The organism is Novosphingobium sp. GW835-FHT14H07 (genome assembly GCF_058793515.1).
Genome location: NZ_JBXAFX010000003.1, coordinates 1 through 112,645 on the forward strand (window position 1 = coordinate 1; position 112,645 = coordinate 112,645).

Annotated in this window: 105 protein-coding genes (1 of these 105 cut by a window edge); 49 read left to right on the forward strand and 56 right to left on the reverse strand. The window is 64.5% G+C overall.

Going from position 1 to position 112,645, the window contains the following annotated elements; translation table 11 throughout:
• Positions 1–116 precede the first annotated feature (116 nt).
• From AC1Q5P_RS03610 to trhO, 12 genes are all read left to right on the forward strand, one after another.
• Complete coding sequence (locus AC1Q5P_RS03610; protein WP_492518154.1) at positions 117–761, forward strand: O-methyltransferase; 645 nt, start codon at positions 117–119, stop codon at positions 759–761.
• Positions 762–771: 10 nt separating this feature from the next.
• Complete coding sequence (locus AC1Q5P_RS03615) at positions 772–1,062, forward strand: antibiotic biosynthesis monooxygenase family protein (protein ID WP_039334636.1); 291 nt, start codon at positions 772–774, stop codon at positions 1,060–1,062.
• 161 nt (positions 1,063–1,223) lie between these two features.
• Positions 1,224–1,661 carry a winged helix-turn-helix transcriptional regulator gene (locus tag AC1Q5P_RS03620; protein ID WP_039334635.1) on the forward strand — a complete coding sequence of 146 codons (438 nt, stop codon included), beginning with the start codon at positions 1,224–1,226 and terminating at the stop codon, positions 1,659–1,661.
• A gap of 145 nt (positions 1,662–1,806) precedes the next feature.
• Entirely contained in the window at positions 1,807–2,802 is a 996-nt protein-coding gene (locus AC1Q5P_RS03625; protein WP_492518155.1) for an SPFH domain-containing protein, read from the forward strand.
• A gap of 66 nt (positions 2,803–2,868) precedes the next feature.
• Positions 2,869–3,495, forward strand: coding sequence for a DUF4178 domain-containing protein (locus tag AC1Q5P_RS03630; protein ID WP_492518156.1), 627 nt, complete (start codon positions 2,869–2,871; stop codon positions 3,493–3,495).
• Entirely contained in the window at positions 3,492–4,754 is a 1,263-nt protein-coding gene (locus tag AC1Q5P_RS03635; RefSeq protein ID WP_492518157.1) for a DUF4178 domain-containing protein, read from the forward strand. The genes AC1Q5P_RS03630 and AC1Q5P_RS03635 overlap by 4 nt, the downstream gene beginning before the upstream one ends.
• On the forward strand, positions 4,751–4,897 hold the full coding sequence (locus tag AC1Q5P_RS03640) for a hypothetical protein (RefSeq protein WP_169745717.1): 147 nt from the start codon (positions 4,751–4,753) through the stop codon (positions 4,895–4,897). The genes AC1Q5P_RS03635 and AC1Q5P_RS03640 overlap by 4 nt, the downstream gene beginning before the upstream one ends.
• A 26-nt stretch (positions 4,898–4,923) precedes the next feature.
• A complete protein-coding gene (locus tag AC1Q5P_RS03645) occupies positions 4,924–5,133 on the forward strand; it encodes a DUF350 domain-containing protein (RefSeq protein WP_039334627.1) in 210 nt (69 codons plus the stop codon).
• Positions 5,126–6,676 (forward strand): polyamine aminopropyltransferase, encoded by a 1,551-nt coding sequence (locus AC1Q5P_RS03650; RefSeq protein ID WP_492518158.1) that lies wholly within the window; start codon positions 5,126–5,128, stop codon positions 6,674–6,676. The genes AC1Q5P_RS03645 and AC1Q5P_RS03650 overlap by 8 nt, the downstream gene beginning before the upstream one ends.
• Positions 6,666–8,282, forward strand: coding sequence for an FAD-dependent oxidoreductase (locus AC1Q5P_RS03655; RefSeq protein ID WP_492518159.1), 1,617 nt, complete (start codon positions 6,666–6,668; stop codon positions 8,280–8,282). The genes AC1Q5P_RS03650 and AC1Q5P_RS03655 overlap by 11 nt, the downstream gene beginning before the upstream one ends.
• Positions 8,282–8,656, forward strand: coding sequence for an adenosylmethionine decarboxylase (gene speD, locus AC1Q5P_RS03660; RefSeq protein WP_039334622.1), 375 nt, complete (start codon positions 8,282–8,284; stop codon positions 8,654–8,656). The genes AC1Q5P_RS03655 and speD overlap by 1 nt, the downstream gene beginning before the upstream one ends.
• Before the next feature lie 9 nt (positions 8,657–8,665).
• A complete protein-coding gene (gene trhO, locus AC1Q5P_RS03665; RefSeq protein WP_039334620.1) occupies positions 8,666–9,598 on the forward strand; it encodes an oxygen-dependent tRNA uridine(34) hydroxylase TrhO in 933 nt (310 codons plus the stop codon).
• Here the strand turns inward: trhO and AC1Q5P_RS03670 are convergent.
• The 13 genes from AC1Q5P_RS03670 to AC1Q5P_RS03730 all read right to left on the reverse strand — a co-directional run bounded on the left by AC1Q5P_RS03670 (position 9,585) and on the right by AC1Q5P_RS03730 (position 22,989).
• Positions 9,585–10,424 carry an alpha/beta hydrolase gene (locus AC1Q5P_RS03670; protein WP_039334619.1) on the reverse strand — a complete coding sequence of 280 codons (840 nt, stop codon included), beginning with the start codon at positions 10,422–10,424 and terminating at the stop codon, positions 9,585–9,587. The two genes, trhO and AC1Q5P_RS03670, sit on opposite strands and share 14 nt — an antisense overlap.
• A complete protein-coding gene (locus tag AC1Q5P_RS03675; protein ID WP_193828719.1) occupies positions 10,424–11,257 on the reverse strand; it encodes a fumarylacetoacetate hydrolase family protein in 834 nt (277 codons plus the stop codon). The genes AC1Q5P_RS03670 and AC1Q5P_RS03675 overlap by 1 nt, the downstream gene beginning before the upstream one ends.
• A gap of 95 nt (positions 11,258–11,352) precedes the next feature.
• A complete protein-coding gene (locus tag AC1Q5P_RS03680) occupies positions 11,353–12,255 on the reverse strand; it encodes a VOC family protein (protein ID WP_492518160.1) in 903 nt (300 codons plus the stop codon).
• Entirely contained in the window at positions 12,252–12,680 is a 429-nt protein-coding gene (locus AC1Q5P_RS03685) for a GlcG/HbpS family heme-binding protein (protein WP_193828717.1), read from the reverse strand. Before AC1Q5P_RS03685 ends, AC1Q5P_RS03680 begins: the two co-directional genes overlap by 4 nt.
• Positions 12,677–14,173, reverse strand: coding sequence for a bifunctional 3-(3-hydroxy-phenyl)propionate/3-hydroxycinnamic acid hydroxylase (locus AC1Q5P_RS03690; protein WP_492518300.1), 1,497 nt, complete (start codon positions 14,171–14,173; stop codon positions 12,677–12,679). Before AC1Q5P_RS03690 ends, AC1Q5P_RS03685 begins: the two co-directional genes overlap by 4 nt.
• Positions 14,174–14,181: 8 nt before the next feature.
• Positions 14,182–15,423: an amidohydrolase family protein gene (locus tag AC1Q5P_RS03695; RefSeq protein ID WP_492518161.1), complete on the reverse strand. Its 1,242-nt coding sequence runs from the start codon at positions 15,421–15,423 to the stop codon at positions 14,182–14,184.
• 111 nt (positions 15,424–15,534) lie between these two features.
• The gene (gene fdhD, locus AC1Q5P_RS03700) at positions 15,535–16,341 is read right to left on the reverse strand and encodes a formate dehydrogenase accessory sulfurtransferase FdhD (protein ID WP_492478237.1); all 807 of its coding nucleotides are present in this window, start codon (positions 16,339–16,341) and stop codon (positions 15,535–15,537) included.
• Complete coding sequence (locus AC1Q5P_RS03705) at positions 16,322–16,588, reverse strand: formate dehydrogenase subunit delta (protein WP_082734476.1); 267 nt, start codon at positions 16,586–16,588, stop codon at positions 16,322–16,324. Before AC1Q5P_RS03705 ends, fdhD begins: the two co-directional genes overlap by 20 nt.
• The gene (gene fdhF / locus AC1Q5P_RS03710; RefSeq protein WP_492518162.1) at positions 16,585–19,443 is read right to left on the reverse strand and encodes a formate dehydrogenase subunit alpha; all 2,859 of its coding nucleotides are present in this window, start codon (positions 19,441–19,443) and stop codon (positions 16,585–16,587) included. The genes AC1Q5P_RS03705 and fdhF overlap by 4 nt, the downstream gene beginning before the upstream one ends.
• A complete protein-coding gene (locus AC1Q5P_RS03715) occupies positions 19,433–19,966 on the reverse strand; it encodes a molybdenum cofactor guanylyltransferase (RefSeq protein WP_492518163.1) in 534 nt (177 codons plus the stop codon). Before AC1Q5P_RS03715 ends, fdhF begins: the two co-directional genes overlap by 11 nt.
• Before the next feature lie 115 nt (positions 19,967–20,081).
• Positions 20,082–21,620: an NADH-ubiquinone oxidoreductase-F iron-sulfur binding region domain-containing protein gene (locus AC1Q5P_RS03720; RefSeq protein WP_492518164.1), complete on the reverse strand. Its 1,539-nt coding sequence runs from the start codon at positions 21,618–21,620 to the stop codon at positions 20,082–20,084.
• Positions 21,617–22,030, reverse strand: a complete 414-nt coding sequence (locus AC1Q5P_RS03725; RefSeq protein WP_492518165.1) for an NAD(P)H-dependent oxidoreductase subunit E — start codon at positions 22,028–22,030, stop codon at positions 21,617–21,619. The genes AC1Q5P_RS03720 and AC1Q5P_RS03725 overlap by 4 nt, the downstream gene beginning before the upstream one ends.
• Before the next feature lie 71 nt (positions 22,031–22,101).
• A complete protein-coding gene (locus AC1Q5P_RS03730; RefSeq protein ID WP_039334720.1) occupies positions 22,102–22,989 on the reverse strand; it encodes a LysR family transcriptional regulator in 888 nt (295 codons plus the stop codon).
• Between the two features lie 95 nt (positions 22,990–23,084).
• On the opposite strand from AC1Q5P_RS03730, the gene AC1Q5P_RS03735 reads away from it, so the two are divergent.
• The 4 genes from AC1Q5P_RS03735 to ribB are packed head-to-tail and all read left to right on the forward strand — an operon-like array spanning position 23,085 to position 27,068.
• Positions 23,085–23,450 (forward strand): thiol-disulfide oxidoreductase DCC family protein, encoded by a 366-nt coding sequence (locus AC1Q5P_RS03735; protein ID WP_039334603.1) that lies wholly within the window; start codon positions 23,085–23,087, stop codon positions 23,448–23,450.
• On the forward strand, positions 23,447–24,802 hold the full coding sequence (locus AC1Q5P_RS03740; RefSeq protein WP_492518166.1) for an ABC1 kinase family protein: 1,356 nt from the start codon (positions 23,447–23,449) through the stop codon (positions 24,800–24,802). The genes AC1Q5P_RS03735 and AC1Q5P_RS03740 overlap by 4 nt, the downstream gene beginning before the upstream one ends.
• A gap of 37 nt (positions 24,803–24,839) precedes the next feature.
• A complete protein-coding gene (locus tag AC1Q5P_RS03745; RefSeq protein WP_492518167.1) occupies positions 24,840–25,733 on the forward strand; it encodes an iron-containing redox enzyme family protein in 894 nt (297 codons plus the stop codon).
• Positions 25,734–25,793: 60 nt separating this feature from the next.
• Entirely contained in the window at positions 25,794–27,068 is a 1,275-nt protein-coding gene (gene ribB / locus AC1Q5P_RS03750) for a 3,4-dihydroxy-2-butanone-4-phosphate synthase (RefSeq protein WP_492478231.1), read from the forward strand.
• A gap of 25 nt (positions 27,069–27,093) precedes the next feature.
• On the opposite strand, the gene AC1Q5P_RS03755 is transcribed toward ribB, so the two are convergent.
• Together AC1Q5P_RS03755 and AC1Q5P_RS03760 are read right to left on the reverse strand one after the other, a co-directional pair.
• Complete coding sequence (locus AC1Q5P_RS03755) at positions 27,094–27,960, reverse strand: HTD2 family dehydratase (protein ID WP_492518168.1); 867 nt, start codon at positions 27,958–27,960, stop codon at positions 27,094–27,096.
• Positions 27,960–29,540: an acyl-CoA dehydrogenase family protein gene (locus AC1Q5P_RS03760; RefSeq protein ID WP_492518169.1), complete on the reverse strand. Its 1,581-nt coding sequence runs from the start codon at positions 29,538–29,540 to the stop codon at positions 27,960–27,962. The genes AC1Q5P_RS03755 and AC1Q5P_RS03760 overlap by 1 nt, the downstream gene beginning before the upstream one ends.
• Positions 29,541–29,592: 52 nt before the next feature.
• Between AC1Q5P_RS03760 and AC1Q5P_RS03765 the strand changes: the two genes are divergently transcribed.
• The 3 genes from AC1Q5P_RS03765 to AC1Q5P_RS03775 are packed head-to-tail and all read left to right on the forward strand — an operon-like array spanning position 29,593 to position 32,612.
• Positions 29,593–30,048, forward strand: a complete 456-nt coding sequence (locus AC1Q5P_RS03765; protein WP_039334595.1) for a MarR family winged helix-turn-helix transcriptional regulator — start codon at positions 29,593–29,595, stop codon at positions 30,046–30,048.
• Positions 30,035–31,105 carry an HlyD family secretion protein gene (locus AC1Q5P_RS03770; RefSeq protein ID WP_492518170.1) on the forward strand — a complete coding sequence of 357 codons (1,071 nt, stop codon included), beginning with the start codon at positions 30,035–30,037 and terminating at the stop codon, positions 31,103–31,105. The genes AC1Q5P_RS03765 and AC1Q5P_RS03770 overlap by 14 nt, the downstream gene beginning before the upstream one ends.
• Positions 31,092–32,612, forward strand: coding sequence for a DHA2 family efflux MFS transporter permease subunit (locus tag AC1Q5P_RS03775; protein ID WP_039334590.1), 1,521 nt, complete (start codon positions 31,092–31,094; stop codon positions 32,610–32,612). Before AC1Q5P_RS03770 ends, AC1Q5P_RS03775 begins: the two co-directional genes overlap by 14 nt.
• Positions 32,613–32,754: 142 nt before the next feature.
• On the opposite strand, the gene AC1Q5P_RS03780 is transcribed toward AC1Q5P_RS03775, so the two are convergent.
• Together AC1Q5P_RS03780 and AC1Q5P_RS03785 are read right to left on the reverse strand one after the other, a co-directional pair.
• Positions 32,755–33,618 (reverse strand): bifunctional 5,10-methylenetetrahydrofolate dehydrogenase/5,10-methenyltetrahydrofolate cyclohydrolase, encoded by an 864-nt coding sequence (locus tag AC1Q5P_RS03780; RefSeq protein WP_492518171.1) that lies wholly within the window; start codon positions 33,616–33,618, stop codon positions 32,755–32,757.
• Positions 33,619–33,661: 43 nt separating this feature from the next.
• A complete protein-coding gene (locus AC1Q5P_RS03785) occupies positions 33,662–35,197 on the reverse strand; it encodes a phosphomannomutase (protein ID WP_193828702.1) in 1,536 nt (511 codons plus the stop codon).
• Between the two features lie 293 nt (positions 35,198–35,490).
• On the opposite strand from AC1Q5P_RS03785, the gene AC1Q5P_RS03790 reads away from it, so the two are divergent.
• From AC1Q5P_RS03790 to AC1Q5P_RS03805, 4 genes are all read left to right on the forward strand, one after another.
• The gene (locus tag AC1Q5P_RS03790; protein WP_193828701.1) at positions 35,491–37,215 is read left to right on the forward strand and encodes an ABC transporter ATP-binding protein; all 1,725 of its coding nucleotides are present in this window, start codon (positions 35,491–35,493) and stop codon (positions 37,213–37,215) included.
• Between the two features lie 3 nt (positions 37,216–37,218).
• Positions 37,219–38,367 carry an efflux RND transporter periplasmic adaptor subunit gene (locus tag AC1Q5P_RS03795; RefSeq protein ID WP_039334585.1) on the forward strand — a complete coding sequence of 383 codons (1,149 nt, stop codon included), beginning with the start codon at positions 37,219–37,221 and terminating at the stop codon, positions 38,365–38,367.
• Positions 38,364–39,752 (forward strand): TolC family protein, encoded by a 1,389-nt coding sequence (locus AC1Q5P_RS03800; protein ID WP_492518172.1) that lies wholly within the window; start codon positions 38,364–38,366, stop codon positions 39,750–39,752. The genes AC1Q5P_RS03795 and AC1Q5P_RS03800 overlap by 4 nt, the downstream gene beginning before the upstream one ends.
• An 80-nt stretch (positions 39,753–39,832) precedes the next feature.
• On the forward strand, positions 39,833–42,049 hold the full coding sequence (locus AC1Q5P_RS03805; RefSeq protein ID WP_492518173.1) for a TonB-dependent receptor: 2,217 nt from the start codon (positions 39,833–39,835) through the stop codon (positions 42,047–42,049).
• Between the two features lie 55 nt (positions 42,050–42,104).
• Here AC1Q5P_RS03805 and AC1Q5P_RS03810 read toward each other — a convergent pair whose 3' ends face one another.
• On the reverse strand, positions 42,105–43,541 hold the full coding sequence (locus tag AC1Q5P_RS03810; RefSeq protein ID WP_492518174.1) for a sensor histidine kinase: 1,437 nt from the start codon (positions 43,539–43,541) through the stop codon (positions 42,105–42,107).
• 130 nt (positions 43,542–43,671) lie between these two features.
• Here AC1Q5P_RS03810 and AC1Q5P_RS03815 point away from each other — a divergent pair, with 130 nt between their 5' ends.
• From AC1Q5P_RS03815 to AC1Q5P_RS03825, 3 genes are all read left to right on the forward strand, one after another.
• Positions 43,672–45,834, forward strand: a complete 2,163-nt coding sequence (locus AC1Q5P_RS03815) for a sensor histidine kinase (RefSeq protein ID WP_492518175.1) — start codon at positions 43,672–43,674, stop codon at positions 45,832–45,834.
• Positions 45,834–47,480 (forward strand): two-component system response regulator, encoded by a 1,647-nt coding sequence (locus AC1Q5P_RS03820; protein ID WP_492518176.1) that lies wholly within the window; start codon positions 45,834–45,836, stop codon positions 47,478–47,480. Before AC1Q5P_RS03815 ends, AC1Q5P_RS03820 begins: the two co-directional genes overlap by 1 nt.
• Positions 47,481–47,590: 110 nt before the next feature.
• Positions 47,591–48,361, forward strand: coding sequence for an SDR family oxidoreductase (locus tag AC1Q5P_RS03825; protein WP_492518177.1), 771 nt, complete (start codon positions 47,591–47,593; stop codon positions 48,359–48,361).
• A gap of 147 nt (positions 48,362–48,508) precedes the next feature.
• On the opposite strand, the gene AC1Q5P_RS03830 is transcribed toward AC1Q5P_RS03825, so the two are convergent.
• Complete coding sequence (locus AC1Q5P_RS03830) at positions 48,509–50,749, reverse strand: TonB-dependent receptor (protein WP_052242385.1); 2,241 nt, start codon at positions 50,747–50,749, stop codon at positions 48,509–48,511.
• A gap of 216 nt (positions 50,750–50,965) precedes the next feature.
• A complete protein-coding gene (locus AC1Q5P_RS03835) occupies positions 50,966–51,652 on the reverse strand; it encodes a GntR family transcriptional regulator (RefSeq protein ID WP_062343285.1) in 687 nt (228 codons plus the stop codon).
• A gap of 93 nt (positions 51,653–51,745) precedes the next feature.
• Here AC1Q5P_RS03835 and AC1Q5P_RS03840 point away from each other — a divergent pair, with 93 nt between their 5' ends.
• Positions 51,746–53,278 (forward strand): malonate--CoA ligase, encoded by a 1,533-nt coding sequence (locus tag AC1Q5P_RS03840; RefSeq protein WP_492518178.1) that lies wholly within the window; start codon positions 51,746–51,748, stop codon positions 53,276–53,278.
• 26 nt (positions 53,279–53,304) lie between these two features.
• On the forward strand, positions 53,305–54,537 hold the full coding sequence (locus AC1Q5P_RS03845; protein ID WP_039334574.1) for an SLC13 family permease: 1,233 nt from the start codon (positions 53,305–53,307) through the stop codon (positions 54,535–54,537).
• A gap of 4 nt (positions 54,538–54,541) precedes the next feature.
• Here AC1Q5P_RS03845 and AC1Q5P_RS03850 read toward each other — a convergent pair whose 3' ends face one another.
• The 6 genes from AC1Q5P_RS03850 to AC1Q5P_RS03875 form a co-directional block, all read right to left on the reverse strand.
• Positions 54,542–55,354, reverse strand: coding sequence for a DODA-type extradiol aromatic ring-opening family dioxygenase (locus AC1Q5P_RS03850; RefSeq protein ID WP_231735401.1), 813 nt, complete (start codon positions 55,352–55,354; stop codon positions 54,542–54,544).
• Between the two features lie 64 nt (positions 55,355–55,418).
• The gene (locus tag AC1Q5P_RS03855) at positions 55,419–56,504 is read right to left on the reverse strand and encodes a DUF1214 domain-containing protein (protein WP_492518179.1); all 1,086 of its coding nucleotides are present in this window, start codon (positions 56,502–56,504) and stop codon (positions 55,419–55,421) included.
• Positions 56,505–56,508: 4 nt separating this feature from the next.
• Positions 56,509–57,261: an SDR family NAD(P)-dependent oxidoreductase gene (locus tag AC1Q5P_RS03860; protein WP_492518180.1), complete on the reverse strand. Its 753-nt coding sequence runs from the start codon at positions 57,259–57,261 to the stop codon at positions 56,509–56,511.
• Positions 57,261–59,642, reverse strand: a complete 2,382-nt coding sequence (locus tag AC1Q5P_RS03865; RefSeq protein WP_492518181.1) for a TonB-dependent receptor — start codon at positions 59,640–59,642, stop codon at positions 57,261–57,263. The genes AC1Q5P_RS03860 and AC1Q5P_RS03865 overlap by 1 nt, the downstream gene beginning before the upstream one ends.
• Before the next feature lie 282 nt (positions 59,643–59,924).
• Positions 59,925–62,729, reverse strand: coding sequence for a DUF3857 domain-containing protein (locus AC1Q5P_RS03870; RefSeq protein ID WP_492518182.1), 2,805 nt, complete (start codon positions 62,727–62,729; stop codon positions 59,925–59,927).
• Positions 62,730–62,790: 61 nt separating this feature from the next.
• Positions 62,791–63,540, reverse strand: a complete 750-nt coding sequence (locus AC1Q5P_RS03875; RefSeq protein WP_369820995.1) for a 3'(2'),5'-bisphosphate nucleotidase CysQ — start codon at positions 63,538–63,540, stop codon at positions 62,791–62,793.
• 107 nt (positions 63,541–63,647) lie between these two features.
• On the opposite strand from AC1Q5P_RS03875, the gene AC1Q5P_RS03880 reads away from it, so the two are divergent.
• Complete coding sequence (locus AC1Q5P_RS03880; RefSeq protein WP_039334563.1) at positions 63,648–64,757, forward strand: helix-turn-helix transcriptional regulator; 1,110 nt, start codon at positions 63,648–63,650, stop codon at positions 64,755–64,757.
• Positions 64,758–64,770: 13 nt separating this feature from the next.
• Entirely contained in the window at positions 64,771–65,235 is a 465-nt protein-coding gene (locus AC1Q5P_RS03885) for a nuclear transport factor 2 family protein (protein WP_492518183.1), read from the forward strand.
• Between the two features lie 2 nt (positions 65,236–65,237).
• Here AC1Q5P_RS03885 and AC1Q5P_RS03890 read toward each other — a convergent pair whose 3' ends face one another.
• Genes AC1Q5P_RS03890 through AC1Q5P_RS03905 form a run of 4 tightly spaced genes read right to left on the reverse strand, consistent with a single transcriptional unit; the run spans position 65,238 to position 67,749 of the window.
• Positions 65,238–65,915 (reverse strand): SDR family NAD(P)-dependent oxidoreductase, encoded by a 678-nt coding sequence (locus AC1Q5P_RS03890; RefSeq protein WP_193828687.1) that lies wholly within the window; start codon positions 65,913–65,915, stop codon positions 65,238–65,240.
• Positions 65,916–65,931: 16 nt separating this feature from the next.
• A complete protein-coding gene (locus tag AC1Q5P_RS03895) occupies positions 65,932–66,708 on the reverse strand; it encodes an SDR family NAD(P)-dependent oxidoreductase (RefSeq protein WP_492518184.1) in 777 nt (258 codons plus the stop codon).
• Complete coding sequence (locus AC1Q5P_RS03900) at positions 66,705–67,274, reverse strand: carboxymuconolactone decarboxylase family protein (protein WP_039334557.1); 570 nt, start codon at positions 67,272–67,274, stop codon at positions 66,705–66,707. The genes AC1Q5P_RS03895 and AC1Q5P_RS03900 overlap by 4 nt, the downstream gene beginning before the upstream one ends.
• 13 nt (positions 67,275–67,287) lie before the next feature.
• Complete coding sequence (locus tag AC1Q5P_RS03905; RefSeq protein WP_039334555.1) at positions 67,288–67,749, reverse strand: nuclear transport factor 2 family protein; 462 nt, start codon at positions 67,747–67,749, stop codon at positions 67,288–67,290.
• 410 nt (positions 67,750–68,159) lie between these two features.
• Here AC1Q5P_RS03905 and AC1Q5P_RS03910 point away from each other — a divergent pair, with 410 nt between their 5' ends.
• The 9 genes from AC1Q5P_RS03910 to AC1Q5P_RS03950 all read left to right on the forward strand — a co-directional run bounded on the left by AC1Q5P_RS03910 (position 68,160) and on the right by AC1Q5P_RS03950 (position 75,731).
• Positions 68,160–69,371 (forward strand): acyl-CoA dehydrogenase family protein, encoded by a 1,212-nt coding sequence (locus AC1Q5P_RS03910; protein ID WP_193828684.1) that lies wholly within the window; start codon positions 68,160–68,162, stop codon positions 69,369–69,371.
• Between the two features lie 14 nt (positions 69,372–69,385).
• On the forward strand, positions 69,386–70,216 hold the full coding sequence (locus AC1Q5P_RS03915) for an alpha/beta fold hydrolase (RefSeq protein WP_231735402.1): 831 nt from the start codon (positions 69,386–69,388) through the stop codon (positions 70,214–70,216).
• Positions 70,203–70,997, forward strand: coding sequence for a fumarylacetoacetate hydrolase family protein (locus tag AC1Q5P_RS03920; protein ID WP_492518185.1), 795 nt, complete (start codon positions 70,203–70,205; stop codon positions 70,995–70,997). The genes AC1Q5P_RS03915 and AC1Q5P_RS03920 overlap by 14 nt, the downstream gene beginning before the upstream one ends.
• An 11-nt stretch (positions 70,998–71,008) precedes the next feature.
• Complete coding sequence (locus AC1Q5P_RS03925) at positions 71,009–71,950, forward strand: acetaldehyde dehydrogenase (acetylating) (RefSeq protein WP_039334548.1); 942 nt, start codon at positions 71,009–71,011, stop codon at positions 71,948–71,950.
• Between the two features lie 13 nt (positions 71,951–71,963).
• Positions 71,964–73,001 (forward strand): 4-hydroxy-2-oxovalerate aldolase, encoded by a 1,038-nt coding sequence (gene dmpG / locus AC1Q5P_RS03930; RefSeq protein ID WP_062343355.1) that lies wholly within the window; start codon positions 71,964–71,966, stop codon positions 72,999–73,001.
• A gap of 61 nt (positions 73,002–73,062) precedes the next feature.
• Complete coding sequence (locus AC1Q5P_RS03935) at positions 73,063–73,833, forward strand: SDR family oxidoreductase (RefSeq protein WP_039334546.1); 771 nt, start codon at positions 73,063–73,065, stop codon at positions 73,831–73,833.
• A 14-nt stretch (positions 73,834–73,847) separates the two neighbouring features.
• A complete protein-coding gene (locus tag AC1Q5P_RS03940) occupies positions 73,848–74,378 on the forward strand; it encodes an SRPBCC domain-containing protein (protein WP_082734451.1) in 531 nt (176 codons plus the stop codon).
• Positions 74,379–74,385: 7 nt separating this feature from the next.
• Positions 74,386–74,919: a nuclear transport factor 2 family protein gene (locus tag AC1Q5P_RS03945; protein ID WP_039334544.1), complete on the forward strand. Its 534-nt coding sequence runs from the start codon at positions 74,386–74,388 to the stop codon at positions 74,917–74,919.
• On the forward strand, positions 74,916–75,731 hold the full coding sequence (locus AC1Q5P_RS03950; RefSeq protein WP_492518186.1) for a nuclear transport factor 2 family protein: 816 nt from the start codon (positions 74,916–74,918) through the stop codon (positions 75,729–75,731). The genes AC1Q5P_RS03945 and AC1Q5P_RS03950 overlap by 4 nt, the downstream gene beginning before the upstream one ends.
• A 9-nt stretch (positions 75,732–75,740) precedes the next feature.
• Here the strand turns inward: AC1Q5P_RS03950 and AC1Q5P_RS03955 are convergent, their stop codons facing one another.
• Complete coding sequence (locus AC1Q5P_RS03955) at positions 75,741–76,535, reverse strand: SDR family NAD(P)-dependent oxidoreductase (protein WP_039334542.1); 795 nt, start codon at positions 76,533–76,535, stop codon at positions 75,741–75,743.
• Positions 76,536–76,555: 20 nt separating this feature from the next.
• Positions 76,556–79,138: a TonB-dependent receptor gene (locus AC1Q5P_RS03960; protein ID WP_492478205.1), complete on the reverse strand. Its 2,583-nt coding sequence runs from the start codon at positions 79,136–79,138 to the stop codon at positions 76,556–76,558.
• 402 nt (positions 79,139–79,540) lie between these two features.
• On the opposite strand from AC1Q5P_RS03960, the gene AC1Q5P_RS03965 reads away from it, so the two are divergent.
• Both AC1Q5P_RS03965 and AC1Q5P_RS03970 read left to right on the forward strand, forming a co-directional pair.
• Complete coding sequence (locus AC1Q5P_RS03965; protein ID WP_062343358.1) at positions 79,541–80,392, forward strand: hypothetical protein; 852 nt, start codon at positions 79,541–79,543, stop codon at positions 80,390–80,392.
• 49 nt (positions 80,393–80,441) lie between these two features.
• Positions 80,442–81,113 carry a TetR/AcrR family transcriptional regulator gene (locus AC1Q5P_RS03970; RefSeq protein ID WP_492518187.1) on the forward strand — a complete coding sequence of 224 codons (672 nt, stop codon included), beginning with the start codon at positions 80,442–80,444 and terminating at the stop codon, positions 81,111–81,113.
• A gap of 116 nt (positions 81,114–81,229) precedes the next feature.
• On the opposite strand, the gene AC1Q5P_RS03975 is transcribed toward AC1Q5P_RS03970, so the two are convergent.
• Genes AC1Q5P_RS03975 through AC1Q5P_RS04070 form a run of 20 tightly spaced genes read right to left on the reverse strand, consistent with a single transcriptional unit; the run spans position 81,230 to position 99,515 of the window.
• Positions 81,230–81,997, reverse strand: coding sequence for an SDR family NAD(P)-dependent oxidoreductase (locus tag AC1Q5P_RS03975; protein ID WP_492518188.1), 768 nt, complete (start codon positions 81,995–81,997; stop codon positions 81,230–81,232).
• 29 nt (positions 81,998–82,026) lie between these two features.
• Positions 82,027–83,550 (reverse strand): FadD3 family acyl-CoA ligase, encoded by a 1,524-nt coding sequence (locus AC1Q5P_RS03980; RefSeq protein WP_492518189.1) that lies wholly within the window; start codon positions 83,548–83,550, stop codon positions 82,027–82,029.
• A gap of 6 nt (positions 83,551–83,556) precedes the next feature.
• On the reverse strand, positions 83,557–84,759 hold the full coding sequence (locus AC1Q5P_RS03985; RefSeq protein ID WP_062343303.1) for a thiolase family protein: 1,203 nt from the start codon (positions 84,757–84,759) through the stop codon (positions 83,557–83,559).
• 12 nt (positions 84,760–84,771) lie between these two features.
• Positions 84,772–85,149, reverse strand: a complete 378-nt coding sequence (locus AC1Q5P_RS03990) for a steroid Delta-isomerase (protein WP_039334531.1) — start codon at positions 85,147–85,149, stop codon at positions 84,772–84,774.
• Positions 85,146–85,613 carry a MaoC family dehydratase gene (locus AC1Q5P_RS03995; RefSeq protein WP_369820991.1) on the reverse strand — a complete coding sequence of 156 codons (468 nt, stop codon included), beginning with the start codon at positions 85,611–85,613 and terminating at the stop codon, positions 85,146–85,148. The genes AC1Q5P_RS03990 and AC1Q5P_RS03995 overlap by 4 nt, the downstream gene beginning before the upstream one ends.
• Before the next feature lie 2 nt (positions 85,614–85,615).
• Positions 85,616–86,401, reverse strand: coding sequence for an SDR family oxidoreductase (locus tag AC1Q5P_RS04000; RefSeq protein ID WP_052242381.1), 786 nt, complete (start codon positions 86,399–86,401; stop codon positions 85,616–85,618).
• Positions 86,398–87,576 carry an acyl-CoA dehydrogenase family protein gene (locus AC1Q5P_RS04005; RefSeq protein ID WP_492518190.1) on the reverse strand — a complete coding sequence of 393 codons (1,179 nt, stop codon included), beginning with the start codon at positions 87,574–87,576 and terminating at the stop codon, positions 86,398–86,400. The genes AC1Q5P_RS04000 and AC1Q5P_RS04005 overlap by 4 nt, the downstream gene beginning before the upstream one ends.
• Positions 87,573–88,628, reverse strand: a complete 1,056-nt coding sequence (locus AC1Q5P_RS04010; protein WP_492518191.1) for an acyl-CoA dehydrogenase family protein — start codon at positions 88,626–88,628, stop codon at positions 87,573–87,575. The genes AC1Q5P_RS04005 and AC1Q5P_RS04010 overlap by 4 nt, the downstream gene beginning before the upstream one ends.
• 50 nt (positions 88,629–88,678) lie before the next feature.
• Complete coding sequence (locus AC1Q5P_RS04015) at positions 88,679–89,596, reverse strand: SDR family oxidoreductase (RefSeq protein WP_492518192.1); 918 nt, start codon at positions 89,594–89,596, stop codon at positions 88,679–88,681.
• A gap of 21 nt (positions 89,597–89,617) precedes the next feature.
• Positions 89,618–90,058: a nuclear transport factor 2 family protein gene (locus AC1Q5P_RS04020; protein WP_492518193.1), complete on the reverse strand. Its 441-nt coding sequence runs from the start codon at positions 90,056–90,058 to the stop codon at positions 89,618–89,620.
• 2 nt (positions 90,059–90,060) lie between these two features.
• On the reverse strand, positions 90,061–91,212 hold the full coding sequence (locus AC1Q5P_RS04025; RefSeq protein WP_193828668.1) for an acetyl-CoA C-acetyltransferase: 1,152 nt from the start codon (positions 91,210–91,212) through the stop codon (positions 90,061–90,063).
• Complete coding sequence (locus tag AC1Q5P_RS04030) at positions 91,205–92,236, reverse strand: acyl-CoA dehydrogenase family protein (RefSeq protein WP_492518194.1); 1,032 nt, start codon at positions 92,234–92,236, stop codon at positions 91,205–91,207. The genes AC1Q5P_RS04025 and AC1Q5P_RS04030 overlap by 8 nt, the downstream gene beginning before the upstream one ends.
• A 14-nt stretch (positions 92,237–92,250) precedes the next feature.
• Positions 92,251–93,396, reverse strand: a complete 1,146-nt coding sequence (locus AC1Q5P_RS04035) for an acyl-CoA dehydrogenase (RefSeq protein WP_193828667.1) — start codon at positions 93,394–93,396, stop codon at positions 92,251–92,253.
• Entirely contained in the window at positions 93,396–94,151 is a 756-nt protein-coding gene (locus AC1Q5P_RS04040; protein ID WP_039334517.1) for an enoyl-CoA hydratase family protein, read from the reverse strand. The genes AC1Q5P_RS04035 and AC1Q5P_RS04040 overlap by 1 nt, the downstream gene beginning before the upstream one ends.
• Positions 94,152–94,174: 23 nt before the next feature.
• Positions 94,175–95,239, reverse strand: coding sequence for an NAD(P)H-dependent flavin oxidoreductase (locus AC1Q5P_RS04045; protein ID WP_492518195.1), 1,065 nt, complete (start codon positions 95,237–95,239; stop codon positions 94,175–94,177).
• A complete protein-coding gene (locus AC1Q5P_RS04050; protein WP_427465812.1) occupies positions 95,239–96,138 on the reverse strand; it encodes an enoyl-CoA hydratase in 900 nt (299 codons plus the stop codon). The genes AC1Q5P_RS04045 and AC1Q5P_RS04050 overlap by 1 nt, the downstream gene beginning before the upstream one ends.
• A gap of 13 nt (positions 96,139–96,151) precedes the next feature.
• Positions 96,152–96,946: a CoA-transferase subunit beta gene (locus AC1Q5P_RS04055; RefSeq protein WP_492518196.1), complete on the reverse strand. Its 795-nt coding sequence runs from the start codon at positions 96,944–96,946 to the stop codon at positions 96,152–96,154.
• On the reverse strand, positions 96,946–97,827 hold the full coding sequence (locus tag AC1Q5P_RS04060; RefSeq protein WP_492518197.1) for a CoA transferase subunit A: 882 nt from the start codon (positions 97,825–97,827) through the stop codon (positions 96,946–96,948). The genes AC1Q5P_RS04055 and AC1Q5P_RS04060 overlap by 1 nt, the downstream gene beginning before the upstream one ends.
• The gene (locus tag AC1Q5P_RS04065) at positions 97,824–98,747 is read right to left on the reverse strand and encodes a VOC family protein (RefSeq protein ID WP_492518198.1); all 924 of its coding nucleotides are present in this window, start codon (positions 98,745–98,747) and stop codon (positions 97,824–97,826) included. Before AC1Q5P_RS04065 ends, AC1Q5P_RS04060 begins: the two co-directional genes overlap by 4 nt.
• Positions 98,748–98,753: 6 nt before the next feature.
• Positions 98,754–99,515: an SDR family oxidoreductase gene (locus tag AC1Q5P_RS04070; RefSeq protein WP_492518199.1), complete on the reverse strand. Its 762-nt coding sequence runs from the start codon at positions 99,513–99,515 to the stop codon at positions 98,754–98,756.
• A gap of 236 nt (positions 99,516–99,751) precedes the next feature.
• Here AC1Q5P_RS04070 and AC1Q5P_RS04075 point away from each other — a divergent pair, with 236 nt between their 5' ends.
• Both AC1Q5P_RS04075 and AC1Q5P_RS04080 read left to right on the forward strand, forming a co-directional pair.
• Positions 99,752–101,206 (forward strand): FAD-dependent oxidoreductase, encoded by a 1,455-nt coding sequence (locus AC1Q5P_RS04075; RefSeq protein WP_492518200.1) that lies wholly within the window; start codon positions 99,752–99,754, stop codon positions 101,204–101,206.
• A 94-nt stretch (positions 101,207–101,300) separates the two neighbouring features.
• On the forward strand, positions 101,301–102,263 hold the full coding sequence (locus AC1Q5P_RS04080) for an aldo/keto reductase (RefSeq protein ID WP_492478190.1): 963 nt from the start codon (positions 101,301–101,303) through the stop codon (positions 102,261–102,263).
• A 17-nt stretch (positions 102,264–102,280) separates the two neighbouring features.
• Here AC1Q5P_RS04080 and AC1Q5P_RS04085 read toward each other — a convergent pair whose 3' ends face one another.
• The gene (locus tag AC1Q5P_RS04085) at positions 102,281–103,081 is read right to left on the reverse strand and encodes a sugar phosphate isomerase/epimerase family protein (protein WP_492518201.1); all 801 of its coding nucleotides are present in this window, start codon (positions 103,079–103,081) and stop codon (positions 102,281–102,283) included.
• 197 nt (positions 103,082–103,278) lie between these two features.
• Here AC1Q5P_RS04085 and AC1Q5P_RS04090 point away from each other — a divergent pair, with 197 nt between their 5' ends.
• The 5 genes from AC1Q5P_RS04090 (at position 103,279) to AC1Q5P_RS04110 (ending at position 109,773) form a co-directional block, all read left to right on the forward strand.
• A complete protein-coding gene (locus AC1Q5P_RS04090; protein WP_492518202.1) occupies positions 103,279–103,971 on the forward strand; it encodes a hypothetical protein in 693 nt (230 codons plus the stop codon).
• A gap of 16 nt (positions 103,972–103,987) precedes the next feature.
• On the forward strand, positions 103,988–105,583 hold the full coding sequence (locus AC1Q5P_RS04095) for a GMC family oxidoreductase (protein ID WP_492518203.1): 1,596 nt from the start codon (positions 103,988–103,990) through the stop codon (positions 105,581–105,583).
• Positions 105,584–105,586: 3 nt separating this feature from the next.
• Positions 105,587–106,675: a zinc-binding dehydrogenase gene (locus AC1Q5P_RS04100; RefSeq protein WP_492518204.1), complete on the forward strand. Its 1,089-nt coding sequence runs from the start codon at positions 105,587–105,589 to the stop codon at positions 106,673–106,675.
• Between the two features lie 111 nt (positions 106,676–106,786).
• Positions 106,787–107,962: a sulfotransferase family protein gene (locus AC1Q5P_RS04105; protein WP_492518205.1), complete on the forward strand. Its 1,176-nt coding sequence runs from the start codon at positions 106,787–106,789 to the stop codon at positions 107,960–107,962.
• 59 nt (positions 107,963–108,021) lie between these two features.
• The gene (locus AC1Q5P_RS04110; protein WP_492518206.1) at positions 108,022–109,773 is read left to right on the forward strand and encodes an N-acyl-D-amino-acid deacylase family protein; all 1,752 of its coding nucleotides are present in this window, start codon (positions 108,022–108,024) and stop codon (positions 109,771–109,773) included.
• A gap of 19 nt (positions 109,774–109,792) precedes the next feature.
• Here AC1Q5P_RS04110 and AC1Q5P_RS04115 read toward each other — a convergent pair whose 3' ends face one another.
• A complete protein-coding gene (locus AC1Q5P_RS04115) occupies positions 109,793–110,446 on the reverse strand; it encodes a TetR/AcrR family transcriptional regulator (protein WP_492518207.1) in 654 nt (217 codons plus the stop codon).
• Between the two features lie 108 nt (positions 110,447–110,554).
• Here AC1Q5P_RS04115 and AC1Q5P_RS04120 point away from each other — a divergent pair, with 108 nt between their 5' ends.
• On the forward strand, positions 110,555–111,637 hold the full coding sequence (locus AC1Q5P_RS04120; RefSeq protein ID WP_062343325.1) for a hypothetical protein: 1,083 nt from the start codon (positions 110,555–110,557) through the stop codon (positions 111,635–111,637).
• A gap of 80 nt (positions 111,638–111,717) precedes the next feature.
• Here AC1Q5P_RS04120 and AC1Q5P_RS04125 read toward each other — a convergent pair whose 3' ends face one another.
• Positions 111,718–112,038 carry a hypothetical protein gene (locus AC1Q5P_RS04125; RefSeq protein WP_322788212.1) on the reverse strand — a complete coding sequence of 107 codons (321 nt, stop codon included), beginning with the start codon at positions 112,036–112,038 and terminating at the stop codon, positions 111,718–111,720.
• 74 nt (positions 112,039–112,112) lie between these two features.
• Positions 112,113–112,645, reverse strand: partial view of a TetR/AcrR family transcriptional regulator gene (locus AC1Q5P_RS04130; RefSeq protein WP_492518208.1) — the 3' portion only. It continues 145 nt past the right edge of the window; only the last 533 of its 678 coding nucleotides appear in the window; its start codon lies beyond the right edge, outside the window — the gene reads right to left on this strand; it ends in the stop codon at positions 112,113–112,115.

Sequence of the window (112,645 nt, forward strand, 5' to 3'; positions counted from 1 at the left end):
GGCGCCGACAACGGCACCGCCATGCGCGACTACATCGCAGACTGGTGCGCCCAAACATTCAACGAAATGGTGTAGACTGGATCTGACGAACGCCCCGGTTGCAAAGGAGAATGCGCATGATCTTCGCCGATCCCCGCGTGGCTCGCGTGTTCGACCGCTACCGCGACCGCGCAAGAGACGATGGGGATCGCATGAAGACGCTCGGCCTCGCCGGGTTTGCCGTCCGTGACGAATTCCTGCTACCAGTAGGCGAGGATGCCGGACGTTTCATGCATTCGCTAATCCTCGCACGCCGCCCGGCACGCATACTCGAACTCGGCACCAGCTACGGATATTCGACGCTGTTCCTTGCAGATGCCGCAGCGCAGATCGGTGCGCTTGTCGTGACCTGCGAATTGGCCGACTACAAACAGACTTACGCCCGCGAACAACTGGCAGAGGCAGGACTGGATCACTTCGTCGAATTTCGGTGCGGTGACGCTCTGGATTGTCTTCAAGACGATGAAGGGCTTTGGGACTTTGTGCTTCTCGACATCTGGAAAGAGCTCTATTTGCCTTGCTTCGAGGCATTCTATCCTAAACTGAGCGACGAAGGCGTTATTGTTTCCGACAACATGATCGAACCCGAATTCGATCGTCCTAGTGTTCGCCAGTATCGTAACGCAGTCCGCTGCAAGCCCGATCTGCAATCCGTGCTGCTGCCCATCGGCAGCGGAATCGAACTGACCGTGCGCTGGAGCGCCGACAATCCGAAGCTTTGAAAGACCATCGATGATTCACGAAATCGCTGCGCTCACCATTGATCCCGCCCGCATGGACGAATTCGAAGCCGCGGTGGCACAGGCCCGTCCACATTTCGAACAGGCGAGGGGATTTGTATCGTTCGCGTTGCAGAGGGTGATCGAGGAACCGGGAACCTATCGCCTGGTCGTGGGCTGGACCAGCGTGGAAGCCCACATGGTCGACTTCCGGGAAAGCCAGGGCTTCCAGGAATGGCGAGCCTTGGCTGGTCCATTTTTCACGGCCCCGCCTTGCGTCGTGCATGTCGAGAACGTGATCTGACGCCGCTCGGCCGCATGATCATCTTCCTCGGTTGTTTGTTCCCGAGTTTCAGTCAGTTCCGCCCTGACCGACCACTTCCCGCTTATTGATCTTCTCGAACTGCGGCATAAGGTGCGGAAGATCAGGGCGGGGGGCGGCACTCCTTTGTGCCGAAGATAAGCATGGCGCACGACATTAGCGGGACATTCGAACGGCCTGCGCTTGCCTCTCTGGCTGACGAAATGGAGCGCCACGGGACAAGTCGCGATGCCCCCGTGCGCGAAATCATGGCGCTCCTCGGTGACCGGTGGTCGACTCTGATACTTCTGGTGCTTGCTACCGGAGAGCTTCGCCACGCCGAACTGCGGCGCCTGCTTGCCAGGCTCTCAGCCGAACGCGCCATTTCCCAGCGCATCCTCACCATGAAGCTCCGCACATTGGAACGGGATGGCTTTGTCACGCGCAGGATCAGCGGCGATGTGCCACCGAAGGTAAGCTACAACCTCACCCATCTGGGGGAGTCCTTGCACGTTCAGACGCGCGGCTTGATCAACTGGATCAATGCCCACCAGGACCTCATCCGCGCTTCCCGCGCGGCGTTTGACAGTGAGGAAGAGTAGACCCCTCCATCAACAGAAGGAATTGTTCATCCCCCACGGGACTTTGCAGTCCCGACGAAGTCCGGGTCGACGCGCTCTCTTGCCTGGCCGCTCCGAAAAGTTAGGCTGCAGCAAGCAGTGCGCGGCTTTCGGGAAGGCATCCGTGATGTTTGATTTTATTCGCAAGCAGTTTGTCGATGTCATCGAGTGGCTGGAGCAGCCCAGCGAACTGGCTTGGCGCGTGCCCTTTGCCGATCGCGAAATCCAGCACGGCGCCCAGTTGACGGTGCGCGAAGGACAGATCGCGGCCTTTGTCAATGAAGGCCGCATCGCAGATTTCTTCGGACCGGGCCTGCATACGCTCGAAACCGCCAACCTGCCCCTGTTGTCCAACCTGATGAACTGGGACAAGGCTTTCAAATCGCCATTCAAGTCGGACGTGGTGTTCCTCTCGCTGAAGGAGCAGCATGGCCTGAAGTGGGGAACTGCCCAGCCAGTTACAGTGCGCGATGCTGAATTCGGCGCGCTGCGCCTGCGTGCATTCGGCTCATATTCCTTCCGCGTAAGCGAAGTCGCGCCATTCGTCTCGCGCGTGATGGGGACGCTGGCCGACATCTCGGTGCCCTCGCTCGAACCGCAATTGCGTGCCGCGATCCAGACCGCGATAGCCACTGCCCTTGGCGGCAGTGGCATTGCCTTCCTCGATCTGGCGGCAAACCAGCAGGCGCTTTCTGACCGGATCAAGCTCGAGGTCGACAAGGCCTTTGCGCAGTGGGGACTGACCTGCCTTTCGTTCTACGTCGAAAGCGTGTCGCTGCCCGATGAAGTCCAGGCCCATCTGGATAAGGCCAGTTCGATGCGAGTGCTTGGCGATCTCGGAAATTACACTCGTTTCCAGGCGGCAGAAGCAATCGAGGATGCTGCAAACCAGGATGGCGGCGGGGTGGCCGGTATCGGCGCCGGGGTTGCTGCTGCAACGGCATTGGGCGGCGCGATGGCCCAGGGACTTGGCCAGGCAACGATCCCCGCAACTGCTCCCGCTGTCACCCAAGAAGATCCCCTCGCGATGATCGAGAAACTCCACAGGCTGGTAACGCTGGGCGCATTGAGCCAGCAGGAGTTCGATGCCAAGAAGGCCGAGCTGCTCGCGCGAATCCGCTGATTGCGCGTTCGCATTGGGGGGAAGCGGGACGTGATGAATTGCCCTTCGTGCGGAGCGCAGGTGCCGGTGCGAGGCCCGTCCCTTCCCTATGCGACGTGCCCCTACTGCCAGACACTGATCCTGCGCCACGGGCTCGATATCGAGGATGTGGGCAAGGTTGCAGTCCTGCCATTCGATGTTTCACCGATCCAGCTTGGCACCACGCTGGTGGCCGAGGGACGCAGCTTGGTCGTGGTCGGCCGGGTGCGCTGGGCCTGGGCCGGGGGCTCGTGGAACGAATGGCTGGCCATGGCCGAAAGTGGCGCGCAGTTCTGGCTGGCCGAGGCAGCTGGCATGTTCATGCTGACAGCCGAGTGGCCACAACTGCTCGACCGCGCGGACGTCCGCGCCTTTGCGGAAGGCGGCACAATAACGCCGGGAGACGTGATCGAGGTTGATGGACGCCAGTTGTTTGCAAGTGACATCAAGCAGGTCGAATGCCTTGGCAGCGAGGGTGATCTGCCTATCCCCACGCAGATCGGCACGAAGATGACCAGCGTGGACTTCCGCTCCGCCAGCGGCGAAGTCCTTTCCCTTCAGCGCGATGAGCGCGCGACAACGGCGTGGTTTGGCGATAGCTGGGACCTGATCAGCCTCAAGCCCGGAAACCTGCGTCAGATCGAGGGCTGGACTGTGCCCGGAGAATTGCGGTGACTGCTGGCTCTGCAGGCGCCAAAGCGGTCACCTGCCCGGCCTGCGGCGGGACGATCGAAGTGCGGGCGGCGGGATTTACGGTCAACCTTGCCTGCCAGCATTGCGGATCGCTGCTCGATGTATCGCGGCCGGAAGTGGCGCTGATCCGCAAGTACAAGCGCGCCAACGAGAATTTTGCCTTGGAACTGGGCAAGCGCGGCACGCTGTTCGGGCAGGAATGGGAGGTCGTCGGCGCGCTGCGCCGCAAGGACCCGATCACCATCTGGCAGGAGTTCCTGCTGTTCAACCCGTACCTCGGCTATCGCTGGCTGGTGGCCTGCGATGGCGAATGGCAATTCGGCACGATGCTGGCGGATCGGCCTCAAGGCCCCCGTGACAGGGTCTACTGGCGGAGTACGCCATTCACGCGCATGGGCCGGGACCAGACGACCTCGACTACCGCGGTGGCGGGGGAATTCTACTGGCGCGTGAAGGCAGGCGATACGGCAACCGCCACGCTGTTCCAGTCGGGCCAGACCATGCTCTCGCGTGAGGTTTCGGAAGGTGAGGAGAACTGGACACAGCTTGTGCCGGTGCCCGAAGCCGATGTCGAAGCCGCCTTCGGCCTCAGGCGTCGCAGTCTGCCGAGGCGCAAGGCAGCGAGAGGGCCGATGCTGTTCCGGCCCGCGATCGGCATGGAGCAGGACGACCTTGGCAACATGTTCAAGCTCGCACTGGCTGTCTCGATCATCGCCGCGATCGCAATGGCTGTACTCGCCTGGCCGAGGACCAGGACAAGTGCGATGGTTCAGGTCCCGGTCGGCGGGCAGATCGCCCCGGTCAAGGTCGGCACGATCATCGTGCGCAGGCCATGGCAGTTCGTTACCATCGAAGCGGACACCAACCAGTTCGAAAACCGCTGGGTCGATCTCGAATACAACCTGGTCGATCGTTCAAGCGAGCAGTCGATCGATGCGTTCGGTCTGGTCGAGCACTATGCGGGCACCGATTCCGATGGTGCGTGGAGCGAAGGCAGCCATCATGGCGACACCATGTTTGGCCACGTGCCGCGCGGCACCTACGATGTCTACGTCAGCGGTTCTGCGCATGGCTGGCCGGTCGACCCTGGAATCAACGACGCCTGGGGCTCGGTCGAGACGATCAATGTCTGGGTGGAAGCAGAGACCGGCGCAATGTCGTGGGGAATGTGGTGGACATTGGTCATTGCCCTGTTCGCCTGGCCGGTCACCATCCTGTGGTGGAGGTTCCGCGACAAATGACCAGACGCCTCATCCTGTTCGCGCTGTGGAGCCTTGCGCTGCTGGCAGCGGCGCTGTTCGCCGCCTTCAACGCCTATTCGTTCTACAGCGACGAGGAAGACCGCCCCGTCGCATCGGGCCACACCGGCCCATCGCACAAATGATCACCGGATCCTGAAAGGAGCCTGCCATGCTCACCGCAAACGTCTTCCTTGCCACGATGCTCTATGCCGGACTGGGGATCGTCATCTTCATCGTCAGTTTCGTATTGGTCGACAAGCTGACCCCGGGCGAGTTGTGGCGCGAGATCATAGAGCGCAAGAACCTGGCCGTGGCCCTGCTGGCCGGAGCCGTGGCCATCGGCATATCCAATATCATCGCCGCCGCCGTGCATGGATGAAGCACCGCTTGCCGCCAGCAACGCCAGGCGGGATGCAGCGCCGGCTTCGCTTGCGGTCATCCTGCTGGTTTCGGTCCTCGTCGTTGCCACCTGCGGCCTGATCTACGAACTGCTGGCGGGCACTCTGGCAAGCTATCTGCTCGGCGACAGCGTTACCCAGTTCTCCACCGTCATCGGGACGTACCTGTTTGCCATGGGCGTCGGCAGCTGGCTTTCGCGCCATGTGCGTTCGGGCGAGATGGCGGTGTTCGTCCGGGTGGAAATCCTCATTGCAGCGCTGGGGGGATGGTCTGCGGCCGGTCTGTTCCTGCTGTTCCCGCTGGTGGGAGACTTTCGGGTTGCGCTCTATGCCCTGGTGATGACCATCGGCGTGCTGGTCGGGCTGGAAATCCCGCTGCTGATCCGCATCCTGCGCCACCGGTTCGCCTTCCGCGAGCTTGTCTCAAACGTGCTGACGTACGATTATGTCGGTGCGCTGATCGCCTCGTTATTGTTCCCTCTGGTGCTGGTGCCCAAACTGGGCATGATCCGCACCGGCTTCGTTTTCGGCCTTGCCAACGTGGCCGTAGCGATCGCCTTGCTGATCGCCCTGCGCCGCCAGGAACGCATCTGGCGCGACATGATCGCGGCGATGCTGGTCTCCGCCTCGCTGCTTGGTGGTCTTGCCTTTGCCGACCGGCTGCAGCGCTGGAGCGAAGTTGCGTTCTACAACGAGCCCGTGGTCTATGCCCGCTCCACGCCCTACCAACGCATCGTGCTTACGCGGCAGGACGGTGATCTGCGGCTCTATCTCAACGGCAATCTGCAGTTCTCCACGCGCGACGAATATCGCTATCACGAAGCATTGGTGTGGCCGGTGCTGGGCCGGGTCGCTGCGCCTCGGCAGGTGCTGATACTCGGCGGCGGCGATGGCCTTGCCGCCCGCGAGGTGCTTCGTGACGGCCGCGTTGGGCATGTTACGCTGGTCGATCTCGATCCCGAGATGACCCGCCTCTTCCGCGATACGCCGCAACTGGCGCAGCTCAATGCCGGAGCGCTTGCCTCCTCTCGGCTCACGATGGTGAATGCCGATGCCTTTCGCTGGGTGCGCGAACAACGGCGCCAGTTCGACGCGATCATCGTCGATTTTCCCGATCCCACCGAATTTTCGCTGGGCAAGCTCTATACCGAGACATTCTACCGCCAAGTCGCCCGCCTCCTCGCCCCGGGTGGCGTGATGACGGTGCAGAGCACCTCCCCGCTCATTGCGCCGCGCTCCTATTGGACCGTCGCCAGCACGCTGGAGGCCGCCGGGCTCGCCGTGCGCGGTTATCATGCCTATGTGCCGAGCTTTGGCGAATGGGGCTTCACCATGGCTGCCCACGTCTTCCCGTCCGATGCGGTGCAACTGCCGAAAGACCTCCGATTCCTTACCCCCGCCAGCGAACGCGCAATGTTCGATTTTCCGCCCGATATGGCCCGTCGCCCAGCGCCCGTGAACAGGCTCGACAACCAGGCCCTGGTGCGCAGCTTCGCCGCGGAGTGGGGCCGCTATGAAAGCTGAGCCAACCCGGCGGCAGGTGCTTGCTGGCGCAGCGGTCGGAGCGGGGGTGACGGCGCTGCTCGGAGGATGCAGCCAGCCAGCGCTGCCCGGCACCCTGTCCGGCACCGATTGGCAGCGGGGCCACCTGATCCGGGAAGGCCGGTTTCCGGCACCATCAGGCCCGGTAGAGGAAATCGACATCCTGATTGCGGGCGGCGGTGTCGCAGGCCTTGCCGCCGGCTGGCGCCTGGCCGAAGCCGGCTTTACCCGCTTTGCCCTGTTTGAACTTGAAGACGCGCCCGGCGGCAACGGGCGATCGGATCGCAACGCCATCAGCGCCTATCCGCTTGGCGCGCATTACCTGCCGGTGCCAAACCGTGAAGCCCGCGCCCTGCGGCACATGCTGAGAGGCTTCGGCATGATAACGGGCGAAGCGAACGGCGCGCCGGTCTATGATCCGCTGCAGCTTTGCGCCGACCTTGAGGAGCGATTGCTATGGCGCGGCAAATGGCAGGAAGGTCTTGTCCCCCAGACCGCGCTTTCGAATGACGATTACGCCCAGCAGGCAAGGTTCACGTCTGCGATGTCCGGGTTTCGTGAGGCCATCGGGCGGGATGGCAGGCACGCATTCGCATCACCCATGGCGCTCTCTAGTACGGATGAGCGATACCGCTCGCTCGACCGGCAAAGCTTCGCGCGATGGCTTGATGCACAGGGCTATACTTCCGTCCCATTGCGCGCCCACCTGCGTTATTGCTGCAGGGATGACTATGGCTCGGAGCCCGAGAACGTCTCGGCCTGGGCGGGCATCCACTATTTCGCCGGGCGTCGTGGCTGGGCAGCGGGCACCGACGGTGACCGCGAACTGACCTGGCCAGAGGGCAATGGCCGACTGGTCCGGGCGATGGCTGACAGGATCGCGCCACATCTGCGCCTGGCGCGGTCGTTGATCCGGGTCGAAACAGACGGATCAGGGGTACTCGCCCATGTCTTCGATCATCGCGCCAGTGCCACACGCATCGTTCGCGCCCGCGCCGCCATCCTGGCGATGCCCCACTTCGTCGCCCAAAGAATAGCGCCGCAACACACGGCCAGCGGTCACTTCACCTATGCGCCGTGGGTCGTGGCGAATGTCACGGTCAGCCGCCCGCCGCGTGGCAAGGGCGCACCATTGGCGTGGGACAATGTCTCGGCAGCGAGCGAAAGCCTCGGTTATGTCGTTGCCACGCACCAGACCTCTTCGGCGGATGGCGGTCCGACCGTACTGACCTGGTATCTCCCGCTCAGCCGTGAAACGCCGAGCCAGGCCCGCAAGATTCTCATGACCCGCACGTTGCAAGCCTGGCAGCGCATCGTGCAGGATGATCTTCTGGCGATGAACCCCGATCTTTCGGGCGCGATCGAGCGGATTGATGTGTGGCGCTGGGGCCATGCCATGGTGCGGCCCGAGCCGGGCTTTCTGTCGGATCCAGCCAGGATGGCGGCGCAGCGCGGGGCACCGCCGCTGTGGTTTGCCCACTCCGACCTTTCGGGCCTTTCCCTGTTCGAGGAAGCGCACTATCGCGGCGTGATTGCCGCCGAGAGCGCTCTTGCCCATCTTGCGCATCCGTTCGAAAGTCTCGCCTGATGGTTCATCTTCCCGGCACGAGTGTCCATCTCATCGCCGATCTTGATGGATGCTGCAGGCTTGATGATGCCGTGCATGTGGAACAGGTCCTGCGCATGGCTGCTAGCGCGGCCAAGGCGCACGTCGTCGGCGTTCATCTGCACCATTTCGGTGAAGCCATGGGATTGACCGCGGTGGCCATGCTGGCGGAATCGCACATATCGATCCATACCTGGCCGGAGACCGGAGTAGCGGCGGTAGACCTGTTTGTCTGTGGCGAGAACGCCGATGCTGCGGCTGGCTTGGCGGTAATCGCCTCCATGCTCGGTGGCAGGATTGCGCGGCAGCATTCGCTGCAGCGTCTCGGGACTGACAAACCCTGCCACTTGCCCTAAGGGCGCGGCATGGAATCTTCGGTCACCGTCGCAGCGCTTTACCGTTTCACGCCAATCGCGGACCCTGCCGCCTTGCGCGATGCGCTGGAAAGCACCTGCAAGGCGCAAGGCATCAAGGGTACGCTGCTGGTTGCCCACGAAGGGCTGAACGGCACTATCGCCGGTAGCGCCGAGGGCATTGCCCATGTGGTGGATTTCATCCGTGCCCAGCCCGATTGCGCCGATACCGACGTCAAGTACTCCCACGCATCCGCCATGCCGTTCTACCGCATGAAAGTGCGGATCAAGCGCGAGATCGTGACGATGGGCGTCGAGGGCATCGACCCGCGCGCAAGCGTTGGCACCTACGTTTCGCCGCAGGACTGGAACGCGCTGATCGCCGATCCCGAAACCATCGTGATCGACACCCGAAACGACTACGAAGTGGCCGCTGGTACCTTCGAACGCGCCATTGATCCGAAGACGACAACTTTCCGCGAGTTCCCCGGCTGGTTCCGCCGTGAACGCGAGCGGCTGCTGGGTAAGGGAAAGACCCCCAAGGTTGCCATGTTCTGCACCGGCGGCATCCGTTGCGAGAAATCCACCGCCTTCCTCAAGGCTGAAGGCATCGAGGAGGTTTACCACCTGAAAGGTGGCATCCTGAAATACCTCGAGGAAGTGCCTGAAGATGAAAGCCTGTGGCGCGGCGAATGTTTCGTCTTCGACGAGCGCGTGACTGTGGGCCATGGCCTTGCGCTCGGCAGCCACGTCCTTTGCCGTGCCTGTCGCCGACCCGTGGATGAGGAAGGGCGTGCTTCACCTCTCTATGAAGATGGGGTCTCCTGCGCAGGTTGCTACGATGAGCGGACAGACGAACAACGCGCTTCGGCCCGCGAACGTGACCGTCAGGAGAAGCTCGCGCGCGCCCGCGGCACGAGTCACATCGGTGCTACACGCCCCTGATAAACGCGACCATCTCATCCGTAAGACGGCGATCGGCGGTGCCGATGTGCATGGCCATGGAATAGTGGTTATGTCCGGACAGGATCATGCCGTTCGGTAAAGCGCCGTGCCGTTCGAGACGCTCTGCCATCAGGCCAAGGAATTCGGCCTGGAAGCGTGGAGGATCGTACTGCGCACAGCAGATGAACAAGGGGATGCTGGTCGAGGCAATGGCCTGACGCGGCATTCTGGCCGCGTAGTCCTCGTTCAGGCCGTAGTACGGCTCGTCCTTGGCATCCAGCGGGGTGTAACCATACAACCCCGAAAGCAGCACCGCCCCGGCCACCGGCAGATCCGGCTGCAGCTTCAGCGCCGTGGCGATATGCACCGCCCCCGCCGAGGTGCCAACCACCACGATCCGCGCCGGGTCACCACCATGCTCCGCGGCGTTGTCGCGAAGCCATTCCACCGCCGCCGCCACGTCCTCGCCACCCTGCGGCCAGCGCGCATCGGGCAGGAGCCGGTAGTTCATCGCCGCGCCGAGGAACCCGGCCTCCGCCATCGTCCGAGCCACCGCGGCATTTTGCCAGGAACCTTCATCACCCTTGTCGCCAAGCCGGAAACCGCCCCCGTGCACGAACAGGACGACCGGCAGGTCGCGATCGGCGGCAGTACGATAAAGGTCGAGCCGATGGCGCTCATGCGGGCCATAGACGCAATCGACGGCCAAGGCCGGCACGCGTGCGGCAAGCCCGCGCTGCTCGTCATCGAACAGCGCGCGACAAGCCTCGACCACCTGCGGGCCGAGCGCACTGCCCATCGCGGCAATCGCATCGGCAGCAGACATCACGCCTCGTCGATGACGGGGTTGGTCAGGGTTCCGACCTTGCCGATCGAGATTTCGGCCACGTCTCCGGCCTTCATGTAGAGTGGGGGGGTACGCTTGTCGCCCACGCCGCCGGGGGTGCCGGTGGCGATGACGTCGCCGGGTTCCAGCGTGGTGAAGGTCGAGCAGTATTCGATCACGAAAGCCACGTCCCAGATCATGTCCGACACAGGCTGGTCCTGCACGAGCTGGCCGTTGATCCGGGTCTGCACGCGCTGTTCGGCCAGATCGGGCAGTTCGTCAGGCGTGACGAGCGCAGGGCCGAAGCCGCCGGTGCCGGGGAAGTTCTTGCCGGGCGTGAACTGGATGTTGTGGCGCTGCCAGTCGCGCACCGAACCATCGTTGAACACCGAATACCCGGCGACGTGCTCAAGTGCCTTTTCGCGCGGGATGCGACGGCCGCCCTTGCCGATCACCACGGCGAGCTCGCCCTCGTAATCAAAGCGGGTGGTTTCGGGCGGGCGCACCAGCGGTTCGCCATCGGCGATCAGGCTGTCGGCCCAGCGCGTGAAAATCGCCGGGTATTCCTTCTGATCCCGCCCGGTTTCAGCGACATGCGTGGCATAGTTGAGGCCGACGCAGAGGATCTTGTTCGGGTTGGGGATAACCGGGAGCAGGCGCACGTCGGCGCGGGCATAGCTCGCGGTGGCAGCCAGCACGGAAAGGTCACCTGCCACGGCGTCCTTCAACCATGCCGCAGCGCCTTGGGCGCCGAGGTCATGTACGGTCTCGCCATCGAGGCGGCCGAAGCTGGGGGTCCCGTCGGGACGGCGGAAACTGATGTAACGGGCCATGGTCTTGTCTCCCCTGAGGACGCCTTTTGCCTGCACCGCCGATCCGGTCAGTGCAAGGGCGGCTGCGCCGCCGACGAAACCTCGTCTGTCGATGTTCAAAGTGGTGCCGGTTCCCAGTCACGGCGGCAGCGGAAGCGCTCCTCGGCCACACGCAGGCCGGCAAAGTCCTTGTCCGAGATGCCCCACTGGTCGATGCGCTGCTCGGGCCAGGTCCAGTCGTCCGGCTCACCGGTGCGATAGTCTGCCGGAACCTTCTCGACTGCGGTCGAATACTCGATCACCGGGCCGAACGGGGCGATGTAATAGGCATAGACATTGTCGCCGGGGCCGTGGCGGCCGGGGCCCCATGCCGGTGCAAAGCCGTTGTCGCGCATCCAGCCAATGCCGCGCATCACCGCATCGAGATCGTCCATCTCGAACGCTACGTGATTGAGGCTGGCAAAGCCGGCGCGGGCAAAGGCGGTGGAATGATGGCTGTCGTTGCAACGCACGAAGACCATGCCCTTCGTCCGGTCAGAGACGCGGAAGCCCAGCACCTCCTCCACGGCGTGACCAAGGAGTTCGGCATCGGCAGAGTTGAACACCACGTGCGTCAGCTTGACCGGCGACACGCGCTTGCTGGCCTTGGCAAAGCCGTCGATGGCCTCGACCTCGCTCGATCCGGCCAGGAAGCGAAGGATCGTGCCCTCGGGCAGTTCGACAAGCAGGCCCGCACCCTCGCCGGGATCGGCAGAGGTTACCGGCTTTGCTGCCCAGCCCTTGTCGGTCACGCGCGCCTTGATGGCGGCAAGTTCCTCGCCGGAACACACGAAAGTGGTCGACCGGACGTATTCCTCATCCGATTGCTCGAACGCGACGAGGTAGGGCATCGTGCCGGTGCCGCGCAGGTAATGCGTGCTGCCGCGCACATCGGCGGGATAGAGGCCCCAGACGTCGACCATCCACGCGGCGGCGCCAGCGGGATCGGGCAGGGCAACTTCGATGCTGCGCAACTTCACGCCGGTATCTCCTGATTGAAACCTGCGGCCCTGAGCCCCGCGAGCGCGCAGTCCTCGTCGCAGTCGCCGGTATCGCCGCTGATGCCCACGGCACCGATGATCGTGCCAGCCTCACGGATCAGCACGCCACCGGGCGAGAAGGCAATGTTGCCGCCCACCGCCACGCTCACGCTCTGGAAAAAGACCGGGTTGCCTTTGGCCCGCTCGGCCAGGACGCGGGTATCATCGCCCATGCCGAGCGCGCCCATCGCCTTGGCGCGAGCAATGTCATGGCGGAACAGGCTCGCCCCGTCCTCACGCGCAAAGGCAACCGGATGCCCACCGGCATCAAGCACCACCACGGCGAGCGGCTTGGCACTGCGCGACCGCGCATGGGCCAGTCCAGTGCCAATGATCGTCTGGGCTGCGGCGAGTGTCAGGCTCACGCTGCAATCTCCTGCCTCTGACGAAGCATCGCATCTCGCAACGCGAGCAGTTCGGCTGCAGAGCCTGTGCCGAACACATAATGGTCGGGACGAACCAGCACGGCCTCGACTCCGCGCGCGTCGAGCCACTGCTCGACCGCGCCGTTGTCGGGCAGCTCGCTGGCAATGATTGCGCCCTCACCACCGCCGTCTCGTACGAACAGCCGCCAGCCTTGACCGACCAGATCGTCGAGCTTGCGCCCATCGGCGAGGACCGGCTGGATGAAGCGCTGGCCCGCTGCGGGCGTGCCTTGCGCAACAAGGCCGGTAGAAATCGCCGGAATCAGGTCTGCAGCCGTTTCGCCCTGCTTCTGGGCTGATTGCGCACGGATGCTGGCATCGCGCTCCGCCGCCTTGGCCGGATCGAGTTCGCAGATATAGCGCCCTGCCGCCACCGCCGCGCCGATGACGCCGCGCACGTGCGGGTCACGCTCGGACTGGTAGGTCGTCAGGATGGCCTCGTCCGCGCCCTCATTGACGATCGCCGCCATCTTCCAGGCAAGGTTCGCCACATCGCGAAGGCCATGGCACATGCCTTGGCCGAAGAACGGCGGGGTCTGGTGCGCGGCATCGCCTGCGAGGAAGACACGGCCGACCTGCCACTGCTCCGCCACCAGCCCGTGGAATCGATAGGTCGCGGCGCGCACGATCTTATGCGGCACTTGCCTCATCCATGCCCCGACCAGTGCCGCGACGTTCTCCTCGCGCATCATTTCGGCGTCGTCTTCGTGCGGCAGGAGCATGAACTCCCAGCGGCGATGGTTGCGACGGCCGGGAACGACCGTGGCCGGGCGAGCCGGATCGCACATCATCACCGACAGGCGCTGCAAGTCGGCCCCCTCGGGCACGCCGGTCAGGTCCGGGAAAGTCACCGGCCCCTCGACCTCGGCATCGACCACCAGCCACGGCTCTTCGAAGTCAAGGTCGTCGAGCTTCACGCCCAATGCCTTGCGCACCGGGCTGCGCGAGCCATCGGCGGCGATCACCCAGCGTGCCGTCAGGCTGCGCTGTGCGCCATCCTGCGCGAAAGTCACCGTCACGCCGCCCTCATCCTGGACAAGCGCGGTGAACTCGGCGCCCGGCAGCAGGCCGATCCTGCCATTGTCGGCAAAGGCCGCGCGCAGATGGGCCTCGAACTCGGGCTGGTAGAAGAAGTAGTCGTTGGCCCACCCGAACGGGCGCGGCTTGCCGACCGTGCCCATGTAGCGGATCACGCCGTGGTCGGCGCCGACATGCAGGTGCCCATCGGTCGCCACCATGTCCGGCTCCACTCGGTCGATCACCCCGGCGCTCTGGAACAGCCGCATCATCTCGTGATCGAGATGGACCGCACGCGGCAGCGGATAGTGCTCGGTCTCCTTCTCGAGCACGACCACCGAAAGACCTTGCCTGCCCAGCAGGTTGGCCGCCATGGCGCCCACGGGACCGCAGCCGATCACGGCAACATCGAACATCGTCGTCATCAGGCGGCAACCTCCACGGGTGCCTTGTACAGGGAACCGCCCTTCATGATCATGGCGATGCGGTTCTTGTCCTGCAGGATCGACACGTCCTGCGTCGGATCGCCTTCGACCAGCAGCAGATCGGCCAGCCAGCCCTGCTTCACGCGGCCAACCTCAAGGTCCATCAGTTCACCGCCCAGGGCCGTTGCTGCCATCAGTGCCTCGGCCGGCGTGTAGCCGAAGTGATCGACGAAGATCTGCAGGTCGCGAGCATTGCGGCCATTGGGATTGAAGGGAAAGCCATAGTCGCCGCCGATCAGGATGCGCATGCCCCGGGCCTTGAGGGCAGGCACCAGCCTGGCTTCCAGTTCCATCCGCTCGGCCGCGCTTTTCTTCATGTGGCTCATGTCGATGTGCGGGGGTGGCGTCGCTTCCAGCGCGGCAATCGAGACACCGGGCGAAGGAGCATAGAACGTCGTGTCCTTGGCCGCGATCATTGCATCGGCGGCGGCCTCGTCGGCATAGGAGGCGTGGTAGATGATCCGTGCGCCTGCTTTCAGCGCAAGCTCGATCGCCTTGGGGTAATAGGCATGGGTCGCGATCCACAAGCCGGCCTCACGCGCCGCTTCGCCAGCCGCCTCCATCTCCTCGTCGGTATAGAGCACGTCGCCGGCCGAGCCGGGCTTCAGGGCATCCTCGCCCGAAACCACCAGCTTGAGCGAGCCGATGCCCTGCTCCTTGCAATAGGCCACGAACTTGCGGATAGCTTCGGCCCCGCGCCCGTTGAACACGTCACCGGTGTCGACGCCCTCGGCCCCTTCCGGGCTGCGTTCCAGTGTCGAAGGCACCAGACGCGGCCCCGGCGTCTCGCCCGCTTCGATGGCGCGCGCCAGTTCAACCTCGATGCCATCACCCAGCGCGCCTGCCGAATAGGCGCTGGTAAAGCCATGGTCGAGCAACACTCGTGCATTGCGCCAAGCCGCGACCTTCAGTTCGTCTTCAGGCAGGATGAACTGGTGGTAGATCTTCTCGACCGACGAGCCCCACGTCAAATGCGCATGCGCCTCGACCATGCCCGGCATCAACGTGCGGCCAGCACCTTCAACGAGCGTTGCCGCCCCCTCCACCGCTGGCTCTTGACCCGCATCAGTCACGATGGCGATTCTACCCTCGCGCACGATCACCGACTTTGCGCCTTCGAGCAGCTCCTCGCCGTCAAACACCCGGACGTTTCGGATCACCACGGTCTTCGGGGTTGGCATCGCATTTCTCCTGTTCTCCAGGATGACCTAGCTCCCGCATCAGGGCTGGAAAAGTATCGATAAGCAATGTTTGGATAGACAGAGCCTATGGAATGCCGTTGTCTCGGCCAATCACAACTCAAGCAGGCTGTCCTGTCGGACAAGGCTGACGAGTTTCAGCCCATGACTCGCCGCCTGCTCGCAGGCCAACGTGGACGCTGCCGATATTGTCGCCAGCACCGGGACCCCCGCAATCACGGCCTTCTGCACCAGCTCGAAACTGCAGCGCGCGGTGAGCAAGACGAAATGATCCGCCATTGCCAGACCCTCTCGCGCTGCTGCACCAATCAGTTTGTCGAAGGCATTATGCCGACCGACATCCTCGCGCACGAGGCGGATCTTGCCAGTCGGATCGCATAGCGCGGCCGCATGTGCTGCGCCCGTTGCGCGGCCCATCACCTGTTGGTCGCGCATCTGGGCGGCCGCGCTGAAGATTGCATCTGCCCCGATCCGGACTCGGGCGGTCACCGGCTGCAGCGGCCGCATGACCTGCTCCAGGCTCTCGATTCCGCAAAGTCCGCAGCTCCCTTCGGCAAGGCGCAAACGCGCCCTTTCGAGCAGTGGAGCCGCTCCTTCGGCACCAAGCTGCACGCGCAGCATCCACCCGCCTGCGCCCCCGCCTGCATCGACCGGCGCGGCCTGTGCCGAGACAAATTCGTGCGGTGAGGCGATCAACTGTTCCGACAGGCAGAAGCCGAGGGCATAGTCTTCGAGATCGACCGGTGTTGCCATCATCACGGCATAACCCACGCCGTTGATTTCCAGGGCAACCGGCGCCTCTTCGATGAGCGGCCTGTCCAGGGCGCGTGACACCCGGCCATCAGCGAACTCTTCGCGAAATGGGAAGGCCCTTGTGCCGTCAACCGGCATCGGAGCCATGGACCTGCGGATCGGTTGCGCGGGTCTGCGGGGCCGGAATGCGCCCGTCAGCCACCCGCGCCATGGCCTCTGCCGCCACCGGATCAAGCCCGGCAGAGCCTTGCGCGATCAGCGTATCGATCATGCGCGGCGTCCAGAACGAAACGATATGGTCCGCCACCGCGGCCACCGGCTTGTCGTCATGCACCAGGTTGCGCGCAATCTGGTTGGCCATGTACGCCAGCTTTTCGGCCGTATGCGCGCTCATTCGGCAGGCTCCATCGCGCTGTCATGGCCTACTATCCGGCGCGAGCGCGAGGCTTGCGCCTCGTAGTCTTCCTGCCAGTCGGTCGGGCCGTTGGATGGCGTGATCTGCACCGCGGTCACCTTGTATTCCGGGCAGTTCGTCGCCCAGTCGGAATAGTCGGTAGTGACCACGTTTGCTTGCGTCGCCGGGTGGTGGAAGGTGGTGTAGACCACGCCCGGTGCCACGCGATCCGTCACCAATGCTCGCAGGGTCGTCTCCCCTGACCGGCTTGCCAGCTTTACCCAGTCGCCAGACTTGAGGCCCCGGTTGTCGGCGTCAGTCGGATGAATTTCGAGAACGTCTTCCGGATGCCAGACCGTATTCGCCGTGCGCCGGGTCTGCGCGCCGACGTTGTACTGGCTAAGGATGCGCCCCGTGGTCAGCAGCAGCGGGAAGCGCGGGCCGGTGCGCTCGTCAGTGGGCACGTAGTCGGTCACTACGAACTTGCCCTTGCCCCTGACGAAGCCGTCGATGTGCATGATCGGCGAGCCATCGGGGGCCTTGTCGTTCACCGGCCACTGCAGCGATCCTTCGGCATCGAGCCGCTTGTAGTTCACGCCCGAGAACGTCGGCGTCAGCCGCGCGATCTCGTCCATGATCTCGGACGGGTGGGTGTAGTTCCAGTCCAGGCCGATCGCCCGCGCCAGTTCCTGCGTGACCTGCCAGTCCTCGTATCCGTTGAGGGGCTCCATCACCTTGCGTACCGGCTGGATGCGCCGTTCGGCGTTGGTGAAGGTGCCGTTCTTTTCGAGGAAGGTCGATCCGGGCAGGAAGACGTGCGCGTAGTTCGCAGTTTCGTTGAGAAACAGGTCGTGGACGATCACGCATTCCATCGCGGCAAGGCCGGCGGCCACGTGCTTGGTGTCGGGATCGGACTGCAGGATGTCCTCGCCCTGGATGTAGATCGCCTTGAACTGCCCATCGGTGGCGGCGTCAAGCATATTGGGGATGCGCAGGCCGGGCTCGGGATCGATCTTCACGCCCCATTCGGCCTCGAACAGGTCGCGCGTCGCCTTGTCGGAAACGTGGCGATAGCCTGAAAGCTCGTGCGGGAATGACCCCATGTCGCACGCGCCCTGCACGTTGTTCTGCCCGCGCAGGGGGTTCACGCCAACGCCGCGACGGCCAATGTTGCCGGTGGCCATGGCCAGGTTGGCGATGGCCATGACGGTGGACGAGCCCTGGCTGTGTTCTGTAACGCCTAGGCCGTAGTAGATCGCGCCGTTCCCGCCCGTGGCGAACAGGCGCGCCGCGCCGCGGATAGCTTCGGGATCGACGCCGATCACCGGCGAGAGGAACTCGGGACTGTTGCGCTCTGCCGAAACGAATTCGGCCCAGTGCTGGTACTCGTCCCAGTCGCAGCGCTCGCGGATGAACGCCTCGTCGGCGAGGCCCTCGGTCACGATTACATGGGCAATGGCCGTCAGGATCGCGACGTTGGTGCCCGGACGCAGCGGCAGGTGGAAGTCCGCCTCGATATGCGGCGAGCGAACCAGATCGGTGCGGCGCGGATCAATGACGATCAGCTTGGCACCTTCACGCAACCGGCGCTTCATGCGGCTGGCGAAAACGGGGTGCCCGTCGGTCGGGTTCGCGCCGATGACGAGGATGACGTCGCTGTCCTCGACGCTGTCGAAGTCCTGCGTGCCGGCAGACGTCCCGAACGTCGTCTTCAGGCCATAGCCGGTTGGCGAATGGCAGACTCGGGCGCAGGTATCGACGTTGTTGGTGCCGAAGCCGGCGCGGATCAGCTTCTGGACGAGGAACGTCTCCTCGTTGGTGCAGCGGCTCGAGGTGATCCCGCCCAAGGCGTTGCGGCCGTAAGTCTCACGGATGCGGTTGATCTGGCCTGCCGCATAGGTCAGCGCCTCCTCCCACGAAACCTCGCGCCAGGGCTGGTCGATGGACTCGCGGATCATCGGCGAGAGGATGCGCTCCTGATGCTGGGCATAGCCCCAGGCAAAGCGCCCCTTGACGCAGGAATGCCCGCGATTGGCCTTGCCGTCCTTCCACGGCACCATCCGCACCAATTGCTCGCCCCGCATTTCGGCGCGGAAGGTGCAGCCAACGCCGCAATAGGCGCACGTGGTGACGACTGCGCGCTCCGGCTTGCCGATTTCCTTGACCGCCTTCTCCTGCAAGGTAGCGGTCGGGCAGGCCTGCACGCAGGCACCGCACGAAACGCACTCCGAAGACAGGAAGCTGTCGGAGGTCAGGCCAGCAGAGACCTTGCTGTCGAACCCGCGCCCGTCGATGGTCAGCGCCAGCGTGCCCTGCACTTCGTCGCAAGCGCGCACGCAGCGCGAACAGACGATGCACTTCGAAGGGTCGAAATCGAAATAGGGGTTCGAGATGTCGGGCATCGCGCCGAGATGGTTCTCGCCCTCATAGCCGTAGCGCACATCGCGCAGGCCCACGGCGGCGGCCTGATCCTGCAACTCGCAATCGTTGTTGGCGCTGCAGGTCAGGCAGTCGAGCGGGTGGTCCGAGATGTAGAGTTCCATCACCCCCTTGCGCAGCTTCTGCAGGCGCGGGGTCTGGGTGTGGACTTTCATGCCCTCGGCAACGGGCGTGGTGCAGGAAGCAGGCGTCCCGCGCATGCCGTCAATCTCGACCAGACACAGGCGGCAGGAACCGAACTGCTTGAGGTTGTCGGTGGCGCAAAGCCTGGGGATGGAACCGCCCGTCAGAGCTGCCGCGCGCATGACCGTCGTGCCAGAGGGCACGGTTACTTCGCGCCCGTCGATAAAGCAGGTCACTTCCGTCTCGCTGCGGACTTCCGGGGTGCCGAAATCGGCCTGGCGTTCATAACCCATGGGATCGCTCCTCGGCGGCCATCAGATCCGCCGGTGTATTGATATTAGCAGGATTTTCGAAGAATCGCACGGCCCGCGCTCCGATGGCCTCGGCAAAGGCGCGCATCGAATGTCGTGCGTCGCTGATCAGCAGCGCATCGAGCGTGGCCGAGGCACTGACGGGCCATAGCCCGATCACCGGCTGGCTTTCGCAATAGGCGGGCGCGGGATGCAACTGGGCGGCCAGATCGTCGGCAAGGCCGATGCTGTCGACAGAGCAGGTCAGCACTTCGTCATAGCCTGCGTCTCTCGCATGGTGGAGCGCAGCGGCGATACCACCCAATGGCCCCATGTCGGCGCGCGGCCAATCGGGCAGCGTCGGCGCCGGAGCCTCCACCCGCCCCACGACCACCACCGCATCGCACTGCGCCGACAGGGCATCCACAGTCCGCGCCAGCAGCGTGCGCCCACCCAGTTCGGCCAGCGCCTTGTCGCTGCCAAAACGGGTGGACCGGCCACCGGCGAGGACGGCGCCGAGGATCATGGTTGCACCGCTGCGCCTGCATGCTTCGACAAGCTCAGCATGAGCGGGTCGAGAGAGATACCTCCAACCAAACTCCGCTCATCCTGAGCCTGTCGAAGGATGTTCACGCAACCCATCACTCGGCCGCTTCCCGCGTCAAATCTGCCCCGAAATCCTCGGGGAAATTGCGCAGTGCCGAAAGCACCGGATAGGGCGTGAAGCCGCCGAGCGCGCAGAGGGAACCGAACTTCATCGTCTCGCACAGGTCTTCGAGCAGAACGATCTCGTCCGCCAGCGTCCGCTCGACCTTGCGGGCGTTGTGCATCTGCGGGAGCGCCTCGACCTTGTCCGGCACGCGACCGGACCTGGCACGGATGCGGTCAATCAGCTCCACTCCGCGGGTCGAGCCAATGCGGCAAGGCGTGCACTTGCCGCAGGATTCGGCCGCGCAGAACTCCATCGCGAAGCGGGCTTGCCTGCTCATGTCTGCCGTATCGTCGAACACGGTGATCCCGGCATGGCCGATCAGGCCATCGGCTGCGGCGAAAGCTTCGTAATCGAACGGCAGGTGGAAATCGGCGGGCGAGTGATAGGCTCCCAATGGCCCGCCTACCTGCACTGCGCGCACCGGTCGGCCCGATGCGGTGCCGCCGCCGATGTCGCCCACCAGTTCGCCCAGCGTGATCCCGAAGCCCACTTCGAACAGTCCGCCGTGCTTCACGTTGCCCGCGATCTGGATCGGCATCGTGCCCTTGGACCGGCCGAAACCGACCGCCGCATAGGCCGCGGCGCCATTGGCCATGATCCATGGCACCGCAGCGAGCGTCAGCACGTTGTTGACCACCGTCGGCTTGCCGAACAGCCCCTCGAGCGCTGGCAGCGGCGGCTTGGCGCGCACTTCGCCGCGCTTGCCTTCCAGGCTGTTGAGCAGCGAGGTCTCCTCGCCGCAGACATAGGCGCCCGCGCCCACGCGCACTTCCAGTTCGAACGGCGCGATGTGGTGCGCCGACGCGCGCACTGCCGCTTCCATCTTGGCAATCGCGTGCGGATACTCGCTGCGGATGTAAATGTAGCCCTTCTGCGCGCCGACGGCATGGGCGGCAATGGCCATGCCTTCGACCAGCATGAAGGGATCACCCTCCATCACCATGCGGTCGGCGAAAGTGGCGCTGTCGCCCTCGTCGGCGTTGCAGACGATGTATTTGCGGTCGGCCTGGGCCTTGGCGACAGTCGTCCACTTGATCCCCGCCGGGAAGCCTGCCCCGCCCCGCCCGCGCAGGCCGGATTCCGTGACTTGCGCAATCGTTGCCTCAGGCCCGACCTCCCGCGCCTTGGCAAGGCCCTGCCAGCCGCCGTGCGCGGCATAGTCTTCGAGGCTGAGGGGCCGTGTCTTACCCGCGCGCGCAAAGGTAAAGCGCTGCTGGCGGGCAATGAAGGGATGCGCTGCAATCGAGCCGATAGCCTTGGTCGAACTGCCTGACAGAACTGCGGCAACATCTTCCGGTGCAAGCGGGCCGAAGCCCTGACCATCGATCTCGGCCAGCGGTTCCAGCCAGTGCATGCCCCACGATGACACGCGCTCCACGGTGCAGCCTGCCGCCACGAACGCCGCCACGACCTCGTCCGCGCCGCAAGCCAGCGCCAGCGCGTCGTCACTGATCCGAACGATTGTCACGCCAACGCCTCCATCAGCGCGCCCAGCCTTGCCGCATCGAGCCGTGCGTGGACCTTGCTGCCGATCATGGCATTCGGGCCGACCGAGCACAGCCCGAGGCAATAGACCGTCTCCACCTTCACCCGGCCATTGTCGGGCAAGCCCGCCGCCAGCACATCGACGCCCCGCGCCTGGCAGGCCTCAGCCCGGCACAGCTTCAGGACCGGGCGCGCGTCAGGCTCGGCGTGGAAGTCATGGTAGAAGCTGACGACACCCTGCACCTCGGCGCGGCTCAGGTTAAGTGCCTGCGCGATCGTGCGGATGGCCTCTTCCGAAACATGGCCATATTCGGCCTGCACATCGTGCAGGATCGGAAGCAGCGGGCCTTCCCGGCCAGCGTGGGCGGCTATGATGTGGGGCAATCGTTCCATGGCAGTCCGATCTTGTCCGAAAGACACGTCCGGTCAAATCGAAAAAGTCGAAGCCTGATAGGATTATCCTATCAAACTCCGGCAAGACTGCGTGCCACGGCCAGCGCCGTGCTGGCCATCGGGCTCAACGGCACGCGATTGACGACCACCAGCCCGATCCGGCGCGGTTCGTCACCATCATCGAGCACGGCGCAGCGTGCCCACTGCAGGCCCGCCAGCAGGGTGGCATAAGTATCTGGCACGATTGTGCAGAACCCGCCCGAGCGGACCAGATCAAACAGCGTGACATAACTGTCGGCTACTGCGCGCGGCGTGATTGCCAAGCCGCGATCCAGCATTCGCGCATCGAGAATCCGCCGGAACTGCATGCCCTGATGCAGCAGGCAGAGCGGTTGCGCAGAAGCCTCCTCCCACCCGATCTCGGTCAAGTTCCCGAGCGGACCATCAGCCCGCGTCACGAACAGGTAGCGCTCAGCGTGCAGTGGAACGGACAGGACATTGGCCGGAGTTTCGTGATCGAGATAGGTCAGGCCTGCGTCGCATTCGAAATTATTCAGCGCCCGCTCGATCTCGCGCGATGTGGCTGAACGCACCGCAAGGCTCAGGCCTGAATGCCGCTTCAGCAGGGTCTCGCCGAACTGTCCGGCCAGCGGCAGCGCGGCGGGGATGGCCGCGAGCGCGAACTGGCCGGTAATCGCCGCAGAACTCGCGGCGACCGAGCTCGTCATGCCTGCAACGGCGCCAAGGATCTGTTCGGCCCAGGGCAGCATGGCCTCGCCGTGCGCGGTCAGCCCCACGAATCTCCGGTCACGCTCGATCAGCCGATGACCAACCTCGCGCTCCAGGGCGGAAAGCCCGGCAGACAGCGTTGGCTGCGAAACACCGCATTCCTGCGCCGCATTGGCGAAATGCCGCAGCCGGGCAATGGTCACGAAATAGCGGAGCTGGCGGGGGTGCATCATCGCAGCCTAGGTTGATAGGATGCACCTATCAAGAGTGCCCCTTCCCCAAATGGCAGGTCTCGCAACCGCCGGACGAGGCCCATATGCAGCCAATGGAACGTGCGCAGCCCCCGGAACCGAACCTGATGGTGTGGTATGATGGCGCCTGCCCGATCTGCTCGCGCGAGATCGCGGCAATGCGGCGGCTTGATCGCAAGGGCGCGATCGCTTTTGTCGACATCGCCGATCCTGCCCAGCCGTGTCCGGTCGATCGCACCGAAGCGCTGGCGCGGTTTCATGTGGCCGAGGGCGAGCGGATCCTGTCGGGCGCGGCGGCGTTTGCGGCGATGTGGCGGGCCATTCCGGCGTTGCGCTGGCTTGGCCTGCTGGCCCGCTTGCGCCCGGTGGAGCATGTCCTGGAGCGCTGCTATCGCGCGTTCCTGCTGATCCGCCCCCGATTGCAAAGGCTGTTGAAATGAGCGGATCGCGTTATCGCAAGGTGCCTTCGGCGCGGCTATCGCGCCTGGCTGCGTTTGGCCAGCTGGCAGGCGGCGTGGCGGGGGGCGTGCTGGCGGAAGGCGCGCGCAGGCTGGCGCGCGGCGAAGCGCCGAAACTGTCGGACCTTTTGTTGACTCCCGGCAATGCCATGAGAGTTGCCGACCAGCTCTCGCGCCTGCGCGGCGCGGCGATGAAGCTGGGGCAGATGATCTCGCTCGACGCAGGAGATGTTCTGCCGCGTGAACTCACCGAAATCCTGTCCCGATTGCGGGATTCTGCGCATTACATGCCGCCCGCCCAGTTGGAACGCGTGCTGAGCGCTGAGTGGGGTGCGGGGTGGCGCTCTAAGTTTCGGCACTTCGGGGCGCAGCCGATTGCCGCCGCCTCGATCGGGCAGGTGCACAAGGCAGTCCTGCCCGATGGCCGTGTGCTGGCCATCAAGGTGCAATACCCTGGAATTGCTGCCAGTATCGATGCCGACGTGGACAATGTCGCCACGCTTCTGCGCGTCTCCGGGCTGCTGCCTCAGGGCCTCGACATCAATCTCCAACTCTCCGAGGCAAAGCGGCAACTCCACGAGGAGTCTGACTATCTCCGCGAGGCAGAGATGATGCAACGCTATGGCAAGATGCTTGCGGACGACGATGCATTTCTGGTCCCCCAGGCATACGCCCCTCTTTCGGGCCGCAACGTCCTGGCGATGGATTTTATCGAAGCGCGTCCGGTCGAAAGCCTACTCACCGCGCCTCTGGAAGTGCGCAACAAGGCCATGGGGGCGCTGCTCGGCCTGACCTTGCGTGAACTGTTCGCGTTCGGGTTCATGCAGACTGATCCGAACTTCGCCAATTTCCGCTGGCAGGCTGAAACCGGCAAGCTCGTGCTGCTCGATTTCGGTGCCGCGCGTGAGGTTCCGGTGGCCACGAGCGAGGCCTACCGGCGGATGATGCTGGCGGGGCTGGCCGAGGATCGCGATGCGCTGCGCGTGGCCCTGACCGAAGTCGGTTTCGTTTCCGATCAACAACTTGCTCGTCACGGCGCGGCGTTTGACCGGATGCTGGACATATTGATCGGCCATCTTGGAAAGCCCGGCCTGTTCGATTTCTCCGACCGCTCCTTTGTCGAGCGCGTGCGCGCCGAGGCCGAAAAGGTCGCGGCAGATCGCGCATCGTGGCACGTCCCGCCAGTCGATACGCTGTTCGTCCAGCGCAAGGTCAGCGGCACCGCGCTGCTGGCCATCCGCATGAAGGCGCAACTGCCTTTGCGCGAAATGGTGGCAGAGGCAATCGGAGGGGACTGTCCTCCACAGCAAACGCTTCGTCGCGCATTGGGTTAGCAACGGAACAGGCGAGTCGAAATTCCGTTTGCCTTTCATGCAGATAGATCTTGACCAGCGAAGCACCACTGGCCCCCGGTTCCAAAGCGACACGATCCAGCAGACACTGGCCCGCTGGAACCGCGAGCGGCTGAGTCCGCAGTTTCCGTCCGACGACTGGAACCAACATTTCGAGCATGAAGCGCAGATGCGCTATCTCGAAACCTCGTTTCTCGAGGAACTCCGCGCCGAGGTCCGAGAGCGCGCAGGCGAAGCGCCAACCGATGTCGACGGCTTTGTCGAATGGTTCGAAGACCTCAAGCTAACCGGTCCCGGTCAGGGCGATCCGCTGTTCCCCTGGCTCGCGGAAAACGCCGATGAAGCGCAACTGCGCTGGTTCTTCGAACAGGAAGCGGCAGGCGAAGCCGGGTTCGACGATCTTGTCGCCTATACGCAGGTCAAGCTCCCGGTCAGCGCCAAGCTCGAACTTGCTCGCAACTACTGGGACGAGATGGGCCGTGGCAACGTGCGCGGCATGCACGGACCGATGCTCAACGATTTGGCCATGACCATGGGCGTGGAACCGACCATCGAGAACACCGTGTGGGAGAGCCTTGCTCTAGCCAACGCGATGACGGGCATGGCTACCAATCGCGGTTTCGCGTGGCATTCGGTCGGCGCGCTTGGGGTGATCGAACTGACCGCACCGGGCCGTTCGGCCATGGTGGCCAAGGGTCTGCGCCGCATCGGCCTGTCCGACCGTGAACGCCGCTACTTCGATCTTCATGCCGTGCTCGACGTGAAGCACAGCGAGGACTGGAACCGCGAGGCGTTGCGCCCGCTCGTCGAGGAAGACCCGCGCCGTGCGACGGCCATGGCCGAAGGCGCGCTGATGCGTCTGATGTGCGGTGAGCGCTGCTTCGCACGTTATCGTGCGACACTCTGGGGATAGCCTCACATCACGATGTGATTTCTGTTGACCTGTGCCATCGCGATGTGACAAACGCGACTCATGGCACAGGACATTGTGGCGCGTGCGCGCAAGCTCATCGAGGATCGGGTCATTTCGCGGGCAGCGCTTGCCCGCGCGGCAGGTCTGCACCCCAACACCTTGCGCGACGCCCTATCGCCTGACTGGAATCCCACGGCAGATACGCTGACCAAGCTCGAACGGGCAATGGACGACAGTGACGATGAGGACTTCGCGCTGGCGACGGTCGAGGAAATCATTGCCGACGTCCGCAATGGCCGCATGGTCATCCTCGTCGATGACGAAGACCGCGAGAACGAAGGCGATCTGGTCATCCCGGCACAGATGGCAACCCCCGAATCCATCAACTTCATGGCCACCCACGGCCGCGGGTTGATCTGCCTGTGCCTCACGTCCGAACGCGCCGACAAGCTCGGCCTCGAACTGATGAGCCGCAACAACGGCACGCGCCATGGCACGGCCTTCACCGTCTCGATCGAGGCGCGCGAGGGCGTCGACACCGGCATTTCCGCAGCGGACCGCGCCCGCACCGTTGCCGTGGCGGTCGATGCCACCAAGGGCCGTGACGATATCGTGACGCCGGGCCACGTCTTCCCGCTGATCGCCCGCGACGGCGGTGTCCTCGTCCGCGCCGGCCACACCGAAGCCGCGGTCGACCTGCCGCGCCTCGCCGGCCTCAACCCCTCGGGCGTGATCTGCGAGATCATGAACGACGATGGCACGATGGCGCGCCTCAACGACCTCATCCCGTTCGCCCGCAAGCATGGCCTCAAGATCGGCACGATCCGCGACCTGATCGCCTATCGCCGCCGTCACGACCATCTTGTCGAATGCCTCGACCAGGCACCGTTCCACACCGATTACGGCGGCGAGTTCACGATCAAGACCTATCGCAACAAGGTCGACGGCTCGGTCCATCTCGTGCTGCAGAAGGGCCACATCCTGCCCGACACGCCGACGCTGGTGCGCATGCACTCGATCTCGGTCCTGTCCGACGTGCTCGGCCAGCCGGGACCGCGCAAGCGCATCCTGCAGCGCGCCATGAGCGAGATTGGCGAGGCAGGCTCAGGCGTCATCGTGCTGCTGATGCCGACCGATCCCGAACAGCTGATCCGCGAGGTCGGCGGAACCGCGGGGCACGACATGGAACTGCGCAGCTACGGCATCGGCGCGCAGATCCTTGCCGACCTCGGCATTCACGACATGATCCTGCTGACCAACTCACACCACAACCTCGTCGCGCTCGAAGGCTATGGCCTGAACATCGTTGGCGAGCGGGCGATTCCCGCAGCCTGAAGCTTCGGCACGAACGACGAACGGTTCAGGTCGTGGCGCTTGCCGCCATGACCTGACGTCCATCGGCGGCAAAGGCGGCGAGTTCGACCGCGCCCCCATCCTCGCGCATTACCAGATGCAGCGCCTCGCCGCAGATCGCTGGCGAAAGCCCCCGAAAGGCAAAGCTTTTCAGCGCGTTGTCGCCCAGCTCTGCCTGCGCCAGATCGAGCAGGAGCGTCGCCGTCAATGGCCCGTGCACGACCAGCCCGCGATAGCCTTCGACTTCCGTGGCATATGGCAGGTCGTAGTGGATACGGTGGCCGTTGAAGGTCAGCGCCGAATAGCGGAACAGCAGCGGCTCGTCCGGGGTTATCGCCCGGTGCGCGGTCCATGACCCCGGATGGAAGGTGCCCTCCCCCAACGGCGGCGGGACCAAGGGCAAGCCAGCGGCGGCGGCATCGCGATAGACCACGCTCTGCACTTCGCGCACGGCCAATTCGCCATAGCACAGCGTCTCATGAGCAACATCCACGAAGAACAGCGCTCCACTGGCACCCCGTTTTTCAGTGATCGCCGCAACCGAAGACCGCCGCTCGACCGCCGCGCCCAGCACGAGCGGCGCAAGAAACTCCACCTTGCTCGACGCCCACATCCGGCGCGGCAGTGGCACCGGCGGCAGGAAGCTGTCCGGGCTGTCATCGCGCAGCGGATGACCGTCAGCCCCAAGCGCCGATGTCGGCGCATCGGGCGTGCACAGGCACCAGTGGAAGCCTTGCGGCATGGTCCCGTCGGGGGGCGCCGCGCGATCGAGCGTTGCCAGCCAGCGCGCGGCAAGTCCGGCGTCGGCGCGGTCAACCCGCCGCTCGGTCCGGCCAATCCACGCGTCCCACCGATCCCCGTCCACGTCACCCATCAATTGCGCCCTTCCAGCAGCCCGCGCGCGATGACCTGCGCCTGTATTTCCGCCGCGCCTTCGAAGATGTTGAGGATGCGCGCATCGCACAGCACGCGGCTGATCTCGTACTCCAGCGCATAACCGTTGCCGCCATGGATCTGAAGCGAGGCATCGGCGTTGGACCATGCCGCGCGCGCCGCCAGCAGCTTGGCCATGCCGGCCTCGATATCGCAGCGCTTGCCTGAATCCTTGGCGCGGGCGGCGGCGTAGGTCAGCTCGCGCGCAAGGACCATGTCGACCAGGCTCATCGCCAGCTTGTCGGCCACGCGCGGAAACTGGACGATGGCCTTGCCGAACTGCTTGCGGTTCAGCGCGTAGTCCAGCCCCAGTTCCAGCGCGCGTCTTGCCACGCCGACTGCGCGCGCGGCGGTCTGGATGCGCGCACCCTCGAAAGTCCGCATCAGCTGCTTGAAGCCCTGCCCCTCCTCGCCGCCCAGCAAGGCATCGCCCGGCGCACGCAGGCCATCGAACTGCAGCGCATATTCGCGCATCCCGCGATAGCCGAGAACCTCGATCTCGCTGCCGCTCATGCCTGCCGCCGGGAAAGGTTCATCCTCCGTCCCGCGGGGCTTGGGCACCAGCAGCATCGACAGCCCGCCATAGCCCTTGGCATCTGGGAGCGTGCGGGCCAGCAAGGTCATCAGGTCCGACCGGGCGGCATGGGTTATCCATGTCTTCGCGCCATCGATCACCCAGCCCTCGCCCTCCCGCCGTGCGCGGGTTTGCAGTGAGCCGAGATCGGACCCGGTATCGGGTTCGGTGAACACCGCCGTCGGCAGGACCTCCCCGCTGGCGATGGCTGGAAGCCACTGTGCCTTCTGCGCCTGTGTCCCGCCCAGCACGATCAGCTCGCCCGCAATCTCGGAGCGCGTGCCGAGCGACCCGGCGCCGATCCAGCCGCGTGAAAGTTCTTCGGTGACGAGGCACATCACCAGCTTGCCAAGACCAAGCCCGCCGAACGCCTCGGGGATGCACACCCCGAACGTGCCGAGATCAGCCATTGCCCGTACCGTTTCGTCCGGAATCAGCGCATTGGCGAGGTGCCACTTGTGGGCGTGGGGCACGATCTCGGCATCGGTGAAACGGCGGAACTGGTCGCGGATCGTATCGAGATCGGCATCGCCGAGGCCTTCAGACGGCCACTGCCCCGCGGCAAGATTGCTTGCCACTTCGGCGCGCGCTTCGGCATGGTCAACTTCGAGCAGGCCGGCGCAATCCTGCGCCAGTTCGCGCGCCTCGGCGCTCAGCCCCAGATCGGCCGGGCGCAGAATCTCGTTCTGGCCCATGGGCAGGCCGCCCACCATCTGGCCCAGCGTCTCGGCGAAGGCCAGGCGGGCCACCGCTTGGTCGAGCGCAGAGCCAGACCGTTCGGCCCATTCCGCCACTGCCTCAAGCGCGGCAGCGCTTGTCGCGATCCAGGCAAGGCCGTGGGCGGCACGCTGATGCTCATCGATCCGCGCGCCTTCCAGCCGCCTGGCCAAGGCCCCCTGCGCCGCTGCCTGATAGCGGCGCGCCGCGCCCAATTCCTCCTCAAGCATCCTGTTCTTTTTCCGGATTGTAGAATGTAAGCATTGCTATTATCGCCACGGCATGAAAGTCAACGTGGCCTTCTTGTCATCTGACGTCGGGCGCCTGTTCCGCAAGCGCTTTGCCGCCAGTGCCCAGCACTTCGGCGTGACCGGACCGCAGTGGCGCATGCTGGCCGCGATCCAGCGCGATCCGGGCACCAACCAGGGCGCCCTGGCAGGCTGGCTTGAAGTGGAGCCGATCACGGCCGGACGCATGATCGACCGGCTCGAGAAGATGGGGCTGGTCGAACGGCGCGATAACCCCGCCGACCGGCGCTGCTGGTGCCTCTATCTTACTGCGAAGGGCGAGGAGCTGATCCGGTCGATGACGCCGCTGGCGCAGCAGGCCATCGGCGAGGCGGTTTCCGGCCTGACGGATGAAGAACACGCTCAACTCCTTTCGCTGCTCGAACGCGTGCGCAGCAACCTTTCCGATGACCCCACTCCCGAAGCGAACCTGATCCATGGCCGAGGCTGATCCCTTTCCCCCCCAGAACGCACCTGCCGCGCAAGCCGCGAAGGAGCACGTTGGCGAGACCCGTTCGAGGCGCTCCCGCACGATCCTCATGGTGCTCGGGCCCGTCGTCGTCGTGGCCGGCGCGCTGTGGTACTGGTTCGGCAACCAGGGCACCGTCTCCACCGACAACGCCTATATCAAGCAGGATATAGTCGCCGTCGCCGGCGAGGTCAGCGGCCTGATCACCAAGGTCAACGTGCGCGAGAACCAGCACGTCAAAGCGGGCGACGTCCTGTTCACGATCGACCCCGCCACTTTCGACGCCACGATCCGCCAGGCCGATGCGCAGATCGCCACGGCGCAGGCCAAGGTTACCGCCTTGAACGCCGACGTCGCCGCCAAGGCCGCGGCACTTGCCGCCGCCAACGACGACCTTGCCCTCGCCCAAGCCAACTTCTCGCGCGAGAAGGCGCTGATGGACAAGGGCTTCAACACCCGCGCTCGCATGGACGCGGCAGAGCATGCCGTGGCCGTGGCTCGCGACCGCATCGTCTCGATCCGCGCCGAAGTGGCGCAGGCCCGCTCGGAACTGGCCACCGGTGCGCAGGTGCCGGGCGTCAATCCCGCCATCGCCGCCGCGCAGGCCAATCGCGCCAGGGCCACTCTCGACATGGAGCGCACGGTCGTGCGCGCGCCCGCCGATGGCGTGGTCACGCAAGTCACGCGCCTGCAGGTCGGCCAGATGGTCTTTCCCGGCGTGCCGATGGTCTCGATCGTGCGCGACGGCAGCGCCCGGGTGGACGCGAACTTCAAGGAAACCGACCTGAACCACATGCGTCCCGGCCAGCCGGCCGAGATCGAGATAGACGCCTATCCCGGACTGAAGCTGAAGGGACACGTCGAATCCATCGGAGCCGGCACGGGTTCGGAATTCTCTGTTCTCCCGGCGCAGAACGCCACCGGCAATTGGGTCAAGGTGATCCAGCGCGTGCCGGTCCGCATTGCCATCGACAGCAAGTCGGAGCGACCGCTGATCGCCGGCCTCAGTTCCGACGTCACCGTCCATGTCGGCAAGTAGCGCCGAGCAACCACCGCTGGTCTCGCGCAACCGGCCGCTGATGCTGGTCGGTTCAATGGCGGCGATGGTGATGTACACGCTCGACACCACGATCGCCAACGTCGCCCTGCCACACATGACGGCTTCGCTAAGCGCGACGCAGGATACCATCACTTGGGTCCTGACCAGCTATGTGCTGGCCTCGGCCGTGGCGCTGCCGCTGGCAGGCTGGCTGGTGGACAAGTTCGGCATCCGCAACATGATGCTGATGTCGGTGTTGCTGTTCACCGTGGCCTCGATGCTTTGCGGTGTGGCGCAGAATCTTGAACAGATGGTGTTTTTCCGGATCCTGCAGGGACTCGGCGGCGCGTTCCTCTCTCCCTTGGCCCAGACAGTCACGCTCGATTCCAGCACAGCGGCGGAACGGCCCCGGATGATGGGGCTTTATACCCAGGGCGTCATGCTGGGACCGATCACCGGGCCGATCATCGGCGGCTTCCTGACCGACAACTACAACTGGCGGTGGGTTTTCTACGTCAACCTGCCGGTGGGCCTGATCTGCTTCCTCCTGCTGTGGCTCTATCTTCCCAAGACCCCGACGCGGCAGCGGCGCGTGGACTTCACTGGCTGGCTGCTGGTGGCGCTGACAGTCTCGGCGCTTCAGCTGATCCTAGACCGGGGCCTGACGCTCGACTGGTTCGCCTCGGCCGAGATCGTGACTTACGCGGTCGTGGCCCTGGCCGGAGCCTGGCTTGCCGTGTTCCATCTTTCCGGCACGGCGCAGCCGCTGTTCCCGACGGCGCTATTCCACGATCGCAACTTCACCGTCGGCCTGGCCTTCATGTTCCTGATCGGCCTGGTGATGATGTCGGTCATGGCGCTGCTGCCGGGTTTGCTTCAGCAAATCTACGGCTACACTCCGCTGCAATCAGGCATGCTGCTGGCCCCGCGCGGCATCGGCATGCTGGCCTCGATCACCCTGTTCGGGCGGTTCATGACCAAGGTCGATGCGCGCGCCTTGCTGGCGCTGGGCCTGCTGCTGATGGGCGGCTCGATGTGGCTGATGACCGGCTGGTCGCTGGAGATGCCGCGCGGCCCGATTATCTTCGCCGGGCTGCTGCAGGGGCTGGGCCTGTCGTTCACGTTCATGCCGATGAACCTGATCTCCTTCGCCACGCTGCCGCCGCACTTGCGCACCGATGCCTCGAGCCTTGGCAACCTGATGCGCAACCTGGGTTCTTCCATCGGCATTTCGGCCGCTTCGGTGGAGCTTGCCCGCAACATCCAGGTCAATCACGCCGAGATCGGCGCGCATGTCACGCGCACCTTGGTGCCGTTCGATCTGGACCGGGTGACGGCCTATGGTGGCATGGGCGAGACAATGTTGCGGGTGATGGACGGGATGGTAAACCAGCAGGCCGCGATGATTGCCTACATCAACGACTTTTACGCAATGGCGATCGCCTGTGTTGTGGCCATTCCCCTGCTCATGCTGGTGCGTCCGGCAAAGCCAGCTCCGCCTCGCTGATCCTGTCACCGCTGGACAAAAAAATGGGGCCGACTTGCGCCAGCCCCTTTTGAAGTTTGGGAGAGGATGCCTGAAAGGCCTGTTCGCTATGCGAGTTCCTCCGGATTCAAGCAAATGAGAATAACGCCTCTAAATTTGCGTTTTATGCAACTGCAGCGCGCTTGGCAGCGAGGACCGTATTGCTGAGCAGGCAAGCGATGGTCATCGGACCAACCCCGCCCGGCACCGGAGTGACCGCCTTGGCGTGATCGAGCTCATGCGTCGCACAATCGCCGACGATTTTCGTGTTGCCATCATGATCGACGACGCGGGTGATGCCGACGTCGATCACCACCGCGCCGGGCTTCACCCAATAGCCGCGCACCAGATGCGGCGCACCGGCCGCGGCGACGATGATATCGGCCTTGCGCGCCACGTCGGGCAGGTCCTTCGTCTCGATGTGCGTTACCGTGACCGTTGCTTCGCGTTCGAGAAGGAGCATGGAGACAGGTTTGCCTACGATATTGGACTTGCCGATCACCACGACGTTCAGGCCGCGATAGTCGTCGATCACGCTATCCAGCAGGAGCATGACCCCTAGCGGAGTGCAAGGAACGAGGCCGCCCGTACCGGTGGAAAGGCGGCCGACGTTGACGGGGTGAAAGCCGTCGACATCCTTGCCGGGATCGATGCGATCAAGCACCAGAGCTGCGTCGATGTGCTTGGGCAGAGGCAACTGGACAAGGATGCCATGGACCTGGGGGTCAGCATTCAGCTCGTCGATCAGGGCCAGCACCACGTCCTGCGCGGTGTCCGCAGGCAGGCGATGCTCGATCGAGCGGATGCCGGCCTTGCGGCACTGGGCGATCTTGCGACCGACATAGACTTCGCTCGCCGGATCGTTGCCGACAAGGATCACGGCAAGGCCGGGCGCATCGCCGCCCGCTGCGACGATATCCGCCACTTCTGCGGCGGTGCGCGCCAGCACCTGCGCGGCCAGCGCCTTGCCATCGATAATCTGGGCCATTGCCTGTTCCTCAACCGATAATTTGTATGTGTTGCATACAATATTAGCGATGGGATGCGCCGAATGCAACCGCTTCGGGCACGACGTCTGCCAGCACGTGGGCCAGTGCCCGGGCATTCAGGTCACGCGCCTTCTCCTCGGTCTCCGCCTCGCTGTAGCAGCGCAATTCCGGCGCATTGCCGGAAGGACGGAAATGGATGATCGCACCATCAGCAAAACTCATGCGATAGCCATCGGTCGTGTCGATGCCGGTGGGGAAGCCGGCAATCTCGCCGAACAGGCGGGCGATGCGGGCAAGCTGCTCGTCTTCTTCGCCGTGGCTGAGGAAGGCAATCAGCGCGGCGCTGTTTTCCTGCGGGAAATCGGCGACGCGATCGGAGAAGGTGAAGCGCGGCGGCAGTTCGGCGACGACTTCGGCCAGAGGGCGTTCCCTTGCATTCATCACCACCGCGATGATCGGTAGCAGGGCATCGCGCGTTGGCAGTGGCGCCAGATCGTCGACCGCGCTGCCGAGCAGGAACCCGCCATTGGCCTCGTAACCGCAAACCCGCGCGCTCGTGTCCGCGTCGGCCGCGTCCATCATCGCGCGGATCACGTAGGGCGAGCCGATGCGCGTGCGCACCACCTTTGGCGCCGCGCCGCTCAATTCCAGCACGGTGTTTGAGCTGACCGGCGTCACCACCACGTCCGCTGCCACCGCCCGCGCGCACAGCAGACCGACGATGTCACCTCGCAACCACGTACCGCGGGCATCGGCCACCAGCGGACGGTCGGAATCGCCATCGGTGGAAATGATCGCATCGACCTTGTTCTCGGCCGCCCAGCTGGCAGCCAGTGCAATGTCTTCCTCGCGGATCGCTTCCGTATCGACCGGCACGAACACCGTCTCGCGCCCGAACGGCACGGCAGTGGCGCCCAGCGCCTCGACCGCCCGGACCAGCACATCGCGCCCTACCGCAGTGTGCTGATAGACGCCGATGGTCAGTCCGCTGAGCGCATCTGCCCCGAAATGACGGACATAGCGCGCGATGTATTCGTCCTCGACCGGCGTCACCTCGGGCAGGGGCACCGGCGCCAACAGGCTGTCATCGTTGCCGAAGCGCGAGGGATCGATTTTGACCCGCTGCCCGACGATGCCGGCCTCGTCGCTCTTCAGCACTTCACCGTGCGGACGATAGAACTTGATGCCATTGCGGTCGGCCGGAATGTGACTGCCCGTGACCATGATCGAAGGCATGCCCACGCCAGCGTTGTTCCCCATCGCATGGAACGCCAGCGCCGGCGTCGGCGTCAGCCCGCAGAACACCACCTCCCCGCCGCAATCACGCACCGCGGTGGCACAGGCGGCCAGGATGCGCGGCGTGCTGGTCCGGAGGTCACCGGCCAAGGCAACGCGATCTCCAGTGGAGAACTCTCCGATCTGGCGCAGATACTGGAGAAAGGCAGTGGCATAGGCATGGCACAGCTTGTCGGTCATGCTGGAGGCCAGCCCGCGCACGCCGCTGGTACCGAACGGGACCCCGCTCGACGCCATCAGTTCGGCCACGGTCACGCCTGCTTCAACGCCCAAGTCGTTCATTCGCCATCACTTTCCAGTTTCACCGCTTCGCACGAGACAGCCGCGCCAACGGTGCATGAGCGCGTGCGGCACGCCCTCGCTAGGTCGCGCCACACCCACCGAGGCGAACCGGAAGCCGTGGGTTCCGTTCCCGATTCACCGTTCGCACCGGCGCTTTATCCGCTCGAACGCTCCTCGTCTGCCCCCGAGCACACCTTGCAGGACAGCAAAAAAAGTTCACACAACGTTGGCACAAAGACACCGAACCATCCCCATTTGTGCTGCAACTGCGAAGAACGGATTCTCGAGACACGATGGCAGCCCCCCAGACCGACGCGTCCGCACACGCGGAGCACCACCCTGTTCCCACCTTCCGCGACTTCTTCCGCTGGGCAGGACCGGTGCTGGGGCCGGATACGGCGTTCTTCCGTCTCGCATTGCTGTTCGGCGCGGCGATCTCGCTGCTCTCGCTGGCGACGCCGATCTCGGTGCAGTTGCTGATCAATTCGGTCGCCAACACCGCCATGCCGGCACCACTGCTCACGCTGGCCGCGATCCTGTTCGTCCTGCTGCTGATCTGGGGCGTGCTCAGCGCATTCCGCGTCCATCTTCTCGCCAAGTTCGAGCGCCGCTTCTTCGCCCGCCTTGTCGCCGAGATCACGCTGCGCGCGGTGCATGCGCAGAACCCGTTCTTCGTCGATTCCCGCCGCGGGGACCTGTTCAACCGCTTCTTCGACATGGGCATCGTCCAGAAATCGCTGACCAGCCTGCTGATCGGCGGCTTCACCATCGTTCTGCAAAGCTTCGTCGGACTTGTGGTGACGAGCTTCTACCACCCGTTCTTCCTTGCCTTCAACGTGGTGCTGGTGCTGATCGTGCTGGTGATCTGGCGGATCTGGGCCAATTCCTCGATCGCCAGTGCCGTCGCGAAGAGCCATGCCAAGCACGCCACTGCGCACTGGCTTGGCACGGTCGGCGGGTCGAACGGCGTCTACAAGTCCAGCCGGCACATGGCCTATGCCATCCGGCGCTCGGAAGAGATGACGGCGGGTTATGTCGCGGCGCATCGCCACCATTTCCGCTACACCTTCGGCCAGACGATTGCCTTGCTCCTGCTCTATGCCCTGTCCAGCGCCGGCCTGCTGGCGATGGGCGGATGGCTGATCCTGCAGGGTGAGCTGTCGATCGGCCAGCTGGTCGCGGCAGAGCTGATTCTCTCCGGCGTGTTCTACGGCATCGCCCAGCTCGGCACTTACCTTGAAGTGCTCTACGAGCTTTCGGCGAGCCTGGAGGAACTGCACCTGTTCTGGGAAGTGCCGCAGGAAGCATCACCCAAGGACAACGCCGCCTGCCCGCCCGATGGCGCGATCCGCCTGCGCCAGGTCCACCACGGCGATCACTTGCTCGATTTCTCGGTGCCGAGCGGCGCGCAAGTCGGCGTGCTGGCCGCGCCCGGAGTGGAGCGAACGCTCGCCACCTTGCTCAAGCGGCTGGAAGTGCCGCGTTCGGGCATCGTCGCGGTCGGCGGGGCTGACCTCGCCACGCTCGACATGTATCGCCTGCGCTCGGACGTGATCGTGCTTGACCGGCCGACCATCGTCGAGATGTCGGTGCGCGAATACCTCGGCCTGGGAGACCCGACCCGTCCCGAGGCGCAGATCGATGCGCTCGAGATTGTCGGGCTTGCTAGGCGTGTCGGCTCGCTGCCGGGCGGTCTCGACGCTCTGCTTTCCAGCTCGGGCTATCCGCTGACGGTGGGCGAGACGATGGCGCTCAAGCTGGCAGGCGCTCTCGTCGCGCGGCCGCGCGTGCTGATGCTCTCACCACTCTACGACATGCTCCCGCCAGCCCGCCTGGAACGCGCGCTTGCCGCGCTGCGGCCCCACGGCACCACGATCCTGCAGTTCACCAATCGTCCCGAGGGCCTCAAGCGTGACTCGTGGCTGTGGCTTGGCCCTGACAGGCAGGCCGAGGGCCTGACCGTGGACGACGTGATGCATTTTGCGCACACGGCCCTTGGCGCAGGAGGGGAGGGCTGAGCCATGGCCGCCAAGACCTCTACCCACGGGCACGACCTTTCCGGCTTCGCCACGCTGTCGAGCCTGAAGGTGCCGCGCACCACCCGCACGCTCGGCCGCATGATCGCCATCGCTATCCCGCTGCTGCTGGTGCTGCTGTTCGCGGTCAAATGGGTGCAGACAGCTCCCGGCCGCGGCGATGTCATCGCGCTCAACCCCGAAGACCGCGTGCAGCAGGTAACCGCGCTCGTGCCCGGCCGCGTCGAGAAGTGGTTCGTCGTCGATGGCCAGCTGGTCAAGCAGGGCGATCCGATCGCCCGGATCATCGACAATGATCCCGACCTGCTCACCCGCCTCGCGGCAGAGCGCGAGCAGGTGGTGGCGCAGATTGAAGCCGCCCAGCAGGCGATGGCCACTGCCCGGCTCGACGTGAACCGCTCCTCGCAACTCTACGCCGAAGGGCTTGCCGCCCGGCGCGACTACGAGGCCACGCAAATCAAGGTGGCCGAACTCAACGCCAAGCTGGCCGAGGCCCGTGCCAAGCTGAGCAAGGTCGACATCGCGCTCAACCGCCAGTCGGCGCAGCTGGTCCGCGCCCCCCGCGACGGTCGCATCCTCTCGCTCAACACCGCCGCCGGGGCCACGCTGATCAGCGCCGGCGATCTCCTCGCCACGATCGCGCCAGAGCGGCAGCAGCGCGTTGTCGAGTTGCTGGTCGATGGCCGCGATGCCGCGCTGGTGCGCAAGGGGCAGGCGGTGCGTCTGAACTTCGAAGGCTGGCCAGCCATCCAGTTCAGCGGCTGGCCCTCGGTGGCGCAGGGCATGTTCGATGGCCGCGTGCTGACGATCGACCCTTCGGCCCAGCCCAACGGCCTGTTCCGCGTGCTGGTGGAACCGATGCCCGGCAAGCCCGCCTGGCCGAACGACAACTACGTCCGCCTCGGCTCCAAGGTGCGCGGCTGGATCCAGATGGAAACGGTGACCATCGCCTACGAACTGTGGCGCCAGCTCAATGACTTCCCGCTTGAATTCCCCACCCCGGTCGATGCCGGGCCGCGCAAGGGCAATGGGCTCAAGGCCCTGTCCGACAAGGAGGAGACCAAGGGCAAGAACGACGCCAAGGGCGGAGCCTACGGCAGCGGCAGTTACGGCGAGGAAGAGGACGCGAAGTGATCGCCCGTTTCCTCGTCGCCCTGCTCGCCCTGCTCGCCTTGGGCGGCGCGGCGCGAGCGCAGGAGCTGACCCTGCGCGAGGTGCTGCAATCCTCGGCCACCCACGCGCCGCAAATCCTCGAGGCGATGGCCCGCCAGCGCCAGGCCGATGCCCGCCTGCTAACTGCCGAGGGCCAGTTCGACCTCGTCTTCAATGCCGAGGCGACGGCCCGCCCCCTGGGCTACTACAACGGATCCACCGCCGAGGTTTCGGCATACCGACCGCTGCAGAACAACGGCGGCCAGGTCTATGGCGGCTATCGCAAGTCGATCGGCGATTTCGCCTCGTACGAAGGCAAGTCCATCACCAACGGACTCGGCGAGATCAAGGCCGGCGTGCTGTTCTCGCTGCTGCGCGACCGGGTGATCGACGAACGGCGCGGCCGGCGCGAACTGGCCGGCTTCGATATCGAACTGGCCGAACTCGATCGCGATCTTGTCGCCATCGGCGTGCAGCGCCGCGCAATCGAGGCATACCAGCTGTGGGTCGCGGCGGGCCTGCGGGTGAAGATCTACCGCGAGATCTTCGAGCTCGCGCGCGAACGGCAGAGCTCGATCGAGCGCCAGATCGTCCTCGGGGCGCGGCCTTCGATCCTCGGCACCGAGAACCAGCAAAACATCGTGCGCCGCCAGGCCCTGCTCGTCCGCGCCGAACAGGACCTGCAACTGCAGGCCAACGCGCTCTCGCTGTTCCTGCGCGATGGCCTTGGCCAGCCGGTGGTCCCCTCGCCGGATCGCCTGCCCCCGCGCCAGGTTGACAACGTCACTCCCCGCCTTGTCGACCAGAGCAGCGCCATCGCCGCCCGGCCCGATCTCCAGGCGCTGCTCACCCGGATCGAGCAAACCGGCATCCGTGCCCGCCTCGCCGAGAACGAACTCAAGCCTCGGCTCGACGTCCGCGTGGAAGCATCGAAGGATTTCGGGGACGGATCGCCGGTGCGCCGTCCGACCGAGGGCATTCTTGGCCTGCGCTTCTCGATCCCGCTCGAACAGCGCGCCGCCAAGGGACGCATTGCCGAAGTGGCGGCAGAGCAAGATGCACTGTCGCTGCGCCTGCGCCTGCTTGAAGACCAGATCGGCGTCGAGATCGCCAACTTGCGCACGCAGGTGACCGGCGCCGAAAAGCTGGCCGGGCTCGCCACCGCCGAAGCCGCCCTCGCCCGCAAGATGGCCGAGGCCGAGCGCCGCCGCTTCTCGCTGGGCGCCAGCGACTTCCTCGTCGTCAACCTTCGCGAGGAAGCGCTGGCCGATGCCACGATCCGCGAGATCGACGCCAATTACCGCCACGCCGCCTCGCAGGCGGAACTCGTCGCCGCGCTGGCCGACCGCGAGCAACTTGGACTCTAAGCAGAATTGCTGATGGCGTTCCTCCAAAGGTATAAACCACACGCGGTCTAGTTCGGGGCACCCTTCCCCGGAGCTTGCGAATGTCCGTCCTCGCCGCTGGCCTTTCTGCCGGCCTTGCTATCCTCCCCGCGCCAGCCGCCGATGTGCCCGCCGAAGCCGAATCGCAGGACGAGATCGTCGTCACCGCGCAGAAGCGATCGGAAAAGGCGAGCGACGTGCCGCTCTCGCTCTCCGTGCTCGGCGGCGAGAACCTGGAAGCCGCGCGCTTCGCCCAGGCTGACGACCTCGCCGCCCGCATCCCCAACCTGCGCTTCAGCGCGACGGTAGGCGAGAACACCCCGATCTTTGCGCTGCGGGGCGTATCGATGTCAGACTTCAGCCTCAACCAGGCCGGACCCGTCGCCGCCTATTATGACGAGGTCTACAAAGGCAACTTCGCGTTCCTCGGTCTGGCCCTCTACGATCTCTCACGCGTCGAGGTGCTGCGCGGGCCGCAGGGCACGCTCTATGGCAAGAACACCACCGGCGGCGCGATCAACTACGTTTCGGCCCGCCCGGTCTTCGCCAGCGAAGGCTACCTCAGGCTGGGCGCGGGCAACTACAATCGCCTCGAGGCGCAGGGCGCGCTGAACATGGCTCTCGGCCCGAGCCTTGCTGCTCGCGTGGCCTTTACCGCCGCCAGCGCCGATGGCTGGTTCCGCAACCGGCTTGCCAGACAGCCGGACCTGTCCTCCACCCGCGAATACGGCATTCGCGGTTCGCTGCTGTGGCAACCGTCCGACAGCGCCGAGCTGATACTGCGCCTCTCGACCAGCCTGCAGCGCCCACAGAACTACGGCAACTATTCCAGGCCGCGCCCCGATGGCGTCGGCAACGGCGCTTACGAGGCCTACGGCCAGGGCAGCAGCTACTTCCGCGAAGGACTGGGAATTCGCGAACTTGAGGCGAACTTCACCGCCCGCCGTCTCGCCCGCACCTGGTCGGCCGCCCTCACCGGCACCTTCAAGCTCAGCGATTCCCTCACCCTGATCTCCGTCACCGGCTGGGACAAGGGCAGCCTCTATGTCCCCGAGGACACCGACGGCAGCCCGCGCCAAGTGCTCGAAATCCCCTACACCGATCGCGGCACCCAGTTCGGACAGGAACTGCGCCTCGCATGGGAGGGCGATGGCCCGCTGAGCGTCATCGTTGGCGCCCATCACCACCGCGAGGATCTGTTCAACGCGACCGACCTCAACTTCTGGACCGATCTTGACGTCGACGGCAACGGCCGCGTCGATGTGGACGACTGCACCGCCAATGCCAGCCTGTTCGCTTGCGTCATCTCCAATCGCTTCGATCAGGATAAGCGCAGCTGGGCCCTGTTCGGCGACGCCCGGTTGAAGCTCGGCGGCGGCACCACCCTACGCGGGGGCCTGCGCTTCACACATGACACAGGCCTGCAGGCCGGGCTGACCTCGGAAATCCGGGGCGTTGACGGTGTCCTCGTCGCCACGCCGATCGCACCGCTCGACCGCCGCTTTTCCGGCAACAACCTCTCCGGCAAGCTCGCGCTCGATCACAAGCTCGACGATGGCACGCTGCTCTTCGCCAGCTACAGCCGCGGCTACCGCGCCAGCGGGTTCAACGCCCAAGCCTTCTTCGATCCGTCCGAAGCGGGCGTCGCCAAGCCCGAAATTCTCGACGCCTTCGAAGCGGGAGCCAAGGCGCGGCTGGGCGGCATGGTCTCGGTATCGCTCACCGGCTTCTGGTACGATTACCGCAACCAGCAGTTCCTTTCGGTCAACCCGGTCGACGCGACGCAGACGCTGGTCAACCTCGATCGCTCGCGCATCTATGGCGCGGAGCTGGAGCTGGACGCGCGGCCCCTGCCCACCCTGTCGCTCAACGCCGGGCTCGGCCTGCTCCATGCACGGGCGACGCGCGGGGTGATCAGCGGCCTCGACGTGCGCGGCCACCGCCTGTCCAACGCCCCTGCCCTCACCGCCAATGCCGCGATCGACTGGACCGCTTGGGAAGCCGGCAACGCCCGCCTCGCCCTCCGCGCAGATACGTCTTATGTGTCCTCGCAATACTTCGAGATCGTCAACATCCCCCGCCTGCGCCAAGGCGGCTACGCCCTGCTCGGCGCCGGGATCGACTACGTTCGTGGCGACTGGACCGTGTCACTGTGGGGCCGCAACCTCACCGACAAGATCTACTTCACTTCGCGCATAGACCTCTCAGGCTTCGGCTTCGACTACAACCATGTCGGCACGCCGCGGACGTGGGGCGCGAGCGTGAAGCGAGCGTTCTGATCGTGTTAGGGGACTAGCGCGGGGCCGACAGAAGAAGTGGCGGTGCGGCTACTGCCTAACCTTTGGCCGGTACCGGGAACGCCAGCGTAAACGTCGAGCCCTTGCCTTCGGTGGTCTTTACCGAGATTCGGCCACCGTGGAGTTCCATGTAGAACCGCGCCGCGTGCAGACCAACACCGCTGCCCTTGAAGCGGCGGGCGTTGCTCGAGCGGAAGAAGCGGTTGAAGAGCTTTGATAGCTCATCGGAGGGAATTCCGATCCCCTCGTCCGTCACCGAGACCATCACCTCGCCGTTGCGGGCAAAGCAGCGCACGCGGACCGGCTGTTCCTCGGGCGAATACTTGATGGCATTGCCGATCAGGTTGTCGAGCACGCGCAGCATCAGAACCTGGTCGAGCATCAGGTCGGGCACATCGTCCAGTTCCGCTACGAACGGGCGATGCGGATGTACCGAGCGCTGGGCGAGGAGCGCGCGTTCCACCATCGGTCTGATGTTCGCCCGCTCAGGCTGGAAATCGACGCGGCCGTCCTCGATCGAGGCCCAGCCCAAGGTACGATCCACCGCCTCGGTCATGCGGCGCGCGGTGTCGCGGATCGTCTCGGCGCGTTCGGCGATCACGCTGCCGGGTTCCGCCAGACGGGCGATGCGACGGGCCGAACCGTCGATCACGCTCAGCGGCGTGCGGAAATCGTGGCTGGTCACCGACAGGAACTGGCGCTGCGTCTCGGCAATCGTGCGTTCGCGCGCCAGCGCCTTGTGCAGGCGGCGCTCGGCCCGGTAGGCCCGGGTCACGTCGGCCTGGCTGACCATGAGCGAAAGCCTGCCCGTCACCGGATCGGTCAAGCGGCGGAGCGTGACCTCGTGCATGCGGAAGGACGGACCTGCCATGCGCAGGGTCGCTTCTGCACTGCCGCTTTCGAGCGCCCGCGCCCGCAGGGCAACCGCCTCGTCGGGATGGGCGAACAGTGTCGCGAAGTTGTCCAGTCCTGGCAGGTTGGTGCCGTGCAGCCGGTTGATCAGCGCCTCGGCCGCAGGGTTGTGCATCAGCCACTGCCCGCCCTCGCTCAGCAGCGAGATCATCAGCGCCGATTGCCGCACCGCCTCGATCGCACGCGTCTCGAACGAGCTGTCCGCCACCTGCATCGGCGCATCGGCAGCATCGACCAGCAGCGCCATGCGCCCGTCCTCGAGCGCCACGCCATGCAGGCGACAGTCACGCTGGAAGGGCTGGCCCTGTGGATAGAAGGTCCACCGCTCGCTGCGCACTTCGCCCCTCGCCAGCGCATGGCGCAGGTTCTCCAGCCGCTCGGCCGTGCCCAAGGCAGTGGGGTTCAGGTCCCGTGCACAGAGCGCCTCGAGGCTTTCAGCCCGCCAGAAGCGCAAGCCGGCGGGATTGGCCCAGATCATGCGCACATGATCGAAATCGTAGATCCACACCGCACGGTCAACCAGCGCGAGCAGGCGCAGCGCATCGCCATGGCCAGGTGGCAAGTCCGCCGCCTGCGCAGAATTCTGCCCTTCCGGCCTGTGTCTGTGCGCGCGCATATGGGATTCTGCTTAGAGCCGACAATCTAAATTTAGTATTTCCAGGGGTATACGGCAGGTCAGCAAGGAACAACGGGTGTTCGCAGGACTCGCACGAAAAGGTCAAGGCAGGCAAACCACGCTAGCCCGCTGGCTCGGCGCGTCCTATCTGCGTACCGCCGTCATACCGCTTTGCCTGATCGAACTGGGCTTTCTGTTGAGCTACTGGGCGACGGGGAACTTCACGTATCAGCAGAATGTCGCGACGGTAACGGCGGTCTCGGAGAAGTACCTGACGGACATTGCCGCGCGTGAATCGGCAAACATCACCGCCACTCTCGGTGGTGTCGAAGGCATGACGCGCCTTCTTGGCGCGGAAGCTGGCGAAGCGCTGGCTACGCCCTACGATCCGCCCCCAGAGGAAAAGGCACGGTATCACATCGGTTCGGACAGGGTATTTCACACAACACGAGGGCGCCCCGACGATGCTGCCGCATTCTACAGCGGCTATCATCCCGTCGGCGCGGATGAGATCGAAAAGGTCTGGCGCTCCACGCGGCTCGATCACACCATGCGCCACATCAAGGCTGCATCGCCGCTGGTGCGGCAGGTCTATCTCAATACCTGGGACAGCTACAATCGCATCTACCCGTACTTCGACGTGCTGAGCCAGTACGCGCCGAAAATGAACATCCCCACGTACAACTTCTACTACGAAGCGGATGCGCAGCATAACCCGCAACGCAAGGTGGTCTGGACCGATGCTTATGTCGATCCGGCAGGTTCGGGCTGGATGGTCTCGTCGATTGCGCCGGTATACAGCGAGAAGCGGCTGGAGGGCGTCGTGGGGATCGACATGACGCTGGATACCGTGGTCAGCCGCATCCTCTCGCTCAACCTGCCCTGGCAGGGCTACGCGATGCTGGTGGGGCGAGACGGAACCATCCTCGCCCTGCCCCCGGCAGGCGAAAAGGATCTTGGGCTGACCGAACTCAAGGACCACAAGTACGCCGATGCGATACGGTCCGATACGTTCAAGCCGGACCAGTTCAACATCACCCGCCGCCCCGAACTGAAGGCACTTGCGCAGGCGGTCGGCAGTGGCTCCTCCAGGATAAGCCACGTCATGCTGGGCGGCCGCGACATGCTGGCCACGAATGCCAGGGTTGCTGGTCCTGGCTGGACGCTGGTGGTGCTGGCACCCGCTTCGCAGATCCTGGCTGACGCGAATTCGCTGCACGATCAACTGGTCACTGTCGGCGTGATCATGCTGCTGATCCTGCTTGCCTTCTACGTGGTGTTCTTCGCCTTCCTCGTCTGGCGCGCGCGGGTGATGAGCCGACGCCTTGCCCGGCCCTTGCGCGAAGTGGAGCAGCTCATGGACCGGATCGGTGCAGGCGAATACAACCAGACCGCGCCAAAGTTCGGCGTGAGCGAAGTCGACAACCTTTCAGGCCGTTTGGTGGAAATGGGCCAGAAGCTTGGCGAAGCGCATCAACGGATCGTGGCCCAGGAAGCCGAAGTGCGTCGTTCGTATGATACCGAACGCCGCATCACCACGGGCCAGAGGCGGTTCATCAACATCCTCAGCCACGAATTCCGCACGCCGCTCACCGTGATCGATAGCAGCGGCCAGATCCTGAAGCGGCGGGCGTCACGGCTTACGGAAGACACCGTCGTGGAACGGTCCGACATGATCCGCCGCGCCGTTTCGCGCATCCGTGACGTGATGGAAAGCGCGCTGCAACTGGTACGCATGGAAGAAGGGCAGACGACGTGTCGCCCTGCAGCGGTTGCTCTGGGCAGTATTCTGCGCGAAGCGGTTGCCTCGGCAGGCAGTGAGCGCGCCATTGAAATTCGCATCAACGACGACATCGAGCGCACGGCCCTGTTTGTCGATCGCCAGCTGATCCACTCCGCGCTCGTCGCTATCCTCGAAAACGCCTGCCGATTCTCGCCGAGAGACGGCAAGGTGTGGATCGAAACGCAGATCGAAGAAGGGCGTTGCATCATATCGGTGCATGACCAGGGCCCCGGCATCCCGGCTGAGGAGCTCCCCCTGGTGCGCGAGCGCTTTTATCGCGGGTCGAACAGCACGGCCGTTCCCGGCGCCGGCACGGGCCTCTATCTTGCCAACAGCCTGATTGACGCCAACGGCGGGCTGCTCGACATCCAGTCGACGCCTGGACAAGGGACAGTGGTGAGTTCCAGTCTGCCACTGGCGACGGTCACGACGACCGAATTCTGGGAGGCGGCGTGATGAGTGCATTCTCACCCAAGGACTTCCGTGTTCTCTGTGTCGAGGACGAGCCAGAGATCCTGCGCGACATTGCAGAGGAACTGGCCGACCACGGATTCCAGATCGACAAGGCGGAGAACGCCGAGGCTGCGCTTGCCCGGATGGACGAAGCATTGCCCGATCTCGTGCTCTGCGACGTGCAGATGCCTGGGATGAACGGCATCGAGCTTCTTGAAACCCTGAGGGCGCGCCGCAATGCGCAGTCGCTTGTTCCGTTCGTGTTTCTGACCGCGTTCAATGATCGCACGACAATGATTTCGGGTCGGCGTGCAGGGGCAGATGACTATCTGGTCAAGCCAGTCGATTATGACCTGTTGATCGCCACGGTCGAAAGCCACCTGCAGAATGCCGCCCAGCGCCACGCCGCAGCCCGGGAGGAACCGGACCCTGACGGACGTGCGACTTTCCTGGCCCGACTTTCTCGCGCCAGACCGGGCGAAGCCGTGGCAGTGGTGAAGATCGACAGCCAGCCCGAGTTGGCAAGCAGGTTCGAAGGACAAGGCGAAGGCCGGATCCAGACCTTGATCGACAGGATGGCGAGGCGGGCCGGTCTTGAAGTGTTCAAAGTGCACGGCCATGCCTGGGCGGTGATCGGCAACAGCCTCGCTGTTCTGGAGCAAGCCTTGCAGCCGCTGGTCGAACTCAAGGTTCGCGATAGCAAGCCTTTGACCTGGGTGCGGTCGCGTCTTTCCCTTTCGGCGGTGACGGCCGAGATCGGCATGGCAAAGTGCGGGGAACCCCTGCTTGAACGCCTGATGGAAGCCGCGCGGCTTCTGCGGCGCGAGGGTGGCGGGCGACTGCTCCAGCTCGAAGGGGCGGCCATGTCGGACATGCGTCTGGCGAGCTCGATCCGTGCCGAGCTGATAACGGCGTTGCAACAGGGCCAGCTGCACGTCTGCTATCAGCCCAAGGTCTGCGCGGAGAGCGGACGTCCCTTGTCGGCCGAAGTGCTGGTCCGCTGGGAAAGCCCGTTGCTCGGGCATCTCTCTCCGGCAACGTTCATACCCGTGGTCGAACGCGCGGGTCTGCTTTCGCATCTGACCGACTGGGTCCTGCGCGAAGCAGCGGTCGCGCAACTGGCTCTGGTAAAGAAGGGCCTCCCCCCTCGCCTGGCGGTCAATATTGGTGCATCCGAATTCACCCCCGATCTGCCCGCCAGGATTTCGCGGATCTTTGCCCATTATGGTGCGAGCGAGCATTTGCTCGAGGTCGAAGTGACCGAAACGTCGGTCATTACCGATACGCGACAGGCCGATTCCATCGTGAAGGCTCTGCATGCCCGCGGCATCGCCGTTGCTCTGGACGATTTCGGCACTGGTTACTCCTCGCTCGCCCACTTGCAGGCCTGCACCGTGGACACCATCAAGATCGACCGCAGCTTCGTGCAGCGCGTGGCGGAGTCTGGCCCCGACCAGAAGATCGTGCTGGGCATCATCGGTCTGGCCAAGATGCTGGGGCTGGAAACGGTGGCCGAAGGTGTCGAATTGGAGTCACAGCGGCGCTGGCTGGCAGAGAACGACTGCAATACGCTGCAGGGTTTCGTCATCTCGAAACCCCTCCGTTTCGACGAGTATTGCCAGCTGTTGCAAGCGTGGCCATCCTCCTGATGCGACGGATGCTGGCTGAAGCCGGTTGATCCGGGAAACCGCCGCCCATCTCATGCAGTTCTCTTGCGAGCGTCCGGCATTCTGTCGGAGCTGCTGACGCGGAGAATTTCATGTCTGGCCAAATTGCCCTCGATCCCGACGATGCGCACACCGAGCAACCGAGCCTTGATGGCAAGCGGGTGGTCGTTACCGGAGGTACAACAGGCATTGGCCGCGCGATCGCCGTGCTTCTGGCCAGCGAAGGAGCATCCGTATTTATCTGCGGCCGCGACGAGCAGCATCTTGCCGATGCGCTCGACCGGATCAACAACGTCGGAAAGGGCGATGGCGTTGCGGTCGATCTGGCACGGCCTGAGGACATGCGCCGGTTCTGGAGTGCTGCCGACGCAGCATTGGGCGGTGCGATCGATGTTGCAATCATCAACGCTGCAGTTCCCGCGCAGACCCCGATGGACGTCAACGAAGGGGAACTGCGCTATCAGTTGGAAACCGATCTGGTCGCCTATGTGGTTGCATCGCGGGAAGCGGCGCGGCGGATGGGCAACGGTGGCGACATCGTGTTGATCGGGTCGATGTCGGCAGTCTCTCGCGGCAAGGGCAGCTCGGTCTATGTCGCGGCAAAGTCCGGCGTCCAGGGCTTTGCCGCCGCATTCCGGGAAGAAATGGCACCCAAAGACATCAAGGTCGGCCTGATCGAACCGGGGCTGACCGGTGCCGACTTCCAGTATCCGGAGTACTCTGACGAAGATCAGCGCAAGGCCATCAATGCCCAGAAGATGCTTCGTGCAGAAGACATTGCGGTTGCTACGCACTTCATGCTGACCCAGCCTCGCCGCACAGCTGTCTCGCTAATTCAGGTGGAACCCCGCGTGGAAAGCTGAGCCGAAGATCCACAGGGAACCATCAGGCGGGGGCTTCCGGAAACTTATCGTTCCGAGATTCTGGAATGCGAACGGGCGAGGCCAGATAGCCCCGCCCGCCCGTTTGCCAACTTGCCCTCATGCCAGTCGGCGAGGGAGTTTCTCCCGTCAGAACTTGACGCCGGCACGGACACCATAGGTGCGCGGATCGGCGAAAGTGACAGCACCGAACAGCCCGGTGCTTGCTCCGGTTACCACGAGGTTGTTCTCGAGGTTTTCGGCAAATGCGGCGAAGTAGAAGCGATCCTCCGGCGCTCTGTAAGTCACCGAGACGTCGGTCTTCGTCGCTGCCGGCTGGTAGAAGTAGGCAAAGTTGGCGAGGTCGGTCACTTCGTAACGGCTGCGGGCCGCAGTCTGTGCGTCGAATACGATGCGCCCTTCGCCCACCGGCAGGACATAGTTCGCCCCGGCAACCCAGCTCCACTTCGGGCTGCGATTGAGCGCACGACCGGCGAAATTCACCGAGCGGCGTACATTCGGCGTGACCGAAGTATCGTTGTATGCAGGAGCATATTCGTCATATCGGGCATCGAGCCAGTTCAGTGCCAGCCTGACCGTCAAGCGATCCGAAGGCTGGATCTGGGCATCAAGCTCCACGCCATCAACCTTCGCCTTCGCAGCGTTGGTCGTAACCTGGCAAGGCCCACCGCAAATGTCGGACAGCTGCGAAAGCTGCAGGCCTGCATAGTCATAATGGAAGATCGTGCCGTTGAGGCGGAATGCCGGGCTGAAGCGGAACTTGAAGCCTGCTTCATAAGCGGTGAGGGTTTCGGGATCATAGTAAAGCGCTTCTGCGGGCAATGCGCAGTTGGCACCCTTGCCGATCTCGCAGCCATCGTTGAAGCCACCTGCCTTGTAACCGGTGGAGACCGACGCGAAGATCAGGCCGAGCGACGTGTCGTAATCGACCCCCGCCCGCCAGGTCACACGGCTGAAGGTGCGCTTGGCATCGTTGTTCTGGTTGATCTGGCGGCGGATGAAGTTGCCGATGCTATAGGATGTGCCGATGCTGTCGTAGTAATCGACCACCGTGTTGCCGACGCGCGACTTGAGGTCGTGCGAGTAGCGGACGCCGCCCGTGATCTTCAGGTCAGGGACAATTTCATAGGTTGCCTGCCCGAAGACTGACTTGTTCTCGGCAATTGTCGGGTCCTGCGGGAAGCCGAAGCGCGTGTTGGCACCCAGCAGATTGTTCAGGAAGAAGGCAATGCCTGACTTTTCCTTGAAGTAGTATCCGCCGATCTGCGCCTGCAGCGGGCCATCTCCACCATAAGCGAGACGGACTTCCTGCGAGGTTTGCCAGTACTTGCCCGCAAAGTCCGCTGAGAACGCTCCATTGGCGGCGTTGCTGAATTCCTTGCGTTCCGATTCACGGTATGACCCGAGATAGGTCAGCGTGACATTGCCCAACGTATAGTTGAGCTCGCCCATCACGCCCTTTTCCTCGTTGTTGCGGAAGGCCTGCTGCGCCTGCGTGCGGCTCAACGTGCGGGCGACATCGGGATCGGCGCCCAGATAGGTTGGCGCGCTGAAGTTCTGGCGACCGCCGCTCGTGATGTTGCTATAGAACTGCGTGGTGGGAACACCGTTGGTGGGGTTGCCCTTCACCTTGCTGTAATCACCGACAAGCAGAAGGCTGAGGTCAGGGGTCGGCTTGAACAGTGCTGACAGGCGGACAGACTTGTTGTCCTTGAACTTGTTGAGCGTCACGCCATCGTTCGGCGCGCCATCGATCAGATAGCTGTCACGCTGGTCGATGTTCGCGGCAACGCGGAAGGCAATCGTTTCGCCAGCCGGGACGTTGATGACGGCAGTACCATTCAGCGCGTTGAAATTGCCGTAGGAAACATCGGCGCGTGCGCCAAATTCGAACTTGGGCTGAACCGTGAGGATGTTGACCACGCCGGCCGTTGAGTTGCGGCCATAGAGCGTGCCCTGCGGGCCGCGCAGCACTTCTACGCGCTCGATGTCGAAAAACGAGACTTCTTGAGCCTGCGGACGCGCCAGATAGACGCCGTTGACCATGAAGGCCGCCGAAGGATCGCCCTTTTCGGTACCGTCGGTGCTGGTCACGCCGCGAATGGTGATCTGCAGGCCGTTGCCGCGCACGATAGACAGGTTGGGAACGCTTTCCTCAAGCTGCGTCGGGTTGGTGATGCCCGAGGCGATCAGATCGTCACCGCCGACAGCCGTCATTGCAATCGGGGTCTTGGACAGCAGCGACGAAGTGCGGTTTGCCGTGACGACGATGTCGCCATCTGTCGGCGCCTCGCTGGCATCCTGGGCGTAGGCGGACGTAGCCGCCAGAGACAGTGCCGATGCCAGGCACGCGAACTGCAGTTTTCTCATCGTAATCCTCCCTTTTGAAACCTGCACCCTTATCGACAGCGCTGTCAGCAGAGGGGGCGCCAGGGCTCACATATCGCCCCTGTGGCTTGGTTCTGGCATCCCTCTCAGCCGCTGCAATGTATGCGCGCGGTCGTTATGCCTCTTGCCTTGCATACTTGTTTTGACAGCGCAAGCCAAAATTGTTGCCAGTTCCCACTGGCCTTGTTGAGGGTATCGTCAGCCTTGCACGTCGGGACTGGTGAAAAGGCGAGCGTATCCTTCGAGCGCGTTCGAAGCGTTGAACATATGCGCACGCATCAGTTTGGCCGCTTCTTCCCCATCGCCACGCATTACGGCCTCGACCAGTTCGCCGTGTTCGTTGCGCGACCGCGCGGGTCGTCCACCCTGTCGCAACTGCGCTCTGCGAAAGGCGGCCATGCGCTCACGAAGGAGCTTTGCCTGTTCCACGATGAAGGTGTTGTGGGTTCCCTCATAAATCGCATCGTGGAACCGCCAGTTCAGTCGGTCGTACTCCTCTACATCGCCATTCTCCACCAAAATGGCCGATTCTTCGTGGATTTTCCTCAGCGCGCTCCGTTCGAGAGGGGTCATTCGCCACGCCGCCAGGCGCACGCACAGCGCTTCGATTTCCGCTGAGAGTTCGAACATCTCGAACACCCGCTCTGCCGTCATCGCGGCCACGACCGCACCGCGCCGCGGTCGCATCTCGACCAGTCCCTCCGCGGCCAATTGCCGCAAGGCTTCGCGAACCGGCGTGCGCGAGGCGCCGAACCGGTCGCCCAGTTGCTGCTCGTCCAGCTGGGTGCCGGGCGCCAGAATGCCGCTGGTAATTTCGTCCGCAAGCGCGAGGCGGATGCGCTCCGAACGCAGCATCCCGCCGGCGTGGTCATTTTCCGAAATCATGTTGATGCATGCCCGATAGTGTGATTATGGAATTCTTGCATACACACACTCCGGAAACAACCTGTTCCCGAGTCCTGCTCAAGGACCTGCCAATTGCCTTACGGTGCGCCGCACGACATCCTCAGCCTGTTTCTGGGCCATTGCGAATCTCAACCAGATGCACCCTTCCTGATCGGTCCGGATGGAGCAGAGCTGAGTTACCGTAGCGCCGCAGTTCGCGCTGCCCAGATCGCCCATGCATTTCGCGCCAATGGCGTGATGCCGGGCGACCGTGTGGCTGTCCAGGTCGAGAAATCGCAGACAGCGTTGCTCACCTGGCTGGCCGCGCTGCTGTCGGGCGCTGTCTACCTCCCGCTCAACACTGCGTATACGATAGGCGAATTGCGCTACTTCCTTGGTGATGCGCGCCCCGCCCTCGTTCTGTGCCGCACCACTGATGAGGCGGCCATGTCGGACTTGTGCAGCGAGCTTGGCCTGCCTGCGCTGCTGACGCTCGACACAGAAGGCACCGGCGGAACGCTCGTCGCAGCCGCGGCAGGCCAGCCCGAAGCCTTCCCGCGCCACATTCCGCAGCCGGACGACCTCGCTGCGATCCTTTACACCTCCGGCACAACCGGGCGCAGCAAGGGAGCAATGCTGAGCCATGCGAACCTGGCCTCGAATGCGCTGACCCTGCTCGATTATTGGCGCTTCACCAGCGCCGACCGGTTGCTTCATGCCCTGCCGATCTTTCACACGCACGGCTTGTTCGTGGCAACCAACGTCACGATCGCGGCGGGCTCGGCGATGATCTTCCTGCCGCGGTTCGATGCTGATGAACTTGTCAGGCTGATGCCGCAGGCAAGCGTGTTGATGGGGGTGCCGACCTTCTATTCGCGGTTATTGGGCCATGCCGGTTTCACTCGCGAGCTTGTCAGCCATATGCGCCTCTTCATTTCAGGTTCGGCGCCCCTCTCGGCGGAGGTCCACAAGGATTGTGCCGCTCTCACCGGGCAAGCGATCCTCGAACGCTATGGCATGACCGAAACCAACATGAACACTTCCAATCCCTATGATGGCAAGCGCAAGCCGGGCAGCGTAGGATTCCCGCTCCCGGGCGTGATCTTGCGCATTGCCCAGCCCGAAAGCGGAGTCGAAATGCCCCAGGGCGAGATTGGCGTGATCGAGGTCAAAGGACCCAACGTGTTTCGCGGTTACTGGCAGATGCCTGAGAAGACTGCCGAGGAATTCCGCGACGATGGCTTCTTCATCACCGGCGACCTGGGCTACATCGACCCGCAAGGCTATGTGCATATCGTCGGCCGTGCCAAGGATCTGATCATCGCCGGGGGCTTCAACATCTATCCGGCCGAAGTCGAAGCCGTGCTCGATGAGATCCCCGGCATCGCCGAAAGCGCGGTGATTGGGGTGCCCCACGCCGACATGGGCGAGGCCGTCGTTGCCGTGGTGAAGGCGACCGACCCGACGCTCGATGCCGATAGGGTAATTGCCGCTCTGGCTGACAGGTTGGCCCGCTTCAAGCAGCCGCGCGCGGTCGTTTTCGTTGATGAATTGCCGCGCAACACCATGGGCAAGGTGCAGAAGGCACTGCTAAGACAGGAATATGCCGCACTCTTCGCCAGCTAGGGCAACGTGCGGGAGGGGAATGAGAGATGTTGATCCTGTCGATCGCGATTCTGGTCGCGATCTTCGTGGCGGCAGTGTGGTTGCCGGTAAACATGGGGCTGATCGGCTTCGCAGCAGCTTTGGCGCTTGGCGTATTCGGCGCAGGACTGCCGGTGAAGGAGGTTCTGGCAGGCTTTCCTGCCGACCTGTTCCTGACCCTGCTCGGCATCACCTATCTGTTCGGGATTGCCAGCAGGAATGGCGCGATAGACTGGCTGGTGGCGCGCGCGGCGGGGCTGCTGGGCAGTCATACGGCGCTTTTGCCGCTGCTTGTCTTCCTCGTCGCCGGCGTGCTGACGGCGCTTGGCGCTGTCGGGCCTGCTGCGGTCGCCATCGTCGCCCCGATTGCCATGCGCTTTTCGCGCAGCCACGGCTTTTCTCCATTGATGATGGGCCTGCTCGTCGTCCACGGCGCCCAGGCAGGAAGCTTCTCGCCCATCTCGATCTACGGCGGCATCACCGCCAAGGTCCTCACCGGCAGCGGCATCGAGCCTGATGCGCAATACCTGTTCATCGCCAGCGCGGCCTTCAATGCCGCAATCGCCCTCATGGTCTGGCTGTTCTATGCCCGGCGCGAGGCGGTGGCAGGCACGAACCACGAAGGCCATGTTGAAGTGCCGGTGCTCGACCGCGATGGGGCGTGGACGCTTGCCGGCCTGCTGGCCCTCGCCGCCGGCGCGCTGCTGTTCAAGGTCGAGATCGGGTTCATGGCACTCATGGTGATCCTCGCGCTCGCCATGGTTGCGCCGCGTACGCAGCAGGGTGCGCTCAAGCAGGTTGACTGGTCCACCATCCTGCTCATCTCAGGCATCGTCATCTACGTGACCCTGCTCGACAGAATCGGCACGCTCGATGCAATCAGCGCACTGATCGGGCAGGTCGGATCGGCCAGTCTCGCAGTTCTTCTGCTATGCTATCTTGCCGGCGTCGTCTCGGCCTTCGCTTCGTCGACGGCGCTGCTAGGGGTCATCATCCCGTTAAGCCTGCCCGTTCTCGCTGGCGGTCACATCGCCGTCATGCCGGTCGTCGCGGCGATCTGCATTGCCAACACCATCGTCGATACCTCACCGTTTTCCACCAACGGCGCGCTGATCGTCGGCAATGCGCCCGAAGACGAACGCCCTGCCATGCTGCGCAAGCTGCTGCTTTATGCCGCAATCATCGTTGGCATCGGGCCGATGCTGGCATGGGCCGCCTTTGTCGGATTGCCCGGCCTTTGATCGTCTAGCCGAACCGGAAGCTGGTCACGGCAAGGCCGCCGAAGAAATCGTCCTGGTGAAACTGGACGCTGCATGGATCTGCTCCGGCAGCTCCGGCGATGACATGCAAGGGCAGCAGGTGCTCGGGCCGCGGATGCGCCTGCATGGCCGCAGGCCCATCCATCCACCGCTCGAGCGCGATCGCACGCTGATCGCCATCGACCCCGGAAAGTCTGTCGCGCAACCAGCGGTCGAAGGCATGCGACGCCGCCTGTCCCTTCACCCCGAAATTGCGCAGATTGTGATACGACAGTCCCGAGCCCAATACGAGCACGCCCTCCTCGCGTAGCGGCGCAAGGAGGCGGCCCATGGCGATGTGTTCGGCGGCGTCGAAACTGGTCAGCACTGAAAGCTGGACAACTGGAATGTCCGCCTCGGGCCGGATCGGCTGCATCATCGAGAAGGTGCCGTGATCGAAGCCGCGCTTCGCGTCCCCGCGACAGTCCATGCCCCCGGCGCGTAGCAACTGGCTGACTCGACCGGCTAGCTCCGGACTCCCGGGAGCGGGATAGCGTATGCGATAGGTGTGTTCTGGGAAGCCATAGTAATCATAAAGCATCGGTGGCGCCGCGTTGGTCGAAACGTGCGGCACCGCCTCTTCCCAGTGTGCCGAAACCACGAGGATGGCCTTGGGCATGGCCCCCAAGGATGGGATGACAGCCTGCAGCGAACCTTCAAGCTGGTCGTATGCCCGGCGCATCGGGCCGTCCATCCATGGCCACGGGCCGCCGCCATGGTTGAGGAAGAACGTCGGAAGGCGGTCTGCAGTCTGGGTCAATTGTCATTCCCGGCGGTGTATTCAGTGGCCGAGATGGCACCTGCTGGGGCGCCCGACAAGATCGTCAGAGCTTCACCACCCGCATCCTCGGTACCACGTTCTCGGCTGCGTTGAACCAGCGCCACAGGCCTGTGCCGGAACGATGCCCGGCAAGATCGACCCAGTTGCCGAACCCCGGATCAGCATCGGCACAAACAACGATCACGCTGCCGTCCGGCTCCAGCCTGGCCATCGAATTGTTGAGCCACACCTTCTGGTGAACGTGGTCGAGCGATTCCATCCACCAGTTGTCGATCTGGACGTTCCACATGCGGCAGTCCGGCACCGGGGTTTCGATCACCAGCGCCTCGCCCGGCTGGAGGTCGAAGTAGAAGTGGCCGTACCAGATATTGGGATCGCCGCCCGCCTTCCAGAAAATCTCCTGCGGCGCATCGTAGAACTGGTTGGGATGCGCCTTGAACCATTCGGACCAGTTGGCGAAGGTATTGGCCGTGCCCCGCGCCCAGGCGGCAGAGGCCATGAGCTGCTGTTCGATCAATGCGGGCGTGAGCAGCGCGGGCGCTGTCGGTCCATCACTGATCCGTTCCACCTTGATGTCGGCAGGGGTCTGCGTCTGCTTGTCGTCAAAGGTCTGGCGCACGATCAGCAAGGTGGTGTCGTCTGCCATCGGCAGCCAGTTGCCCGGCTGCGGATCGCGGCTGACCACGATCTCGAAGGTGCCGTCAGGCCCGAACTCCATCTGCGCGAATTCGATCTCGCCAGTCGAAGCCATCGTCCCGTCGATGGCATAGCGGTTGGCCTTGCTGCCGATCGAGAAGTAGGGGACCGTATTGCGCTTGCCGGTGATGCGATAGGTACGATCGCCCCGCACCACGCACTGCTGGTAGAGGTTGTCGGGGTTGTCGGCGCCGATCTTGATCTTGTCGTCGCACAACAGGAACAGGCGCGGAAAATCCGGGTCCGCGCTGTCGACCTGCATGTTGAGCGCGGTGCGCGCCAGACGGCTGAGATACCGCAGACCCTCGGCCTGATCGAGTGCGCTGGTCGGGCTGGACGGGCGTGCCAGAACCTCCCCCGCCTCGGCCAGTTCGCTGCAGAACCGGCGCCAGACGTGGCTGAGGTTGCTGGCTTCGGCGGAAAGGTCTGTCATGCTGTCATCCTGCCAGTTGTCCGCCGTCGATGGTAAACAGCGATCCGGTGATCTTGCGCGCCTTGTCGCTGGCGAGGAAGGCGAACATTTCCGCGATGTCTTCTGGCGCGCACGAACCGTCGAGCAACTTGGGCGCGTTGCGCATCATCAGCGCCCAGTCCACGCCCTCGGGCGGAGGGGTGTTCTCCGTCATCGGCGTGATCACATGGCCGGGGCAGATCGCATTGATGCGAACACCTGCGGCAGCATATTCGATGGCCAGCCCCTTGGTGATCGCCGCCACCGCGTGCTTCGAGGCCGAATAGGCAGCGTTGTAGGGCTGGCCCTGCAGCGCGGCGGTGGACGCGGTGTTGACGATGGTGCCCTTGCTCTTGAGCAGGTGTGGCATCGCCGCCTGGCAGATCACGAAGACGCTCGTCGCGTTGACGTGCATGAGCAGGTCGAAGTCCTCTGCCGCAAAAGTCTCGGAGCGCCCCCACTTCAGCAAGCCAGCGATGTTGCAGACGATGTCGAGCCCTTCGCGCGCGGCGGTGTCCACCAGCGCGCGGCACGAGGCATAGTCGGTGGCGTCGTAGGCCTGCACCACCGGCGCCGTGCCCGAAGCGGCGGCGATCATCGCGGCCGTTTCCTCAAGCCCCGCAAGATTGCGATCACCGATGGTCAGCGACGCGCCCTCGGCAGCGAAGCGGATAGCGGTGGCGCGGCCGATGCCCGATGCCGCACCGGTTACCAGCGCCTTTTTCCCTGCGAACAGCATCAGAACTTCACGCCCAGCGTGAGGCCGTAAGTGCGCGGATCGGGGAAATACCCGACCGTCAGGCCGCCAAAGCCCGGGCCAAAGTCGATGAAGTTGGAAGGATCGCGCTCCTTGGTCAGGTTCTTGACCCACAGCGCGAGTTCAGCCTTCGCCCCGCCCAGCGGCACTTCGGAAACTGCGGCGCGCAGGTTCACGATGGTGCGGCCCCTGGACTTGGTGTTGTTAGCGTTCTGGTCCGAAGGGCTCGGCGGTACCAGAGCATAAGGGAAGGTAAAGTAGCTGGAGACGTAGTTGATGTCGCCGTTGATGTTCAAGCGACCCCAGTCACCCTGCGCCACGCGGAGATCGACGCCGGCCGCTGCGGTGGTCTTGGGTGTGTGCGGGAAGGCGCGGTTGTCGGCGACGTTGGTATCCACACCGCCCACTGCCTCGATATAGCTCTTGTACTTCGGGTCAAGGAAGGCGAGCGAGCCGTTGATCGTCAGAACGTCGACCGGACGGATCACCGTCTCGATTTCCAAGCCGCGGATGCGCGCGGCAGCTGCGTTCTTGACGACCGAGGCTGCCGCACCGTTGGCGGTGAAGACCGAAAGCTGGATGTCCTTGTGCTCGTCCCAGAAGCCGGCGACGTTGAAGATCACCTTGCCATCGGCCAGCTTGGTCTTGATGCCGACTTCGTAGCTGTCGACCGTTTCCGGGCGATAGGGGTTGCACAGCTCAAATGCGCCGGTCGGGCAAGCCGCCGTCGGCTGGCGGAAGTCGTTGGTTTCGCCATTGAAGCCGCCCGACTTGAAGCCTTGCGCGAAGCGAGCGTAGAGATTGATGTTCTCGTCTGCCTGATAGGCCAGCGTGATCGCCGGGTTGAAGCGGTTGTACTTGGCATCGGGCACGCCGCCATAGGGGATGTTCGCCGCGACGAACGGGGCGAAGATGCCGTTTGCCGGATCGAAGTTGATGCGCAGGAAGCGGCGCACATCCTTCTTCTCGTGCGTGTAGCGCCCGCCGAGCGTCAGCTTCAGGGCATCAGTGATGTCGTAATCGACCTGCGCGAATACGGCGAACGCCTCGGTGTTCGATCCGTAGTCGGACTGGTAAGACGCACCGCCGCCGAAGAAGCTTTGCGGCCCGAGCGTTTCGGCCTTTTCCTTGTAGTAGAACACGCCCGCGACGTACTTGAGCTTGTCGCTCATCGTCTGGCCCGAAACCTGCAGTTCCTGGCTCCAGCTGTGGAAGCTGGTATCGCGCTGGGTCAGCGCCACCGGCAGCGGCGAGCCATCAAGATCGAGCGAGTCCGCCCACTTGAGATTGCGGTAGGCGGTGATCGACTTGACCGTGGCGCCGCCGAGGTCGAGCGCGAGGGTCAGCGCGTGACCATAAGTGCGCGAACGTTCGTAAAGCGGGTTGGCGTCGAGAGATGCGGTCGACTGGCGGTCGGCCCGGTCATAGAGGTTGAGCGGGAAGAACGCTCCGCCGTTGGCATAGCCGGGCGAGTTGGGATCGAAGATGTCCTGGGGAAGGCCATTGCGGTTGACGCGGACCAGCTGGGCATAGTCCGGGCGCTGATCGAACTTCGAATAGTCGAACATGTAGTCGGCGGTGAAGTTGCTGCCTTCAGGCTTGAAGCGCAGCTGGACCATGCCGCTCTTGCCGTCGAGGTCGTTGGTGCGACCGGTGCGCGCAGGGCCCGCGGCTACCGCCTGGGGATAGGGATTGGGCGTCAGCCTGATGAAGCCGTCACGCTTCTGGATCTGGCCCGAAAGCTTGAGCGAGAAGGGCCCCATCGCCGGAAGATCGACCACGGCGCGCCCCTTCCAGTAATCGTAGTTCCCATACGTCAGCTCGCCCTTCACGCCCAGTTCGCCGCTCGGCGCCTTGGGCACGAGATTGACGGCACCGGCCAGCGCGTTGCGGCCATAAAGCGTGCCCTGCGGACCGCGCAGGATTTCAACGCGCTCCAGGTCGGCCACGTCGAAGATCGAACCCTGCGCCTTGGCAATGTAGACGCCGCCCAGGTAAAGGCCGACGGCAGGTTCCCAGGTCACGGCCGGGTTGATCGTCACCGATCCGCGGATGGCGATCTGCGAAATCGTCTTGTTCGATGGCGCACGTTCGAACTTCACGTTCGGCGCGATCGAGCCGAGGCTGTCGATCGAGGTGATCCCGCGCGTCTCAAGGAACTGGCTGCTCACCGCCGAGATGGCGATCGGCACGTTCTGGATGTTTTCGGCCCGCTTCTGCGCAGTGACGACGATCTCGCCGATACCCGAGGTATTTTCGGCAGCAGTGTCTTGCGCGGAATCCTGCGGCAAATCTTGCGCGAATGCCGGTGCTGCAACAAAGGCGAGCGAGCTCAATGCCGTAGCGGCGAGCAGTTTCCTCACGATGTCCTCTCCCTCTCCAGGATACTTTCCGATGCGCTTTCGCGCAATCAATTCGGACTTAAGCTACGCATATGCAGCGAGGATGGCAACTGGAAACTCTGTATTTCGGCAAAATGCGTCGCACTCGCTGGCGAGTGTTGCGCAAAGCACGCATTTTTGCAGTTCACGGCTTGCCCTACGTGCACGCGCGGTGACGCGCAGCAGCACTGCCGCTTTTCAAGGAGAAACGTAGGGAGGACTGCGCCTTGCCGGCATGACGCGGCACGGGGACAGGCTTGCGCGTTACTTCAAGCCGTAGCGCGCGTAATCCTGCACCAAACCCGGCGCGACCTTGCGAAAGTAGGCAAGATCGGCCTTCGCATCCGGCTTGCCCATGGCGTTGCCGATCCAGGCCCTCAGATAAAGCGACGCGAGTTGGGACGGCGAGATCTTCAGAGCAGCTTCGACGTCGGCCAACGCGTTTTGCAGGTTGCCTTGCGCCAACCAGGCCAGTGCCCGGCTGTCCAGCACGGCGGCAGCATTGGAAGCCCGTTCGACCGCCTGGTTGCAAGCCTTGATCATACCGTCGGAATCCACCCGGAAACGTGCCCGATACCAGCAAGCAGCATTGAGCAGCGACGTGTCTCCGGGCTTCTCCTCAATCAGCCCGTCGATCTCCTTCAGACCGTCTACCCCCTTCCCTGCGAAAGCCAGAATGTCCGCACGGGTCAGGACGACGCCGGTGTGCTCGTCACCCATGTCGTCGTATTCGGTGAGCAGGGCCAGCGCCTCGTCAGTCTTGCCTTCGCGGCCGAGGGCACCAGCCAGTGAGATGGCGTTGGAGACCGATGGCGCCAGCTTCAACGCCTCACGATGATCCGTGATCGCATCGGCCCAACGACCCATCTGCCGCTTGGTGAAGGCGCGCCTGCCGTAGGTCCAGGCATCGGGCGCCATAGCGATTACCTTGTCCCAGTCGGCCAGCGCCCCATCCAGATCTTGCACGGATTCCCGCAGATCGGCACGGCGCGCCAAGGGATCGCTCTGCGCATCGCCGGTTTCCCGCGCCAGCGCCTTTTCGTAGGCTGCCTCGATCGGCGCGATGCGCGCCTTCAGCGCTGGCTGCTGATAGCGCCATGCGCGGGCTGCGGTCACAGGGGCAACAAGGAATGGCACCGTGTTGCGCAGGCGCAGCGCCTTTGCCTTTTCCACGGGTATTTCCGAAGCGGGCAGTTCACCGCCAAGCGAGGCGCGCTCTTCGCTGATGGTGAAGCGCTGACCTTCGAGCGCCCCCTTCCGGGTCACGGTCGTTCCAGCGAAAGTTGCCTCGTATTCGGCCCTTCCGCCCAACTTGAAACCCGGCTCGTCAGCCGGGAGCAGAACTTCGATCTCCTCTCGCACTCGTTCCGCGCGGCCAAGGTTGACGGGGATCGCCTTCCAGTTTGCCCGGCTGCGATCGTGGTCGAAGGAGGCGCTGGCACTGCCCAGGCCGCGCATGTCCATGCGCTTGGTGCCATCGCGGTCCAGGAAAAGGGAAATGACCATGCCTTCGATTGTAACGGTGGCCGTCCCGGTCTCGCTGTCGAACGCGGTTGTCCCGCCAGTGATGATGCCGCCGTCGTCGGTCAGGTCCTTGAAGATCGAGTCCGCCAGGGATTTGATCATCTGCTTCTTCTGTTCTTCGCTGGCCTGCCCGAACGCGGCACCAAGGTTGCTGCCCAGCATCCCTGAAAAAGTCGAAGTCGCCGAGATCAAGGCCGGCATCTCGACCCCGGCGCGCTGATCGATCGTGATCTTCACGGAGGCCATCGGTGCCTGGGGCACGCGCGGTTCCATCGCCACGAGCGTTGCGCCTTCAGCCCGGATCGGCAGCGCATGACGGAACGGAGGGACATCGGCCAGCGTCTGCAGCCGCGTGCCGGTTGCAGTACCGTCGAGCCAATAGGTCGTCCCTGCGATCTCGGCGCGCACGATGACATGGTCGAACGCTGCGGGCATCGGCAGCGATTCCGGCACGGCATCGCCCGTCTGGCTATTGACGGCAACGACCTCTGCCTTGATCCCCAAGGCTTCAAGCAAGGAGAGCAGAAGCAGGGATTTCGCCTTGCAATCGCCGTAGCGCGAGGTCCAGGTCAGCGAAGGGGCTTGCGGCACGTAGTTCCCGCCGGCCATGCCGTTCAGCAGATAGCTGACCTGATCCTGTACCAACCGTGTGGCCAGAGCTGCGCGGGTCAGCGGGTCCGCGCTCTGCTTCTCGATCTTGGCGACTTCTGCTGCCAGCGGGCTGCCTGGCGCAATCGCGTCCTTCGTCGAATAAAGCGGTGCGAACACCCGCGAGACTTCTTCCCAGCTGCCGAACGTGGTGGCTTCCAGCGAGGGCGGCCGGGTAAAGCGCGATGGCACGCCTTGCGGCATCTCCTCTCGCTTTGCCAGTGGCAGCACCACGTTCACGGTGTGCCAGCCGTCCTTGACACTTTCGGTCGGGCTGCCGGCCGACGGGCCTGCCTGCCACTTTACCGCGAGGCCTTCGGGCCAGGAAACGCTGGTGCGTGCAAAGCCTGCCTCGAGCGGCAGGGTCAAGAGACCGCTGTCGATCTGCACTTTCCCCTGCAACGCCTTGTCGCGCATGGTCTGGCTGTAGGCAATCCGCACCACATCGCCGACCTGCAGCCCGGGAATGGCGAGAGTGGCGGTCAACATGCCGTCGATCTGGCGCTGCTCCAGCCCTCGCTCCCGTCGCAACACCTGATAGCGCGCGCCGCCCTTGAGCACGTCGATCACCTTGCCCGCGCGGAGAATCTCGACGCGATGAACTGTCAGATCGCCCTTGTCGGGCATCCACACCGCTGAACTCGTGCCGCTCTGTGTCAGCGATTCGGGGCTCCCCAGCTTGAAGGCCTGATCGACATAGACTCGCAGCGTCTCGCCTTCGATACGCTGCTGCACGTCGAGCAGGGCGATCGGGGTATTCGCCGCGGTGTCGATCTTTGCAGCATCGCGCACTTCGGCCCATTTCGGCGCTGGGCCGTAAAGGACGGTCTCTCCGGCAAGTGCCGGTGCAGTAGTGGCAAGAAGACCGACAACGAACAGCGCGAATCTATTGCGCACGCAAACCCCCTGAAATTGAGGGGATTACCTGCCTTCTATTTGGATGTCTGGCAATTGCCCATCAAGCGCGCTGAACAGCCTTTATCCGGGATAGGACCATTTCGGCATGTTCCTTACGGCAGATCAGCAGGTCAGGCATGTATGTGTCAGCCTGGTTGTAGACGAGCGGGCTTCCATCGATGCGGCTGCAATGCAGGCCATGCGCCAAGGCGACTGCGACGGGCGCGCAGGAATCCCATTCGAACTGGCCGCCCGAATGAAGATAGATATCGGCATCGCCAAGGATAACGGCCATCGCCTTGGCCCCGGCGCTGCCCATCGGCACGAGCTCGGCCCCGATGGCCTCGGCCACGGCCACCGCTTCGTGCGCCGGGCGCGTGCGACTGACGACCATGCGCAAGGTTTCGGGCGCGGGCGGCACTTCGCGAGGCTGGTCGGTGCGCAGGACGATCCCGGCCCCCCCGTTGGCGCCTGGCAACGCCACCGCGCCTGTGCTTGCCACGCCGTCAATGGCCAGGCCGACATGCACCGCCCAGTCGGTCCGCGCCTCGCCATATTCGCGCGTGCCATCGACCGGATCGACGATCCAGGTGCGCGAATACTGCAGCCGGTCAAGGTTGTCCTTTTCCTCCTCCGAAAGCAGGCCATCTTCCGGCCGCTGTTCGCGCAGGGCGTGGACGAGGAACTGGTTGGCCGTGGCATCGCCGGCCTTGCCCAGCTTCTTGAGGCTGAGCATTCCGCTTTCGCGCACCGTCAGCAGCAGCTTTCCCGCCACTTGGGCAAGATGGGCTGCAAGTTCTGCATCGGTCATCGCGGCAGAAGGCGTCACGGCATCAGTCATTCGGAGAAGCTCCCTCAGGCTCGGCTTGCAATTCAGCCCTTCGCCCCTAAACCAAAGCTCCCATATGGGAGGAAACGTTGGCATTCACGCATACGGACCAGCAGGAGCTTTTCCTGCCGCTTGTCGAGGGTGTTCACGAAACGCCGCCGTGGGGCGCGTTCATGCGCAATCTCGTCGCCCGCACATATGCGCGCCGCGCCTTCCTCATCATCACCCTGGCCAATGCCATGCCTTCGCAGGAGCCGACCGTCATCCATGTCACTGCGCCCCGCGCGGTGAGGGAGCGTCAACTTGACTTCCGCCGCATCAACGCGCTCGGCCTGCACCCCTATGGCCAGCTGCGGCCAGGCCGTGTCTATGCGATCGACGAGATGCTCGATTTTGACGATCCCGCGCGCCTTGCCCTGCAGCGCAGCGCTCTGGCCGAGATGGGCATTCGCTACGGGCGCTGGCTCCGCGTAAGCGCCGGCGGTGCGGCCGATGCGTGGCTGCTGCTGGTGCGCGAGCGTGAGGATTTCAGCTCTGCTGCCGTTTCCACCCTTGCCGCCATCGGCCCGCACCTTGCCGCTTCGCTGCGCACGCTCGCCGCACTTGCCGAACAGCGCTTGCAGACCGCGATGGCACAAGCAGCCCTTGCTCGGCTCGGCGCGGGTCAGCTCGCTTTTGACGCCGGCGGGCGGGTCATGGCAACCGACCCGCAGGCCGAGCGGATGCTGACCTTCGCTCCCGCCCCAGATCCCCGTGGTGGGCGACGGCTGCAGCTCCTGCCCGCTGCCAGCAGCGCGCTCGAAAAGGCTTGCAGCGCCATCGCCGAGGGCCATATCGAAGCGACCGCGATCCTGCTTGATCCTGCGCGTGACCTGCACATGCTCCTGCGCAAGTGCGACCTTGCCCTGCCCGAACCACACGCCCTGCCCGCCGTGATCGGTACGCTCCGCACCTCCGTCCGCGAGGATGAGCGCGCGGGAACCCGCATCCTGCGTGAACTGCACGGCCTGTCCGACCGCGAAGCCGCGCTTGCAGAGAAGCTGAGCCGTGGCGAGACGATCATCGAAGCGGGGCGTGCCCTGCGCCTGACCGACGAGACCGCACGAAACTATTCCAAGCGCATCTACGCCAAGACCGGGACGCGCGGACAGGGCGACCTTGTTCGCGAGGTGCTCGGCGGCCTCACTCCGTTTGCGTGAAAGCACCAAGCCAATGCCGGAAGCCACCGATTTCTCTGCCCGCCTCACTGCTCTTGAAGATTGCGAAGCTGTGCGAGAGCTTATCGCGCGATACGGACCGCTTGCCGATGCAGGCGATGCCCAGGCCCTTGCCGAGCTCTGGACCGAGGATGGCGAATATGTCGTCACCGGCTTTGCCACGGCCAGGGGCCATGCCGAAATCGCCGCGCTGATCGAGGGCCCGGTCCACCGCCAGCTCATGGCCGATGGTTGCGCCCATCTCCTTGGCCCTGCTGCCGTCACTGTCGCAGGCGATGTCGCCACTGCGCGCTGTCATTCCTTGGTGCTGCGCCACGCAGCCGGCAGCTTTGTGGTCCACCGCGTCTCGGCCAACCGCTGGTCGTTCCGCCGCACCGCGAAGGGCTGGCGGGCAGTGCGGCGCGAAAACGCCCTGCTCGATGGTGCGGAGGCAGCCCGCGCACTCCTGAAGGGCGTGTAGGGTTAGCCCCCGCGCGATACCGGGATCAGGGCCCCGCTCAGGTTGCGTGCGCCGGGCGATGCCAGAAACACGATGACCTTGGCCAGCGAGGCCGGTTGCACCCACTGCGAAAAGTCGGCGTCGGGCATGTCGGCCCGGTTCGTCGGCGTGTCGATGATGCTTGGCAGCACGGCGTTGACCGTGCAGTCCGTCCCGGCAAGCTCGGCGGCAAGGCTCTCGGTCAGCTTGTGGACGGCCTGCTTGGATGCGGCATAGGCCCCCATCCCGCCGCCTGCCACCAGCGCGCTGCCCGCGCCGATGTTGACGATCGCCGCGCCCGGCGTCGCGCTCAGCGTCGGCAGCGCAGCCTTGGTCATGGTCACGCAGGTGGTCGCGTTCATCGCGAACATCCTTGCCCAGGTCTCGGGCCCACCATCGGCGAGCGTCTGCCACACGAAACCGCCCGCCACGTTCACCAGAACGGCAATGCCGCCCAGCGCCGCCTTGACTTGCTCTACCGCCGCCGCTGCGGCAGCGGCATCGGTCAGGTCCACACCGCCGATGTCGAGCCCGCCAGGGTTCGCGTCCGGCGCCGAGGGCGCAAAATCGATCCGCGCCACCTTGTCGCCATTGTCGCGGAACGCCTGCGCCACGGCGCGCCCCAGCACGCCAAAGCCACCTGTAACGATTACCGAACGCATCGTGTCAAAAACTCCTTCAAGGCCGTTGCGAATGGCGGATGCCACCATCGACGACAATCTCCGTGGCGGTGATATAGCTGGCTTCATCCGACAGGAGAAAGCGGATCGTCGTCGCGATCTCTTCGGGCTTGCCGAACCGGCCAGGGAATATGCGCGGACCGTAGATCTGCGCCATCCCGTCTCGCATCTCGCCAAGGATCGGCGTGTCGATCATGCCGGGGCTCAGGGCGTTGATGCGGATGCCATCGTGCGCAAGCTCGTCGGCCATGGACCGCACCAGCGATATGACCGCGCCCTTGGCCGCCGTATAGATCGGGATCATTCCGTTGCCGAACCATGCGTTGATCGAAGAGATTGCCACCACCGCGCCGCCCGGATGCGCCTTCAGGTCATCGCGGAAAGCCTGAACCAGTTCGATCACTGCGCGCACGTGCAGCGCCATTCCGGCGTCGAAGTTCTCGGGCGTGACCCCGCCAATTCCGGTCTGCACCGCCGTGCCCGCACCGTGGACGATACCGCCAATGCTGCCAAGCGCAGCGCGCGTTTCGATTGCGGCCGGGGCAACCGCCTGCGGATTGCGCAAGTCCACCGCGAGGCCCACCGCCGCCCCGCGATATCGCGCCGCGATGTCGGCCGCGGCAGCCTGGGCGCCTTCGGCATTGATGTCCCACAGCGCCACCGGGCGCCCCACTTCGGCCAAGGCATGGGCGGTGGCCAGGCCGATGCCCGATGCCCCGCCGGTGATCACCACACCCGTCCCGGGCGTGCCCAGCCTCTCGTCACTCACGCTCATGCCGATTCCCTGCCTGATGGATTTGTGGCCAGGCACACCGTGTCAAACCCCAGGACATGCGCCACGCGGCCAAGGCCGACCCATGCCGCCACGCAATGCGCCAGATCGACGATCTCGCCATCGCTGAAGGCTTCGTGCATCCCGGTCCAGAAATCCTCGTCCGCCGCCAGTCCTTTCGGGTCCGTGCCGAAGCGCTCGGCAAAGGCGATGGCCAGCCGCTCCCGCGGTGAAAACAACCCGGAGTCCTGCCAGTTCTCCACCGCCGCATAGAACGCCTCGTCGGGCGCCGGGCCGTTTGCCGTCACCAGCCGCTCGGGCGTCTCGCCACCAACCGAGAAGGTGATTTCCGCATCGCGCGCCGCGCGGAAGTCCTGGCAGATCATGCAACCGTTGATCTGCGCCGTGCGCATACGCGCCGCCTCGAACTCGCGTAGCGAGAGCCGGGTCTCGCGATAGACGGCAAAGGAGAATCCGGCTGCAGCGGCCATGATCTCGCGCGCATGGGTTCGCGCGGCATGGCCATAGGGATCGCTGGCCGCTTCGGCGGGCACGGAAATGCGCAACATCGGCAGGCGCTCCTCAGTTTGCAGGGATCTCGGGCACGGGGCCCATCGGCGGCACGTTGTGCGACCACGCCATGTCCTCGTGGCGCTCGGCAATGCGCCAGCCATCGGGCGTGCGGACCAGCCTGTCACGATACCAAAGACCGATGAAGAAGACCTGCTCCTCGCCCACCGCGCTGCGATGGACCATCGGGTTGAACAGGATCGTGCGCGCCCGGGCGGTGTCGCCGTCAAGGTCAAGCTTGGTCGTCGCCACCATGTGCTGGAACATCGGAAAGCGGTCCAGCGCCACCGGCAACCACGCCTTGATCTGCGCGAAAGTACCCGCGGCGCCTCCGGTTTCGGAGTAATCGATCTGCGCGTCTGGCGTGAACACACGGTCAAGCGCGTCCCAGTCCCGTTCGTCGATTGCGAAGCAATAGCGCGCGAAGAGGTCCTGTATTTCCAGCCTGTCCGAGATTTCCTGAAGCGACATCATCGCGCTGCCCCTCTCCGCCTTGCTTTTGGCTGCGAATCATACGCAACTGTTTTGCTGTTGAGATCATGCATGGCGCTTCTCGCAAAAATTATCTACATTGTCTGCGCAGTTTGTGTTGGTTGAGAAGGCCCATCGGCCGTCGGGCACTGGCAAGGCGGGGAGGGGCATCAGGAAGGACGTCTGCGGCCACAGCGCGACCTGGCACACACTTCCCGAGGTGATGCCCATGCACGCACGCCGTGTGGATGTCGCAAGTCCTCCATGTGCAATGAGCTGCAATTTTATCAATATCAAAAGCCGATATGCTTTTTGATTGACGATTTGCGTATCTGTTGCGATATCTTTTTACGAATGCATTGCCACGTAAAGCAGTGCGTGAGTCGAAAGTCGTACCGGAGGAGAGGCCGCTCATGGCCAGCGCAGCTGCAATTTCGCTCGAAAGCTCGATCCCGTCGGGCGAAGAGCTCGTCGCCCGGGCAAGGGCCATGATCCCCGCCTTGCGCCAGCGCGCGGCCGAATGCGTCGCCGGGCGTGACGTTCCGGCGCAATCCATTGCCGAATTCCGTGAGGCTGGTTTCTTCCGCATCCTTCAGCCCAAGCGCTGGGGCGGCTACGAAATGCACCCCAACGTCTTCTACGATGTGCAGCGGGCCCTTGCCGAAGGTTGCATGTCCACCGGCTGGATGTACGGCGTGGTCGGTTGCCATCCTTATGAAATCGCGCTCTTTCACGAAGAAGCGCAGGCCGAGGTTTGGGGCGAGGACACCTCCACCCTCGTGTCCTCCTCCTACCAGCCCGTCGGCAAGGTCACCCCGGTCGAAGGCGGTTATCGACTCTCGGGCCGCTGGGGCTTCTCGACCGGCTCCGTCCATTGTCAGTGGGTCGTATTGGGCGCGATGGTCCCGCCGCGCGAAGAAGGCGGCGTGCCCGACATGCGCGCGTTCCTGTTGCCCCGCGCCGACTATACGATCGACACCGACAGCTGGCACGTCTTCGGTTTGCAGGGTACTGGCAGCCATGACATAATCGTCGACGATGTGTTCGTCCCCGAACACCGTACTCACCGTTCGATCGACGGATATCTCTGCACCAACCCCGGCCAGCAGACCAACACGGGGCCCCTCTACACCCTGCCCTGGGCCCAGGTTTTCATGCGCTCGGTCTCGACCGCTGCCTTCGGCGGCGCGCGCGCTGCGATTTCTGCCGCCATGGACATTGCCCAGAACCGCGTCTCGACCAACACCGGCAAGGCTTCCAAGAACGATCCGTTTCTTCTTGCCGCCATCGCCCGTGCGCAGGCCGAAGTGACGGAGATGGAGCAGACCCTGCGCCTCACCTTCGATGAATTGATGGCCCTGGCCGAAGCAGGCGAGCCGATCCCGATGGAGAAGCGCACCCTGTTTGCCTACAACTCGGCCAGCGTGGTGCGCCGCATGGCCGATCTGGTCGACGACATGGTCAAGCTGCTGGGCGGTCGCGCGATCTACACGTCCAGCGCGATCATCCAGCCCTGGCTCGATCTCAACGCCGGCCGCGCACACGTCGCCAATGACCCGGCCAATCGTACGCTCGACGTGGTCGGCGCGATGCTCGGTCAGGAACCGACCTTCACCTTCCTCTGATGGGAGCGCCACCCTTGGCTAGCCTGACCCAGACCACGCATCGCGTCTCCGGCGGATACGAAATTGTCATTGCCGAAGCGGGCGATCCTTCCGCGCCTGCCGTCGTCTTCCTGCACGGCAGCGGCCCCGGCGCCTCCGGTGCGTCCAACTTCCGCCAGAACATCGATGCTTTTGTGGACGCCGGTTACCGCGTGATCCTGCCCGACCTGATCGGTTATGGCGGCTCGTCCAAGCCAGAGGGGCTGGACTACACGCTGCAGCTCTTCACCGATACCGTGTACGAAGCGCTCGTCGCCCACGGCGTGACCAGCGCCAGCCTCGTCGGCAATTCGCTGGGCGGCGGCATTGCCCTGCTGATGACGCTCGACCACCCCGGCTTCACCCGCAATCTGGTGCTGATGGCCCCTGGCTGCGTGGCCGAGCGCGAGGCCTACTTCGTGATGCCGGGCATCACCAAGATGGTCTCCAGCTTCGGGGGGCCGGACTTCAACCTGGCCGAGCAGAAGCGCCTCGTCTCGAACCTCGTCCACCCGGACTTCGCCCCCAGGATCCCGGATGCCCTGGTGGAGGAACGCTTCGCCGTCGCCCGCACCCAGCCCAAGGACGTGCTGGTGCGCATGCGCACGCCCGACCTCTCGCCGCGGCTGCCGGAAATCACCCAGCCGGTCTTCGTGCTGTGGGGTCTGAACGACGAGTTCTGCCCGGAAGCCCATGCGCGTCTGTTCCTCGACCATTGTCCCGATGTCCGCGCGATCACTTTCGGCCGCACCGGCCACTGGGTCCAGGTCGAACGCGCTGCCGAGTTCAACGCCTTTGCCATCGAGTTCCTCAATGCCCGCCGATAAGATCCAGCACTATGGCGCGGCGCTTTACGAAGCCCTGCGCACCCGCAAGACCATCGCCCCGCTGATCGAGCAGGATCCCTCGCTGACGCTCGACGATGCCTATGCCATCAACCTCGATTTCCTTTCGCGCCGCGTCGCCGATGGCGAGAAGGTCGTCGGCAAGAAGATCGGCGTGACCAGCAAGGCCGTGCAGGACATGCTCGGCGTCCACCAGCCCGACTTCGGCTTCCTGACCGACTGGATGCATGTCGAAGGTGACATCGACATCGACGCCAAGGCCCTGATTGCTCCGCGCGCCGAGGCCGAGATCGCGTTCATCCTCAAGAGCAGCCTCAATGGCCCCGGCGTCACGGCCGCTGACGTTCTTGCAGCCACCGAAAGCATCGCCCCCTGCTTCGAGATCGTCGACAGCCGCATCGACAACTGGAACATCAAGATCGTCGATACCGTGTCCGACAACGCCTCATGCGGGGTCTACGTGATCGGCAATGAACGGCTCGACCCCGCCGGGCTGGACCTGCCCAATCTGCACGTGGCCGTCACCAAGAACGGCGAACCGCTGTCCGAAGGCTATGGCCATGCCGTGCAGGGCGATCCGGCACAAGCGGTGGCTTGGCTCGCCAACACGCTCGGCGCCTATGGCGTGACGCTCGATGCGGGCGACGTGATCCTGTCGGGTTCACTCGTCCCGCTCGCGCCCGCCGTGAAGAGCGATCGCTTCGAAATGACACTCAGCAACGCTGCAGGGCCACTCGGCACCTGCGTCGCCAACTTCGTTTGAGGAATACCTGAATGGCACGCGTCAAGGCCGCGATCATCGGTTCGGGCAATATCGGCACCGACCTGATGATGAAGATGATCAAGTACCCGCAGAACATGGAACTGGCGATCGTCGTCGGCATCGACGAGAAGTCCGAAGGCCTGGCCATGGCGCGCGAACACGGCATCGCCACCACGCACGAAGGCCTCGAAGGCCTGCGCGCCCACCCGCTCTACAAGGACATCGGCATCGCCTTCGACGCGACCAGCGCCTACGCCCACAAGGTCCATGACGAGGCTCTGCGCGCCGATGGCATCCAGGTGGTGGACCTTACCCCCGCGGCCATCGGTCCCTTCACCGTGCCGCCGGTCAACATGGGCCAGCACCTCGACCAGCCCAACGTCAACATGGTGACTTGCGGCGGTCAGGCGACGATCCCGATGGTCGCCGCCGTCGCCCGCGTCTCGGACAAGCTCCACTATGCCGAAATCGTGGCGTCGGTCTCCTCGCGCTCGGCCGGACCCGGCACCCGCGCCAACATCGACGAGTTCACCCGCACCACCGCCCGTGCGATCGAACAGGTGGGCGGCGCCGCCAAGGGCAAGGCGATCATCATCCTCAATCCGGCCGAACCGCCGATGATCATGCGCGATACCGTGTTCACCCTGTCCGAAGGCGGCGATGAGGACGCCATTCGCCGGTCGGTGGCCGATATGGTGGCCGAAGTGCAGAAGTACGTCCCCGGCTACCGGCTCAAGCAGGAAGTCCAGTTCGAACGCTTCGGCGACAACAACCGCCTGAAGATTCCGGGGCAGGGGGAATTCACCGGCATCAAGTCGATGATCATGCTCGAAGTCGAGGGCGCAGGCGACTACCTGCCCAGCTACTCCGGCAATCTCGACATCATGACTGCCGCCGCCAAGGCCACCGGCGAACTGCTTGCCGCGCGCCGCATGGCCGCTGCTGCCGCCTGAAGGAGATCGGACGATGACTGCCACCTTCAACGTCGAAGCCGGCGACAAGCTCTACATCCAGGACGTGACGCTGCGTGACGGCATGCACGCGGTTCGGCACATGTACGGCATCGACCACGTCCGCGCGATTGCCTCGGCCATCGAGAAGTCGGGCGTCGATGCCATCGAGGTCGCCCATGGTGATGGCCTTTCCGGCGCCAGCTTCAACTACGGCTTCGGCGCGCACACCGATTGGGAATGGCTGGAAGCCGTGGCCGACGTGCTCGACAAGTGCGTGCTGACCACGCTGATCCTGCCCGGCGTGGGCACCGTCGAGGAACTGCGCCGCGCCTATGACATCGGCGTCCGCTCGGTCCGCGTCGCCACGCACTGCACCGAGGCCGACGTCAGCAAGCAGCACATCGGCATCGCCCGCGATCTTGGCATGGACGTCTCGGGCTTCCTGATGATGAGCCACATGATCGAGCCCGACGCCCTCGCCCAGCAGGCGCTCCTGATGGAAAGCTACGGCGCACAGTGCGTCTATGTCACCGACAGTGGCGGCGCGCTTGACATGGACGGCGTTCGCGCGCGCTTTCAAGCCTATGACCGCGTGCTGAAGCCCGAAACCCAGCGCGGCATGCACGCCCACCACAACCTCGGCCTCGGCGTCGCCAACTCGATCGTTGCCGCGCAGTGCGGCGCGGTGCGCATCGACGCTTCGCTGACCGGCATGGGCGCGGGCGCGGGCAACGCTCCGCTCGAAGTCTTCATCGCCGCCATCGATCGCAAGGGCTGGAACCACGGCTGCGACGTGATGATGCTGATGGACGCTGCCGAAGACCTCGTCCGCCCACTGCAGGACCGCCCCGTCCGTGTCGATCGCGAGACGCTCGCACTGGGCTATGCCGGGGTCTACTCCAGTTTCCTGCGCCATGCCGAAAAGGCTGCCGAGACCTACGGCCTCGATACACGCGCGATCCTCGTCGAACTCGGCCGCCGCAAGATGGTCGGCGGACAGGAAGACATGATCGTCGACGTCGCGCTCGACATGCTGAAAGCGCAAGCCTGACCTGAAAACAAACGGCGAGAGGGCGATAAGGCCCCCGCCCAACCCCCCGGGAGAAAATGCCATGATCCTCAAGGACAAGGTCGTCATCATCACCGGCGCAGGGCCCGGCATGGGCCAGGCCGCGTGCCGGGGTGCGGCGAAGGAAGGCGCCAAGGTCGTCGTCACCGCCCGCTCGAAGCAGGCCATCGAGGAAGTGGCGCACGAGATCGTCGCGGCAGGTGGCGAAGCCATCGCGGTGCCGCTCGACGTGACGCAGATGGATCAGTGCCAGGCCGCAGCCAGGGCCGCGCTCGACCAGTGGGGCCGCATAGATGGTCTGGTCAATTCGGCCTACTATCACCCTGATTGGGGCCCGCTGATCGAGCATGACATCGACCAGGTGCTGCAAGCGTTCGATGTCGGCGCGGCAGGCGCGCTGCGCATGGCCATGGCCGTGTTTCCCACGATGAAGGCGCAAGGCGCTGGCTCCATCGTCAACATCTCCACCCTCTGCACCCGCAAGCCGATGCCCGGCGAAGGCGGTTATGGCATGGCCAAGGGCGCGCTCAATCACATGACCCGCCACCTCGCGGTCGAGTTCGGCGGCACCGGCGTGCGCGTGAACACCGCGCTGATGGGCTGGATGATGGGCGCTCCATTGGAAGGCTTCATCCAGGGTCTCGGCGAAGGCGCCGAAGCGTTCCGCAAGCAGCGCGCCAGCGAGATCCCGGTGGGCCACATCCCGCCCGACGCGGATTGCGCCAAGGCAGTCTACTTCCTGCTCTCTGACTACGCCTCGGAAGTGACCGGCGCCATGCTCGACGTCAACGGCGGCGACTGGGTCGCGGCATAAGGGAGGGCACGGTCATGTTGCTTGACTGGATGAAGAGCCACCCCACCCTTGCCGACGATCCGGTTTCGGGCTTCGATCCCGATGCCGTGACCGTCAGCGAGACGGTGGAGATCGCAGCCCCCGCCCGCGTGGTCTGGGCCGTACTCACCGACATGCCGCGGTACAGCGAATGGAATCCGTTCTGCGTGCGCGCTTCCTCCACACTCGAAATGGGCGCGGCGGTCGACATGACGCTGGTCAACTATGCCGTGCCCGGCACGCTCGTGCCCAACTGCGAATACATCTGCGCTTTCGAGCCCGAGCGCATGATCTCGTGGGAGATGGTCCACTCAGATTTCTGGCCCTACCCCGCCCGCCGCGATCAGGTGATCGAACCGACCGGCGATGCATCATGCCGGTACTTCTCGACCGACGCCTTCCTCGGCGCCAATGGCATCCACGTCTTCCGCTTTGCCGGACCGTGGGTAAAACGTGCGTTCGACGATAGCGCCCGCGCGCTCAAGGGCCGCGCCGAAATGCTCTACGCACAAGAACAGAAAGCCTGATCCCGCAATGCCTTACACGCTCCAGCAGCTCTCCGACATGGAAGAGATCAAGGTGCTCAAGCACCGCTACTTCCGCGCTATCGATACCGGCGATTTTGCTGCCCTGCCGGCGCTGTTCACGGCCGATGTCGCCTGCACCTACAATGGCGGCACCTACAAGGTCTCGCTGTCAGGGCGTGACGCCATGGTCGAGTTCCTGTCCAACTCGTTCCACTCGGGCGCGCTTGCCATGCACATCGGCTCGATGCCCGAAATCAGCGTGACCGGCGACAACAGCGCCACCGGCCTGTGGTATCTGCAGGACGTGTTCATCGACCTCGAGAAGGACGCCCACACCTTCGGCACGGCGATCTATACCGATGCCTATCGCCGCGAAGGCGGGGTGTGGAAGATCGAGTCCACTTATTATGATCGCGTGATCGAAGTCTTGCGCAAGTTCAGCGAGATGAAGGGCAAACCTTCCGTCCAGCGCCTCGCGACCACCGGCCGCAAACCGCACGAGCGCACGGATATCAGCCACCTCATCCACTGGGACGAATGAGCACTGCGCCGGTCAAGGTCATCGCCCTGCTCCGCAAGAAGGAGGGCCTTAGCCGCGAGGCATTCATCGCCTATTACGAGACGCGCCACGCCCCGCTGATCCGCTCGCTGCTGCCACACATTGCCGACTATCGGCGCAACTACGTCGGCCGCGACGGCGCCTTCAGCAGCGCCGTTGCCGCAATCGACTTCGACAGCGTGACGGAAATGCGCTTCGCCAGCCGCGCGCATTACGACGCTTTCCTCGCCGTCGCGTCGGACCCGGAAGTTGCCGCCCGGATCGCGCAGGACGAGGAGAACGTCTTCGACCGCGCCGCCACGCGCATGTTCGTTGTGGACGAGGTTCCGGCTGCGCCCCCGGCATCGGGAACCCTGGCTCAACTGACGGCCGAGCGCGCGATCCGTGAAGGCCTCGCCCGCTTTGCGCGCGTGATCGATGCAAAGCAGTGGGACGCCTTGCCAGATGTCTTCGCCACTGACCTGACCTTCGACTACGGCCTGGGCGAACACTCCGGGATCGCCGCGCTGGAAGCCAACATGCGCCGCTTCCTCGATCTCTGCGGGCCAAGCCAGCACCTGATCGGCAGCATCACGATCGACGTTGCGCCCGGCAGCCTGACCGCAACCAGCCGCGCCTATGTCCAGGCCCGCCACCAGCGCCCCGGTGACACGGGCGGTCCAATATTCGACACGAACGGCGAATACATCGACCGCTGGACCCTGCGCCCCGAAGGCTGGCGCATAACCCGCCGCGATGCCCTTTGGCACACCAACAGCGGGGACGCGGCAATCATCTGGAGTTGCGCCGACTGAGGCGACGCTTCAGTCGTCCCCGAAATCCGGCACCCACGGCACGCCATTGATATGGCCGCCACCGTCTACGAACAGGGTGTTGCCGGTCAGATACCGCGCATCCTCGCTGGCGAGGAACAGGGCGACGCCGCCGATGTCCGCCTCCGGATCGCCCATGCGACCCATCGGGTTTGCGGCGGCAGTCGCCTTCGCCACGTCGGGCGCCATTTCCGCAAAACGGCGATAGGCGGCCGACACCGCTGCCGGGCAGATCACGTTGACGCAGATGCCATGGGGCGCCCATTCCCGCGCCGCCGTGCGCGAATAGGCCCGCACCGCTTCCTTGGCGACGTTGTAGTCTGCGCTGCCCATGTGTGCGTTGACGCCGTTCAGTGACGCCATGTTGATCACGCGGCCCCAGCCCCGCGCCTTCATGTGCGGCAGTGCCCGCTCCATCGCCCACTTGGTCGCATAGAGGCACATCTTCAGCGCATCGTCGAAGCGCGCGTCGGTCTTGCGCTCGATCCGCACCGGCCCCTCACCGCGATAGGCGTTGTTGACGAGGATATCGACCGCACCGAACCGCTCGGCACACAGGTCCACCGCCGCGAACACATCGTCACGGGAAGAGACATCGCACTGGATGAAGACCGCCTGAGCCCCGCCTGCACAAAGCTGCTCGACCACCGCCGGACCGCGCTCGGCATCGTAGTCTGCGACGACCACGCTCGCCCCTTCCCTGGCGAAGCGGCGAGCAATGCCTTCGCCGATGCCATCGGCACCGCCGGTAATGACGGCGGCGCGCCCAGAAAGTCTTCCTGTCACGCCGCCGTCTCCTTCTCTCGTCAGTTGCCGAAGCTGTAGCGCAGGCGCAGGCCGAACATGCGCGGCTCGCCATAGATCACGCTCTGCGCGCCGATCGTCTGGAAGATGCCGGTGTTCGAGATGATGTAGTTCTTCTTGGTGATGTTGGTGGCGAACAGGCTCAGGTCCACCGGCGCGCCCATCACGCCCTTCCAGTCGATCGTGGCGTTGAGCAGGCCATAGCTCGGCAGCAGCACGCCCGGTTCGTTGATCGTCCCATCCGGGAAGCGCTCGGTCGAGAACGGCGCCGTCGGCTGCTTGTCGGTCCAGTTGTAGCTGAGGAACAGGCTGAAATTGCCCACATCTTCCGAAACCGGCAGCGAGAAGCGGCCATAGACCGACAGGATGTTGGGCGAGAGGTACTGCAGTGGACGGCAGGTCATGTCCGCCCCGGCAAAGACCTTGGGCGAAGTGATCGACTGCGCGGTACAATCCCACACGCCCGAGCTCGAATCGAACTTGAAGGATTTGTACTTGGCGCTGAGGTGGCTGTAGTTGCCGCCCAGTTCGATGTTCTGCGTCGGCTGGATCATCGCCTCGACTTCGACGCCCTTGATCTCGGCCGAAGCATTGTTCAGCGTGATCGCGCCATTGCCGCCGGTCGCGCGGTTGAAGTCCCCGGCTGCACGCTGGATGTTCTTGTAGTCCAGCCAGAAGCCGTTGACGTTGAACCGCCCGCGCATGCCGCCGGCGTTGAAGTCGGTCTTGAAGCCTGCTTCGTAGTCGGTGACGGTCTCCGGCCCGAAGGTGCGGGTGTTCTCGAACACGGCATAGCTGTTGAAGCCACCGGCCTTGTAGCCGCGCGTGACCTTGCCATAGACCATGATGTTGTCGTTCGGGCGGTAGTCGAGCCCGATGGTCCAGTTGGGCGACGAGCTTTTCAGCCTTGCACCGAACAGGCAGGTGTTGAGCGGATCGGCGATCGGCTGCGTGGGATTGGGATTCGATTTCCACGAACACGCCGTGACATACTTCGCCCCACCCGGCAGCGGGACATAGCTGAACGATGTGGTCGATCCGTCCACGGTGTCCCAGGTATAGCGATAGCCCGCTGTCAGTCGCAGGCGGTCAAGCGCAGGCGAAAACGCGCCGAAATCGAGCGAGCCCTGCGCATAGAGCGCCTTGGATTCGTTGGTCACGCTGATCTGGCTCTGGCCGATGGGGCAGCCCGTGACCGACTGCAGGCCGCAGACGTTGATCGAATAGGACACCATCGTGCCCCGGGGGCTCTGCTTGTAGTAGAAGCCGCCGACCGTATAGGTCAGCTTGTCGTTCAGCGCCGTGCCCTGGAACTGCAGTTCCTCGGTCACCTGCTTGTACCAGTCACGCGGCGCGGTGCGGCTCTCTACGGTCACGCCGGTATCATAGACCGGAGCGATCGTGCCATCCTGGTCGTTGGCGTAGTACGACTTCAGTTCTGCATAGCTGAAGATGTTGCGCAGCTTGAGAGTGCTGGAAAGTTCGATGTCGGTGGTGTTGTTGATGCCCCAGGATTCCAGCTTGGCGAAGCTGTCCATGCCATGCGCTGTCTGGCGGATGCCGCGCGCGTTCTGCTGATTGAGCAGGTTGGTGTAGTAGCTGCAATTGGCAGGGCCGGTCCCTGCACCGCAGAAATTGAAAGTCGGAGCGATTGCGCCCAGTGGCAGGGATACGCCCGGTGCAACCAGGATCGGCCGCGTGGCGAGGCCAACGAAATAGTTTGTATTGAAGTTCTTGGCGATCGAACCCGTGCCATTGCTGTGCGACTTGCCATAGTAGCCCAGCGTATAGTTGGTGACGCCCTCCACCGGCTCGATCCACAGCCCGACGCGGCCCATGCGCCAGTGCTGGTCGTCGCGATCCTTGTTCCAGTTCACATCATGCGTGAACCCGTCACGATCGCGTGAGGCTCCGACAAGCCGCAGGCGAACCTTGTCCGAGATCGGCAGGTTCAGCACCGCTTCGGTCTCGACCATGCTGTAGTTGCCAAAGCCGGCCTGGACATAGCCTTCCAGCTTGTCGGTCGGCTTGGCCGGCGTGAGCAGGATCGCGCCACCAGTGGTGTTTCGCCCAAACAGCGTGCCTTGCGCGCCGGCCAGAACCTGCACGTTCTGCAAGTCGACGAAACTGCCGGGGCCACCCTGGCCGGAAAGCGTGATCGCCGAAACCAGCGGGACTTCGTTCATGTAGACAACGACCGCGGGCGATCCCTGGAACGATGCGCTCTGCCCGCGGATCGATGGCGACATCACGTCGCGCGAAGCCTGCCCGTTCGGGCCGACGACCAGCGACGGCACGGAAGCCTGCAGATCCTGCAACTGGGTAAGCCCGCGTTCGCGAATGCTTTCTGCGCTGATAGCGGTGATCGAGATCGGAACGTCCTGTGCGCGCTCTTCGCGGCGGTTGGCCGTGACGATGATTTCCATGTTGTTGGGCACGCTGTTTTCCGCAGCCTGCTCATCCGCAGCATCTTCTGCAGCAAAAGCGATCTGCGGCGCAGCAAAGCTGCCCAGCGAAACGCTTGCCAGCAACGCCCAAGCGACCCGTCGTCCCGTTTCCGAGCGTGCACGCATTGTGTCAGACATCGTTCTCTCCCTCCAAGATCGCACTTCCCATGCCTCTGCGGCGAAACACGGATCGACAGGATGAGCGGCATCCCCGCGCACGCCCCAAGCATGCACGACGACAATTCGCAGAAAGGCAGGGAGGCCCCTCATCCCGGTTTTCTTTTTCTCTATGAAGCAGCGTATCAACTACGCAAAATAAGTTCAAGAGACGATTTTAGCATCATGTTGCGTAGCCAAGGGCACATCTTTGCGCTTATGTGGGCTTGACGAATTTTTCTGGAAGTCCTCCTTTGGCGATGCACCGGACAATGCGGCCACACCGATTCTGCAATCGCCAGCGAACCCAAGGCGCGGCACGAAGTGACTGATTTTCAGGAACCTTCCACTGCGCACCGCTCAGAAAAGCAACAGGAGAAATCGATGCCTGACCTGCCCTATCTCGCCCGCGGCGTCATGCCGGTCGAAACGCCGTCGAGCGTGCTCGTGTCCTCGTCGAAGTATCTCAACAACCCCCGCCTGCGCGATTGGCTGGCGATGATCCTCCTGCGCCGCAACGGCCCGGACCTGCCCCCGCCAGCCGAGATGTACGAGTTCCTGCCGATTCTCGAGGAACTGCGCGATCACGATGCCATAGAGGAGATGTTCACGGCAGAACGCCGGATCAATCCCGAACTCGATGCCTGGCTTTCCGAGGGCTTCTACTCGACCTACTCGATCGACGACTTCGCGCAGTACGCGCCAGGCTCGCTCGGCGGAATCTTCTACCAGTGGATCACCGAAGGAAACTACGAGATCCAGATCACGCCCTGGCGCGAACCGAAAAGCCAGCTGGAGTTCTACAACCTGCGCTCAGGCCAGACCCACGATTTCGAACACATCCTGTGTGGCGGCGGGTTCAACTTCATGGGTGAGCTCGTGCCTTACTGGTACCGCCTGACCAACGTGTTCAAGCACATCCGCAATCCGGAACTGGCAGCCGAATTGAGCCTGATCCAGATCTTCGGATCGCTCCGCTACACCGTGCGGACGATACTGCATTATCCGCAAGTCTGGAACACCTGCACCGACGCTATCCAGCGCGGCATGGCGGTCGGCAAGGCCAGCGACGCCTTGTTCATGAAGAAGCTGGAGCCGTGCTTCCACCTCCCATTGGCCGAAGCGCGCGAGGCCTTGGGCGTACGCGGCGCGGTCGATGTCGATACCGATCTCGAAGGCGCGTTCTGGGCGGAGCGGGTTCCGGCTTCGGCGCTGGTGAGGCCGGAACTGCAATAGCCTCGGCCTGATGATTGACTCACTCCGTCTGCCAAGTAAGTGAGTGATCATGACAAGGACCCGAATACCGGGCGTGCAGCGCCGAGGCCAGATCGTTGCCGCCGCACGGCGGGTCTTTTCACAGCACGGCTATGACGGAGCCAAGACCCTGCAGATCGCGCGCGAGGCGAAGGTCTCAGAGGCGCTGGTGTTCCGTCATTTCCCCAGCAAGCTCGCCCTCTACCGCGCGGTCCTGCGCCAGGTATTTCTCGAGCAGGACGAGCGCTGGCGCGAACAGGGCGTGCATGGCGAAGGTGCGCGGGGCCTCGCCAGTGCGATCCACACTTTCATCTCCGCCTGCGCGACCGATGCAGATGATCCTGCCCGTCATGATACGCATCGCATGACCTTGGCCAGCCTCGCAGGCGATGGCTCCTACGCCAGCCTGATCTATCGCCGCTCGCAGCGGCGCAACGGGGCTGCCATGGACGCGGCCTATGCCTCTGCCCGGGCCGAGGGTGGACTTGAGGGCGAGCCTCTCGACGTGCCCGCCGCTGCCATGTTCGTCGAACATGTCGGGACGATGATGGCCGCAATCGGGGGATTGCCTTTGGCGGCAAGGCCTTACGGAGTCGCGGGGGATAATCTTGTCAGGCAGGCGACGTGGTTCTGCCTGCGTGGCATCGGCATGCCGGACAGGATCATTGCCGATTACTTCGCCTCCCTCGCTTCAGACACGTAAGGCAGGATCTTCGAAGATCAGCTGAATGATGGCTTCCGCAAGACCTATCGCTCGACCGGCAGCCCATGGTTCGTGCCGCTCAACAGGCGGCGTAATGGCCTGCGTGCCGGTCTATCTCACGGCCCGATAGGCAGCATCACCGGCGCGAAGGTCGAAAGCAGTCCCGCGTCAAGCACTTGCGCTTGACCCGTGATGAAGCCCGAGGCCGGGCTGCACAGCCACAACGCCACTTCGGCAACATGCTGCGCCTGTCCCATGCTGCGCAAGGGCACGCGCGGCAGCTCCTGCCCATCAACGATCTCGACATCCGGCGCGCCGATCAGGGGGGTCTCCACTCCGCCCGGGCACAGCGCATTGATCCGGCAGCCGCGCGCCGCGAAGGCATCGACGCAGGACTTCACAAGCCCGACCACGCCATGCTTGGCAGCACTGTAGGCCGGGTTCGCCGGATGGCCGACAACGCCTGCCGCCGAAGCCGTGACCACGACCGCGCCGCCCTGCCCGATCACTGGCTGCACCGCCTTGATCCCGTTGAACGCGCCCTTGAGATTGACCGCGACCAGCTTGTCGAACAGCGCCTCGTCAACCGTGTCGAGGCCTTCGGCGGCGCCATAGAGCCCGGCATTGAGGAAGGCGAAATCCAGCTTTCCGGCTACGGCCAGAACTTGCGCCACCATCTCCTGGTTGCTGGCATAGTCGGCCACGTCGACCTTCACGGCGCTTGCGCGCTGACCGATCTCGGCCACGACGGCCTGCGCCGCCGCAAGGTTGAGGTCAGCGCAGAACACCCTCGCGCCTTCCTGCGCAAAGCGGATCGCCGCGGCGCGGCCGATGCCGGATCCTGCTCCGGTGACGAGGGCAACCTTGCCGACAAATCGCTGCATTACTCTCTCCGAAATAGCCCTCGCCTTGATCAGCGAAGTTCTGTCTTCAGCACCTTGCCCGCGGCATTGCGCGGGAGATCCTCCACGAGCACGAAGCTGCGCGGCACCTTGTAATTGGCCATGTTCTCGCGCGACCACGCGATCAGCTCGGCCTCGCTTGCGGTTGCACCGGGACGAAGCACCACGAAAGCGCGGCCCACTTCGCCCAGGCGCTCGTCCGGCACGCCGACGACGGCGGCCATGCCGATCGCCGGATGCTCCGCCAGCAGCTTCTCGACTTCGGCGGGATAGACGTTGAACCCGCCCGAGATGTACAGGTCCTTCATCCGGTCGGTGATGCGCACATAGCCGCGCTCGTCCATCGTGCCGACGTCGCCTGTGTGCAGCCAGCCATCGGCGTCGATGGTCTCGGCCGTGGCTTGTGCGTTGTCGAGATAGCCAAGCATGACGCCCTGCCCGCGCACCTGCACCTCGCCGGTCTGCCCGCGCGGCACTTCGTTGCCTTGCGCGTCGGCGATGCGAACTTCGTTGCCCGGAAAAGCCTTGCCGCAGGTGCGGGCAATAGTTTCAGCGTCGTCTCCCGGAACGCAGGTCGTGATGTTCACACACTCGGTCATGCCATAGGCGGTGATCAGATCCACCATGCCAAGGTCCTCGCGGATGCGTTCGACCAGCGCGGGCGGCACGCTTGCCGCGCCGGTGGTGCCGCCCCGCAACGATGAGCAGTCCCATTTGCGCTTGTCCAACTCTGCCAGCAGCATCTGGAAGATGGTCGGCGGCCCCGGCATGAAAGTGATGCGTTCGCGCTCGATCAGCTCGATTGCCTGGCCCACGTCGAACTGCGGCATCGGCACAGCCACCGCCCCCGAGAGGATGCACGCAACCCAGCCCACCTTCATGCCGAAGGAATGGAAGAACGGATTGGCAATGAGATAGCGATCGCCCTCGCGCAGGCCGGTATTCTGGCACCACACCGCAGCCTGCGGCAGGACCCGGCCGTAAGTCATCAGCACGCCCTTGGGGCTGCCGGTCGTCCCGCTGGTGAACAGGATGTCCGAGACAGTATCGGCGTCGATACCCACCAGCGCCCCGTCCACGGCCGGGTCGTCCGCCCCCTTGCCCCCTTGCACCAGATCGTGCTTGAGCAGCAACGTGCCTTCCAGCGCAGGCAGGTCCTCGTCCGCGATCAGGGCGCGGTAGTCGATGCCGAGAAAGCCCTCGACCGTGAACAGCAGCTTCGCATTCGTGCGGCGCAGAATGTCTCCCGCCTCGCGGCCCTTCAGCCGGGTATTGAGCGTGACCACCGCCGCGCCGCAGCTCATCACCGCAATCGCCGCCACGATCCATTCGCGCGAATTGGGAGCCCAGATGGCTACCCGGTCCCCTGCGCCTATGCCCCGCCCCAGCAGTGCCGAAGCCGCCGCCCTGCTGCGCTGCCACAGCTCGGCAAAGCTCCACACCTCGCCGTTCTCAAGCACCGCCGGCGCATCTGGCCAGGTTCTTGCCGCAGCCTGAGCGGCGTGGGGTATCGTTGGCGGCAGGGGATCGAGCATCGCGCGTCAGGCCACTTCGAACAGGCCGGCCGCACCCATGCCGCCCGCCACGCACATCGAGACGACGACGTACTTCACGCCCCGCCGCTTGCCCTCGATCAGGGCATGGCCAACCAGCCTTGATCCGGTCATGCCGAACGGATGGCCGATGGCAATGCCGCCGCCGTTGACATTGAGCTTGTCGGGATCGATCTCCAGCTTCTTCTGGCAATAGACAGCTTGGCTCGCGAAGGCCTCGTTGATCTCGAACAGCCCGATGTCCTCGATCTTCAGCCCTGCGCGGTCCAGCAGCTTGGGGATCGCAAAGACCGGCCCGATGCCCATTTCCTCTGCCCCGCAGCCCGCCACCTGGAAGCCGCGATAGATCCCCAGCACCGGACGCCCTTCGGCCTTTGCGGTATCGAGGTCCATCAGCACCTGCGCCGAGGCGCCATCGGACAGCTGGCTGGCATTGCCTGCCGTCACGTGCTTGCCCTCGGCGATGACCTGTCCGTTCTTGAACACCGGCTTCAGGCCTGCCAGCGCTTCGTAAGTCGTGCCCGCGCGCACGCCTTCGTCACGGCCAAGCGTCACCTCCTCCTTGCCGGTCTCGTTGCCCTCCTTGTCGAACAACGCCTTGGTCACGGTGATCGGCACGATCTCGTCATCGAACTTGCCGGCTTCCTGCGCAGCCGAGGCGCGCTGCTGTGAAAGGGCGGCAAAGCGGTCCTGCTCCTCGCGGGTCACACCATAGCGCTCCGCGACGATCTCGGCGGTTTCGATCATCACCATGTAGGCATGCGGGTCCGCAGCCTTGATGAATTCCGAACGGTTGCGAAACTGCGGCGCATGCTTGTTGATGGTCAGCGAAATGCTCTCCATGCCGCCCGCCACGGCAACGTCGATCTCGTTGCACATGATGCCACGCGCTGCGAGCGCGATGGCGTTGAGGCCGGACGAGCACTTGCGGTCGAGCGTGAAGCCCGCTGTCGTGTCGGGCAGGACCGAACCGTGGACGGTTAGCCGCCCGAGGTTGTAGCTCTGCGTGTTCCAGTGGTTGCCGACCCCGAGGTAGACGTCGTCCACCCGTGCCGGATCGATCCCGGCCCGCGCAATCGCGGCATTGACCACGTGGCTCGACAGCACCGGAGCTTCGGTATCGTTGAAGGCCCCACGATAGGCCTTGCCCACGCCGGTGCGGGCGGTCGAAACGATGGCGGCTTCACGCATGTTTGCGTCCTCTCAGGAAAATCCGTGCATGTTGGTCGGCCCAAAATAGGCCCGCATCTCGACGACCTTGCCGTCGTCGTTGAACTTGAAGGTGTCGATCACATCGACGCGCATGTCCTTGCCGCCAAGGTTGAGCAGGACCGAGAACGCGAACGCCGCATAAGGCCCGCACACGCGCACCGGCCCTTCAAGCCTGAGCTTCGCGCCTGTCTGCATCGAGGCCGTATAGAATTCGAGGATCGCCGCCTGCCCGACCTTGGGTTCGGTCCCCACCGGGTCTTCGACCGTGGCATCTTCCGCAAACAACGCGGCAACCCGTTCGGGCGCGCCTGCATCGAACGCGGCAACATATTCGTGAACGGCGGCTTCCATCACCTTGGGATCGGTCATCGCACTTGCTCCGGAAAATAGCGGCTGATTGTATCGAGCACGCAGGCTGGCCTGTCCTGCCCCTCGATCTCGACGGTGACGCGCACGACTGACTGGATCGCGCCCTTGACCTCCTCGACCGAGACGATTTCGCCTGCACCCCGGATGCGGCTGCCAACCTTCACCGGCGAGAGGAAGCGCAAGCGGTCCGCGCCGACGTTCACCGCATGGGCAAACCCGCGAACCTCGATCAGCTGGGGGAGGAAGTAATTGACGAGGCTCATCGTCAGGTAGCCATGCACGATCGTCCCGCCGAACGGTCCGTCCTTGGCACGCTCGACATCGACGTGGATCCACTGGTGATCGCCCGTGACATCGGCAAACCCGTTGACCCGCTCCTGATCGACCAGAAGCCACTCGGTCGGCGGCAGTTGCGTGCCTTCCTTGCCAAGCAGGTCGGCCGGTTTCTCGAACACCACCGCCACGATCAGGCCCTCTGGCTCGAGACCGGGACGATCTCGCCGGTCATGTAGGAGGAAAGGTCCGAGGCCAGGAACAGCATGACATTGGCCACTTCCCACACCTCGGCGGGGCGCCCGTAGGCCTCGGTCTTGACCAGCTCGGCAAGGCGCTCTTCTGTCGTCACCTTGGCAAGGAACGGATGCATCGCCAGGCTCGGCGCCACCGCATTGATGCGCACGCCGTGATCCGCCGCTTCCAGTGCGGCACAGCGGGTGAAGGCCATCACGCCCGCTTTCGCCGCGGCATAGTGCGCTTGGCCCCGCTGCGCGCGCCAGCCCAGCACCGAGGCGTTGTTGACCATCACTCCGCTCTTCGCCGCATACATCGAAGGCAGGAACGCCCGCGTCATGCGGAACAGGCTGGTCAGCGTCACGTCAAGAACGCGGCTCCACTGTTCGTCGGTCATGTCGACCACGTCCACTTCGCCGCCAAGGCCGGCGTTGTTGATCAGCACGTCGACCGATCCCAACGCCTCCAGCGAGGCATCGCGCAGATCCTGAACCTGCGCCTCGCTGGTCACGTCACACACCTGCGTGAACGGGCGTTCGCACCCCACTTCGGCGGCAATGCGATCGGCCGCTTCGCCCAGACGACGCTCGTGAAAGTCGCTGATCAGCAGACGCGCGCCCTCTTCTGCGGCCCGCTTCGCCACCGCAAAGCCGATGCCGGTCCCGGCAGCGGCGGTGACGACCACCGTCTTGCCCTTCAGCATGCCCATGGGCGTCGGATAGGGAGGAACGGGAACGCTCATGCTTGACCTCTCGGTTCGCGCGGTAGCCCCAGACCGCGCTCGGCGATCAGGTTGCGCTGGATCTGGTTGGTGCCGCCGTAGATCGTGTCGGAGCGGCTGAAGAGAAACAGGTTGGGCAGCGTCGGCCAGGAATAGTGGTCACCGGAAGCAACTTCCCCGGCCTGTCCGAGCACTTCCATGCCCAGCTCGCCAAGATTGCGCCGCCACGTCGCCCACTGGATCTTGTAGGTCAGCGCCGCGCCGTCGATGGCGGCAAGGTCCGTGCCCGAAAGCATCCGCAGTGCGCCATAGCGCATCAGGCGAAGGCCGATTTCCGCCCGGGCAATCTTCTGGCGGATCACCGGATCGGCAGCCTTTCCGTTGGCCTTGGCCGCATCGATCACGGCGTCGAGTTCGTTCCTGAACTGCATCTGCTGGCCCAGCGTCGAAACCCCGCGCTCGAACGCCAGCAGCGCCATCGCCACCTTCCACCCCTCGCCCGCTGCGCCCAGCATGGCATCGGCGGCACAGCGCGCGTCGGTGAGGAAAGTCTCGTTGAACTCGGCCTCGCCGTTGATCTGACGGATCGGGCGCACCTCGATGCCTGGCTGGTCCATGTCCATCAACAGGAACGACAGCCCCTTGGGGCCCGCCGAGCCTTCTTCGCTACGCGCGACGACGAAGATCATGTCCGAATAATGCGCGAGGCTTGTCCAGACCTTCTGGCCGTTGACCACCCACTCACCATCTTCCAACCGCGCCTTGGTCTTCACGTTGGCAAGGTCGGAACCGGCATTCGGCTCCGAATAGCCCTGGCACCAGATCTGCCGACCTGCCGCGATTTCGGGCAGGTACCTCGCCTTCTGCTCCTCGGACCCGAAGGCAAGGATCGTCGGCCCGGCCAGTTCCACGCCGATGTGGTTGATCCGATTGGGGGCGCCAGCCCGCGCATATTCCTCGGCGAAGATCACCTGCTGGGCGATGGTCGCATCGCGCCCGCCCCACTCCTTGGGCCAGCCGATGCAGCTCCACCCCGTCTCCCCCAGCCGCTGCTCCCATTCCTTGCGGCGCGGGATTGCGTCGCACAGGTTGGGAATGCCGCGAATGTCGGCGAATTCCCCGGTCATTTCCGCCTGCAGCCACGCCGCGCACTCGGCGCGGAAGGCCTCGTCGGCGGGGGAGAAGCCGAGCTTCATGCAGCCGCCCCGAGAACTGCCGAGGCGACCTGCTCGCGATGCCACTGGCCATCGCCAAGCAGCGTCTGGATCGAACGGGCGCGCTTGAAGAACAAGTGCGCGTCATGTTCCCAGGTAAAGCCGATGCCGCCGTGCAGCTGGATCATGTTGCCGGCGCACATGAAGAAGGTGTCGGCGCAGAACGCCTTGGCCGAATGCAGCGCAACCTGCGCCTCGTCCGAACCCTCATCCACCGCACAGGCCGCCCAGTAGACCGCCGAGCGCGCCTGCTCGATCTCGATCATCATGTCGGCAAGACGGTGCTTGTAGGCCTGGAACGAGCCAATCTGCCGCCCGAACTGCACCCGCTCCTTGGAATAGGCCACGGTCCGATCCAGGGTCGCCTGCGCTCCGCCCAGCGCCTCGGCCGCAAGGCAGATCCACCCGGCGGCAAGCGCCCCGGCAATTGCCGCATCGCCATCAGCAAGCTGCTCGCCCTGCGCGCCATCGAGGGTCGCCGTGGCAAAAGGCCGGGTCTGGTCCATCGTGACGTGCGCCTGCACACTCACACCAGCGCCCTTGAGGTCGACGATCCACGCATCGCTGCCCGAATGGACCAGCAGCAGATCAGCCGAAGCGCCATGTGGCAGGAACGGGAACGTGCCCGAAATGCGCCCCTCGGCAACGCTCAGCTGCGGAGCCCACGCCGCCGTCGCGATCAACTCGCCCGCAGCAAGGCGCGGCAACCATTCCGCCTTCTGCGCCTCGGAACCCCCACGCGCAATGGCCTGCCCGATCATCACGTGGCCCAGCAGCGGCAGCGCCGCCACCTGCGCCCCCGCAGCCTCGGCCACCAGCGCCATCTCAACCATGCCGAGGCCTGCGCCGCCATGTTCCTCAGGCAGGCCGATCCCGGCAAGGCCAAGCTCGGTCGCGAACGACGACCACAGCTCGCGGTCGATCCCGTCGGCCGCCATGGCCTTTCGCGTGCGCTCGCTCGTCGCGTTCTCGGCAAAGAAGCCGCGCACGGTCTCGGCGATCATCGCCTGTTCGTCGGTGAAGGCAAATTCCATCGTCTCTACTCCGTCCGGGCCTTCAGGCCGTGCCCCATACCCCGCGGCCTTTAGGCCGCACCCCACACTTTCCGCGGCGGCACGCGCGCTGCGATCAGCTTCGCCACGGCATCGCCAACTTCAGCAGGCTCCCACCGGGCGCACTTGTCCACCACCGGACCCTCGCGCCAGCCGTCCTCCAGCATGATCTTGCCACCTTCGAGTTCGAAGACGCACCCGGTCACATCGCGGCTTGCGCTGCTGCCGAGCCACACGACCGTCGGCGCGACATTGGCGGGGTCCATCACGTCGAAGGCCTGGCCCTCGGTCGCCATCTTCTCGGCAAAAGCCTGCTCGGTCATGCGGGTGCGCGCAGATGGGGCCAGTGCATTGGCAGTGATGCCATAGCGCCCCAGCTCTGCCGCCTGCACCAGCGTCAGCGAGGCGATGCCGCCCTTGGCTGTCGAATAGGCCGCCTGCGCGATCGAGCCCTGCAGCCCGGCGCCGCTCGAGGTATTGATGATCCGCGCATCGGGATCGCGCCCGTCCTTCTGCTTGGCGCGCCAGTAGTTCACGGCGTGGCGCGCAAGGCAGAAGTGGCCGCGCAGGTGGACGTGCATCGTCGCGTCCCACTCTTCCAGCGTTGCCGAAACGAACATGCGATCGCGCACGATGCCGGCATTGTTTACCACCACATGCAGGTCACCGAACGCATCGAGCGCGGCCTGCACGATCCGTCCTGCCGCATCCCAGTCGGTGATGTCCTCGTAGTTGGCCACGGCCTTGCCGCCCGCCGCCACGATCTCGGCCACCACGCCATCGGCAGCGCTGGTATCGCGACCCTCGCCGCCCAGCGACGTGCCGATGTCGTTGACCACCACGTTCGCGCCCTCGGCGGCAAAGGCCAGCGCATAGGCGCGGCCCAGCCCGCGCGCGGCGCCGGTGATGATGACAGTGCGCCCATTACAGATACCGCCGCAGATGCCCACTTGTATCTCCTGTGAAGTTCTTCAGCCGACCGGAAGCAGCAGGTGCTGCGAAAGGTCGCCGATGTAATCGAGCATTGAATAGTCGCGCGTGGCGAAGCGCCAGGTTCCGCCAACGCATTCAAACGTATCGTGATAGCGCCCCGATGCGATTGCCTGCAGCGGCAGTTCCGGGGTCTGCTGGAACACGGTGTAGACCGAACGGCAGCTCGCCGTGCCCGCCGCCTCGTCAATCTCGAGGATCGGGTTGGTGATCACGTGCCGCGTGCGCGGCGTGCCGCAAGGATGGATGCGCACGAAGGCGCGCCACTGCTCCAGCATCGCAGCCCCACCTTCCACCACACGCCCGCCGTCCAAGGTGACGCGCGCATGATCGAACATCGCGGCAACCTCATCGAGCTGCCCAGCGTCCATCAGTTCCGCGTAGCGGTAGATCAGGTTGGTGATGGCGGTGGCGGCGTGCATGGTCAGAGCCGCTCGATGATCGTGACGTTGGCCTGCCCGCCGCCTTCGCACATCGTCTGCAGGCCATAGCGGCCACCGGTGCGCTCGAGCGAGTTGAGCAGCGTCGTCATCAGCTTGGCGCCTGTCGATCCGATCGGATGGCCCAGCGCAATCGCGCCACCCGCCACGTTGACCTTCTCATGCGGGATATCGAGTTCCTTCATCCACGCCATCGGCACCGAAGCGAAAGCCTCGTTGCATTCGAACAGGTCGATGTCGGAAAGCTTCATGCCCGATTTGTGCATGGCATAGCGCGTCGCCGGTATTGGCCCCGTCAGCATCCACACCGGATTGTCGGCCCGCACCGACATGTGGTGAATGCGCGCGCGCGGCTTGAGGTTGTGCTCCTTCAGCGCCCGCTCGCTGACGATCAGCAGCGCAGCCGCACAATCGGAATTCTGGCTGGCATTGCCCGCTGTGATCCGCCCGCCCTCGCGCACCGGATTGAGCAAGGCGAGGCCTTCCAGCGTCGTGCCAGGACGGATCGTCTCGTCGCGGTCCAGCCCCTCCAGCGGCACGATCTCGTTCCTGAACCAGCCCTGCTCGGTCGCATGCTGCGCACGGCGGTGGCTCTCATAGGCGAAAGCGTCCATTTCCTCGCGGCTGATGTTCCACTTCTCGGCGATCATCTCGGCCGAGCGGATCTGGTTCACTTCCTCGTCGCCATAGCGCGCGTCCCAGCCCCTGGCGCCGATGAACGGACTTTCGAAGCCATAGGCAGCGCCAGCGGTCATCGCCGCCATGATCGGAATGCGGTTCATCGCCTGGCTGCCACCGGCCACGACAATGTCCTGCGTGCCGCTCATCACGCCCTGTGCGGCGAAGTGGACCGCCTGCTGGGCAGAGCCACACTGGCGATCGATGGTCACGCCCGGCACGTCCTCGGCAAGACCGGCGACCAGCCACGCCGTGCGGCCAATGTCGCCCGCCTGCCCGCCGATCGTTTCGGTGCAGCCCCACACCACGTCCTCGACCAGCGCCGGGTCGAAGTCGTGCCGCGCCATCAGTTCGCGGATGGGATGCGCGGCAAGGTCGGCCGGGTGGAGGTGGGCAAGGCTGCCCTTCTTGCGCCCGACAGGCGCGCGCACGGCATCGACGATAAAGGCTTCAGGCATGTTCTGTCTCGCGTGCAAAGGTCTGGTCGGCGCCGAGCGGCTGGGTGAAGATGCGCGTGGCAATGCGGCTGCGATGGAAGGCGGGCGTGCCCCACGCCGCCTTCAGCGCCAGCGCGCGCTTGAGGAACAGGTGCACGTCCACTTCCCAGGAATAGCCCATCGCGCCATGGACCTGGATCGAAGCTCGCGCGGCCTTCTCGGCCGCTTCCAGTGCGACGACCTTCGCCTCGGACACCCGCGCCCGCGAATGAATGTCAGCGTGGCCGATCTCGGCCGCAGCAGCGAGCACGACCGGCCGCGCGAATTCGATCGCGGTCTGCGCGCTGGCAAGATGGTGCTTCACCGCTTGGTACGATCCGATCGGCTTGCCAAACTGCATGCGATCCTTGGCATAGGCGACCGCCAGATCGACCGCCCGCTGCGCCAGCCCCAGCCCCTGCGCCGCCGCGAACAGCGACGCGCGGTCCAGCGCCAGCGTCCAGTCGGCAGGGCCGAGATCCTCGGCGCTGCTCTCATCCCATTCGATGCGGAACAGGCGGCGGAACGGATCGATGGTCTCGGCTGGCGTCAGCGTCACCTGATCCGGCGTCACCAGATAGGCCCGCCCATCCTTCTCGATCAGGATCGCCGCAGCAATGTCGGCATTGGCGACGACGGGATTGATCGCCGGAGCCACCGCGATGATCGCCGCCGGATCGGCCAGGACCGGATGATCGGGCGCAAGGCTGGCCAGCAAAGGCGCGCCCACGCCCGCGCTCTCGGCCAGCGGTTCGGGCAGCGCCACATAGCCCGCCTCGATGGCGATAAGGGCAAGGTCCAGTTCGGTCAGCCCCATGCCGCCCGCCGCTTCGGGCAGGAGCAGCAGGGTAAAGCCGTTCTCGACGATCTGCGCCCAGCGCGCGGCATCGAAGGCCACGCCCTGTTCCATCATCTTGTGCCAATGATCCGGCGTGCAGGTATCGCCCAGAAGCGTCCGTGCCGTCTCGGCAAACATCAGCTGTTCGTCGTTGAGGGTGAAGTCCATGTGCCCGTCCCTCCTCAGCGCGGCAGGCCGAGCATGCGCTCGGCAATGATGTTGCGCTGGATCTCGTTCGACCCGGCATAGATCGGCCCGGCCAGCGAGAAGATGTAGTCGTCGAGCCATTCGTGCTCACCAGCAGGCGGCAGCAGCTCGGCCTCGGCCCCGAGGATAGCCAGCGCGGTCTCGTGAAGGTGGATGTCCATCTCCGACCAGAAGATCTTGTTGGTCGAAGCCTCCGGCCCGATCTTCGCGCCCGCCATCAGCCGCGATGCGGTCTGGTAGATGTTGAGCGCATAGGCCTCCGCATTCATGTGCGCGCGCACCACGTCCGCCTCCAGCGCTGGATCGCAGCTGTCCTTGCGGCTCTGCCACAGCGCCGCCAGCGCAGCAGCAGCTTCCTGGAAGCGCGCCGGGCTACGCAGCATCAACCCGCGCTCGAACCCGGCGGTCGCCATGCAGATGTGCCAGCCCTGCCCCTCGTCGCCCAGGCGGTTGAACGCAGGCACGCGCACGTTGTCGAGGAAGATCTCGGCAAAGCCCACATGCCCGTTGATCTTGCGGATCGGGTTGCGGGTGACGCCTTCCTGATCCAGCCGGAAGAAGATCAGGCTCATCCCCTTGTGCCGCTCGCTGCCCGGCTCGCGGAACAGGCCGAAGGCCCAGTCGGCAAAGGCGGCGCGGCTCGACCAGATCTTGTGGCCGTTGAGCACGTATTCGTCGCCCTCACGAACGGCGGTCGCCCGCACTCCGGCAAGGTCGGACCCCGCCTGCGGTTCGGACCAGGCCTGCGCCCAGATTTCCTCGCCGCTCGCCATCGGCGGCAGGAAACGCTGCTTCTGTTCGTGCGTGCCGAATTCCATCAGCGTCGGGCCGAGCAGGAAAATGCCGTTCTGGTTGACGCGGCCCGGCGCTCCGGCACGGTAATACTCTTCCTCGAAGATCAGCCACTGGATCAGGTCGAGCCCGCGCCCGCCGTATTCCTTGGGCCAGGTCACCATGCCCCAGTCGCCGCTCTTCAGCGTCGCTTCCCATTGCCGGTGCGCCTCGAAACCCTCGCGCGTCGCGTCGTAATGCTCGAGCGGATGCTTGGGCACATGCGCTTCCAGCCACGCGCGAACCTCTGCGCGAAATGCCTGCTGTTCTGGAGTGTACGTCAGGTTCATCAGAACTTCGCCGCCTTGCCGGTCTCGACGAAGGCATCCCGCGCGCGCTGGCTGTCTTCGTGCATGTACATTTCCAGCGTGAAGCCCTGCTCCCAGCGGTATCCGCGATCGACATCGCGCGCTTCGAGACCGTTCAGAGCTTCCTTGGCGATGACCAGCGCCTTGCGGCTCTTCGATGCGATCACGCTGCAGAAGGCGTGGGCCTCTGCCACCAGATCGGCACGCGGCACCACCTTCTCCACCGCACCCAGGCGATAGGCTTCCTGCGCCGGAATGTTGCCGCCGGTAAAGAACGCCGCGCGCACCTTGTGCAGCGGCAGCATGCGCGACATGTGGCTCGCCCCGCCCATCGCGCCGCGATCGACTTCCGGCAGCGAGAAGAACGCATCGTCCGCCGCGATGATCACGTCGCTCGCGCCGCAGATGCCGATGCCGCCGCCGATCACGAACTTGTGCGCCGCGACCACGACAGGAATCTCCGCCTCGTGGATCGCCTTGAACGTCAGGAAGTTGCCGCGATTGAGCACGGTGATGCGTTCCGGGTGGGCCTGCATCTCCTTGATATCGACGCCCCCACAGAACCCCCGCGAATCCTCCGCCGCGCGGATCAGCACCACGTTCGCCTCAGGGTCTGCCGCCGCCTTCTTGACGATGGCCGGCAGCGACATCCACGTCTCGCTGTCGAACGCGTTGACCGGCGGCACGTCGAACACGATCTCGGCGATGCGGTCCTTGACGGTAAGCGTGATCGGCATGGGGTGTCCTCGTCCTCGAAATGTCAGCTTGCGCAGAGCGCGGAAAGGCGGGCCTCGGCCTCGGCCATGATGCGGTCGACCAGCTCCTGGCAGGTCGGAACCTCGGAAATGCGCCCGCCGACCACGCCCGTCGCCATCACGCCGTTTTCGATATCGCCATCGACCACCGCCTTCTGGATCAGCATGGGCATGGTCGCGGCCATCATCGCCTGCTTCAATGGCACATCGCCGTGCCCGGTCATGCCCTTGGCCGCCTTGATGAAGTGAAGCCACGAGGCGCCGGTCTGGCGCTTCATCGCCGCGCCTGCCTCGAAGGCGCGCAGCCACATGGCCAGGGAGCCGGACTTCTCGATGCGGTCCATCAGGCGCGTGCGCACCATCCGCTGCGGAATGCCGTCGAGCTTGGTCGTCACGATGATCTGGTCGGTCCCGGCCTTCAGGTACGCCGCCTTGGCGCTATCGGGCACCGGGCTTTCCTTGGTCAGCAGAAAGCGCGTGCCCATCGCAGTGCCCACCGCACCAAAGGCCAGAGCCGCCACCAGACCGCGCCCGTCGGCAAAGCCGCCACTGGCGATTACCGGCACCTTCACGGTATCGAGCACTTGCGGCAGCAGGATCGTCGTCGGCACCGAACCGGTATGCCCGCCACCCTCGCCGCCCTGGACGTTGATCATGTCGACGCCCAGCTCTTCCATCTTCCTGGCGTGCTTCACCGCGCCGACGGTCGGGATGCACAGGATGCCCGCATCCTTGAACCGCCCGATCATCTTCGCATTGGGGCCCCGCCCAAAGCTGACGGCGCGCACCTGATCGGCATTGGCCAGGATCAGGTCGACGATCTGCTCCGCCCCGGGCTGAAACGAATGGAAGTTCACCCCGAACGGCTTGTCCGTACCACGGCGCACGGCCAGGATCTTGCTCCGGCATTCATCGGGCGTCATCACCGCCGCGCCAAGGAAGCCGAACGCACCCGCATTGCAGCTGCCGATGACAAGGCTCGGCTCGGCCACCCAGCCCATCGCGGTCTGGATGATCGGAGCCTTGCAGCCAAGACGCTCGGTCAGGACGGTGTGAAGCGCACCAGCCATCAGCCTTCGCCCGCGTCTTTCTTATTTGCCGCCGCAGCCGAAGTCCCGCTCACCCCGGCAATCGAGTTGCCGGTCACGATATCGTTCTGCGCATGGGCAAAGTGGTGCATGTGGTAGACCGCATCCATCGCCGCCCGCTTGCCGCGCAGTTCCTCGACGTGATTGACGGACTGCTTGGTCAGCCAGTTGCCCAGCCGCCCTTGCCCCGCCAGCTTGTTCGCCCACGCAGCAGTCGCCTCGCGCAGCTGATCGCGCGGGACCACCTTGTTGACCATGCCGAAGCTGTAGGCCCGCGCCGCCGGCATCCGCTCGCCCAGCAGCAGGAATTCCTTGGCCACGCGCGGCGGCAGTTCATAGGCATGGGCAAAGTATTCGACACCCGGAATGCCCATCAGCGGGTTCACCGGGTCCTGGAAGAACGCGTCTTCCGAAGCGACGATAAGGTCGCACACCCATGCCAGCATCAGCCCGCCCGCCACGCAGGCACCCTGCACCATAGCGATGGTCGGCTTGGAGATATCGCGCCAGCGGCGGCACATGCCAAGGTACTGCTCCTGCTCGCGGGTATAGAGCAGTTCGGCGCCCGGCTTGTTGGTGTGCGGCGGGAACATCAGCCGCTTGTCGAACTCGTGGTGCAGGTCGCGCCCCGGCGTGCCTATGTCGTGCCCGGCCGAAAAGTGCTTGCCCTCGCCCGCCAGCACGATCGCGCGGACGTTGTCGTCCTGCACCGCGCGGCCAAACGCATCGTCGAGCGCATAGGTCATCTGCCCGTTCTGGGCATTGTTGAACTGCGGCCGGTTCATCGTGATCCACGCCACGCTCCCTTCCACCTCGTAGCGAACGGGCTCTTGCGTCTCGTAGACGATGTCGACTTGCTTCGGCTCGACGAGGTCGGTCATGCGGTCATCTCCCTCAGGCAGCGGCGCGGATGGCGGGCGGGTTGTCCTTGAGCACGCTGGCGCGGACGTTGTGCGGATCGAGGCCGGCAATCACTGCCAGTTCCTCTGCCGTCGGCAGCCGCGTCACTTCCACGTTGTCGGCCTGGGCCAGTTCGAAACCGGTTGCCGCCTGCACTTCCTCGAACGTCACGCCGGGGTGCAGCGAGATGACGCGGATCTGGTTGTCCGGCCCGCCGAAGTCCATCACGCACAGGTTGGTCACGATCCGGCGCAGGCTCACGCCCGAGAAGTTGCCACCCGGAACGCGCTTGGCCGCATTGTACCCTACGCCCGAGATCATATCGACCTGGGGCACGAAGACGCGCGGCCCATGCGCCGGGAAGAAGAACGAGTTGGGGTGGTAGATCGTGTTCCCCGGAAAGCCGCGCACGCCCAGCATCTGCGTCTTCGGCTTGTCATAGGTCCCGCCCATGTAGGACAGGTTGATCTGGCCGAAGCGATCAAGCTGCGTCGGCGTGACCATGGCATGCCTTCGCCCTGACCACACCGCACTGTCGAAGAAGCGCGAGAACGGGAGGTATCCCGCGGGCTTGCGGTCGTCGTACTTGCGCGGCCCCAGCGGCACCGGCTGCTCGACCAGATAGGCCTCGCCGTCGGTCATCATCAGTTCGGGCGTATGGGTCAGCTTGGCCAGGCCCGCCGCCAGGCGCGGCACTGGCCCCACGCCGGTCGCCACGATTTCGCCATTGCTCCGGAACGCTTCCGAACAGGCGACGATGCACAGGTCTACGAGAGTGATGTCGCTCATCAGAAAATCGGCAGCGAAAGAACCGCTACCGCCTCCTTTCCGCCAATGGATTCAAGATATTCGGCTTCAGAAGCGCCAACGAAGCGGTCCGCCACCGCAGACCAGTCGCCCGGATCGCGTGCCGCATCGGCGTAGGCCTTGAAGGCCTTCATGTCCCAGCCGTAATGCGGCGGCATCGAGCTTGGGTGCGCGCCGCAGGGCATTTCCACCACGCCCGAAACGAAGCAGCGCTCGAACAGGTTGTCCTGCGCGCCTTCGGGGTAATGGTCCTCCATCCGGTCGACCAGTTCCTCGCATGAAACGTAGGTCCTGGCAGCAGCCTTGGCGAACCACTCGTCGTAATAGACGTCCGGCCCAAACACCTGCACGTTGCCGCGCCAGTCGCTGCGGTTGACGTGGATCAGCGCGGCATCGAGCTTGAGCGCCGGCATGGCGATCAGCGTCTCGCCATCGTCATAGGGTGACTGCACGGTCTTGAGGCCGCCCAGCTCGGCAAGGTCCGTGCCGAGGCCAACCCGCGTCGGCAGGAACGGCAGGCCGAACGCCGCCGCCTTCAGGCCCCACTGGAACATGCCTTCGTCCAGCTCCAGCACCTGCAGCGCGCCGCTCTCGCGGGCCTTGCGGAACCACGGCTCCAGCGGGATCGCATCAAGGCTGACAAACGCGAAGACCAGCTTCTTAACCTTGCCCGCTGCGCACAACATGCCCACGTCAGCGCCGCCATAGGCGACGACGGTCAAGTCCTTGAGGTCGGAACGCATGATCTCGCGCACCAGCGCCATCGGCTTGCGCCGCGGGCCCCAGCCGCCGATGCCGATGGTCATGCCATCGGACAGCTGCGCGACGATCTCCGCCGCGCTCATCCTCTTATCAAGGCTCACGCCTGTTCTCCTGCCTGCTCTTCAAGCGCCTTCTGCCATGCCCAGACATGGCCCCATTCGCTGGGGATCAGATGCGCGGTCGGTGTCCAGTTCGTGTAATCGATCACCAGCGGATCGGCCCCGATCTCGATGTCGAAGCCAGAGGGCGTCTGCATGTAGAAGCCGAAGGTCTGGTCGTTGACGTGCCGGCCGATCGAGGCGCTCTCGGGCACCTTGTTTATGCGCATGCGATCATGGCACTTGCCCACGTCGCTTTGCGTCTTCATCTCCAGCATCAAGTGGATGCAGGCAGAAGGCGGCACCGGCATTTCCGCAATGGCTACCGAATGGTGGCGGCCATTGTCGGCGTGCATGAAGGCAAAGCCCATGCCCGGATCGTTGGGATCGTCCGAAAAACGGAAGCGCGGGATGTCGGTGTCGCGAAAGCCGATGGCCTTGTAGAAGGCGTGCGCCTCGTCAAAGTTCGGCGTCGCAAACACGGCGTGCCCCATGCCCATGTCTCCGGTCACGAAGCCGCTCACGCCCACCGGCGAAACGAACGCCACATCGTCGCGGACATCGCCGTGGAAGAACTCGAGACCGTTGCCCGAAGGATCGCTCGTCGCAAAGAACGCCGCCACGCCGCGCGCCTTTGCTGCATCCGCATCGCCATCGACAATCTCGCGCCCCAGCCCGGCAATCGTCTCACGCAGCGCCGCCAGTTCCGCCGCATCGCCGACTTCATAACCAGCAGCCACAAGCCGGTCGCTCTCGCGCCGCTCCACCCAGAAGCGGAACGGGCGGTCGTCGATCCGGTAGGCCGCCACGCCATCGCATGGCGCATCCGCCCGCATCGTGCCGACCACTTGCGTCATGAAGTGGTCCCAGGCCTCCGCCTTGGCGGTTTCGATCCTGACATAGCCCAGTGCCTTTATGCCCATGGCAGCTTATCCTTTCACGAGGTCGAGGAAGTAGGGCCGCTCGCCCCCGCCATCGACGTTGATGCGTGCGCCGCTCACCCATGAGGCGAGGCTCGAACTCAGCCACAGCACGGCTCCGGCGATGTCCGCGCCGGTGCCCATGCGCTGCAGCGGCAGCGATTTGGCAACCGCAGCCTGCGCCGCCTCGTCGCCATAGGTTTCCTCCGAGGTTTCGGTCTGCATCAGGCCGACGATGATCGCGTTCACGCGCACGCCATCGGGCCCCCACTCCTGCGCAAGGCTCTGCGTCAGGCTGAGCAGCCCTGCCTTCGCCGCCCCATAGGCCGCCGTCATGGGGGAGGGCCGTATGCCCGATACGCTGGCGATGTTGACGATGCTGCCAGCCCCGGCCTTCGCCATGTGGGCATAGGCATATTGCGACATGTACATCGCCGAATGCAGGTTCAGCTTCACGATGGAATCGAAGAAGCGCGGGCTCGCCGTGGCGGGGGCTTGCGGTGAACCACCAGCGTTATTCACGAGGATGTCCAGCCGCCCATGGCGCTCCACCACGCCATCGACCAGTGCCTGCGCCTGTTCGGGATCGCGGATGTCAGCCGCCCGGAACGTCAGGCCTCCGGGCAGATCGTCAGGCTCGGTTCGGCCGCACACTGTCACCGCAGCTCCGGCGCGCAGCAGGGCTTGCGCAATCTGCCGCCCCAGCCCGCGCGTGCCCCCGGTGACGATCGCCACCTGGCCGCCCAAGTCAATGTGATCAGTGCCCTGCACCGCGGCTGCTCTCCCATCCCATGCCGCAGGTGCCGAAAGTTGCACCGCAGCAGATTCGAAATCGCCAATATCCAAAGGCGATTGCCTTTTCAATTGACGATTTGCGTATCCAATGCAATCTTAAATTACGAATGCGGCCCAGATTGACGCGAATAACGTCAAGCGGGCGTTCAAATGACAGCCACAGGCAGCGGACACTACAGATCCGCGCACGGGCATGGGAGCGGAAGGCCGGAATGACAGGATATTCGCAGTATCGACCTTTGTCGATTACGCAGGTCGAAAAGTGGGATTTCGAGACGGACGTCGCCGTGATTGGCTTCGGCGCAACCGGGGCTTGCGCCGCGATCGAGGCCCGCGTTGCGGGTGCAGAGGTCCTGCTGTTCGAACGCAGTTCCGGCAGCGGCGGTGCCTCGGCGCTCTCCGGTGGCGAGATCTACGTCGGCGGCGGTACCGATGCGCAGAAGGCCGCAGGGTTCGACGATACGGTCGAAGACTTCACCGCCTACCTCAAGCTTGCCGGCGGCCCCTGCGTCGATGAGGCCAAGTGCGAGATCTATGGCCGCGAGGCGCTGGCGCACTACCAGTGGCTGAAGGATCAGGGCGTGCCCTATCGCGGCAACTACCTGCCCGGCAAGGTGATCGAACCGACCGACGATTCCACCCTGATCTGGTCGGGCAGCGAGGCCGCCGCGCCGTTCTACCGACACGCAAAGCCCGCCCCGCGCGGCCACGTGATCCAGCACATGGGCTGGGGCGGCGGGCGTCCGCTGGTCGACATACTCGAACGCCGCGCCCGCGATCTTGGCGCCGAGATCCACGTCGACGCACGCGCCGTCGCGCTCATCACCGATGGTGACGCCATTGCCGGAGCCGTCGTCCGCATCGACAACAAGGACCGCTTCGTCCGAGCCCGCAAGGGCGTCGTCCTTGCCACCGGTGGCTTCGTCTTCAACGAGGCCATGCGCCGCAAATACTGCCCTGAAAGCTTCCGCGTGAACAGCCCGATCGGCGACAAGGACGATGGCATCGGCATCGAACTCGGCGTCTCGGTCGGCGGCGATGCGATTCACATGGACCAGTTCTTCACCACCTGCCCGTGGACGATCCCGGCCGAACAGGCCCACGGCGTCTTCGTCAACGTCGCCGGGCAGCGCTTCATCAACGAAGACTGCTACCACGGCCGCGTCAGCCGCTGCGCCGTCGACCAGCCGGGCGGCAAGGTCTACCTCCTGCTCGACAGCGCCCACTTCACCCAACCGCTCGACCTTGCCGGCATCACCATCGCCGGCACTGGCGAGACGTGGGAGGAGGTCGAAGCCGAACTCGAAATGCCCGCAGGCACGCTTTCGGCCACGATGCACTTCTACAACGAACACGCCCGCAACGGCCGCGATCCCCTGTTCGACAAGCAGCCCCCGATCCTGAAAGCGCTCGACCAGTCGCCGTTCGTCGCGCTCGAATGCAATTTCCAGACAAGCTACTTCAGCTTCTTCACCTTGGGCGGGCTCAAGACCTCGACAGACGGTGAAGTGCTCGGTCGCTCCGGCGCGCCGATCCCCGGACTCTACGCCGCAGGGCGCTGCACCTCGGGCCTGCCGGCATGGGGCCACGGCTATTCCTCTGGCCTGAGCCTTGCCGACTGCACCTTCTTCGGGCGCCAGGCCGGCCGCCGCGCCGCGCGCGCCTGAACGGACGGAAGCACCTCGGGAAACTTAGCACCCGATGCTTCCTTTCCGCCCAAGTTTTGCTAAGTCAGCACTTACATTTACGAGGAAGCGCACAATGCTCAAGAAGGTTACGCTAGGCCACACCGACCTCACCGTGAGCCGCCTGTGCTACGGCACCAACATGCTCGGCTGGATGCTAGATCAGGGCAAGTCCAACGCCATTCTCGATACCTTTGCAGGCCTTGGCGGCAACTTCATCGACACCGCCCGCTCCTATGGGGACTGGATGCCGGATGCCCCCGCCGGCGCGAGCGAGCGCGCAGTCGGCGCGTGGCTCAAGACGCAGAAGCGCGACGATTTCGTGATCGCCACCAAGGGCGGCTTCTTCGACATGCGCGTGGGCGACTACCGCAACCGCGTGACCCCGGATGACGTCGCGGCCGACCTTGCCCAGAGCCTCGACCACCTCGGCGTCGATACCATCGACCTCTATTTCCTGCACATGGACAATCCGGAAAGCCCGGTCGAACCGATCATCGACGCGCTGATCGCCCACCGCGAGGCAGGACGCATCCGTCATTTCGCCGCATCCAACTGGGCAGCAGAGCGTATCCGCGCCGCCAACGCCTATGCCGCCTCCATCGGCAAGGAAGGTTTCGTTGCCTCGGAGACGTTCTGGGGCCTCGCCGTGCCCGATGCCGCCGCCGCCGCGCAGCAGGGCTACCAGCACTACTACGAAGGCGAATACGAAGATCTCCACGCTGGCGGCCTCCCCATCGTAGCCTATGCCGCCCAATCCGGCGGATATTTCACCAAGCTCGCGTCCGGCTCGGTCGGCGAACAGCTCGCCGCCCGCTACGCCAACCCCGCGAACGAACGCCGCTTCGCCATCGTGCAGTCGCTGGCCGAAAGGCATGGCGTCTCGATCAACGAGATCGCCCTCGCCTATCTTCTGAGCCAGCCCAACCAGACCATCGCCATCTTCGGCGGCTCCTCCCCCGAACAGGTCCGCGACAGCGCCAAGGCCGACGCCCTGACTCTGTCGGCCGAGGAATTGAGCGCCCTGCGCAACGCCTGACGTGACCGCCCGAGAAACTACCCAGTTGCCGCGCGCGCGCTGTTCACAGCGCGTTGTGCGCGCATCGCCGCCGTCTCACCGCCCACTGCATGGTTGCGCGGGATCTCGACGCTTATCGGGCACCCTTCCGGCAACGCGCGCACAAATCCCGCCACGTCGAACGCGCCTTCGCCGCACAGCATGCGCGCGGAAGAGGCCTCGAACTCGGCATCTTCCGGCGCCGTTGCCGGCCCATCGGCCACCTGCCCATAGAGCACGTATTGCGCCGGAGCCGCCGCCAGTTCCGCCACTGATCCGCCTGACCGCATCAGGTGCAGCAGATCGGCATTGACGCCAACCTTGCCCGGTCGCCCGATAGCGCCCACCAGATCGAGCGCCGCCGCCAGCGAGCCCACCTGACTTGGCGGATAGAACTCGACGCCCACTCTAAGACCGAAACTGCCAGCCAGGTCGCAGAACGCCCCGAACCGCTCCAGCCGCCGCGCCGGATCGCGGTCATAGAGCAGCGCATTGATCAGCCCCGCCCCCAGCTCTGCGGCGCATTCCATGGCCGTGGAGAATGCAGCCACTTCGGTCCGGCCCGACAGCGTGAACGGATATGCAAGGTCCAATGCCACGCCCAGATCGCACATCACGCGCCGCAACTCCGCCCGCGCCACGCGGTCGGCGTAGATGTCGAACTTCGGCATCAGCGGCAGCACGTCCATCGGCTCCATGAACAGGCACATGCCATCGCAGCCGGCCTGGCGTGCAATCTGCGCAAGCTGGACCGGAGTGGTGTCGACGGCGGTGATATGATCCAGCGCAAGACGTTGCATGGCCGCTTCTCCTACCCGCACAACGGCAAAATGGAATACGCAAATAACCCAGAGAATCGGCCAGAAACTTTACTCATACGAAAATATGTCGCCGGTCTGATACGCGATTCGTCATAAGTGCCCACTTACAAATATTGCTCCTGGAACGCGACGCTGTTAGTCTGCCCCTGAACAAGGATAAGAGAGGACCGACTGCCATGGCGACAATCGCACCGGAAGCCGCAGATGCCGCCATCTCCGATGGCGCGCTGGCCATGGGCCACCTTGCCCTGCATTACGGCAAACCCGACGACGGCCCGCTCGCCTCGCGCCTGCTCCAGATCGCCGGACTCAAGGAAACCCAGGTCCTCCCGCTTCCCGGCGGCAATTTCTACCGCTTCGTGGTGTCCGGCAGCCACTTCGCGCGGGGCGACGGTATCGTCTACCTCTCCTGCCTGCCCGAACCGCAGCAGCAGCTCATCGCCGCGATCCACGCAGCGCTGCGCGTCGGCAGCGATGACGAGCACGAGGCGGTCAAGGCGTACCGCGCGATGATGGCGCAGGATTTCGAAGCCAGCTTCCACTTCGGCTTCCTCGTCGGATCGCTCGAGGAACTGGAACGGATGGTCCTGATCCTGCAGGATCTCGACGCGAACGATCCCGCCTTCCGGGGCCGCCTCAACATCGGCATGAACCGCGCCCGCCGTGGCGATGATGCCATCGACGCCCGGCTCGATGCTTCCCCCGTATTCGGCAAGGCCACCCGCTACGCCTATGGCGCGGCCGGCGTGCAGGTTTTCGTCGAGACTGACCTGATGTGCGCAGGCCAACTCGGCGAGAGCATGGTTCTCGAATTCGATTACGTCTTTCCGGACAGGCACAGCCACATCCTCTCGGTCGTCGAACTCTGACCGGCTCCGCCGCCGCATGGAGCGCCTCGAATTCGACTTCGTGATCGTCGGCGGCGGGGTAGCCGGATGCATCCTTGCCAATCGCCTGTCCGCCGATCCGAAATGCCGGGTCGCGCTGCTCGAAGCAGGCGGCAAGGACACGAGCCCGCTGATCGCCGCGCCGGGCGGCCTTCTCCCGATCATGATAGCGGGCGCCCATGCCTGGCGCTACATGTCCGCACCGCAGGCCCACCTCGATGGCCGAATGCTCTACAGCCCGCGGGGCAAGGTTCTCGGCGGCGGCTCCTCGATCAACGGCATGGCCTACGATCGCGGCTTCCATTCGGACTATGACCGCTGGGCCCAGGCCGGCAATCGCGGCTGGTCCTTCGCCGAGGTCCTGCCCTATTTCCGCAAGCTCGAAAGCTTCGGCCCGGTGCAGAACGAATGGCACGGCATTGATGGCCCGATCCAGGTCACAAGGGCCGCACAGGATCATCCCTTCGCCCAGGCCTTCCTGAAAGCCGGAGCGCAGGCCGGCTACCCGCTGACGAGCGATCTCAACGGCGCAACACGCGACGGCTTCGGAGCGGTCGACCTTACCGTGGGCAAAGGCCGTCGCTCCAGCGCTTCATCGGCCTACCTGCGGCCTGTCCTCAAGCGCCGCAACCTTACCGTGCTGACCGCAGCGCAGGCCCGCCGCATAACTTTCGACGGCCCCCGCGCCACCGGATTGATATTTCGCAGGCAAGGCACTGACACTCTTGCGACAGCCGCCCGCGAAGTCATCCTTTCCGCAGGCGCGATCAACACGCCGCAATTGCTGATGCTGTCCGGCGTCGGCCCTGCTGCGCATCTGGCCGAGCACGGCATCCCCCTGATTCACGACCTGCCCGGCGTCGGCCAGGACCTGCAGGACCACCTCGCGGCGCACGTCAAGTTCCGCTCGACAAAGCCGTGGTCGATGCTGCGCTTCCTCAATCCTGTGCGCGGCGCCCTTGCCATGGCGCAGTACCTCGCCTTCCGGACAGGCCCGCTGGCAGACCCGGGCATGTCGGTCGCCTGCATGGTCCGATCCAACCCGGCGCTGGACGAGCCTGACATCAAGATGCTGCTGGTTTCGGCCCTGTTCGGGCAGAATGGACGCAAGATGGTGCCGATGCATGGCTTCTATGCCCACATCAACGTCGCCCGCCCGGAATCGCGCGGGCGCGTCACGCTTGCCAGCGCCGATCCCGATGCACCCCCGGTAATCGACCAGAACTACAATGCGACGGAGAACGACCGCCGCGTCATGCGCGAAGGCGTGCGCATAGCCCGCCGCGTCTTTGCCCAAAGCGCGTTCGACGAGATGCGTGGGCAGGAACTCGCACCGGGTCCGCACGTCCAGTCCGACGAGGAGATCGACGCCTATATCCGCGCCCATGCCGAGGCCGATTACCACTCCACCAGCACCGCGCGGATGGGCTCGGATCCCATGGCCGTGGTGGACGATACCCTGCGTGTCCACGGCCTGCAGTCGCTGCGCGTGGTCGATGCCTCGATCATGCCGCACCTGCCCGGCGGCAACACTGCCATCCCCGTCGCGATGATCGCCGAAAAGGCCGCCGACATGATCCTTGGGAAAGCCTGAAAGATGAAAACCAGAGCCATGGTCTGCCACGCCCCCGGCACCCCGCTGGTCGAGGAACTGCTCGATCTCGCCCCGCCCGGACCCGGCGATGTGCTGATCGAAATCATGGCGAGCGGATTGTGCCACACCGACCTCAGCCAGATCGAAGGCAAGGCCGCGCCCTATCCCTTCCCGGTCGTCGTCGGCCACGAAGGCGCCGGCATCGTCCGCGAAGTCGGCGCGGAGGTCACGTCGGTCAAGGTCGGCGACCATGTCATTCCCGTTGGCATCGGCGAATGCGGCTCTTGCGGCAACTGCCGCTCGGGCAGGACCAACCTGTGCGAGGCGTTCCTCGGCGACATTGCCCTCCAGCCCAGCCCGTTCTCGCTCGATGGCCAGCCGGTCTCCGCCTATTCCGGCGTCGGCAGCCTCGCGCAGTTCATCGTCACGGCAGAGCGCAACGTCGCGGTGATCCGCAATGATGTACCCTTCCACCTCGCCTGCACCGCAGGATGCTGCGTGGCTACCGGCATCGGCGCAGTCATGCACACCGCCCATGTCGAAAACGGTGCGACCGTCGCCGTCTTCGGCCTCGGCGGCATCGGCCTGAATGTCGTGCAGGGTGCGCGTCTTGCGGGTGCCGCGCGGATCATCGGCGTCGACATCAATCCCTTGCGCCACGAACAGGGCAAGCGCTTCGGCCTGACGGACTTCATCGACGCGCGGACGAGCGATCCCGTCACCGCAATCCAGGCGCTGACCCAAGGCGGGGTGGACTACGCGTTCGAGTGTGCGGGCAATGTCAGGCTGATGGCCCAGGCCTTCGAATCGACGCGCATCGGCTGGGGCTGCACCGTCGTCCTCGGCGTGCCGCCCGATGGGCAGGCGATGGAACTGGTCCCGTTCCAGCTTCAGCTCGGGCGGCGGGTGCAAGGCTCGTTCATGGGCAACGTCAAGGGCCGCAGCGAGCTGCCGGGCCTGCTCGATCATTTCGCGGCCGGTCGCCTCAACCTGGCCGATCTCGTCACCCATCGCCTGCCGATGCGCGAGGTCAACGCGGGGTTCGATCTGATGCGGCGCGGGGAGTCGCTGCGAACGGTGGTTTCGTTCTGATTTGTGTTTGCATTATCAGGGGTGTGGTGACAAAACATCGCCAATTGCGAACCAAACTGCGCCAATAATTACGCATGGTGCAAATTGGTCCTAGTGAGAGGCAAGTCTACGATGGCAACCACCGCCACCCCCGTCGCCGACCCGGTGTTTGACCGCGAAACCCTGCTGTCTGCTGCGTGCGAACGCACCGGCCTGTCGGATTTCGGCGATACCTGGTTCTTCGAACCGATGGACCATTACATCGCCGCCGCCAATGCCGAGGGCAAGCTGACGGAGGCGGGTTTTGCCGGGCAGACCGAAGCGATCGTCAAAGGCCTTGCCAGCCGCCTGCGCATGGTCGAGGACATCAAGCGCCATCCCGAAATCCTCGATGAGGACGTGGAAGTCGCCGCGATCATCCTTGGCCTGCCGCGCACCGGCAGCACGATCTTCCATCGCCTGCTCGCCAGCGCCCCGGGCATGACCGCGATCCGCTGGTACGAGGCGCAGAACTATGCCCCCCTGCCCGGCGACGAACCCGGCAAGCCTGAGGCCCGCCGCGCCTATGCCGAAGCGATGATCGAAGGCTGGCTCAACCTCTCGCCCGAACTCGCCTCGATCCACCCCCTCGATCCCGATGCGCCGGACGAGGAGATCATCATACTCGGCCAGCTGTTCATCACCACCATGGTCGAGGCGATGACCTTCATCCCCTCGTTCGCGAAGTGGCTCAACGATTACGACCAGTCCAAGGGTTACGAGGACCTCAAGACGATCCTGAAATACCTGCAGTGGCAGGACCCGACGCGGCGCGGCAAGAAGTGGGTCCTGAAAAGCCCGCAGAACCTGCCCTATACCGATGTCATCGCCAATGCTTTCCCCAAGGCGGTGCTGGTGATGACCCACCGCGATCCGCTGGAAGTCGTGCCAAGCTACGTCAGCATGGAGGCCGCGCTCTACAAGCTGAATTCGGTCCATTCGGACGAAGCCGTGGGCGCATTCTGGTTTCCCCGCCTTGCCGAATGGATGCACCGCTTCGAGCAGGCGCGCGCCCGCATCGGCGAAGACCGCTTCATCGACATCGATTACCGCGAGGTGGCAAAGGAGCCCCTCAAGCAGGCGCAGCGCGTCCTGGCTCACATCGGCATTCCGCTGGACGACAAGATCGAGGCCGCGCTCACCGAGTTCATGGCCGGCAACAAGCGCGAACAGCGCCCGATGCATGACTACTCGCTCGAACGCTTCGGCCTGAACGAGGCTGACGTGCGCGAAGCCTTCGCCTCCTACCGGGCGCGCTACATCGGCTGAACCACCAGCGAAACAATGTTCGCTAAATGTTTCCCCGGGGAAACACGAGGAGAGAGTGCATGACCACGCAGGCAGACTTGCTGATAAAGGGCGGCCTGATCGTCGATGGCAGCGGCGCGGAGCCGCATGTCGGCGACGTTGCCGTGCGCGGTGATGCCATCGTCCACGTCGGCGGCACTTTCACCGGCACCGCCAGCGAAACAATCGACGCCACTGGCTGCATCGTCACCCCCGGCTTCGTCGATATCCACACCCATTACGACGGGCAGGCAATCTGGTCCGATACGCTTTCGCCCAGTTCATCGCATGGCGTGACCACGGCGGTGCTGGGCAATTGCGGGGTCGGCTTTGCGCCATGCCGAAAGGCGGACCATGAAGCGCTGATCCGGCTGATGGAGGGTGTCGAGGACATTCCCGACGTGGTCATGGCCGAAGGCCTGCCCTGGGATTGGGAGACATTCCCCGAATACCTCGACGCGCTCGCCCGCCGTCCGCGCGACATCGACGTCGCCTGCCTCCTGCCGCACAGCCCCTTGCGCGTGTGGGTCATGGGTGAACGGGCCATCGCCCGCGAGGCCGCGACCGAAGATGATCTCGCCCGGATGCGGACGATAGCGCGCGAGGCGATGGACGCCGGGGCCATCGGCTTTGCCACCTCGCGGCTGAACATCCACCGCACCAAGGCGGGCGACCTGATCCCGACCTTCGGCGCAGACACGCACGAACTCATCGCCATCACCGGCGCGCTGGCCGAGGCAGGTACGGGCGTGTTCCAGGCCGTGCTCGATGCGCCGTTCGAGACTTGGGAAAGCGAGATGGCGCGGCTGATCGCCGTCACCCGCGCTTCGGGCCGCCCGTCCACCTTCACGCTCGGCCTCGTCAACCATGGCCGCCCCAACTGGGAAGACGCGCTGACGTTGGTCGATCAGGCGCGGGCCGAAGGGCTGGAGATCTGGCCGCAGGTCCTGCCGCGCCCGATCGGCATGGTCTCCGGCTGGGCGCTTTCGACCCATCCGTTCTGCCTGTGCCCGTCCTATCAGCCGCTCGCCATCCTCCCGCTCGAACAGCAGCTGCCGCGCCTGCGCGATCCGGCATTCCGGGCGCAACTGATCGGCGAGATGCCGCAGGAGGGCCACCCGCTGGCCATGCTCACCCGCATCTGGGACTGGATGTTCCCGTTCGGCGATCCCCCGCAGTACGAACCATCGGTTAGCAACAGCATCGGCGCCCTGGCCCGCGCGCAGGGGCGCACGCCCGAGGAAGTGGCCTACGACGTGCTGATGGAGCGCGATGGCACCGGCATGATCCTCAACACGCTGGGCAACTTCCACGAAGGCAGGCTCGATGCGCTGCTCGGCCTGATGCGGCGCGAGGATACCGTGACCGGCCTTGGCGATGGCGGCGCGCACTATTCGGCGATCTGCGATGCCAGCTACCCCACCTTCGTGCTGACCTGGTGGGTGCGCGACCGCGACGGCGAACGCATGGGTCTGGCCGAGGCGGTGAAGATGCTGTCGTCGCGCCCGGCGCGGGTCGTCGGCCTTGAGGACCGCGGCCTGCTGCGCACCGGCTACAAGGCCGATCTCAACGTGATCGACATCGACCGGCTGACCCTGCACGCGCCGGTAGTACGCCACGATCTGCCGGGCGGCGGGCGCAGGCTTGACCAGGCGGCGAGCGGCTATCGCGCCACCGTGGTCAGCGGGCAGGTGATCCGCCGTGATGACCAGCCGACCGCACTGCGGCCCGGACAGGTGGTGCGCGGCATGCAGAAGGCGCGCGCAGGAGAAGTGCTGGCGGAGCGCCCCTAACCTGCCGCAACGGCCCGGTTCAGGACCGAGGGGTCTCGCCGGCAGCGCCGGAGAAGCTGGCAATGAACGTGCGCAGCAGTCCCTTCTGGATGGCCATGGCTTCAGGATCGGTTGCCTGCCGCCCGGACAGGTTTTCAATCAGGGGCGAGGCCCAGAAGAAGCCGAACAGCATGTTGAAGATCGCCACGATCTGCATCGCGAGGCTGTCATCCGATGAGGGCTGGCCCGCCTTCTCGTTCATTTTGCGGCCATAGCCGACCATCCGTGCCAGCCAGTCGAGTCCGATCGGGTCCGGCTCGCTGTCGGACGAAATCGCGGCGCGGATCAGGAGCCGGGCGATGTTGGGATGCTGCGCCAGCAGGTCGGTCATGCGATCGGTCAGGTCGGCGAAGTCGGCATCGGGGCGCGCCAGCACTTCGTCCATCAGATCGGTCATAGGCTTGAGCGCGCGCTCATAGACCTGTCGGTAGAGTTCGTCCTTGCCGGTGAAATGCTTGTAGAGGCCCGGCTGCTGCAGACCGACCTTGGTGGCGATGTCGCGCAAGGAGGTGGCGCCATGGCCGTGCTGCGCAAACAATTCCTCGGCAGCATCGAGAATGCGGTTCGCGGTGCGCTGCCCCTTGGTGAGAGCGCCGGATGCTGCGGGCGCGTGAATATCGGAGTTTCCGTCCATCGCCCCTCCATAGCGGAGTTCGCCTGAAGTCGCTTGCCAAAAAAGTTATCGATCTATAACTTCCTTCAGGAAAGCCAGGAAGGCGCGAATCCCAGACAGGAGACAGTGATGCTCGATGAAGCCCGCAGGCAGTACCTTTCCGACATTCTCAAGCCCGCCTCGCCCCCGCGCGAGATCAGCAATCCGTTCACGGAGGCGCAGAAGCGGCTGATGCTGGATGTGGTCCACGATCAGGGGCCGTGGAAGCTGATCATCGCCCAGCACTTCCCCACCGTGGAATCGCTGATCGCGACGTTCGCCGGCGGTTTCCCCGAGGGCTTTACCCCCACGCTCGATATGTTCCTGACGCCGACGTTCCGGGGTTACCTCGCCAACTATTCCACGCCGCTTTACCCCGAACTGCATGATGTCTTCTACAACGAGGCGTTCCTGAACCACGCCAAATCCTACTGGGGCGCGCAGTACGCCAAGCCGCAGATGATGCTCTTCAACGTCAACGGGCCTTGCGGCAACACCGACCCCGGCCACCTCGATTCCCCAAGCTTCCGCGGCGTGCGGCACGAGAATTCGCCCACCTGGCTGTGCTCGATCATGGGCCGGTCCGGCTTGTTCCAGGATTACCTGATCAAGATGGCGCAGGTGATCACCTGGTTCAGCCATGATCCGGAGAGCGGCTTTACCTATTGGCCCAACGGGCCGCTGGGCAAGCCCGCGCGGGTGCAATCGCCGATCTACAACCGCGCCGTCGTCGTGCAGAACGAGATGCTGGTGCACCGGGGCGAGGCGAACGGACCCGTCGAGCGGCGGCGGCCCGAGGGCCTCGGCTTCGACAGCGTGTTCACCGGCGATCCGGCTGACCGCGATGGCTGGCTGGTGAAGACGGGCGAGCAGGTGATCGAGCGCTATCACACCGACGACCTGCGGTTCCTCGTCCACTGGTCGGCCGAAGTGTTCAGCGACTATGCCGAACTCAAGAAGAACATGGACGGCAGCGACAACCTGACCCACGAGCAGGCGATCGACAGGCTGATCAAGGACGTCCGTTCGCGCGGCATCGAGATCGCAACGCCGAGCGATCCGCTGAACGATCCGGTGTTCATCGCCGCACTGAATGCTGCCTACGACTACGGCGGTCCGGCAGAGTATCCCGCCGAAGCGCCGGTCGATGCGCCTTATGGCATGGCAGCCTGAGCCGGGCGGCAAACACAGGAAAGGGCCGCGTTCATTGCGATCGCGGCCCTTCGTTTGTCCTGCCCCAGTCGGCCGGACGCCTACTTCAGCTTGGCGAGATCGGCGTCAATCTGGGCAAGGCGTTCGTCGGTGACGTCGTCGGGCGCGTAGGTCTGCACGGCCTTCAGCGTCATCGAGCGGGCCATTTCGATCTGCTCGTTGCTGGTCATGCCGGGGATGTACTTGTCGATGATCGCCTTGGCAGCGGGATCATCGAGCAGGGTGCCGATGTCGGTTTCGGCGGTGCTGTACTTGGGCTTGGCGGCAGGCGCGGCAGCTTCGGGCCTGGCCGGTTCGGCAGCGCTGGCCGAGGCGGGAAGCGCGGCAGCGGCCAAGGCGACGATAAGGGCAGTGCGGATCATGGGCATCCTCTCAGAATACGACATGCGAGTCGTTCGCCCGAGCATTAATGCACACAGGTGTTCGAATATCAAGCCTACCAGGCGCTGGTGCCCCACAGGATCAGATCGACCGCGCGTTGTGCGAAGGCTTGCAGGTCCTCGTCCCTGGCCGCCAGTCCGCTCTGCAGTTGAGCCCCGCTGATTGCGGCGACCAGCAGACGCGCCACGGCACGAGCATCGCGCAGGTTGCGCCTGTCACGCGCAGCCGCTTCCTCGATGTCGCGGGCGATCAGGCCGACGATGTAATCGTTGCCCCGCCGCTGCATGACTTCGGAAAGCTCGGGAAAGCGTTCCTGGACCGACAGCAGGAGACGCTGCAGGGCAAGAACGTCCGGCCTTCCCAGCCATGTGGCAATGATCTTGGCGTGATGGCGCAGGCGCTGTTCGATATTGTCGGTAAGCGATGCGTCCTGCAACGAGGCTTCCGCCGACCAGTCAGCGATCGATTGCTCGATGACCGCCTTGAACAGCGCTTCCTTCGAGGGATAGCGGGCATAGAGCGTGCCCTTGGAAACGCGCGCGGTTTCGGCCACCTGCTTCATGCCGACAGCATCGAACCCGTGGACAA

What these genes read in the sequence shown, in the direction of transcription:
- AC1Q5P_RS03820 (WP_492518176.1), top strand. Translation starts at nt 45,834, where the DNA reads ATGAGTGCATTCTCACCCAAGGACTTCCGTGTTCTCTGTGTCGAGGAC.
- AC1Q5P_RS03695 (WP_492518161.1), bottom strand. Translation starts at nt 15,423, where the DNA reads ATGCCAACCCCGAAGACCGTGGTGATCCGAAACGTCCGGGTGTTTGAC.
- AC1Q5P_RS03735 (WP_039334603.1), top strand. Translation starts at nt 23,085, where the DNA reads ATGGAACGTGCGCAGCCCCCGGAACCGAACCTGATGGTGTGGTATGAT.
- fdhF (WP_492518162.1), bottom strand. Translation starts at nt 19,443, where the DNA reads ATGGGTTATGAACGCCAGGCCGATTTCGGCACCCCGGAAGTCCGCAGC.
- AC1Q5P_RS03855 (WP_492518179.1), bottom strand. Translation starts at nt 56,504, where the DNA reads ATGACAGACCTTTCCGCCGAAGCCAGCAACCTCAGCCACGTCTGGCGC.
- AC1Q5P_RS03970 (WP_492518187.1), top strand. Translation starts at nt 80,442, where the DNA reads ATGACAAGGACCCGAATACCGGGCGTGCAGCGCCGAGGCCAGATCGTT.
- AC1Q5P_RS03760 (WP_492518169.1), bottom strand. Translation starts at nt 29,540, where the DNA reads ATGCTTGAGGAGGAATTGGGCGCGGCGCGCCGCTATCAGGCAGCGGCG.
- AC1Q5P_RS04100 (WP_492518204.1), top strand. Translation starts at nt 105,587, where the DNA reads ATGAAAACCAGAGCCATGGTCTGCCACGCCCCCGGCACCCCGCTGGTC.
- AC1Q5P_RS03775 (WP_039334590.1), top strand. Translation starts at nt 31,092, where the DNA reads ATGTCGGCAAGTAGCGCCGAGCAACCACCGCTGGTCTCGCGCAACCGG.
- AC1Q5P_RS03770 (WP_492518170.1), top strand. Translation starts at nt 30,035, where the DNA reads ATGGCCGAGGCTGATCCCTTTCCCCCCCAGAACGCACCTGCCGCGCAA.
- AC1Q5P_RS04045 (WP_492518195.1), bottom strand. Translation starts at nt 95,239, where the DNA reads ATGGCTGGTGCGCTTCACACCGTCCTGACCGAGCGTCTTGGCTGCAAG.
- AC1Q5P_RS03925 (WP_039334548.1), top strand. Translation starts at nt 71,009, where the DNA reads ATGGCACGCGTCAAGGCCGCGATCATCGGTTCGGGCAATATCGGCACC.
- AC1Q5P_RS03860 (WP_492518180.1), bottom strand. Translation starts at nt 57,261, where the DNA reads ATGCTGTTCGCAGGGAAAAAGGCGCTGGTAACCGGTGCGGCATCGGGC.
- AC1Q5P_RS03920 (WP_492518185.1), top strand. Translation starts at nt 70,203, where the DNA reads ATGCCCGCCGATAAGATCCAGCACTATGGCGCGGCGCTTTACGAAGCC.
- AC1Q5P_RS04110 (WP_492518206.1), top strand. Translation starts at nt 108,022, where the DNA reads ATGACCACGCAGGCAGACTTGCTGATAAAGGGCGGCCTGATCGTCGAT.
- AC1Q5P_RS03940 (WP_082734451.1), top strand. Translation starts at nt 73,848, where the DNA reads ATGTTGCTTGACTGGATGAAGAGCCACCCCACCCTTGCCGACGATCCG.
- AC1Q5P_RS04075 (WP_492518200.1), top strand. Translation starts at nt 99,752, where the DNA reads ATGACAGGATATTCGCAGTATCGACCTTTGTCGATTACGCAGGTCGAA.
- AC1Q5P_RS04020 (WP_492518193.1), bottom strand. Translation starts at nt 90,058, where the DNA reads ATGCACGCCGCCACCGCCATCACCAACCTGATCTACCGCTACGCGGAA.
- AC1Q5P_RS04050 (WP_427465812.1), bottom strand. Translation starts at nt 96,138, where the DNA reads ATGACCGACCTCGTCGAGCCGAAGCAAGTCGACATCGTCTACGAGACG.
- AC1Q5P_RS03900 (WP_039334557.1), bottom strand. Translation starts at nt 67,274, where the DNA reads ATGTTGCGCATTTCCGTGCCCGCCGAAGCGGCCAGCGATCCCTATGGC.
- AC1Q5P_RS03795 (WP_039334585.1), top strand. Translation starts at nt 37,219, where the DNA reads ATGGCCGCCAAGACCTCTACCCACGGGCACGACCTTTCCGGCTTCGCC.
- fdhD (WP_492478237.1), bottom strand. Translation starts at nt 16,341, where the DNA reads ATGGCTCCGATGCCGGTTGACGGCACAAGGGCCTTCCCATTTCGCGAA.
- AC1Q5P_RS03895 (WP_492518184.1), bottom strand. Translation starts at nt 66,708, where the DNA reads ATGAGCGTGAGTGACGAGAGGCTGGGCACGCCCGGGACGGGTGTGGTG.
- AC1Q5P_RS04035 (WP_193828667.1), bottom strand. Translation starts at nt 93,396, where the DNA reads ATGAACCTGACGTACACTCCAGAACAGCAGGCATTTCGCGCAGAGGTT.
- AC1Q5P_RS03905 (WP_039334555.1), bottom strand. Translation starts at nt 67,749, where the DNA reads ATGATGTCGCTTCAGGAAATCTCGGACAGGCTGGAAATACAGGACCTC.
- AC1Q5P_RS04025 (WP_193828668.1), bottom strand. Translation starts at nt 91,212, where the DNA reads ATGCCTGAAGCCTTTATCGTCGATGCCGTGCGCGCGCCTGTCGGGCGC.
- AC1Q5P_RS03615 (WP_039334636.1), top strand. Translation starts at nt 772, where the DNA reads ATGATTCACGAAATCGCTGCGCTCACCATTGATCCCGCCCGCATGGAC.
- AC1Q5P_RS03835 (WP_062343285.1), bottom strand. Translation starts at nt 51,652, where the DNA reads ATGATTTCGGAAAATGACCACGCCGGCGGGATGCTGCGTTCGGAGCGC.
- AC1Q5P_RS04010 (WP_492518191.1), bottom strand. Translation starts at nt 88,628, where the DNA reads ATGGAATTTGCCTTCACCGACGAACAGGCGATGATCGCCGAGACCGTG.
- AC1Q5P_RS03610 (WP_492518154.1), top strand. Translation starts at nt 117, where the DNA reads ATGATCTTCGCCGATCCCCGCGTGGCTCGCGTGTTCGACCGCTACCGC.
- AC1Q5P_RS03910 (WP_193828684.1), top strand. Translation starts at nt 68,160, where the DNA reads ATGGCCAGCGCAGCTGCAATTTCGCTCGAAAGCTCGATCCCGTCGGGC.
- AC1Q5P_RS04030 (WP_492518194.1), bottom strand. Translation starts at nt 92,236, where the DNA reads ATGGACTTCACCCTCAACGACGAACAGCTGATGTTTGCCGAGACGGCA.
- dmpG (WP_062343355.1), top strand. Translation starts at nt 71,964, where the DNA reads ATGACTGCCACCTTCAACGTCGAAGCCGGCGACAAGCTCTACATCCAG.
- ribB (WP_492478231.1), top strand. Translation starts at nt 25,794, where the DNA reads ATGGCACAGGACATTGTGGCGCGTGCGCGCAAGCTCATCGAGGATCGG.
- AC1Q5P_RS03715 (WP_492518163.1), bottom strand. Translation starts at nt 19,966, where the DNA reads ATGATCCTCGGCGCCGTCCTCGCCGGTGGCCGGTCCACCCGTTTTGGC.
- AC1Q5P_RS03960 (WP_492478205.1), bottom strand. Translation starts at nt 79,138, where the DNA reads ATGTCTGACACAATGCGTGCACGCTCGGAAACGGGACGACGGGTCGCT.
- AC1Q5P_RS04065 (WP_492518198.1), bottom strand. Translation starts at nt 98,747, where the DNA reads ATGGGCATAAAGGCACTGGGCTATGTCAGGATCGAAACCGCCAAGGCG.
- AC1Q5P_RS03825 (WP_492518177.1), top strand. Translation starts at nt 47,591, where the DNA reads ATGTCTGGCCAAATTGCCCTCGATCCCGACGATGCGCACACCGAGCAA.
- AC1Q5P_RS04115 (WP_492518207.1), bottom strand. Translation starts at nt 110,446, where the DNA reads ATGGACGGAAACTCCGATATTCACGCGCCCGCAGCATCCGGCGCTCTC.
- AC1Q5P_RS04125 (WP_322788212.1), bottom strand. Translation starts at nt 112,038, where the DNA reads ATGATCCGCACTGCCCTTATCGTCGCCTTGGCCGCTGCCGCGCTTCCC.
- AC1Q5P_RS03670 (WP_039334619.1), bottom strand. Translation starts at nt 10,424, where the DNA reads ATGTCTGCTGCCGATGCGATTGCCGCGATGGGCAGTGCGCTCGGCCCG.
- AC1Q5P_RS03620 (WP_039334635.1), top strand. Translation starts at nt 1,224, where the DNA reads ATGGCGCACGACATTAGCGGGACATTCGAACGGCCTGCGCTTGCCTCT.
- AC1Q5P_RS03890 (WP_193828687.1), bottom strand. Translation starts at nt 65,915, where the DNA reads ATGCGTTCGGTAATCGTTACAGGTGGCTTTGGCGTGCTGGGGCGCGCC.
- AC1Q5P_RS03980 (WP_492518189.1), bottom strand. Translation starts at nt 83,550, where the DNA reads ATGCTCGATCCCCTGCCGCCAACGATACCCCACGCCGCTCAGGCTGCG.
- AC1Q5P_RS04040 (WP_039334517.1), bottom strand. Translation starts at nt 94,151, where the DNA reads ATGCCGATCACGCTTACCGTCAAGGACCGCATCGCCGAGATCGTGTTC.
- AC1Q5P_RS04120 (WP_062343325.1), top strand. Translation starts at nt 110,555, where the DNA reads ATGCTCGATGAAGCCCGCAGGCAGTACCTTTCCGACATTCTCAAGCCC.
- AC1Q5P_RS03985 (WP_062343303.1), bottom strand. Translation starts at nt 84,759, where the DNA reads ATGCGTGAAGCCGCCATCGTTTCGACCGCCCGCACCGGCGTGGGCAAG.
- AC1Q5P_RS03730 (WP_039334720.1), bottom strand. Translation starts at nt 22,989, where the DNA reads ATGCACCCCCGCCAGCTCCGCTATTTCGTGACCATTGCCCGGCTGCGG.
- AC1Q5P_RS03990 (WP_039334531.1), bottom strand. Translation starts at nt 85,149, where the DNA reads ATGACCGATCCCAAGGTGATGGAAGCCGCCGTTCACGAATATGTTGCC.
- AC1Q5P_RS03645 (WP_039334627.1), top strand. Translation starts at nt 4,924, where the DNA reads ATGCTCACCGCAAACGTCTTCCTTGCCACGATGCTCTATGCCGGACTG.
- AC1Q5P_RS03965 (WP_062343358.1), top strand. Translation starts at nt 79,541, where the DNA reads ATGCCTGACCTGCCCTATCTCGCCCGCGGCGTCATGCCGGTCGAAACG.
- AC1Q5P_RS03885 (WP_492518183.1), top strand. Translation starts at nt 64,771, where the DNA reads ATGCCGGAAGCCACCGATTTCTCTGCCCGCCTCACTGCTCTTGAAGAT.
- AC1Q5P_RS03725 (WP_492518165.1), bottom strand. Translation starts at nt 22,030, where the DNA reads ATGGAACGATTGCCCCACATCATAGCCGCCCACGCTGGCCGGGAAGGC.
- AC1Q5P_RS03690 (WP_492518300.1), bottom strand. Translation starts at nt 14,173, where the DNA reads ATGTTCGATGTTGCCGTGATCGGCTGCGGTCCCGTGGGCGCCATGGCG.
- AC1Q5P_RS03625 (WP_492518155.1), top strand. Translation starts at nt 1,807, where the DNA reads ATGTTTGATTTTATTCGCAAGCAGTTTGTCGATGTCATCGAGTGGCTG.
- speD (WP_039334622.1), top strand. Translation starts at nt 8,282, where the DNA reads ATGGTTCATCTTCCCGGCACGAGTGTCCATCTCATCGCCGATCTTGAT.
- AC1Q5P_RS03745 (WP_492518167.1), top strand. Translation starts at nt 24,840, where the DNA reads ATGCAGATAGATCTTGACCAGCGAAGCACCACTGGCCCCCGGTTCCAA.
- AC1Q5P_RS03675 (WP_193828719.1), bottom strand. Translation starts at nt 11,257, where the DNA reads ATGGCCCGTTACATCAGTTTCCGCCGTCCCGACGGGACCCCCAGCTTC.
- AC1Q5P_RS03780 (WP_492518171.1), bottom strand. Translation starts at nt 33,618, where the DNA reads ATGGCCCAGATTATCGATGGCAAGGCGCTGGCCGCGCAGGTGCTGGCG.
- AC1Q5P_RS03765 (WP_039334595.1), top strand. Translation starts at nt 29,593, where the DNA reads ATGAAAGTCAACGTGGCCTTCTTGTCATCTGACGTCGGGCGCCTGTTC.
- AC1Q5P_RS03805 (WP_492518173.1), top strand. Translation starts at nt 39,833, where the DNA reads ATGTCCGTCCTCGCCGCTGGCCTTTCTGCCGGCCTTGCTATCCTCCCC.
- AC1Q5P_RS03935 (WP_039334546.1), top strand. Translation starts at nt 73,063, where the DNA reads ATGATCCTCAAGGACAAGGTCGTCATCATCACCGGCGCAGGGCCCGGC.
- AC1Q5P_RS04055 (WP_492518196.1), bottom strand. Translation starts at nt 96,946, where the DNA reads ATGAGCGACATCACTCTCGTAGACCTGTGCATCGTCGCCTGTTCGGAA.
- AC1Q5P_RS03640 (WP_169745717.1), top strand. Translation starts at nt 4,751, where the DNA reads ATGACCAGACGCCTCATCCTGTTCGCGCTGTGGAGCCTTGCGCTGCTG.
- AC1Q5P_RS04080 (WP_492478190.1), top strand. Translation starts at nt 101,301, where the DNA reads ATGCTCAAGAAGGTTACGCTAGGCCACACCGACCTCACCGTGAGCCGC.
- AC1Q5P_RS03875 (WP_369820995.1), bottom strand. Translation starts at nt 63,540, where the DNA reads ATGACCGATGCAGAACTTGCAGCCCATCTTGCCCAAGTGGCGGGAAAG.
- AC1Q5P_RS03845 (WP_039334574.1), top strand. Translation starts at nt 53,305, where the DNA reads ATGTTGATCCTGTCGATCGCGATTCTGGTCGCGATCTTCGTGGCGGCA.
- AC1Q5P_RS03790 (WP_193828701.1), top strand. Translation starts at nt 35,491, where the DNA reads ATGGCAGCCCCCCAGACCGACGCGTCCGCACACGCGGAGCACCACCCT.
- AC1Q5P_RS03655 (WP_492518159.1), top strand. Translation starts at nt 6,666, where the DNA reads ATGAAAGCTGAGCCAACCCGGCGGCAGGTGCTTGCTGGCGCAGCGGTC.
- AC1Q5P_RS04005 (WP_492518190.1), bottom strand. Translation starts at nt 87,576, where the DNA reads ATGAAGCTCGGCTTCTCCCCCGCCGACGAGGCCTTCCGCGCCGAGTGC.
- AC1Q5P_RS03785 (WP_193828702.1), bottom strand. Translation starts at nt 35,197, where the DNA reads ATGAACGACTTGGGCGTTGAAGCAGGCGTGACCGTGGCCGAACTGATG.
- AC1Q5P_RS03975 (WP_492518188.1), bottom strand. Translation starts at nt 81,997, where the DNA reads ATGCAGCGATTTGTCGGCAAGGTTGCCCTCGTCACCGGAGCAGGATCC.
- AC1Q5P_RS03650 (WP_492518158.1), top strand. Translation starts at nt 5,126, where the DNA reads ATGGATGAAGCACCGCTTGCCGCCAGCAACGCCAGGCGGGATGCAGCG.
- AC1Q5P_RS03950 (WP_492518186.1), top strand. Translation starts at nt 74,916, where the DNA reads ATGAGCACTGCGCCGGTCAAGGTCATCGCCCTGCTCCGCAAGAAGGAG.
- AC1Q5P_RS03830 (WP_052242385.1), bottom strand. Translation starts at nt 50,749, where the DNA reads ATGAGAAAACTGCAGTTCGCGTGCCTGGCATCGGCACTGTCTCTGGCG.
- trhO (WP_039334620.1), top strand. Translation starts at nt 8,666, where the DNA reads ATGGAATCTTCGGTCACCGTCGCAGCGCTTTACCGTTTCACGCCAATC.
- AC1Q5P_RS03740 (WP_492518166.1), top strand. Translation starts at nt 23,447, where the DNA reads ATGAGCGGATCGCGTTATCGCAAGGTGCCTTCGGCGCGGCTATCGCGC.
- AC1Q5P_RS03755 (WP_492518168.1), bottom strand. Translation starts at nt 27,960, where the DNA reads ATGGGTGACGTGGACGGGGATCGGTGGGACGCGTGGATTGGCCGGACC.
- AC1Q5P_RS04090 (WP_492518202.1), top strand. Translation starts at nt 103,279, where the DNA reads ATGGCGACAATCGCACCGGAAGCCGCAGATGCCGCCATCTCCGATGGC.
- AC1Q5P_RS04085 (WP_492518201.1), bottom strand. Translation starts at nt 103,081, where the DNA reads ATGCAACGTCTTGCGCTGGATCATATCACCGCCGTCGACACCACTCCG.
- AC1Q5P_RS04105 (WP_492518205.1), top strand. Translation starts at nt 106,787, where the DNA reads ATGGCAACCACCGCCACCCCCGTCGCCGACCCGGTGTTTGACCGCGAA.
- AC1Q5P_RS04095 (WP_492518203.1), top strand. Translation starts at nt 103,988, where the DNA reads ATGGAGCGCCTCGAATTCGACTTCGTGATCGTCGGCGGCGGGGTAGCC.
- AC1Q5P_RS03705 (WP_082734476.1), bottom strand. Translation starts at nt 16,588, where the DNA reads ATGAGCGCGCATACGGCCGAAAAGCTGGCGTACATGGCCAACCAGATT.
- AC1Q5P_RS04000 (WP_052242381.1), bottom strand. Translation starts at nt 86,401, where the DNA reads ATGAGCGTTCCCGTTCCTCCCTATCCGACGCCCATGGGCATGCTGAAG.
- AC1Q5P_RS03945 (WP_039334544.1), top strand. Translation starts at nt 74,386, where the DNA reads ATGCCTTACACGCTCCAGCAGCTCTCCGACATGGAAGAGATCAAGGTG.